General features: G+C 40.0%; 100 protein-coding genes (2 of these 100 running past the window's edge). 56 read left to right on the forward strand and 44 right to left on the reverse strand.

Annotated features, from left to right (window positions below; genetic code table 11):
• The 11 genes from J3455_RS02910 to J3455_RS02960 all read left to right on the forward strand — a co-directional run.
• A protein-coding gene (locus J3455_RS02910) for a TonB-dependent receptor (RefSeq protein WP_349561014.1) crosses the window boundary here: on the forward strand, nt 1–117 show its final stretch. Its footprint begins 2,856 nt before the window's first position; 117 of the gene's 2,973 nt are visible here — the last part of the coding sequence; the start codon falls outside the window, past its left edge; the stop codon is at nt 115–117.
• 243 nt (nt 118–360) lie between these two features.
• Nucleotides 361–1,887 carry a tryptophan halogenase family protein gene (locus J3455_RS02915; protein WP_349561015.1) on the forward strand — a complete coding sequence of 509 codons (1,527 nt, stop codon included), beginning with the start codon at nt 361–363 and terminating at the stop codon, nt 1,885–1,887.
• A 9-nt stretch (nt 1,888–1,896) separates the two neighbouring features.
• Nucleotides 1,897–3,384 carry a tryptophan halogenase family protein gene (locus J3455_RS02920; protein WP_349561017.1) on the forward strand — a complete coding sequence of 496 codons (1,488 nt, stop codon included), beginning with the start codon at nt 1,897–1,899 and terminating at the stop codon, nt 3,382–3,384.
• Nucleotides 3,385–3,883: 499 nt separating this feature from the next.
• Nucleotides 3,884–5,212: a GH1 family beta-glucosidase gene (locus J3455_RS02925; RefSeq protein ID WP_349561018.1), complete on the forward strand. Its 1,329-nt coding sequence runs from the start codon at nt 3,884–3,886 to the stop codon at nt 5,210–5,212.
• 14 nt (nt 5,213–5,226) lie between these two features.
• Nucleotides 5,227–6,759, forward strand: coding sequence for an MFS transporter (locus J3455_RS02930; protein WP_349561019.1), 1,533 nt, complete (start codon nt 5,227–5,229; stop codon nt 6,757–6,759).
• 34 nt (nt 6,760–6,793) lie between these two features.
• Complete coding sequence (locus tag J3455_RS02935; protein WP_130052850.1) at nt 6,794–7,795, forward strand: LacI family DNA-binding transcriptional regulator; 1,002 nt, start codon at nt 6,794–6,796, stop codon at nt 7,793–7,795.
• Nucleotides 7,796–7,868: 73 nt separating this feature from the next.
• Nucleotides 7,869–8,210 (forward strand): MerR family transcriptional regulator, encoded by a 342-nt coding sequence (locus J3455_RS02940; protein WP_130052851.1) that lies wholly within the window; start codon nt 7,869–7,871, stop codon nt 8,208–8,210.
• A 133-nt stretch (nt 8,211–8,343) separates the two neighbouring features.
• A complete protein-coding gene (locus J3455_RS02945) occupies nt 8,344–9,036 on the forward strand; it encodes a DUF4336 domain-containing protein (protein ID WP_167657430.1) in 693 nt (230 codons plus the stop codon).
• 142 nt (nt 9,037–9,178) lie between these two features.
• Complete coding sequence (locus J3455_RS02950) at nt 9,179–9,751, forward strand: NAD(P)H-dependent oxidoreductase (RefSeq protein ID WP_349561020.1); 573 nt, start codon at nt 9,179–9,181, stop codon at nt 9,749–9,751.
• Nucleotides 9,752–9,855: 104 nt separating this feature from the next.
• A complete protein-coding gene (locus tag J3455_RS02955; RefSeq protein ID WP_349561021.1) occupies nt 9,856–10,629 on the forward strand; it encodes a class I SAM-dependent methyltransferase in 774 nt (257 codons plus the stop codon).
• 44 nt (nt 10,630–10,673) lie between these two features.
• Nucleotides 10,674–11,333 (forward strand): LysE family translocator, encoded by a 660-nt coding sequence (locus tag J3455_RS02960; RefSeq protein ID WP_297331153.1) that lies wholly within the window; start codon nt 10,674–10,676, stop codon nt 11,331–11,333.
• Between the two features lie 59 nt (nt 11,334–11,392).
• Here J3455_RS02960 and J3455_RS02965 read toward each other — a convergent pair whose 3' ends face one another.
• From J3455_RS02965 to J3455_RS02995, 7 genes are all read right to left on the reverse strand, one after another.
• Nucleotides 11,393–12,181: a LytR/AlgR family response regulator transcription factor gene (locus J3455_RS02965; RefSeq protein WP_349561022.1), complete on the reverse strand. Its 789-nt coding sequence runs from the start codon at nt 12,179–12,181 to the stop codon at nt 11,393–11,395.
• A complete protein-coding gene (locus J3455_RS02970) occupies nt 12,178–13,233 on the reverse strand; it encodes a sensor histidine kinase (RefSeq protein WP_240701340.1) in 1,056 nt (351 codons plus the stop codon). The genes J3455_RS02965 and J3455_RS02970 overlap by 4 nt, the downstream gene beginning before the upstream one ends.
• 60 nt (nt 13,234–13,293) lie before the next feature.
• Complete coding sequence (locus tag J3455_RS02975) at nt 13,294–15,825, reverse strand: glycoside hydrolase family 3 protein (RefSeq protein ID WP_348707938.1); 2,532 nt, start codon at nt 15,823–15,825, stop codon at nt 13,294–13,296.
• Nucleotides 15,826–15,862: 37 nt separating this feature from the next.
• Nucleotides 15,863–16,639: a family 16 glycosylhydrolase gene (locus J3455_RS02980; protein WP_130052858.1), complete on the reverse strand. Its 777-nt coding sequence runs from the start codon at nt 16,637–16,639 to the stop codon at nt 15,863–15,865.
• A 66-nt stretch (nt 16,640–16,705) separates the two neighbouring features.
• A complete protein-coding gene (locus J3455_RS02985) occupies nt 16,706–19,396 on the reverse strand; it encodes a TonB-dependent receptor (protein WP_349561023.1) in 2,691 nt (896 codons plus the stop codon).
• 233 nt (nt 19,397–19,629) lie between these two features.
• Nucleotides 19,630–20,379, reverse strand: a complete 750-nt coding sequence (gene bla / locus J3455_RS02990) for a subclass B1 metallo-beta-lactamase (RefSeq protein WP_349561025.1) — start codon at nt 20,377–20,379, stop codon at nt 19,630–19,632.
• A 243-nt stretch (nt 20,380–20,622) separates the two neighbouring features.
• On the reverse strand, nt 20,623–22,722 hold the full coding sequence (locus tag J3455_RS02995; RefSeq protein ID WP_256854014.1) for a TonB-dependent siderophore receptor: 2,100 nt from the start codon (nt 22,720–22,722) through the stop codon (nt 20,623–20,625).
• A 208-nt stretch (nt 22,723–22,930) separates the two neighbouring features.
• On the opposite strand from J3455_RS02995, the gene J3455_RS03000 reads away from it, so the two are divergent.
• The 4 genes from J3455_RS03000 to J3455_RS03015 all read left to right on the forward strand — a co-directional run bounded on the left by J3455_RS03000 (nt 22,931) and on the right by J3455_RS03015 (nt 26,741).
• On the forward strand, nt 22,931–23,668 hold the full coding sequence (locus J3455_RS03000) for a DUF4198 domain-containing protein (protein WP_130052862.1): 738 nt from the start codon (nt 22,931–22,933) through the stop codon (nt 23,666–23,668).
• Between the two features lie 365 nt (nt 23,669–24,033).
• A complete protein-coding gene (locus J3455_RS03005) occupies nt 24,034–24,246 on the forward strand; it encodes a DUF2061 domain-containing protein (RefSeq protein WP_130052863.1) in 213 nt (70 codons plus the stop codon).
• Between the two features lie 399 nt (nt 24,247–24,645).
• Nucleotides 24,646–25,683 (forward strand): flavin reductase family protein, encoded by a 1,038-nt coding sequence (locus J3455_RS03010; RefSeq protein ID WP_294090288.1) that lies wholly within the window; start codon nt 24,646–24,648, stop codon nt 25,681–25,683.
• On the forward strand, nt 25,680–26,741 hold the full coding sequence (locus J3455_RS03015; protein ID WP_294090291.1) for a fatty acid desaturase family protein: 1,062 nt from the start codon (nt 25,680–25,682) through the stop codon (nt 26,739–26,741). The genes J3455_RS03010 and J3455_RS03015 overlap by 4 nt, the downstream gene beginning before the upstream one ends.
• A 307-nt stretch (nt 26,742–27,048) precedes the next feature.
• Here J3455_RS03015 and J3455_RS03020 read toward each other — a convergent pair whose 3' ends face one another.
• A complete protein-coding gene (locus J3455_RS03020; RefSeq protein WP_130052866.1) occupies nt 27,049–27,903 on the reverse strand; it encodes a DUF417 family protein in 855 nt (284 codons plus the stop codon).
• A 274-nt stretch (nt 27,904–28,177) separates the two neighbouring features.
• On the opposite strand from J3455_RS03020, the gene J3455_RS03025 reads away from it, so the two are divergent.
• The 5 genes from J3455_RS03025 (at nt 28,178) to J3455_RS03045 (ending at nt 31,838) form a co-directional block, all read left to right on the forward strand.
• Nucleotides 28,178–29,008 (forward strand): AraC family transcriptional regulator, encoded by an 831-nt coding sequence (locus J3455_RS03025; protein ID WP_286260756.1) that lies wholly within the window; start codon nt 28,178–28,180, stop codon nt 29,006–29,008.
• 26 nt (nt 29,009–29,034) lie between these two features.
• Nucleotides 29,035–29,637, forward strand: coding sequence for a LysE family translocator (locus J3455_RS03030; protein WP_294090300.1), 603 nt, complete (start codon nt 29,035–29,037; stop codon nt 29,635–29,637).
• Nucleotides 29,638–29,699: 62 nt separating this feature from the next.
• Nucleotides 29,700–30,407 carry a helix-turn-helix domain-containing protein gene (locus J3455_RS03035; protein ID WP_349561028.1) on the forward strand — a complete coding sequence of 236 codons (708 nt, stop codon included), beginning with the start codon at nt 29,700–29,702 and terminating at the stop codon, nt 30,405–30,407.
• Nucleotides 30,408–30,505: 98 nt separating this feature from the next.
• Nucleotides 30,506–31,426 (forward strand): DMT family transporter, encoded by a 921-nt coding sequence (locus tag J3455_RS03040; protein ID WP_349561029.1) that lies wholly within the window; start codon nt 30,506–30,508, stop codon nt 31,424–31,426.
• 1 nt (nt 31,427) lies between these two features.
• Nucleotides 31,428–31,838: an Rrf2 family transcriptional regulator gene (locus J3455_RS03045; protein WP_130052871.1), complete on the forward strand. Its 411-nt coding sequence runs from the start codon at nt 31,428–31,430 to the stop codon at nt 31,836–31,838.
• A 55-nt stretch (nt 31,839–31,893) separates the two neighbouring features.
• On the opposite strand, the gene J3455_RS03050 is transcribed toward J3455_RS03045, so the two are convergent.
• The 8 genes from J3455_RS03050 to J3455_RS03085 form a co-directional block, all read right to left on the reverse strand.
• The gene (locus J3455_RS03050; RefSeq protein ID WP_349561031.1) at nt 31,894–34,743 is read right to left on the reverse strand and encodes an EAL domain-containing protein; all 2,850 of its coding nucleotides are present in this window, start codon (nt 34,741–34,743) and stop codon (nt 31,894–31,896) included.
• 6 nt (nt 34,744–34,749) lie between these two features.
• Nucleotides 34,750–36,306, reverse strand: coding sequence for a methyl-accepting chemotaxis protein (locus tag J3455_RS03055; protein WP_349561033.1), 1,557 nt, complete (start codon nt 36,304–36,306; stop codon nt 34,750–34,752).
• 111 nt (nt 36,307–36,417) lie between these two features.
• On the reverse strand, nt 36,418–37,410 hold the full coding sequence (locus tag J3455_RS03060) for a cyclic di-GMP phosphodiesterase (RefSeq protein WP_130052874.1): 993 nt from the start codon (nt 37,408–37,410) through the stop codon (nt 36,418–36,420).
• Nucleotides 37,411–37,616: 206 nt separating this feature from the next.
• On the reverse strand, nt 37,617–40,919 hold the full coding sequence (locus J3455_RS03065; RefSeq protein WP_349561035.1) for a bifunctional diguanylate cyclase/phosphodiesterase: 3,303 nt from the start codon (nt 40,917–40,919) through the stop codon (nt 37,617–37,619).
• A gap of 126 nt (nt 40,920–41,045) precedes the next feature.
• A complete protein-coding gene (trhP, locus tag J3455_RS03070) occupies nt 41,046–42,431 on the reverse strand; it encodes a prephenate-dependent tRNA uridine(34) hydroxylase TrhP (protein WP_130052876.1) in 1,386 nt (461 codons plus the stop codon).
• Nucleotides 42,432–42,693: 262 nt separating this feature from the next.
• Nucleotides 42,694–43,182 carry a hypothetical protein gene (locus J3455_RS03075; RefSeq protein WP_349561037.1) on the reverse strand — a complete coding sequence of 163 codons (489 nt, stop codon included), beginning with the start codon at nt 43,180–43,182 and terminating at the stop codon, nt 42,694–42,696.
• 81 nt (nt 43,183–43,263) lie between these two features.
• A complete protein-coding gene (locus tag J3455_RS03080; protein ID WP_349561038.1) occupies nt 43,264–45,885 on the reverse strand; it encodes a zinc metalloprotease in 2,622 nt (873 codons plus the stop codon).
• Nucleotides 45,885–46,496, reverse strand: coding sequence for a hypothetical protein (locus J3455_RS03085; RefSeq protein WP_250662328.1), 612 nt, complete (start codon nt 46,494–46,496; stop codon nt 45,885–45,887). Before J3455_RS03085 ends, J3455_RS03080 begins: the two co-directional genes overlap by 1 nt.
• Nucleotides 46,497–47,257: 761 nt before the next feature.
• On the opposite strand from J3455_RS03085, the gene ndk reads away from it, so the two are divergent.
• From ndk to J3455_RS03135, 10 genes are all read left to right on the forward strand, one after another.
• A complete protein-coding gene (gene ndk, locus J3455_RS03090) occupies nt 47,258–47,689 on the forward strand; it encodes a nucleoside-diphosphate kinase (RefSeq protein WP_036972405.1) in 432 nt (143 codons plus the stop codon).
• Nucleotides 47,690–47,860: 171 nt separating this feature from the next.
• Nucleotides 47,861–48,991 (forward strand): dual-specificity RNA methyltransferase RlmN, encoded by a 1,131-nt coding sequence (gene rlmN / locus J3455_RS03095; RefSeq protein WP_130052879.1) that lies wholly within the window; start codon nt 47,861–47,863, stop codon nt 48,989–48,991.
• Between the two features lie 113 nt (nt 48,992–49,104).
• On the forward strand, nt 49,105–50,835 hold the full coding sequence (pilW, locus tag J3455_RS03100) for a type IV pilus biogenesis/stability protein PilW (protein ID WP_349561039.1): 1,731 nt from the start codon (nt 49,105–49,107) through the stop codon (nt 50,833–50,835).
• Nucleotides 50,832–51,671 carry a RodZ domain-containing protein gene (locus tag J3455_RS03105; RefSeq protein WP_348707921.1) on the forward strand — a complete coding sequence of 280 codons (840 nt, stop codon included), beginning with the start codon at nt 50,832–50,834 and terminating at the stop codon, nt 51,669–51,671. The genes pilW and J3455_RS03105 overlap by 4 nt, the downstream gene beginning before the upstream one ends.
• Nucleotides 51,672–51,676: 5 nt before the next feature.
• Nucleotides 51,677–52,795: a flavodoxin-dependent (E)-4-hydroxy-3-methylbut-2-enyl-diphosphate synthase gene (gene ispG / locus J3455_RS03110; protein ID WP_167657411.1), complete on the forward strand. Its 1,119-nt coding sequence runs from the start codon at nt 51,677–51,679 to the stop codon at nt 52,793–52,795.
• A gap of 132 nt (nt 52,796–52,927) precedes the next feature.
• On the forward strand, nt 52,928–54,202 hold the full coding sequence (hisS, locus tag J3455_RS03115; protein ID WP_130052883.1) for a histidine--tRNA ligase: 1,275 nt from the start codon (nt 52,928–52,930) through the stop codon (nt 54,200–54,202).
• A gap of 24 nt (nt 54,203–54,226) precedes the next feature.
• On the forward strand, nt 54,227–54,847 hold the full coding sequence (locus tag J3455_RS03120; protein WP_250662331.1) for a YfgM family protein: 621 nt from the start codon (nt 54,227–54,229) through the stop codon (nt 54,845–54,847).
• Nucleotides 54,848–54,856: 9 nt separating this feature from the next.
• Nucleotides 54,857–56,035 carry an outer membrane protein assembly factor BamB gene (bamB, locus tag J3455_RS03125; RefSeq protein WP_167657410.1) on the forward strand — a complete coding sequence of 393 codons (1,179 nt, stop codon included), beginning with the start codon at nt 54,857–54,859 and terminating at the stop codon, nt 56,033–56,035.
• Between the two features lie 75 nt (nt 56,036–56,110).
• The gene (gene der / locus J3455_RS03130; protein WP_130052886.1) at nt 56,111–57,580 is read left to right on the forward strand and encodes a ribosome biogenesis GTPase Der; all 1,470 of its coding nucleotides are present in this window, start codon (nt 56,111–56,113) and stop codon (nt 57,578–57,580) included.
• A 115-nt stretch (nt 57,581–57,695) separates the two neighbouring features.
• Nucleotides 57,696–58,076: a VOC family protein gene (locus J3455_RS03135; RefSeq protein WP_055022061.1), complete on the forward strand. Its 381-nt coding sequence runs from the start codon at nt 57,696–57,698 to the stop codon at nt 58,074–58,076.
• Here the strand turns inward: J3455_RS03135 and J3455_RS03140 are convergent.
• Nucleotides 58,073–58,498, reverse strand: coding sequence for a MarR family winged helix-turn-helix transcriptional regulator (locus J3455_RS03140; protein WP_130052887.1), 426 nt, complete (start codon nt 58,496–58,498; stop codon nt 58,073–58,075). The two genes, J3455_RS03135 and J3455_RS03140, sit on opposite strands and share 4 nt — an antisense overlap.
• Nucleotides 58,499–58,679: 181 nt before the next feature.
• On the opposite strand from J3455_RS03140, the gene J3455_RS03145 reads away from it, so the two are divergent.
• Nucleotides 58,680–59,678, forward strand: coding sequence for an NADP-dependent oxidoreductase (locus tag J3455_RS03145; RefSeq protein WP_349561041.1), 999 nt, complete (start codon nt 58,680–58,682; stop codon nt 59,676–59,678).
• A gap of 49 nt (nt 59,679–59,727) precedes the next feature.
• Here the strand turns inward: J3455_RS03145 and J3455_RS03150 are convergent, their stop codons facing one another.
• The 3 genes from J3455_RS03150 to J3455_RS03160 all read right to left on the reverse strand — a co-directional run bounded on the left by J3455_RS03150 (nt 59,728) and on the right by J3455_RS03160 (nt 61,304).
• Nucleotides 59,728–60,033 carry a hypothetical protein gene (locus tag J3455_RS03150; protein WP_130052889.1) on the reverse strand — a complete coding sequence of 102 codons (306 nt, stop codon included), beginning with the start codon at nt 60,031–60,033 and terminating at the stop codon, nt 59,728–59,730.
• Nucleotides 60,034–60,180: 147 nt separating this feature from the next.
• Entirely contained in the window at nt 60,181–60,696 is a 516-nt protein-coding gene (locus J3455_RS03155; RefSeq protein WP_256854031.1) for a TFIIB-type zinc ribbon-containing protein, read from the reverse strand.
• A 20-nt stretch (nt 60,697–60,716) separates the two neighbouring features.
• Nucleotides 60,717–61,304: a DUF4202 domain-containing protein gene (locus J3455_RS03160; RefSeq protein WP_167657405.1), complete on the reverse strand. Its 588-nt coding sequence runs from the start codon at nt 61,302–61,304 to the stop codon at nt 60,717–60,719.
• Between the two features lie 276 nt (nt 61,305–61,580).
• Between J3455_RS03160 and J3455_RS03165 the strand changes: the two genes are divergently transcribed.
• Nucleotides 61,581–63,989, forward strand: a complete 2,409-nt coding sequence (locus J3455_RS03165; protein WP_349561043.1) for a bifunctional diguanylate cyclase/phosphodiesterase — start codon at nt 61,581–61,583, stop codon at nt 63,987–63,989.
• Here the strand turns inward: J3455_RS03165 and J3455_RS03170 are convergent.
• On the reverse strand, nt 63,964–64,428 hold the full coding sequence (locus tag J3455_RS03170; RefSeq protein WP_256854032.1) for a TlpA family protein disulfide reductase: 465 nt from the start codon (nt 64,426–64,428) through the stop codon (nt 63,964–63,966). The genes J3455_RS03165 and J3455_RS03170 overlap by 26 nt on opposite strands.
• A gap of 153 nt (nt 64,429–64,581) precedes the next feature.
• On the opposite strand from J3455_RS03170, the gene J3455_RS03175 reads away from it, so the two are divergent.
• Together J3455_RS03175 and J3455_RS03180 are read left to right on the forward strand one after the other, a co-directional pair.
• Nucleotides 64,582–65,148 (forward strand): Tll0287-like domain-containing protein, encoded by a 567-nt coding sequence (locus J3455_RS03175; RefSeq protein ID WP_349561045.1) that lies wholly within the window; start codon nt 64,582–64,584, stop codon nt 65,146–65,148.
• 75 nt (nt 65,149–65,223) lie between these two features.
• The gene (locus J3455_RS03180) at nt 65,224–65,559 is read left to right on the forward strand and encodes a zinc ribbon domain-containing protein YjdM (RefSeq protein WP_054553514.1); all 336 of its coding nucleotides are present in this window, start codon (nt 65,224–65,226) and stop codon (nt 65,557–65,559) included.
• 67 nt (nt 65,560–65,626) lie between these two features.
• Here the strand turns inward: J3455_RS03180 and J3455_RS03185 are convergent, their stop codons facing one another.
• The 10 genes from J3455_RS03185 to J3455_RS03230 all read right to left on the reverse strand — a co-directional run bounded on the left by J3455_RS03185 (nt 65,627) and on the right by J3455_RS03230 (nt 74,597).
• Nucleotides 65,627–66,031 carry a hypothetical protein gene (locus tag J3455_RS03185; RefSeq protein ID WP_256854034.1) on the reverse strand — a complete coding sequence of 135 codons (405 nt, stop codon included), beginning with the start codon at nt 66,029–66,031 and terminating at the stop codon, nt 65,627–65,629.
• 40 nt (nt 66,032–66,071) lie between these two features.
• Nucleotides 66,072–67,040, reverse strand: coding sequence for a hypothetical protein (locus J3455_RS03190; RefSeq protein ID WP_349561046.1), 969 nt, complete (start codon nt 67,038–67,040; stop codon nt 66,072–66,074).
• Between the two features lie 111 nt (nt 67,041–67,151).
• Nucleotides 67,152–68,192: a ribosome small subunit-dependent GTPase A gene (gene rsgA, locus J3455_RS03195; protein WP_349561047.1), complete on the reverse strand. Its 1,041-nt coding sequence runs from the start codon at nt 68,190–68,192 to the stop codon at nt 67,152–67,154.
• Between the two features lie 5 nt (nt 68,193–68,197).
• Entirely contained in the window at nt 68,198–68,737 is a 540-nt protein-coding gene (locus J3455_RS03200) for a GNAT family N-acetyltransferase (RefSeq protein WP_349561048.1), read from the reverse strand.
• A complete protein-coding gene (locus J3455_RS03205; protein ID WP_250662342.1) occupies nt 68,734–69,915 on the reverse strand; it encodes a MerR family transcriptional regulator in 1,182 nt (393 codons plus the stop codon). Before J3455_RS03205 ends, J3455_RS03200 begins: the two co-directional genes overlap by 4 nt.
• A 144-nt stretch (nt 69,916–70,059) precedes the next feature.
• A complete protein-coding gene (gene arsJ, locus J3455_RS03210) occupies nt 70,060–71,268 on the reverse strand; it encodes an organoarsenical effux MFS transporter ArsJ (protein ID WP_349561050.1) in 1,209 nt (402 codons plus the stop codon).
• Nucleotides 71,269–71,273: 5 nt separating this feature from the next.
• Nucleotides 71,274–72,284, reverse strand: a complete 1,011-nt coding sequence (locus tag J3455_RS03215; protein ID WP_256854038.1) for an ArsJ-associated glyceraldehyde-3-phosphate dehydrogenase — start codon at nt 72,282–72,284, stop codon at nt 71,274–71,276.
• Between the two features lie 2 nt (nt 72,285–72,286).
• Nucleotides 72,287–72,787 carry a phosphatase domain-containing putative toxin gene (locus J3455_RS03220; protein ID WP_130052900.1) on the reverse strand — a complete coding sequence of 167 codons (501 nt, stop codon included), beginning with the start codon at nt 72,785–72,787 and terminating at the stop codon, nt 72,287–72,289.
• Between the two features lie 13 nt (nt 72,788–72,800).
• The gene (gene arsB, locus J3455_RS03225; RefSeq protein ID WP_130052901.1) at nt 72,801–73,823 is read right to left on the reverse strand and encodes an ACR3 family arsenite efflux transporter; all 1,023 of its coding nucleotides are present in this window, start codon (nt 73,821–73,823) and stop codon (nt 72,801–72,803) included.
• 9 nt (nt 73,824–73,832) lie between these two features.
• Entirely contained in the window at nt 73,833–74,597 is a 765-nt protein-coding gene (locus tag J3455_RS03230; RefSeq protein WP_348708531.1) for a metalloregulator ArsR/SmtB family transcription factor, read from the reverse strand.
• A 173-nt stretch (nt 74,598–74,770) separates the two neighbouring features.
• On the opposite strand from J3455_RS03230, the gene J3455_RS03235 reads away from it, so the two are divergent.
• Together J3455_RS03235 and J3455_RS03240 are read left to right on the forward strand one after the other, a co-directional pair.
• Complete coding sequence (locus tag J3455_RS03235; RefSeq protein ID WP_348708530.1) at nt 74,771–75,901, forward strand: PepSY-associated TM helix domain-containing protein; 1,131 nt, start codon at nt 74,771–74,773, stop codon at nt 75,899–75,901.
• Between the two features lie 35 nt (nt 75,902–75,936).
• On the forward strand, nt 75,937–76,155 hold the full coding sequence (locus tag J3455_RS03240; RefSeq protein WP_256854042.1) for a hypothetical protein: 219 nt from the start codon (nt 75,937–75,939) through the stop codon (nt 76,153–76,155).
• Here J3455_RS03240 and J3455_RS03245 read toward each other — a convergent pair.
• Entirely contained in the window at nt 76,141–77,277 is a 1,137-nt protein-coding gene (locus tag J3455_RS03245; RefSeq protein WP_349561054.1) for a serine hydrolase domain-containing protein, read from the reverse strand. The two genes, J3455_RS03240 and J3455_RS03245, sit on opposite strands and share 15 nt — an antisense overlap.
• 129 nt (nt 77,278–77,406) lie before the next feature.
• The gene (locus J3455_RS03250; RefSeq protein WP_348708527.1) at nt 77,407–78,216 is read right to left on the reverse strand and encodes a sulfite exporter TauE/SafE family protein; all 810 of its coding nucleotides are present in this window, start codon (nt 78,214–78,216) and stop codon (nt 77,407–77,409) included.
• Nucleotides 78,217–78,596: 380 nt separating this feature from the next.
• On the opposite strand from J3455_RS03250, the gene J3455_RS03255 reads away from it, so the two are divergent.
• From J3455_RS03255 to J3455_RS03270, 4 genes are all read left to right on the forward strand, one after another.
• Nucleotides 78,597–79,574, forward strand: a complete 978-nt coding sequence (locus tag J3455_RS03255) for a DUF1852 domain-containing protein (protein WP_256854045.1) — start codon at nt 78,597–78,599, stop codon at nt 79,572–79,574.
• 11 nt (nt 79,575–79,585) lie between these two features.
• A complete protein-coding gene (locus J3455_RS03260) occupies nt 79,586–80,623 on the forward strand; it encodes a methionine synthase (RefSeq protein ID WP_349561055.1) in 1,038 nt (345 codons plus the stop codon).
• A gap of 372 nt (nt 80,624–80,995) precedes the next feature.
• Nucleotides 80,996–81,331: a hypothetical protein gene (locus J3455_RS03265; protein WP_130052908.1), complete on the forward strand. Its 336-nt coding sequence runs from the start codon at nt 80,996–80,998 to the stop codon at nt 81,329–81,331.
• Nucleotides 81,332–81,611: 280 nt separating this feature from the next.
• Nucleotides 81,612–82,088 carry a hypothetical protein gene (locus J3455_RS03270; protein WP_348708525.1) on the forward strand — a complete coding sequence of 159 codons (477 nt, stop codon included), beginning with the start codon at nt 81,612–81,614 and terminating at the stop codon, nt 82,086–82,088.
• Nucleotides 82,089–82,091: 3 nt separating this feature from the next.
• Here J3455_RS03270 and J3455_RS03275 read toward each other — a convergent pair whose 3' ends face one another.
• Nucleotides 82,092–83,297, reverse strand: a complete 1,206-nt coding sequence (locus J3455_RS03275; protein ID WP_349561057.1) for an anhydro-N-acetylmuramic acid kinase — start codon at nt 83,295–83,297, stop codon at nt 82,092–82,094.
• 259 nt (nt 83,298–83,556) lie between these two features.
• Between J3455_RS03275 and J3455_RS03280 the strand changes: the two genes are divergently transcribed.
• From J3455_RS03280 to J3455_RS03290, 3 genes are all read left to right on the forward strand, one after another.
• The gene (locus J3455_RS03280; RefSeq protein WP_130052911.1) at nt 83,557–86,292 is read left to right on the forward strand and encodes a TonB-dependent receptor domain-containing protein; all 2,736 of its coding nucleotides are present in this window, start codon (nt 83,557–83,559) and stop codon (nt 86,290–86,292) included.
• A 158-nt stretch (nt 86,293–86,450) separates the two neighbouring features.
• Nucleotides 86,451–87,446, forward strand: coding sequence for a hypothetical protein (locus J3455_RS03285; RefSeq protein ID WP_349561058.1), 996 nt, complete (start codon nt 86,451–86,453; stop codon nt 87,444–87,446).
• Entirely contained in the window at nt 87,436–87,669 is a 234-nt protein-coding gene (locus J3455_RS03290; RefSeq protein WP_349561060.1) for a helix-hairpin-helix domain-containing protein, read from the forward strand. The genes J3455_RS03285 and J3455_RS03290 overlap by 11 nt, the downstream gene beginning before the upstream one ends.
• Here the strand turns inward: J3455_RS03290 and J3455_RS03295 are convergent.
• Both J3455_RS03295 and J3455_RS03300 read right to left on the reverse strand, forming a co-directional pair.
• The gene (locus tag J3455_RS03295) at nt 87,666–88,508 is read right to left on the reverse strand and encodes an SMP-30/gluconolactonase/LRE family protein (RefSeq protein ID WP_286260785.1); all 843 of its coding nucleotides are present in this window, start codon (nt 88,506–88,508) and stop codon (nt 87,666–87,668) included. The genes J3455_RS03290 and J3455_RS03295 overlap by 4 nt on opposite strands.
• An 11-nt stretch (nt 88,509–88,519) precedes the next feature.
• On the reverse strand, nt 88,520–88,927 hold the full coding sequence (locus tag J3455_RS03300; RefSeq protein ID WP_130052915.1) for a hypothetical protein: 408 nt from the start codon (nt 88,925–88,927) through the stop codon (nt 88,520–88,522).
• A 185-nt stretch (nt 88,928–89,112) separates the two neighbouring features.
• Here J3455_RS03300 and curA point away from each other — a divergent pair, with 185 nt between their 5' ends.
• The 5 genes from curA to J3455_RS03325 all read left to right on the forward strand — a co-directional run bounded on the left by curA (nt 89,113) and on the right by J3455_RS03325 (nt 92,629).
• Nucleotides 89,113–90,144: an NADPH-dependent curcumin/dihydrocurcumin reductase gene (gene curA / locus J3455_RS03305; RefSeq protein WP_256854052.1), complete on the forward strand. Its 1,032-nt coding sequence runs from the start codon at nt 89,113–89,115 to the stop codon at nt 90,142–90,144.
• Between the two features lie 51 nt (nt 90,145–90,195).
• The gene (locus J3455_RS03310) at nt 90,196–90,813 is read left to right on the forward strand and encodes a glutathione S-transferase family protein (protein WP_130052917.1); all 618 of its coding nucleotides are present in this window, start codon (nt 90,196–90,198) and stop codon (nt 90,811–90,813) included.
• A gap of 65 nt (nt 90,814–90,878) precedes the next feature.
• Nucleotides 90,879–91,382 carry a GNAT family N-acetyltransferase gene (locus tag J3455_RS03315; protein ID WP_130052918.1) on the forward strand — a complete coding sequence of 168 codons (504 nt, stop codon included), beginning with the start codon at nt 90,879–90,881 and terminating at the stop codon, nt 91,380–91,382.
• 9 nt (nt 91,383–91,391) lie between these two features.
• On the forward strand, nt 91,392–91,808 hold the full coding sequence (locus J3455_RS03320; RefSeq protein ID WP_130052919.1) for a hypothetical protein: 417 nt from the start codon (nt 91,392–91,394) through the stop codon (nt 91,806–91,808).
• A gap of 125 nt (nt 91,809–91,933) precedes the next feature.
• Nucleotides 91,934–92,629, forward strand: a complete 696-nt coding sequence (locus J3455_RS03325) for a class I SAM-dependent methyltransferase (RefSeq protein ID WP_349561064.1) — start codon at nt 91,934–91,936, stop codon at nt 92,627–92,629.
• 1 nt (nt 92,630) lies between these two features.
• Here the strand turns inward: J3455_RS03325 and J3455_RS03330 are convergent, their stop codons facing one another.
• From J3455_RS03330 to J3455_RS03340, 3 genes are all read right to left on the reverse strand, one after another.
• Nucleotides 92,631–93,500 (reverse strand): diguanylate cyclase, encoded by an 870-nt coding sequence (locus tag J3455_RS03330; protein WP_349561065.1) that lies wholly within the window; start codon nt 93,498–93,500, stop codon nt 92,631–92,633.
• A gap of 129 nt (nt 93,501–93,629) precedes the next feature.
• A complete protein-coding gene (locus tag J3455_RS03335; protein WP_130052922.1) occupies nt 93,630–94,298 on the reverse strand; it encodes a response regulator in 669 nt (222 codons plus the stop codon).
• On the reverse strand, nt 94,291–95,595 hold the full coding sequence (locus tag J3455_RS03340; RefSeq protein WP_239977214.1) for a DUF4118 domain-containing protein: 1,305 nt from the start codon (nt 95,593–95,595) through the stop codon (nt 94,291–94,293). The genes J3455_RS03335 and J3455_RS03340 overlap by 8 nt, the downstream gene beginning before the upstream one ends.
• A gap of 182 nt (nt 95,596–95,777) precedes the next feature.
• Between J3455_RS03340 and J3455_RS03345 the strand changes: the two genes are divergently transcribed.
• On the forward strand, nt 95,778–97,232 hold the full coding sequence (locus J3455_RS03345; RefSeq protein ID WP_349561067.1) for a TrkH family potassium uptake protein: 1,455 nt from the start codon (nt 95,778–95,780) through the stop codon (nt 97,230–97,232).
• A 263-nt stretch (nt 97,233–97,495) separates the two neighbouring features.
• On the opposite strand, the gene J3455_RS03350 is transcribed toward J3455_RS03345, so the two are convergent.
• Nucleotides 97,496–99,430: a RecQ family ATP-dependent DNA helicase gene (locus J3455_RS03350; RefSeq protein WP_349561069.1), complete on the reverse strand. Its 1,935-nt coding sequence runs from the start codon at nt 99,428–99,430 to the stop codon at nt 97,496–97,498.
• Between the two features lie 258 nt (nt 99,431–99,688).
• On the opposite strand from J3455_RS03350, the gene J3455_RS03355 reads away from it, so the two are divergent.
• From J3455_RS03355 to J3455_RS03365, 3 genes are all read left to right on the forward strand, one after another.
• Complete coding sequence (locus tag J3455_RS03355; RefSeq protein WP_349561070.1) at nt 99,689–100,993, forward strand: NAD(P)/FAD-dependent oxidoreductase; 1,305 nt, start codon at nt 99,689–99,691, stop codon at nt 100,991–100,993.
• A gap of 120 nt (nt 100,994–101,113) precedes the next feature.
• On the forward strand, nt 101,114–103,243 hold the full coding sequence (locus J3455_RS03360; RefSeq protein ID WP_349561071.1) for a hypothetical protein: 2,130 nt from the start codon (nt 101,114–101,116) through the stop codon (nt 103,241–103,243).
• An 89-nt stretch (nt 103,244–103,332) separates the two neighbouring features.
• Nucleotides 103,333–103,902, forward strand: coding sequence for a manganese efflux pump MntP (locus J3455_RS03365; RefSeq protein ID WP_130052927.1), 570 nt, complete (start codon nt 103,333–103,335; stop codon nt 103,900–103,902).
• Here J3455_RS03365 and J3455_RS03370 read toward each other — a convergent pair.
• The gene (locus J3455_RS03370) at nt 103,899–105,980 is read right to left on the reverse strand and encodes a sensor domain-containing protein (protein WP_349561072.1); all 2,082 of its coding nucleotides are present in this window, start codon (nt 105,978–105,980) and stop codon (nt 103,899–103,901) included. The genes J3455_RS03365 and J3455_RS03370 overlap by 4 nt on opposite strands.
• Nucleotides 105,981–106,046: 66 nt before the next feature.
• Nucleotides 106,047–106,346, reverse strand: coding sequence for a response regulator (locus J3455_RS03375; protein WP_349561073.1), 300 nt, complete (start codon nt 106,344–106,346; stop codon nt 106,047–106,049).
• 145 nt (nt 106,347–106,491) lie between these two features.
• Between J3455_RS03375 and J3455_RS03380 the strand changes: the two genes are divergently transcribed.
• The 3 genes from J3455_RS03380 to J3455_RS03390 all read left to right on the forward strand — a co-directional run bounded on the left by J3455_RS03380 (nt 106,492) and on the right by J3455_RS03390 (nt 112,649).
• Nucleotides 106,492–107,442 carry a GGDEF domain-containing response regulator gene (locus J3455_RS03380; protein WP_349561074.1) on the forward strand — a complete coding sequence of 317 codons (951 nt, stop codon included), beginning with the start codon at nt 106,492–106,494 and terminating at the stop codon, nt 107,440–107,442.
• Between the two features lie 52 nt (nt 107,443–107,494).
• A complete protein-coding gene (locus J3455_RS03385) occupies nt 107,495–111,016 on the forward strand; it encodes an ATP-binding protein (RefSeq protein WP_349561076.1) in 3,522 nt (1,173 codons plus the stop codon).
• 127 nt (nt 111,017–111,143) lie between these two features.
• Entirely contained in the window at nt 111,144–112,649 is a 1,506-nt protein-coding gene (locus tag J3455_RS03390; RefSeq protein ID WP_349561078.1) for a phospholipase effector Tle1 domain-containing protein, read from the forward strand.
• Here J3455_RS03390 and J3455_RS03395 read toward each other — a convergent pair whose 3' ends face one another.
• Nucleotides 112,650–113,402 carry a substrate-binding periplasmic protein gene (locus J3455_RS03395; RefSeq protein ID WP_167657369.1) on the reverse strand — a complete coding sequence of 251 codons (753 nt, stop codon included), beginning with the start codon at nt 113,400–113,402 and terminating at the stop codon, nt 112,650–112,652.
• Nucleotides 113,403–114,037: 635 nt separating this feature from the next.
• Between J3455_RS03395 and J3455_RS03400 the strand changes: the two genes are divergently transcribed.
• Nucleotides 114,038–114,298 (forward strand): zinc ribbon domain-containing protein, encoded by a 261-nt coding sequence (locus J3455_RS03400; RefSeq protein ID WP_349561080.1) that lies wholly within the window; start codon nt 114,038–114,040, stop codon nt 114,296–114,298.
• 269 nt (nt 114,299–114,567) lie between these two features.
• On the opposite strand, the gene J3455_RS03405 is transcribed toward J3455_RS03400, so the two are convergent.
• Nucleotides 114,568–115,343: the 3' portion of a glycosyl hydrolase family 18 protein gene (locus J3455_RS03405; RefSeq protein WP_349561082.1), read on the reverse strand. It continues 1,858 nt past the right edge of the window; only the last 776 of its 2,634 coding nucleotides appear in the window; its start codon lies off the right edge, out of view; its stop codon occupies nt 114,568–114,570.

Genomic DNA, 115,343 nt, shown 5'->3' on the forward strand with positions numbered 1-115,343 from the left:
GAGGGAATTAACATTACTGAGCAAGACAACCGTCAACATGGTCGATATAAAGCGCAGTTATGGAATTTAGACAAAAATGGGGCTCGCTACAATTTAGGTGTACGTTATAACTTCTAACCTATTACTGTAGAAAATGTATATTACGTTTTGTATATACAGCCAAATGCCTATTCGCATATTTGAGTGAACAACTGGGGCTAGAAACGATTTCGTAAGAAGGCAAAAGTACTGTTAAATTAGTTAAAATGAGTCTCTTTTGTAGACTAATTACGATAAGTTTACTTCCTAAAAGATGAACAATTATTGCGAATAGGTATAAAGCCGCTTAATTGAAGCGGCTTTAACATTTAAAGTAAGCATATGAGCAAAAAAATTAATAATATTGTGATCATTGGCGGTGGAGCTGCTGGTTGGCTTACAGCTGGGTTACTATCCAAAGAACACCCAGATAAAAGTATCACTTTAATTGAATCTGCTGATATCGGTATTTCCGGTGTCGGTGAAGGGACGTGGCCATCGATGCGACATACATTGCAACGAATTGGCATAAAAGAAACTGACTTTTTACAGCAATGTGATGCCTCTTTTAAGCAAGGTTCAAAATTCATAAACTGGCGGGGAAAAGAACAGGCAGATAACTATTATCACCCTTTCATGGTTCCTGAAGGCTACAATGAGTATGATGTTCATGCAGCATGGCAGCAGTTGTTTTCTGAACAAAAATACGCCGATGCAATGAACGTGCAAAGCTTTGTTTGTCAAGCTACCCTTGCGCCTAAACAACTGAATACACCTGAATATGCGGGTGTTACAAATTACGGTTATCACCTAGATGCCCATAAATTCGCACAATTTCTCACAAAACATTGTGTAAACACACTCAATGTAAAACGCATTCTCGATAATGTCCTCCACGCCAATAATAATGCTCAAGGCTACATTGAAAGTGTCACTACACAGAATAATGGTGTGATTAACGGTGATTTGTTTATTGATTGCTCTGGTAGTCAAGGACTGTTAATAGCCAAGCACTACCAGATCCCATTTTTAGATCAAAGTCACATTCTTTTTAATAATACTGCTGTGGCAGCGCACTTGCCTTACGAAAGCCCTTCTCAAGATATTGCATCAGCGACTTTATCCACCGCACAATCCGCTGGCTGGATTTGGGATATAGGATTACCTACTAGACGCGGTATTGGCTATACATTTAGTGAAAAATATTGTGACGTTGAAACTGCTGTTGAAACACTAAAAAGTTATGCTGCACAATCTGTTGGCATTCAACAAGCTAACAATATTGAAACAAGAACATTACGCTTTACACCTGGTTACAGAGAAGTATTCTGGCATAAAAACTGTGTTGCAATAGGAATGTCGCAAGGATTTATAGAGCCACTAGAAGCTTCGGCGTTAGCAATGGTTGAATTAAGTATTAGCATGCTAAGTGAACAAATGCCTGTAGACCAAGTACACATGCAGTTGTTGAGAAAACGTTTTAATAAACGTTTTAGGTACCGCTGGAAGCAAGTCATCAATTTTCTAAAGCTACATTATGTATTGAGTAGTCGCGATGATAGTAGCTATTGGTCCGATAACCACCACCCTAAAAGTATCCCAAGTGAATTACAGAGCTTGCTAAAACTATGGCAATATCAAGCTCCCAGCCGATTTGACTTTATAGAAAATGAAGAAATTTTTTCTTCTGCGAGTTATCAATACGTGCTTTATGGCATGGGCTTCAAAACCAAGCAAGCAAAAAAGCTTGATAACCATACATATCAGATGGCACAAAAACTCTACCAACTCAATCGCAAGAAGATTGCGCAATACTTACAAAAACTACCCACTAATCGACTGTTATTAGAACAATTACAAAGGGAGTAAGGTGGCAAAATGAGACAACAACAAATTAAACAAGTAGTCATAGCTGGCGGTGGTACCGCAGGCTGGATGACAGCTGCCGCGTTAGCTAAATTACTAAATAAAGATATTAAAATCTGCTTAATTGAATCAGATGATATCGGCACTGTCGGTGTTGGAGAGGCAACAATTCCACCTATTCGTACCTTTCATAAATTGCTAGGTATCGATGAACAAGAATTTATGAGGGCCACACAAGCAACATTCAAACTGGGAATTAGCTTTGAGAATTGGCATCAGCCAAACAGTGATTACATTCACTCTTTCGGTATGACAGGTAAAGAATGTTGGGCTGGAGAGTTCCACCATTTTTGGTTGCATTGGCAAAAAATGGGCAATACCGATGATTTCGCAGATTACTGCTATGAACTACAGGCAGCTAAGCAAGGTAAATTTGGGATTAGCCCTCAAAACCCAATTAATTACGCATTTCATATGGATGCCAGTCGCTATGCTACATTTTTAAGAGCATTTTCAGAAAACCTCGGTGTAAAACGTATAGAAGGTAAAATTGAACGGGTAAATAAACATTCTGATAATGGCTTTATTAAAAGCTTATCGCTGGATAATAACACTGAAATAGCGGGTGATTTTTTTATTGATTGCACTGGTTTCAAAGGCATACTTATCGAGCAAGCCTTACATACAGGGTTTGAAGATTGGTCTCATTTATTACCTTGCGACAGTGCCGTTGCGGTACAAACAAAAGGAACATCAGACCCTCTCCCTTACACGCGTTCTATTGCGCATCAATCAGGATGGCAATGGCAAATTCCTTTGCAAAACAGAGTTGGCAATGGCTTAGTTTATTGCAGCCGCTATTTAAATGACCATGATGCAACTAAATTACTATTAGATAGCCTTATTGGAGACACCTTAACCGAACCAAAAATCATTAAATTTAAAACTGGTCGTAGGCGTAAAGGGTGGAACAAAAACTGTTTAGCGCTAGGTCTTGCCAGTGGCTTTTTAGAACCTCTTGAATCAACAAGTATCCACTTGATTATGACCGGTATCATTCGGTTTATGCGCCTGTATCCTTTTGCTGGTGTAACACAACAAGCTATCGATGAATATAATAAGCAATTGAAGTCAGAGCTCGAAAGTATTCGTGACTTTATTGTTTTGCATTATAAAGTTACGGATAGGCAAGACAGTGAATTTTGGCGTCATTGCCAAGCTATGGAAATTCCTGAGTCACTTGCTCATAAAATCGCATTATTTAAAGAAACTGGCCGAGTATTTTTAGATGATGGCGATATTTTCCGTGTCGACTCTTGGGTTCAAGTCATGCTTGGGCAAGGTGTTAAACCAAAACAATATCATTATGTTGCTTCTTTAATGAATGACCAAGAGTTAGGTCGCTTTATGCAAGGCATTAAACAACAAATTGCCCATCGGTTAGCGCAATTGCCAACTCATAAAGAGTTTATTAACAAGTACTGTCGAATAAATGACTAAGCCCACAGTAAAGCCGATACAATTATTGTTAAAATATGCATAATAAAATTTACTGTAAAGCCGCTTTTAAGCGCTCGCTTTACAGTAATTACAAACTGAATTAGGCCTCTCTTAATGAGGATTTTAGGCGTCAAGGGTTAGTGATAACTAAAAACACTTAGCGTAAAAATGCTAAAAAGTAAAAACCATGACTCAACTGAGAAAATAATCTAACCACTCAACTTTCAGCTCTTAATTTGTCACTATAACTAAAAAAAAGCCTAACACTAACTCATTAATTATTAAATATTAAAATGACTTACCTAGGTTGTTTTCAGGCTAAACAAAATAAACGGTTGACCGTTTGGACAATAGCCTCTAACCTAAATATGGAAGCGCTACCATAAACAACACAACAACTTTCAAATCATGCAATATGCATAAAGATGGAAGCGCTACCATAACAACTTAAATTTAGCTGCAAGATTTACTTGCATTTGTTTATCAAAGGTTTCTTTACATGACTCAGCTCACGTTACCAAAAAACTCAACAATGCTTAGCAAAGATTTTATCTATGGCGTTGCAACGGCTTCGTTTCAAATAGAAGGAGCTGCTGATAAGCGCCTCCCTTGTATTTGGGATACTTTCTGTGCGACCCCAGGAAAAATAGCTGATAACTCAAACGGTAATTTCGCCTGTGAGCATGTAAAAAAATGGAAAGACGATATTGAGCTAATCGACTCTTTAGGTGTAGATGCCTATCGCCTATCAATTTCTTGGCCAAGAGTCATAAAGTTAGACGGTACCTTAAATCAAGAAGGTATTAACTTTTACATTAATATTTTAGACGAATTAATGCGTCGGAATATCAAAGCATTTGTTACCTTATACCATTGGGATTTGCCACAGCACTTAGAAGATAAGGGAGGCTGGTTAAATCGTGAAACAGCGTATGAGTTTGCTCGTTATGTTGATCTAGTTAGTAAAGAGCTATCTGGAAAAGTATATTCATATGCAACGTTGAATGAACCTTTCTGCAGCTCTTATTTAGGCTATGAAATTGGTGTTCATGCCCCTGGGATCAAAGGCCGAGAATTTGGACGTAAAGCTGCTCACCACTTACTGCTTGCACATGGCTTAGCTATGAAAGTACTAAATAAAAATAGCCCAGAGTCACTTAACGGTATCGTACTTAACTTTACTCCTTGTTATCCTGTATCGTCTAGCGAAGCCGATTTAGCTGCAACATCTTTTGCTGATGACTACATAAACCAATGGTATATGAAACCTATAATGCAAGGAGCTTACCCTGACATCATAGAGCAGTTGCCACCCGCTCACAGACCTGACATTCTAGATGGCGACATGGAGATTATTTGCCAACCTTTAGATTTCTTAGGCGTAAATTTTTATACCAGACTGCGTTATGAAGCAAGTGATACAGATTATTACCATGAACTGCCTCACCAAGCGCCGATGACAGATATTGGTTGGGAAATTTACCCATCTGCATTGACCGAATTATTAGACTCCTTGCATCAAAAATATGATTTGCCGCCAATTTATATTACAGAGAATGGAGCTGCTATGGCGGACAAAATGGAGAATGGAGAGGTGAACGATCAAGATCGTATCGACTATTATAATGCCCATTTAAATGCAGTGAATGATGCCATATTACAAGGTGTTGATGTAGCTGGCTACTTTGCATGGAGCTTAATGGATAATTTCGAGTGGGCAGAAGGTTATTCAAAACGCTTCGGAATTGTTCATGTTGATTACGATACACAAGTACGAACAGTAAAGCTAAGTGGTAAAGCATATAGTCAGTTAATCACGCGCCGATAAAAAAGACAACAACAATGATAAAACACACTCTTCCCATCTACGAAAAAATAGGCTACGCGATGGGCGATGCCGGCGCTAATTTAGTTTGGCGTGGTGCTTTGGCTTATTTAGCCGTTTTTTATACAGACACATTTGGTATTTCTGCCGCCGCTGCTGCGTTACTTTTTTTAGTTGTGCGCTTATCAGATGGCGTGACAGATATAATAATGGGGATGATTGCAGATAGAACGCAAACACGTTTCGGTAAATTTCGTCCTTGGATATTGTGGTCAACTCCTTTTCTAGCCTTGTTTATGGTGTTGTGCTTCACAACACCTGACATAAGCCCAGCAGCTAAGCTATTTTATGCTTATTTCACTTATATAGGGCTCACTCTAGCTTATACGGTAAGTAACGTACCCTACTCTGCTTTAATGGGGGTTATGACTGGTGATGATCTAGAGCGAACTAAACTGTCTGGCTTTCGCTTTGCCGGAGCATTTGCAGGTGGCTTATTAGTTATGGGCTTTTTACCTGATTTAGTTGCATACTTTGGGGAAGGAAATAGCGCACAAGGTTACCAATACACTATGTATGTATTTGCAGCCTTACTCACTGTACTCATGTTAATCACGTTTGTAAGTACAAAGGAGCGCGTTCAACCTGCAACGAAAACGCAAGTTTCACTAAAAACTGAGCTAACTGATTTAAGTAAAAGCTTACCTTTTATCATTCTTCCTTTATTGGCGATCACATTATTTTTCTATTATCGCGAGCTCTACTCCGGTTTGTTTTTTGCGGCAACAATGATTTTTATGACTGTCGTAATTCGTCGCTTACTTGCAAGCGATCATAGTAAATTAAGTGGTAGTCAACGAGATATGGTTGATTTGCTTACAAATAAGCCTTGGCTAATATTGTTAGGCATGGGTTTTTTAACAATGATGTTTAATGGTATAAAATATGGTGTTATCGCCTATTATTTTAAATATTACGTGGGTAATGAGCTTTTAACTGGCCAATATTTTATTGCTTTATTAATCGTCTCAATTTTCGGCGCGTTAAGTACAGGTAAGTTAGCTGAGATTCTGGGTAAACGTACCTTGTTTATCGCTTCATTATTACTAAGTGCCTTCTTTACCATTTGTTTCTTTTGGCTGCCAAATGATAACCTCAGCCTGATCTTTGTTATGGGTTGTCTATCCGAATTCTTCGCAGCCATGATGCCTACCCTGTTTTTTACAATGCTTGGGGATAGTGCAGACTATTCTGAGTGGAAAAATAAACGCCGTGCCACTGGCCTCATATATTCAGCAGGAACTTTCGTGCAAAAAACGGGGGGTGGATTTGCCGGAGCCTTAGTGCTTGTTGTACTTGCAAGTTATGGCTATGACGGAATGGACGAAACGACCATTGCACACTCACTCGATGGCATGATTCTACTAATGAGTTGGCTACCAGCAGCGTTTGCTCTAATAGCCGCGGCACTGATGGCCTTTTATCCATTAACATCTGAAATGACAGAAAAAATAACAGAAGACTTGGCAATTAGGCGTGCAAGTCTGTAAATTAAACAGTTAAGATTTATATAAAACAGTAATTATGGCAACTATTTATCAGGTATCAGAGCTCGCTGGCGTTTCTTTATCAACCGTATCTCGGGTGTTAAATGAAAATGACTACGTCAGCAAAAAAACCAAACAAAAAGTCCTCGATGCGATGGAGCAGCTTGGTTACAAACCAAATTCAATAGCTCGCTCTCTCGCTTCAAATTGCACTAATAGTGTGGGTATTTTAGTGTCTGAATTAGATGGCGCGTTTTTTGGTGAGATGATGTCTGCTATCGAAGCTCAATTAAGAGCTGCCGGAAAACATGTCATTATTACGCCGGGACACAGTGAAGAAGACAAAGAAAAGAATGGCTTAGAATTTTTAATTTCACGTAATTGCGATGCAATCATTGCTCATGTTGAAGCTGTTAGTGATGAGTATCTAGTAAAATTAAACAAAGGTAAAACCCCTATTTATTTAATCAGCCGCTATGTAGATAAAATGAAAGAAAACTGCATTAGTCTGGACAACGTGATGGGCGGATATTTAGCAACTAAGCACTTACTTGCTCAAGGCCATAAAGATATAACATACATTGCGGGCCCGTTATTTAAACCCGATGCATTTGATCGACTAGAAGGTCACAAAAAAGCACTTAAAGAATACGGTATTACTTTTAATGAGCAAACTCTATTTGTCGGTGACTTTAAAGAAACCGGTGGGTATAACGGCTTAAAGCATTTCTTTAACAACAACATAAAATTTACTGCTGTTGTTTGTGCAAATGATGAAATGGCATCTGGTGTAATGAAATATGCTCGAGAGCATCAGCTTGATCTACCAAAAGACTTAGCTATCGTCGGATTCGATAATGTTCATTTTACAAATTACTTGTACCCAACTTTGACTACCATTGATAACCCGGTAGAGAAAATGGGGATCATGGCCGCCAACTTGGTGTTAAAACAAGTATATAAACAAAGTCTCTCGAATATAGAGCATATTTTCACACCTGAATTACTGATACGCGACTCAACAACACATTTAACTTGAGAGCTTGAAAAAGGCGAAACTAACCGCTTATTTAAATATAACGAATAATATCGATGTATAGATGGAGTAACAGGTGTTTATCGGTGAAGTAGCAAGAAAAACGAATTTATCTGTTAAAGCTATTCGGTTTTACGAAGAAAAAGAGCTTATTGTCCCCCCAAAACGCCAAGGAAAATACCGTGTTTACACCAATGAGCACATTGAAGTATTGAGGTTAATCGCAGAAGCAAAACTGTTGGGGGTTACACTAGCTGAGCTAAAAGGGTTTATAAAATATGAAAACGGGGAAGCAAACTGGGCTGAGATAAGCGAGTTTTTAGTACACTTAAAAGCCCGTTTGCAAGCTCAAATTGAGCAAACAGAACAGAAAATAGCCAAAATCGATTCATGTGTTGGGATTATTAACGCTAAATAATTAGTTGACTCTCCCCTTTAGTGGAGGGTTTATAGTATCTCATGTAGACCTAGAACAAGCAGTACAATCTAAATTAACATTTTCAATAAACTAATCTTTTTTTTGATAACTTAAATTCTAATTAAGGAATAATATGGAAAAGTTAGCAAACGACATTTGGATTTTTGATGGTGAAGCAGTAAGGTTCTTCTTTTTACCTTTTACAACTCGAATGACAGTCATTAAACTCGCAAATGGCGATCTGTGGGTTCATAGTCCTATCTATCTAAGTGATGCGTTAAAAACCCAAATAGACCAGTTAGGCTCGGTCAAATACCTTATTGCACCAAATCATTTACATCACCTGTTTTTACCCCAATGGATAACAAAATATCCAGATGCGCAAATCTATGGCACTGATGAAGTCATCAAAAAGCGTAGCGATATCTCATTTGATGCGTCCCTAAATGACGATTTAGCGTGGCAGTGGCAAAATGAAATTAACCAAGTCTTAGTTACAGGCTCCCCTCTTATGGAAGAGTGTGTGTTTTTCCATAAAAGCTCTAAAACACTCATTGTTACTGATTTGGTAGAAAACTTTTCGGGTGATAATTTTAACCCTTTGCAAAAATGGATAGCCAAGGGCGTTGGGATCATCGCCCCTGATGGAAAAACACCTATCGATTGGCGTCTAAGTTTTATGTTTAACAAAGCCAAGACCAGAAAACATTTTGAACAGATGCTAGCCTGGCAGCCTGAAATTTTGGTTATGGCCCATGGCGAGCTAATTGAGAAAAACGCTGTGGATTTTTTGCATAAATCCTTCCGCTGGCTTACTAAGAGTTAAAAGAAAAAACCAGCTTCGTTACATATAACATTCTATATATTTAATGTACCGTATTTATTTGTTTTTCAAAAAATGATTGACTCTCCCGTTAAGGGGAGGCTTTAGACTTGCAATTATTTCCTAATACATAGAGGTAGTAATTGTGAAAAATATACTCATTTTAAACGGAAACCCTAAAGCCCATAGCTTTGCTGATTCATTAACGAGTGCGTATGAGTTTACAGCTAAAAAAGCGGCGAATATCCGCATATTTAAACTCTCTGAAATGGACTTTAACCCTAACCTGATGTTCGGCTATGACCAAGTGCAACCTTTCGAGCCATGCCTAGACACATTTACTGATGCACTTAAATGGGCCGATCATCTAGTACTTATTGCGCCAATTTGGTGGGGAAGTGTACCAGCTAAACTAAAAGGCCTTTTCGACCGCGTATTTTTACCCGGTGTGACCTTTAAATTCGAACAAAACAGCTTATTGCCGACGCCACTGCTAACTGACAAAACTGCGAGAGTGATCTTAACCATGGATACACCCCAAGAGCTCGCTCAGGAACTAGCAAAGCCCGTAGTAGAACAGTTATGCCGCTATACTCTCGAATATTGTGGTTTTGAAAAGCCGAAAGTTAACTTATTTGGTTCAATTATCTTATCAAGCGACAGGCAAAGATCGGACTGGCAAACTACTGTGAGAGAACTGGGTTCTCAATGTGACTAAAGGCTTATGTTTGTTGTGTAAAATATAATATATTATTATTTCTATTAGGCATTGCTGCAATGATTGAGCAGTGCCTAATTAGAAGTTAGCTGGATAGGACGCATATGGATTATATTAAAGTAAATAGAGATACATGGAATAAAAGAACTGATCTTCATACCCAGTCTAGTTTTTACAATATACCAATGTTTAAAAATGGGAGAAACTCCCTCAACCCCATCGAGCTTGCCCTACTCCCAGATGTGAAAGATAAATCGCTATTGCACTTACAGTGTCATTTTGGTCAAGACACGCTCTCTTGGGCAAGGCTTGGCGCGTGTGTAACGGGTGTTGATTTGTCGCCTACTGCAATTGAGTATGCCAATGAGCTCAAACAAAACTTAAATTTAGAAGCCACTTTTATCGAAAGTAATGTTTACGATTTTGACGCTATCAACCAGCAACTTTTTGATATTGTTTACACTTCTTATGGTGTTCTAAATTGGTTACCAGATTTAAATCGATGGGCTAAGGTAATTGCTAACTCTTTACAATCTGGCGGCACTTTATGTTTGGTTGAATTTCACTCTTTTAATGAGTTATTAAATGGCTACTCTTATTTTCATGACTCTGAACCTACCATTGAAGAAGAAGGAACATACACCGAAAATTGTGATGGTACAAAGTCAAAAACAGTAACCTGGAGCCACTCAATTAGTGACATTATAAACTCACTCATTCAGGCTGGTTTGACGATAGAGTCATTCGACGAATACCCATATAGCCCTTATGACTGCTTTGAAGGCTTAGAGTATGTTCATGATAAAGGGTACCAATTACTTCACAAAGGACATCAAGTTCCTTTAGTGTTTTCGATTAAAGCAAGGAAGAACGCGTAATTTAGCCCGCTCTTCATTTTTCATATTTACACTTTGAGGAATTTATGGATATTAGCTTAATAAGTATTTTTATTTCAGTGGCAGCTGCACACTTTCTGGCATTACTGAGTCCAGGACCTGATTTTGTACTCGTTGTTAAAAGTGCGCTGAAAGGTAACCAAAAAAACGCCATTGGCGTTGCGTTAGGTATTGCAACTGCTAATGCAGTCTATATTGCATTATGTCTTATTGGTGTTGGCGCCATATTATCTTCATCCATTACTTTAATGATTACGCTTAAAGCAATTGGAGGCTTATTTTTAATGTATATTGCCTATCATGCATTAAAAGCACCTAAAAATGCCTACGCTAACTTTTCTACAAGCACTAAGACTGCAAGTGAATTTTCATTATCATGCTTTTGCAAAGAGTTTGTAACTGGGTTTCTCTCAGGTATTTTAAACCCTAAAAATTTATTATTTTATTTAAGCTTGTTTACTGTTGCACTAACCCCCGAAGTCAGTATTAGCTTTAAAGTACTTTTAGGTGTATGGATGACATTAGTCGTCTTTTTCTGGGATGTAGCTATTATTTATATGTTGTCAAAAACGACTATCAGGCAAAAATTCATTAGAGCCGCATTTTATATTGATAAAGTAACAGGTATCGTTCTCGGTGCGATTGGGTTTAACATTCTAAAATCAGTTTGGTCAAAACAGCCGTAAATACTACTGCATAGTAAGGTGCTGTTTATAACGAGGTATTGTAAACAGCACCGATTTATTTAAATCAGCTTTTTTAATTGCTTACTGTAGGTTCGACTTACTTTTAAGGTTTTACCAGTAGTTAAGGTTGCCATGTACTCTGAGTTGCGCAATGGCTCAAGCTGTCTTACATAAGTTAAATTGACAATGGTAGACTTATGGATCCGCAAAAAGGCCTCAGGCAGCATATTATTCTCAAGTTCTTTTAATCTAGCTCTCATAACATGGGTTTCGGTTGCAGTATGCACACACATATAATCACCAGCTGCATCAATCCAAAGAATATCGGTGAATGAAATTATTTGAATCGGGTTTTTAGCATCCCGGATAACCAAGTGATCACTATCAAAATTATAGTCTGACTGATTGGCTGAGTGCTTATTATACTCGGCCTTGTTACTCACTTCTTGTTGTAGCGCTATCAACTCACTTTTTTGGAATAACTTTACGTTACTTACAACTCTTTCTATAGCTTCTGCAAGCCTGTCTAGTTTGACTGGTTTTAATAAATAATCGATAGCTCTAACTTCAAAAGCTTGTACTGCATGTTGATGAAAAGCAGTGACAAAAATGACTGCTGGACATGCTTCGGGTTGAAAATACTTTATCAATTCAAAGCCAGACTTGGTGGGCATTTCGATATCTAAGAAGATTAAATCAATTTCGTTGTTATTTATAAGCTCAATAGCATCGTCAACACTGCATGCACTACCAACAATATTAATTTCAGGAAATTGTTCAAGTCGAATACGTAAACCTTCGACGGCGCTGTATTCATCATCAACCAGTATCGTGTTTAGTTTTATCATTTATTATGACCACTCATAGGTAATGTTATACATACCCAAGCACCACCTTCACTTAAGTTGCCCTTTTCTATACGGTGTGACTTTCCGTACATTAGCTTCAAACGTTGCTCACAATTTGCTAATCCTATCCCTCTTTTATTTGTGCTTTCATCACCAAATCCCTTGCCAGTATCAGACACTTTTATATTTAAATAACTCTTAGTTTTTTCTATGGCTATAGTAATGCACATTAGCTGGTTTGAACGCATGCCATGTTTTAATGCATTTTCTACAAGGGGTTGTATCAACATAGATGGGATCAGTAACTCGTTGCAGCCATCTGCAACAGAAATATCAACAACAAGCTTATTTGTGAAACGGCACTTTTCTATATCTAAATAATTGCTAAGAATGCCAATTTCTTCTTTAATTGTTACTTTTTCCAGCGGATCTGTATATAAGCTATGTCGCAATAGATCACACAGTTTCTCGAGCATTTTTACAGCTTCTAAACTTTCTTTCTTCAAAATCAATGTACAAATCGCATTGATACTATTGAACATAAAGTGGGGATTCAGCTGATAGCGCAGCATTTTTAATTGTGATTCTTTAGCTAAGTGTGTGGCTTCTGCTGCTTTTTGCGTTTGCTCTAAATTATCTAAATAAATTTTAATCCCATAATAAAACGCGGTCCAAGTTGAAAGCACTGTTAATGACGCCGACGTCCATGTACCAAAGTCAAACCACGTCATTGGTTGCCAAAAGTTTCCATAAAACCACTGCAGCGTAATCCACTTTATTTGTGTCCAAATTAACGTCGCAGTTATGACAATGAAAATATGAAGTGCAATCTTCAACTTTAGCTCTATAAAGTTGATGCAAGTAAATACTTTTCTAAGGGAGAGGGTAATTATAAACCCACAAATTGTATCAATAATCAAATGCGGGATATGGATAGTCCAAGGCTCATCACTTGGGACTTTAATCATCAATTCGGTTAGCATTGCGTAAACAACCCAACCACAAATCTGAAACAGCCAAAATAAATGGCCGCGAGGGTTACTAGTATTCAAATTATTCAATCCATAAGGTAAAGCTGATAGGCATTACTTGCCCATCAGCCTTACTAAGATTTAGTCAGAGCATGTGAGTAAATAAGCATCTGCATTTGGTTTACTAGACAGTGCTATATCAGCAACAGCTAAGCTGGCAGCCTTTGCTGAAACATTTAACACCTCTGCCACCTTTGTCGTATTATTTAACGCAGATGTACAATTTAACGGTATGGCTAACGTATGCCATTTCTTATCATTCATCAAGGCTTCTATTGATTCAAACGTAATGTTGCGCAAGCAATTTCCTTCATTACACATTACTTGCAATTGAGCCTGATTACTTGGCGCAGTGTTAATTCTCATTTTAAGTTCAAGAAAACCAGATTTACTCGCATCACTCAGTACTTCAGGCTGCTGATAGCTTAAGCTCAAGGTTGCTTTTTTTGCCCCAGCTCGCCAAATGAACTGCCTTGCATCTTCCTGATAAGACAAATTAACAGACTGCATTAACAAGCTGGTACCATCACCACTGGTTGCCGAAGAGCCCGTTGTTTCAATGGCTGCTGTTTTTGAATCTTTCAGTTCCCACACTAAGTTCTCTGAAAGTCCTCTTACAAATAAAGGCTTAGCGTCATCATTTGCCACCTTTTTAGGTGTTGTATCTTCACTTAATAAAGGCACATTAACCGTGTCTTGATAAGTTAATCCATAATCATAAGCAAATAATGGATCATAAGTTTTGTCACCTAGGTTTAATGTGTATTGCGTATCATACTTTGGCCATGAAAAGCTTAATTTACCAGAGAAATCAAACTGAGTGTTACCCTTCGCATCTGTCAATAACACATCTGCTACCCCCTCACCTTCTGAACCCGGTAACCATGCAGCCACAAATGCATCAGACGCATTGAGCTCTTTATTTACCCAAAGCGGTCTACCGCTTAAAAATACGGTGACAACTGCAATACCATCAGCCTTTAATTTTTTCAGTAATGCAAGATCAGCTTTTGTTTTATATTGATATTCAAGAAACTCGATATCACCGAACCATTCTGCGTAAGGTTCTTCGCCTATAACAACAATCGCTACATCTGGCTTAACGGAGTAGTTTCCCGCTTCGTTTAGTTCAATTTGACCACCAGCACTTTCAACTTGCTCCTTTAAACCGGCATAAATTGACGTTGCATTTGGGAAATCGTCATTAGTGTTGTCTGTGCCTTGCCATGAAACACTCCACCCACCCGCTTGCTTTGCAATACTATCGGCACCATCGCCAGCAACTAATATCTTGCTTGTTGCTTTAATAGGGAGTATTTGGTCATTATTTTTTAATAACACTAATGACTTACGAACAGCTTCTCTAGCGAGCTCACGGTGCTCAGAAGCGCCTAACCATTCAGGATGCTGTGATTCAGAACGGCTTGATGGTTTACCTCTTGAGAAAGCTCCCCATCTAATTTTCGCTCTCAAAAAGCGTCGAACAGCATCATTAATTCTTTCTTCAGAGATAGTGCCATCTTTCACTTGCGCAACCGTGTTATGATAAAAGGCCTCAAAGTGCTCAGGGACCATGATAACATCGACACCGGCATTAATAGCAGCAGCACATTGCTCTAAATCACAGCCTTCAACAAATTTATGGGCATTCCAGTCGCTAACTACAAACCCATCAAAGCCCATTTGCTTCTTAAGTACATCAGTTAGTAAATATTTATCACCATGCACACGTTGGCCATTCCAGCTGTTAAAGGACGCCATAACTGACTGAACCCCTTCATTTATCGCTGAAAAATAGCCTGGACTATGAATGTCTCTTAACCCTTTTTCATCAATAATAGTATTGCCACGGTCTATACCTCGCTCGGTTCCACCATCACCAACAAAGTGCTTTGCTGTTGCAATACGATTTGTCGCTTTTAAGAAATTATTGTTGATGCTACCTTGAATACCAACAACCATTTCACCGGCATACTCTTTAACTAAATCTGGGTTCTCAGAATAACTCTCATACGTTCTGCCCCAACGATCATCTCTGACCACTGCGACAGTGGGAGCAAAACTCCATTCTATTCCAGTTGCAGAAACTTCTTTTGCTGTAGCTTGACCGATACGTTTAATTAGATCTTTATCTCTGGTTGCACCTAAACCAATGTTATGAGGAAATAACGTAGCTCCATAAACATTACTATGTCCATGCATTGCATCTGTGCCCCAAATCGTCGGGATTGCAGCCCCATCTAATGAAGCATCTACTGATGCCTGATACATCTCATCTGCATATTGAAGCCACTGCTTCATCGAGGCACGTTTATTACCATAAGGCGCGGTGTTACCTCCATTTAAGTACGATCCAAAGCCATACTTGCGCATTTGCTCGACACTTAAATAACCGATTTCAGGTTGAACCATTTGCGCTACTTTTTGCTCAATTGTCATCGTCTGAATGAGCTCGTCAACCTGCTTCTCAACAGCAGGGTCTTGCTTAAGTTTAGTGTTTACATCAGGCCATTTTACGTGACCTCCCTCGACAGCAAGCGGACACTGAGTATAAACAAGTCCAATCAAGGCTAATGGGCTTAATACAAGCGGTGAAAATTTAAATCTAGACATTTAAAACCTATAAAACAACACGTTGAAAATTAAATGATTAATTAGGTATGTATTCAATAAAGTCATAATATACCCATGATGAAGTGCCATAGTATTGACCAGGAAAGTAATTGGCTTCTTGTGAGTTATCGCCATGCCAGTGATTGATCATAATCTTGGTGTTATCCACTGGCCAAGCGTAGGCTGGTATCTCATTATTTGCGAGCACACCATCACCATTATCTTTATAAACGATACGAATAGTTTGCTCTTGGCCATTGGCATCATAAAGATACCAACGAATAACACGACTGGACCAATCGAAACCTATCATCAGCAAGTTTTCACGATAATCGAGCCCATATTGACTTAGGTCGATGTCTTGCTCCCAGCTCTGATATACCCCACCTTGCGGCTGATAAATAATATTTGTGTGTACAACATTGCCAAGAGAAGGCAGCAGTTCAATATCAATTTCTTGCCATGCTCGACCTGGGCTATCCCACCATGATGTGTAAGTAAATATCGATGAAACTGTACCCGCAACATTTCCTGATTTTAAACGACCTTGTATTTTGCCATAGCTATAAAACTGATTACTTTGTAACTCTGAGCATGTGCCCTGCGATAATGACAGCGTTAAACCATGTTCACTGGGGCTTTGCATATTAGGTTGAAAAGTACACCCAAATGGCGTGCCATTATTGCCTTGTCGTGCAGTCCAAATACTGGTGTCGTAACCCCAAGAAAAGTTATCTTTAAAGTAGTTAGCACTTAGACAAGGGGATAAAAATGCGATACAGAAAATTGATATACGTAGCCAAAACTTTTTCATTTTTTTGCCTCATAATCTGTTTAGCTCTCATATTGCTGAGCAATATGAGAGCGCTTAGTAGTAGGGTTAAAATGAGAAACCGGCTCTAACACCATAATATCTCGGCATACCGAAACTACCTTTTGGTACACCTTTGCTTGTGTTGTTCCAATATTGAATAGTCTCATCAGATGCGTTATTGATGAACAGCTCTGCATACCATTTTTGACTTTGCGGCTCATATTTCAAAGAAGCGTTATAAACCGCGAATGCATCTCGGCTATCATCGATATACTGTGTCGCTTCGTCTGAAACAGCAAAATCCATATCATCTAAATGCTTATCAAGGTTCCACACCGTTGAATACGATTTATCTTTCCAGCTTGCGTTAAACCAGCCATGAATAAAGCCATATTCACCTAAATTGAACGTATGCGTATAACTAATATTCGCAGTGTATTTAGGTGTCATTGCTAGATTGTTACCCTTGAGGTTAGTGGTTAACAATGTGTTTTCAGGATCTTTTGATTCTTCATAAGAGATATCGAATAGATACTCAGAATCATAGTCCCACTTGGTATTCCAATCTTCCGTAATTTTAGCATCAGTCCAGGTTACGTAACCTGTGATACGACCATTTGGATATGGTTTCCAGTCAAATTCGAATTCAATACCTTTAATCGTCGATGCTGGAACATTCTGCGTGTAATATGCAATCACGGGTTGATTTTGATAATCAAGAAGAGGCTCGCCATCATCACCTAAAATCGGTGTTCCGTTGTCATCTTCCACAACTGATAAGCGTTCAACATTACCAATCGAACCTACCGATGCGTACTGCATATCGGTATAATCTGTATAGAAAAAAGCAGCTTTTAAGTTAAGTGAGTTATCAAAAAAGCTTGATTTAGCACCTAGCTCCCACGTTAATACTTCTTCTGGGTCAAACTTCGTTTCGAATCGTGTAACATCACCGGTTCTATCGTTAACTACTTCGTATACATCACCAATACCGCCCGCTTTAAAGCCACTCGCTAAGTATGCATAAAGCATGGTTTCTGATGAAATGTCATAATCTAAGCCAACACGGAAGTCATGATGCTGCCAGCTTCCTTTGTTGTCATTTTCAAAGTAAGACGCATAGATAGATGGGTCTTCGTAATAGTCGACTGGAAGATTATTTAGTTCTGTTCTATTTAACCAACCTACAGCACACCCATCTGCATTTGAGCATCGATACGTTCTGCCGCCTTTGTCTTGCTTTGTTTCATCACTAAAACGATAGCCTAAAGTTGCATGTAACTTCTCAGTTAGTTTGTATGTTCCTTGACCAAAAATGGCGAATGCATCTGTTGAGCGATCCGGTTGGTCCCAAAACGCTTTATCATCCATTGGATTATCATAATAACCCACTGTTGTTGTTTTTTCGTGGAAGTAGTTTGCCCCCACAATCCATATAAAGTCACCGTACTCATCGGATTGAAGTTGTAATTCTGTTGAAAACGATTCAGCCCCAGTGCCGTCTAGGAAGTAAGTGGCACCATCCCAAGGGTCAAGTCCCACTTCACTGTCTTGTGCTGACTCTCTTTCCATGTCTTCATAACCCATCAACCACACAATATTGTATTCATCATTTAGGTTATAATTTAACGTGTTGCGAAGATATGTGATATCTAAATCTAATTGTCCTGGGACATTCACGACAGCCTGATATGTGTTATCACTTGGCAAAAAGTTTGAGCAATCACCTCCCATTTCAGCTGGGCGCCCTCTTAACTTATCACAGTTAACTAAATCAAGATTATTGCTGCTGTTGTTTACGTACTTTTGGAAAACCGTATGGTTTGAGAAATTACCATTTAATGGCTCCCAAAGTGTACTGATACGAAATGAATACTCATCGGCATTATTATAAAAATCACTTTTATCCGCTGGTGTTAATGCGCGAACTTTTTGTGCTTCAGGGTCTGTACCAGCACCATCAATCCACCAGTTTTCTCTTTGAGTGACAGTTTGACCCACGCCTTGATATGAGTCTTCAGATATTACTGGGGCATTTAATACATCATCAGAGAGCCTGCGAGTATCGTATTGGTTAGGATCGTAGTAGCCTTCTAAGTAGGAGTCACGCTTCAAACCTTTTGCAGCGAAACGAACTGCAAACTCCTCATTAATTGGAATATTAATCATGCCATCAATGTTTTTACTGTTGTACTTACCTGCTTCAACATTCACATTGCCAAAGAAGTTTTCAAATTGTGGCTTTGCAGATATGACATTGATACTACCCACCGTAGAGTTTCGGCCGAATAAGGTACCTTGCGGACCTCGCAATGCCTCAACACGGTCAATATCATACATAAGTGCAAGTGCACCTTGCATTCTAGGTGAATACACACCATCTAAGTGCACACCAACCGCTGGATCACCTAGCTCTGTTAGGTTGGTTGAGCGTACCCCGCGCATTGAAATAACGGGTGCTGATTGGTCTGTTGCTGTTGAAATATCAAGACTAGGAACAAGGTTCGCAATATCCTTAATATTATTAACACCATTTTTTTTAAGCTCAGCTTCTGTTAACGCCGTAATTGCTACCGGTGTTTCCATCAACTTCGTTTTGCGTTTTGTTGCCGTAACAGAAATGATTTCTAAGCCACTTTGCGGCTCTTTTGCTATTTTATTATCTGTGTCCTGCTGATTTTCGTTTTGTGCATGTACAGGTAATGAGCAAGCTAAAGCGACAGCAACTGCTAATGCCTTTTTATTTATTGTGTGCATATTTAACCTTTAGATGTGTGTTCAGATTTAAAAGAATTTACTTTTAATTAACAGTATCTGCAGGTTCATTTTTCATTACCAGCCAAATTCGGCAAGGCGAGTTTCAAATAATACAAAGCGAATTTAATGTTACTTTCAAGCGAGATTCTACGTACTTTTTTGGCGCGCAAAGCACAAGGGAGAAAGCGGCCTTAGAATGTTCAATGTGAGCCTAAAGCCGCCATAACCTATACCTATTTGAGATGATCGGTTATTAATTTTTCTGTATGTGAGAGTAAATCATATCCACCAACAGCGCCATGTCCAGGGACGACAATCACTGCACTTTTAAATTTCCTTTTTAATTGCTTTGTTATATTAAGCCAAGAGTGTATGTCACCATGAACTAGGTTACCTACAGATGATGACTGAAGTGACCGAACTGCGCAGCCACCAAATAAGATTCTTTTTTCAGGTAACCACGCCATAACATTGTCCATTGCATGCCCAGGGCCTGGAAAAAATAGTTCAAGAGAGCCAAATTTAACAACTGAATCTGCTACTCTAAGTTCTTTGATAATATTGTTAGGTACTGCCGCGCCTTGCTCTATGGTTAACTGAGCAGTTAATGGATGAGCAAAAACATTGATTCCCTTAGACTCAAGTACATCGACACCAGCAGCTCGGTCACCGTGCGCATGCGTAACAAATGCTTTGCTTACTGGCAGTTTTATTTCTAAGCTAATTGCTTCGAGTAAATCTAAAGTGAGTAATTCCCCCCACGCTGTGTCGATAAGGGTTAAACTATCTCCTTCTTTCACAATTAAGCCATTTGAGGGAAATTCTGTACCATTTGGGTAAGTATAATATGATGTATGCAGCCATACCCCATCAGCTAACTGGGTTATAGAAACCTGATTTGGCCTGTTTTCTTGCGCTGACCCCTGAAAGCTATATATTAAAAGAAAGAAAATAAAACTACCGAATATCCTAAATTTCATCATTGCGCTATATCCCTAAATTAAGACATAAAAATATATTATAATTAAAGTGATAAACAAATAGTAATATAATTATACAGAAGCTTTTATTTCTATAACTATAAGAAGCACTATGTATTCGATGATAAGAAAAAACGAACCCAACGGTTCGTTTTTTTATTTAAGTCAAAGAATGTTCTGCAAAACTTTCGCTCAAGAATGCAGGCAATGACTTTGGAGTCTAAGCAAGTTGCAATTAAACCTACGTTAAAAATTATATTGTAAGCTAACCTTATAATTTAACGGCTCACCTGGTTGGGTCCAAATTGCAGAGTATGAATTAGCGTAATAGGTTTTATCCAATACGTTATTTACAACAAACTGTAAGCTCAAATCATCATTAACATGGTAGTTTGCAAACAGATTTACCAAAGTATATGAAGGCAAATAATAGCTAGGGTCAATCGCTTCACCTAGCCGCTCCCCAACATATTGAACCGACACACCAACTGTTGAGTTCGAATCGATTAAATCACTTAACTCTCTCTTAATACGCACATTGGCACTATGTTTTGGAATGTTTAATAAAGGGGTGCCTTTTGGCAAACTAACCCACCAATCGGTATTAACAGTATCTTTTGCTGTTTTAGCATCAGTGTAAGTATATGCAAGATCAAACGAAGTTTGGCTAGTAATATTACCGTGTAAGTCTAGCTCAACACCTTCACTCGTAACCTCGCCTAGAGCCCTAGATACACCTGCTTGTACGTCTGTGCTTAACATGTTGCTCTTTTGCGCATTAAATACTGTAAAGCTACCACTGACAATGTCTGTATTAAATTTAACTCCAACTTCAATAGAGGTTGTTTCTTCAGGCTCAAATGCTTCTCCATCAGCATCGAAACCACTATTAGGTCTAAAACCTTCAGAATAACTGCTATAAAATTGTAGATCTTCAGAGTGAGCATATACTAAACCTGCTCGAGGGCTGAAGGTGCTTTTGTCAGCCTCTGAACGCGTTAAGTTTTTATGGTTATCAATTCTTTGATCAAACCAATCGTAACGACCACCAATTTGCATTTTCCATTTTTCAGTGATATCGACTTGGTCTTGAATATAAATACCATAGCTATTCTGTACTTCTGTGGTGTCGAATAACAGAGAACCTTCAGGCGCCGTTTTACCGTACTCAGGCTCATACATATTTATAGCGTAACTCGTGTCATCAAGAGTCGGGCGATATCTGTACCAAACCTTATCAAAATCAAACTTACTGGCATCAGCACCAATTAAAAGGTGATGAGTGAAACCTGCAGCTTTTATACTACCGCTAAGCTCTGAGCGTGCAGATATATAGTTAGTTTGAAAGTCACGCTGGTTATGTTGTCTGCTCAGTGTCACGCCATCAATGAAATATACTTGTCGGCTTGGAGCAAGCTCAGCATCACTTGATTCACTCAAAAACTCTGAATCGCTATAACTAATACCTGTTAGAAGCGACCATTCTCCTAATTGATGCTCAAGGGTAAGCTGATGAGAAATAGCCTTAACTTTTGTAGGTTTATCACTTGGCTCACCTAAAAAAGTTTCAATAGGTAGTGCATCAATTTTACCATCTACAGCAACAATACCTCGATCGAAAGTTAAACTTTGATCAACGTACTCTAGCTCATAATTCAACTTCGTTTTATCTGAAATTAGCCATAAAATTGAAGGCGTTAATACAGTTTTTTCTGATTCATGATAATCTCTAAAACCTTCACTATCTTCCACAGCACCATTAATTCTAAAAGCCACTTGGTCCGTAATTGCGTTCGTGTAGTCGCCTTCAGTGCGATAACTTTGCCAGCTACCGGCAGTGACTTTTACATAGCCTTGCTGTGCAAACTGCGGTTTTTTTGTAATGATATTTATCGTACCGCCAGGCTCAGAGCGTCCATAGAGTGCAGAGCCTGTTCCTTTCATGATTTCTACATAATCAATATTACTCGTATCACGAACACCGCTAAAGCTTCGCCCAGATGAAAAACCGTTAATTAAAAAGCCTGATGGAATATTCTCATCACCCACTAAGCCACGTATTGCAAAGCTTTCCCATAAACCACCAAAATCATTTTGTTCTGAAATACTTGGGGTTAAATCGAAAATGTCACTTAAGGTGGTTACACCAGCCTCATTGAGTGTGTCTGATGAAATAAACTCGACAGATTGTGGTTGCTCATTTAAAGGAACATCCCCACGAAAAGCTTGCCTTACACCCGACACTGATATTTTTTCTATCTCTGATGGCTCTGTAGTGGCATATACGGAAGATGTAAAAATTGCGCTAATCATGATTGAAAGGGCTGATTTTTGATATCTGTTCATTCTATCTCTCAGGTATGAATTGTAGTTATTCAATAAAGCTTGTAGTTATTAGGTAAAGATTTACATTATCCATCACTTGAACATGCAATTAACAATACTTATCATTTGCAGTATGATAAACAATTAAACCACTGAGAACTACCCTCGTAAACAACAGAAATTAAAAAACTCAAATTAACGCTTAATTAATAAACACTTAGAGAGAAGAATGAACAAAGTTACTTTAGCCTGCATTACATTAGCCATATCAATTTCCAGCATTTACAGCGCAAAAACACAAGCACATGCAATATGGTTTGCTGAGCGCTCATCACAATTAGCACTGATATATGGTGAAGGTGCACAAGATTTAGACACCGTTAAGCGCCAAGACAAAGTTAAAAGAGTTACCGGTTATAACAAAAATTGGCAAGAACAAAGTGTAAAACTTGTTGAGTCAGGGCATATGATGATACTGAGCGATAACACGGTTTATGCTGTTACAGGAATGCTCGATAACGGTTTATGGAGCAAAACTAAAGATGGTAAATGGTTTGCAAGTGGCCGCGACCAAATCCCTGATGCAGTTTTAAGCGAACATACAAAAAAACATGCTGTACATTTGCGTGGGCCTCTTACTAAAATTCCTCAACTTAAAGAACAACAGTTACAAATTATCCCAATAGGAAACAGCTTTTCAGATCAGAAAGGTGCATTAGTTAGTTATCGCATACTATTTAATGGTAAGGCAGTTCAAGGCGCTAAAGTGATTAATGATATTGTGAATGACCCAGATCAAAAGCCCCTAATAAGCAATGATGAAGGCATCGTGACATTGCCACTACGCAATCAAGGCTTAAACGTAGTCGCCGCTATATATGATGAAAAAAGTACAAATCTCGCTGTATTTGATAAGACCGAGCACTTAGCAACACTTTCATTTATTTTACCCCATGCAGCAGAGTAGTTTTTAAATAAGCTAGTTGCACTCAAGCAAACCGCTGTGGGTCTAGACTTTCAAAAAGTCTGGGCCCTCTAGAACGTTGAACGCCCCCTTCAAAAAACAAGTAGCACACAACTCACTCACAGCCATCAAAAATCCATAAATATATTTACAAACAATGCATTAGAACTATCGCAATAGAAAAGTAAATTGACGAAAAGCTCAAAACTTCTTCATCAATGTGCGCATATTGACTTGAAAATTAACAAGCAACACTGGGCACAACCATTCCATTTAATAAATCACTACAATCTTATTATTCCATTTTAAAGATTAAAAATGATGAGCAATACTAAACTCATCAAATTATGAGAGTTGGGGTATTCAAAATGGTTAAGACAGTTACTTTTGCAATGATGCACTTCACAATCGCTTTTACAGTGACCTACTTTTTAACAGGTAGTTTTTTAATTGGTGGCCTGGTCGCCATTGTTGAGCCTGCAGTCAATACGGTTGCGTTTTACTTTCACGAAAAGGTTTGGCGTAATCTAGAAGGTAAGGATAGCTTCAAACGAAACCCAGATGAGATAATGTTTGCCTAGCTATTAACTAGGTTGGATTGGCTCCCAATACAATGAATCCCCTCATCTTACACCTCAATCTGTAAATTAAGCTTTGCCCCAATGTCGGTGGCAGAGCTACAAACTAAAACGGTTAAAGTCTTTCTCAATTAATAGCCGAAAATACTTCTTTGTAAAAGAACTCAAGGCTTCTTTTCTAGATACATGCCAACTCGGGTTAGCTCTATCAAGCATATAGCAATGAATTTAAATGAAAAACTAGCAATTTTCTCAACTCTTTTTATTAAGTTTAAATTCTCAAAAGTTGGATTTCCCCGCCAATTTAGAGCTAACACTCAAATTAGACTTGAAATTATCTTTTTTCAGCTTACACTTGTACGCCTAGTGAGCGTACACTTGTAAGCTAAAGGCAAAAAAAGAATGTTATTAAATTCATTATCAAAACATTTATTGCATCATCAATCTTGGTCAGGATACTGGGAACCTGTGCTCCAGTGCTTTAAACCTGGCTGGCGCGATGGGTATTTTCGCGCACAACTAAAACATGTACACGTGTTTGCTGAACAAAGCATCGAGCTGATTATTGAGCCAGAAAAAGCATGGCCAAATCATCAAGCAGGCCAGCATATTGCGTTAACAATACAAACGAACGGGCGACTACTGACTCGCGTGTTTACCATCGCAAGCGAACCAAAATTGGCAAAGCAAGAGCGACAAATTCGTTTATTGATCCGCAGCCAAGAGATTGGCGCATTTACGTCAAAGCTAGCAAATTTGAAGCCTGGACAATGGCTTAATATCTCTGAGCCTAAAGGCCAGTTTGTTATGCCAAATACCGCGCGCTCTATAATTATGCTTGCCGGTGGCTCTGGCATTACGCCATTTATAGCCATGCTTAAGTCTTTACCGGCTGATAGCAAACAAACCATTACCCTGCTTTATTACGCAAAGTCGAACAGCCACTGGCTTAAAGATGAGCTTGAACAACTAAAACAATCACTGAGCAATTTTGATTATCACTTACTTGAGCGCAGCAAAGACGGCGATGCGACGACATGGCTGACAACAAACGCGCATAAACACTGGTTAGTCTGCGGCCCAGCTGCTTTATATAAGCAAGCTGCCGCTTTAACTAAGCAATTAAATACGCCTATCGACAGTGAGCATTTCAGTGCAGTCCCTGCTGTTTTAGCAACCCCTGATAAGCACGAACTAACACTCACTCATCAGGGCAAAACATTCACTATTGATAACCAACAAACCTTACTTACTCACTTACAAGCGAATAAGCAACCTGTGACAGTTGGCTGTGGTATGGGAATTTGCCATCAATGCCAATGCGTTAAAAAGCAAGGCATCGTGCGTGATATTCGCACCGGCGAGCTCTCTGATAGCTCAGAGCAGTTAATTCAACTTTGTATATCGCAACCGGTCAGTGACGTGGAGTTATCAGCATGAAGACAACAAAAACAGTCAATTTTGAAAAATTAGCAGCTCAACTCGATAGCGTTAAAGCAGATATAAAATCGAAACTGGGTGAGCAAGATGCGAAATACATTCGCCGCGTTATTGTTTGCCAGCGTGTGTTTGAATGGAGTGGCCGTATTCTCTTAATGCTAGGCTTTATTCAGCCTGCTTTATGGATAGTCGGTGTGCTTAGTTTAGCCACTGCAAAAATTCTCGATAACATGGAAATTGGCCATAATGTGATGCACGGCCAATATGACTGGATGAATGATAAACACATAAATTCAAAGTCTTACGAGTGGGATATAGCGTGCGATGGTTCAAGTTGGAACCGCGTTCACAACTACGAGCACCACACCTATACAAATATTATTGGTAAAGATCGTGACTTCGGCTATGGATTACTGCGTTTATCTAATGACTTTCGTTGGCGGGTAAAAAACCTGTGGCAATTTATCACTTACCTATTGCTAAGCGTGCTGTTCCAATGGGGTGTGTCGTACCATGAAATGGCTGCCGAGCGGGTATTTTTCGGTAAGAAAAAAGATAACCGTGATTACACGGTATCGCATAGCGAACTCAAAAAACGCTTTTTTAGTAAAGGAGCACGCCAGTTAGTGAAAGACTACCTGCTTTTCCCTCTGATTGCCGGCCCTTTATTTTTGTGGGTTTTAACGGGTAACCTAGCCGCAAATTTATTACGTAACCTCTGGACCTCTACGATTATCTTTTGCGGGCATTTCACCGGTGAAGTTGAAACATTTAAACAGCAAGACTGCGAAAATGAATCGCAAGGCCAGTGGTATTACCGCCAAGCGTTAGGCTCATCAAATATCAAAGGGGGTAACCTGTTTCATGTAATGACAGGACATTTGAGCTATCAAATAGAACATCACTTGTTCCCTGATTTACCTGCAAAACGTTATCGTGAGATTGCTCCTAAGGTGCAAGCTATCTTTAAAGAGCACGGCATCAATTACAATACAGGCGGCTTCTTTCGCCAGTACTTTTCTGTTGTAAAACGGATTGTGCGCTACTCTTTTCCGTAATTTCAAAAACGCCAGTGCATTGCACTGGCGTTTTTATTTTTAATATCATGGTAAGGAATTAACTTTAAAAATAGGTTCATTAATTTCTAACTGTAATTCATCATCTGCTGCTTGTTCCGCGAAAGTTAAAGCTGTATTTGCAAAGTTTAGCGCTTGGGCCTAATCAGGCTTCTCTAAGTAGTTTTCTGCAATCGCAAAATTAATAGATGCATCTTATGGGGTGGCAGACAAACAACTCGTGAAGTTGCTCCACAGTGGGATCTTGGTAATTAATCCTAAACTATGGTTAAAGTGAGGCCTATCTAAATTATTGTGCTATTTCATTAGTTGTATTATTGATTACCGCTAGGTGATAAATAATCACTAAGTTCGCAATAAACCACAGATCTTTAATCACAAATTGACCAAGTCCAGCTAAAACCGTCGTACTGCTAAGCGCATTCGGCGCGGTAACTAAAAATGTTTGCGTCATAATAAAAACAGCGCAACAGGAAAGCCCTGCCAACACTATTAACTTGTTATTTTTGAGTAATAAGCCAACACAAAGCAACAGCACACTAACAATGTCAAACACGCCAATCGCATTCGATGCGCCCTGCACACTAAAAACCTGATACAACCACGACATGAATGGTGATGTTTCAACAAGCGTTACAATCCCCTTTGCCTCAAAAGCAAAAAACTTCATTGCGCCTATCCAAACCAGCACTAAAGCCACTGAAGCATAATTCAAGGTAATATGCGCTTTATCACTTAAAGCATCTTTGTAAAACACAAATAAAAATAGCGGAATTACAGCAAAATACTTAATGATCCCCTGCCCTGAACCAATCACAGGAAAGCCCCCTTCACTTGCAAGCCAACGATTAGCGCCAAACAACGTAATCAAACAGATCAGTGATATAGCAAATGCAGTGATGGTCGGAAGTGCCCTATTAATAAACCCTAAATGAGAATGAAGGCTGGTAATGCCAACAAAGCAAAATGCAAAGCCTGCGATCATACTCATGATGTGAGCTGGCACCTGAGAGTCTAATTTATAAAACGAAAAGATACTGCCAATGGCATTGGGGTTTGCTCCCAAGATAAATGACAAACCCAATAGCGAAAAACTGATGGTGATAAGTGCAATCACTAAATTATTTGATGTACGTAAATTCATACAAACCCCTTTCTACTGATTGTTTAAAAGACCATAGTTAGGGATAAAAACATTCACACTAAAATAAAATATAAGAAAAGTCTGAGAAGAGATTTGTATAAGCAATTGAAAAATCGATATAAGCATCACTGCTATTTGCCGTTATTTGCTGTTAATTAGGCAAAAATAAATCTCTTTAATTCAATATCAGCAATTTTGTTCAAGTTTTAAGGTTGCTTGCTTCGCTATATTGGCGTAGGAATAATAACGAAGCGCACAACCTTCAGGAGCATCTGTGAGCAAAGACAATCACTTTAAGTACATCAACAACGAACAGCATCAGAGCATCTCGATGTTGACTGCGACTATGAGTGATTTTACATATGCAAAGCATGCTCACGAAGAGTATTCAATTGGCATTACACTACAGGGACGACAAGATTTCTTTTGTCGAAATGCGTTTTATAAAAGCGTACCTGGCAATATTATTTTGTTTAACCCTGAAGATATTCACGATGGCCACTCTGGCACAGAACAAAACCTAGAGTATCTAATGCTGTACATTCATCCTGATGAATTTCAGCCTTTGTTTAAAGCGCTAGGGTATAAGCAAGATTGTACATTACGTATGGCAAACACCTTGTATGCAGATCCATTACTGCGTAATCAAGTGATTAACTTATCTAGGCTTTTACAAACCAATAGCACGAACAAAATAGAGCGAGAAGCTGCACTATTGCAAATGGCGCAGTCTTTAGTCAGGCTCAACGGCAGCCTTGATTTACCGACTTTAAGCACCCGAGTTGATAGCTTACTGCTGAGAGCAAAAGACTATATTTTGGCAAATATCGACAATGACATTTCTATTGATGACATTGCCCATGCAGCCACTATGTCGAAGTTTCATTTTATCCGCCGCTTTCGCGAGCACTTCGGTATTACTCCACATCAATATGTTTTGAACTGTCGTATTAATTATGCCCGTAGAGCGTTACAAGTTGGCCGCGATGCCACCAGCGTAGCGGTTGAATCAGGCTTTGCAGATGCCAGTCACCTCAATCGTAACTTCAAACGAGTATTCGGTATGACACCAAAACAATTTCAACTGCAATGGGCTCGAAGATAGAGCTAAACTACTGATTTGGAGCTGTTATGGCAGATATTTTTGCATATGCTATTGGCATTATGTACACCCCTGGGCCAATCAATTTACTCGGTTTAAGCAGTGGCTTAAATAAACAAACACGTTCACACCTTGGGTTTTTTATCGGCGTAGGTAGCGCGATGTTTATCTTATTTGTGCTGCTTGGCTACCTTGGCTTACAAATGATAAATCCGCAGTTTTTGCCTTATGTGAGCTTAATTGGTTGCGGCTATATTTTGTATATTGCTTGGAAGGTCGCAAAAGCAAAAGTACAGGTGAGTGATACCTCAGCGGATGCCTCACTTAGCTTTTTCGATGGCCTGTTTATGCAACTTTTAAATCCAAAAGCGCTGGTAGCTACTTTGCCAATTGCTACGATTCAGTTCCCAAGCGCGGATATTACCGGAGCTGCAATCGTATTTTGGTCTTTTATTTTAGCCATCCTTGCCTTTGGTGCTCCTACAAGTTACTCGCTAGCGGGCTTAGTGCTTGGCAAACAAGTATCACGGCCGGGTGTTTTTAATGTGTTTAATAAACTAATGGCTGTTTTGTTAGTTTATGTCGCACTAATGATTGCCTACGAGCATGTACTTACACCTTTATTGGCATAAAATTGATCATCCTTAGCAAACAGGCATAATAGCGTTATTCTCCAAATGGTTATTACAAAACGATGCAAGGCAACCTATCAATCCGTTCATACAGTACTAAGCCTGTTAGTCATAGCCATGACTATCATCAACTTGTACTGCCCTTAAAGGGAGTGATAGCCATTAGTGTGGGTGATTTTCAAGGTAAAGTCGCCCCGGGTGAATGCGTGGTTGTCAAAGCCACGCAAGTGCATCTTTTTACCGCCATGCCAAAGGCTCGATTTGTTGTGGCCGATATGCCAAAGCTACCGGATAACCTTGCCACCGCTGAGCGCTGCGTGTTTGCTATTAATCAATCACTTTGGGCATTTTTGCAGTTTGTGGCAAAGCAACTTGAGCAAGCGGTTAATCGTGAGTTAGAACTTGCCATGTTTAACACCTTCAATTTGCTGTTAGCTGAGCAAATTATGCAGCCTAAGGTCGACAGCCGTATTAGCGAGGCATTGCTTTATATTGACAGTCACTTAGGTACTCCTCTTCAAATCAAACACCTTGCCAGCATTGCCTGTTTAAGCCCAACGCAATTCAAACTGCTGTTTAAGCAACAAACCGGATTGACTGTCATGAACTATGTAACTAAACAACGAATGGAAAAAGCACAAGCCTTGCTGAGTCATACCGACTACCCGTTACAGCGTATTAGTGAGTTAGTAGGTTTCAATGAGCTTTCCTCTTTTAGCCGCAGTTTTTCAAAGTACTTTGGCTTATCTCCAAGCAAATTCAAAAAGTAACTTTAGTTTTTAACGCCTACAAAACCGTCCTTTTTGTCAAAACTTTTGCGCCGATATTTATTATGCTTTTTATACCTTAAATTCAAAGCGAATCATCGATGAACCACGCTATCGCTACAATTGCCGTGTTAGTTGCCAGTGTGTTTTGGGGCACAACAGGCACTGCCGCAAGTTTTGCGCCAGACATTAGCCCTTTTGCAATTGGTGCTTTTGCAATGGGGTTTGGCGGCGTACTACTTTGCCTAACCGCAATAAAACAACTGATAGATGATGCTAATAAACTGAGTCAACATTACCGCCTAATCCTATTAGGTTCAGCTTGTGTGGCTATTTATCCGCTGGCATTTTATACCTCAATGAATAGTGCCGGTGTGGCAATAGGCACCGTTGTCTCGATTGCCAGCGCACCTTTATTTACCGTCTTATTGGAATACTTAATTGACAAAAATCCCATTTCAACTCGCTGGCTAGTCAGCTTTTGCTTTGGTGCAGTAGGCATAGGCTTAATCGCGTTAGGTAAAGAGTCAAACTCTGCTGCAGAGGGGTTGTTTAGCCAAAACATCGGGATTTTACTTGGCTTAATTGCAGGGCTTACCTATGCCGGTTATTCATGGGTTGCCAAGCGTTTAATTAGCAACGGCGTTCATTCAAGAGCGACCATGGCTAGCCTATTTGGTGGCGCAGCCTGTGTACTCCTGCCATCATTATTAATTACAGGGGATACGCTGTTTGCCACAATTACCAATATCAGCGTGGCGCTATACATGGCCATAGTGCCGATGTTTTTAGGTTATTGGCTATTTAGTATTGGCTTAAAAACCATCACTGCCAGCCAAGCCGTACTCATTACTTTGCTTGAGCCTATCATCGCCACCATACTTGCTATTGTGATCTTACATGAACAATTTCAGCAAATTGGCTGGCTTGGGATTGGCTTAGTGAGCATTAGTTTGGTAATTCAAACGGTCAATATTAAGCAGTTCGTGGTACACTGCAAAAAACGCATTTTGACGATTTAACATGAGAAAAGACAGCCGACTATCGCGGGTTTTACATGTGCTGATCCATTTAGACAGTTACAGCCAACCTGTCACATCAGAGACATTAGCAAACATGTTAATGACCAATCCTGTGGTCGTGCGCCGTACTATGGCATTACTACGTCAAGCAGGTTATGTATCAGCTATTAAAGGTCACAATGGCGGCTGGCTACTTGCAACTCCCTTAACTGAGATCACCTTATTTGATATTCACCAAGCACTTGGCGAAAAGAACCTATTTGTTATAGGTCTAACCGATGAGCACAGCAATTGCCCTATCGAACATGCAGTAAATAGCGCCATACAAAACGCGATGGATGACGCAGAATCGCTATTATTAAAACGATTTGCTGAAGTTTCTCTTGCAGAGCTTGCCAGTCAATTTCAATAATCCTGCTTTAGAGTATTTGACGATTTCACAAACTCGTAGGTCAAATTCATAGAAATTAATTCAAGAGTATTGGTTTACCAAACAAGTACCCTTGAAAATACTGGCAACCAGAGTATTTTAGATAAATAAATTGCTCTTCAGTTTCTACTCCTTCAGCAATAACATTCTTGCCTAACCCATCAGCTAAGGTCAATATTGCTTTTACAACTGATGCATCTTCAATGCTAGTCAGCATTTTATCAATGAAGGACTTATCAATTTTCAACGTATCAATTGGGAATCGAGTCAAGTAACTTAATGACGAGTAGCCTGTTCCAAAATCATCCAAGGAAAGCTTAATACCTATCGCTCTAAGTTTGTTCATCCGTTTAATTAGTCGTTCCGTTCCCATTAAAATTACTCCCTCAGTTAATTCTAATTTTAAGCGTGAAGGTGATATCAAATATCTTCCTATAACCTCAAATACTTGTTCCACAAACTGTGGATCCTGAAATTGTAATGAACTCACATTAACTGCAACACTACTATTACCTTGTATTTTACCGTCTCTCATATCTTTACATACTTGCTCGAGTACCCATAAGCCAATACGATTGATTTGTTTCGACTCCTCAGCAACAGGAATGAATATATCTGGTGAAATACTGCCAAGTAACGAGCTATCCCAACGAAGTAATGCTTCATAACCAACTAAAGATTCTTCAGTGTCATGAATTGGCTGATATAAAACTTTTAATTCATTTCTTGGAATTGCATTAAGTAAACCTTGAGTTATTTCGTTCAGTTCCAAAATCGACGCTTGTAATTTTGGATCATAAAAGCTAACTGTATTTTTACCTTTTTCCTTAGAGTGGTACATTGCAATATCGGCTTCTTTAAGGGCTTCAGATAAATCAAAATCGTGATTTTTAAAAATTGTCACACCGATACTTGGTGTGGTATTCACTTCAAATCCATCTAAGAAGAAACTTTGCGAAATAACACTACGTACATTTTGTGCAAAAGTATCAATTAAAAGGAAATCACTGTCGCTTGCGTATTTTGGTTCATCTAACAAAATGACAAATTCATCCCCCCCTAATCTGGCGACTAAGTTCGGAGAAAAGACAATTCCTTCCAAGCGTCGAGATACCTCTTTAAGTAATAAATCACCCACACCGTGGCCTAATGTATCATTGACCATTTTAAAATTATCTAGGTCTATTAAAAGTAAAGCATAATATTGTTCCGATGCTTTTAGCTTCAAGCTTTTTGCTTTATCTTTCAGGTGACGCCTATTAGGTAAATTAGTCAGTTCATCATACATAGCTAACCTATGTACATTTTGCTCTGCAAGTTTCCGATCAGTAATATCGGCACGAATAGCAATATACTTTTGTGGTTTATTATTATCGCCCATAAAAGGGACTATTGTAGAGTTTACCCAATATAAGCTGCCATCTTTAGCGCGATTGCATACTTCCCCAGACCAAACTTGACCACTACGAATTGTTTTCCACATCCCCTTAAAAAAACTAGGCGGATGAGTTCCTGAGTTAACTAACGAATGAGTTTTCCCAATAAGCTCAGCTTTTGAATATTGTGAAATATTACAAAACTTTTCATTAACGCATGTAATAACTCCTTGACTATCGGTGGTCGCAACTATTGCATGTTGATCTAGTGCTTTTTTTAATTCAGCTCGACTTCTATTAAGTTCCTCATTTTCTTTTTCAGCAAGTTTTACCTCAGTAATATCTTCAATCAAACAAAGTAAGCTTAACACCTCACCTGCTGAATTCTTTTCCGGTATAGCAATAATATTTCTATATAGCTGTGAGCCATCAAAGGCTAAGTGATTCAATGAAAATCTAATTTGCTCACCTTGACATACCTTTATCAAATAAGGCATTACTTTATCTACAATATCTTGTGGAAAAATATCTTGAATACGCTGATCTCTAGATGTTTTATCTAAGTAATAATATGTATCTAGGGCATTCTTATTAAAGTAACTTAATTTAAAATCGATACTAAGTCTTAGTACTCCTATACCCATATTATCTAGTATGTTATTCAACTCTTGTTTCTTCTTTGATGCATATGCTTCTGACTGCCCAGCTAGAAAATATGGGTAAGAAACTCCTTCAATAAAAATACTTTTGTAGATAAGCAGCGCACTAACTAATTTGATCAAATGTGCAATTACAAGGTAACTGTCAGATAGGGATTGATAATGAGTCACTAATAATGAAAATAACGCCATACACATAGAGGATAACGTAAAATAAAAATATCTTCGTTTACCCTCATTTGAATACTTTCCATAGAACAGCATCGCAACAATGACATACCCCACGAGTAGGAAATACTCTATTACTTCTTTTGTATTTGTTACTCCCTTGCCTTCTATAAAGAATAAAGGAAGGTATGACTCGTATAAATTTCCACAAGACATTAACACTAAAGATACGATACCACCTGAGCATAACCAAAGAAGTTTTTTACCTGGCAGCAAAATTGATACAGCAATAGCAGCAAATGTAATTAACTCAAATGTTCGAGCGAGTATAGAAAAAAAGATTGACTTTTGGCTCGAGCTTTCAGAGATAAATGCAGGCATACCAGAGAATGAAATGGCATTCATGTAATCCATTATTACAATAACACTAAAGCCAAAAATAATAATATTACTCTGTTCAATATAGCGCCCGTCAAGCCTCTGAAATTCAAGTAATACGATCGATGAAAACACAAATATAGGCAATAGCTCTAATGTAAGGTGAAGTACTATTCCACCTTTTTGTGGAATGATATTTATTTGTTCCAATCCCCAAAAGCTCAATAAAAAGAACATAATAAGTATCGATATTGATTTAAGATGACCGTTCTTTTCCTTCTGAAGTTCAAAAGCAAGATTAAACATAATTTGTTACCTTTTAAACCTAACGACCAATTCGTGTAATTCATTCGATACTGCTTGTAATTTAGCTATCGACTGGGAAACTTTATCTGCATTTGTAACTCCAACATTTGCTAATTCTGAAATATTCACAATTTGATGGTTTATATCTTCAGCAACATGAACTTGTTGCTCAACAGCGGCGGACATCTGGGTAGACATATGAGCGATTTGATCAACAGCGACGACTATGCCATCAAGCATCTTAGCGTTATCATTCACATTGCATACTCCATGCTTTGCTTCATCATTGCCCAACTTAGCCTTTTCTTCAGCACTACTCGCCTTAATTATTAAGTTGTGAATAATATCGTAGATTTCTTTTGTAGAAGACTGTGTTCTCTGGGCTAGTGTTCTAACTTCATCTGCAACAACAGCAAATCCACGCCCTTGTTCACCTGCTCTTGCTGCTTCTATAGCAGCATTCAGTGCAAGTAAATTTGTTTGATCCGCAATTTGCTCAATTAATTGGGCTGCATTTGAGATACGCTCAGTTTGAATTGAAACGTCTGTAATAGACTCTCCTATTTGTGACACTGTATTTTGTAATTGGTTAATCGAAGTCATTGTGACTTCTGAAAAACGCTTACCAGAAGTTGATAATTTGGAAGCAGTATCAGCCTGATTAGCCGTTTCGGAAATATGCCGTGCCACCTCAGCAATCGTTGTGGTCATTTGATTCATGGCCGTAGCAACTTGAATTGTTTCTGATTGCTGGTTTTGCAACTCACTACATGTTTGCTCAGTAAGTATAAGGCAACTATGAGACTCTTCCGATACAGCCAAGGCCGCATTTTCTATTCTAGTCAAAATAGCACCTAAATGAGCAAATTGACTTATTATTGCGACTTCTAACTTGCCTGAGTCTCCTGATTTATTCGTGTAAGTTTTTACGGCTAAATCATCTTTAAAACTACTTCCAAGCTTTTCCAACAAGTCATTGACTATCCGACGTCTAGATTTTATTGAACAAAAAAAGTTAATAGTAAAACTTAATATAAATAAAGTAATAGCAAGATGTTTATGCTCAATATAATTTAATAAAATTGCGAGAATAAAAACAAAAAAAGTTGTAATTTCACAATAGTAATTATTTAAATTACTTTTAGAAGTAGAATTCGCATGCCTAAGTTTTGGATAAATTTTTTGTGCACGCATAACATCTTCTTGCTTAGGGCAAGAACGAACTGATTCATAACCGGTTATTACCCCTTCATGGCAAATGGGGGTTACATATGCGTCTACCCAATAAAAGCGGCCGTCTTTACATCGATTTTTAACTAAGCCCATCCATGGCTTGCCATCCTTTAGATATTTCCACATGTTTTTGAATGCAACCTCGGGCATATCAGGGTGCCTAACAATATTGTGAGGTTGCCCAATTAATTCACTTTTATCAAAACCACTTATTTCAACAAAGTGATCATTACAATCAACAATGTTGCCATTAACATCCGTGACTGATATTAATTTTTTTGATTCTGGAAATGTTATTTCTATATTACTTACAGGCAAATTACTTCGCATAAAATGAGTACCATTTTAATCTCAAAGAACAGTTAAAATTTAAAAGTACCTTTATAGAGAATGTAGGTTATTAACTTCTATGAAATTTAAAAAGAGGAGGAAATTAAGTACTTATAAAAACCAAAGGCATTTAGCTATACTTACCTTATCAACAACTGACTGAACCGGAGGTATATTTTTACCGACTTTCACTTTGCCATTATTTAAGTCTTCATTAATAAAAACATGTGACTTATCTCGCAGTTCAACTTGAATTCCTTTCGGATACAGCCGAATGAAGTTTATAAACTTTGCAGTTAGAATATGATCAAACTTTCCAATTTGCGCAGAGTGGTAAATTGTCTCAATTGCGTTTACTCGAGAAAACTCTTCTCGATAATGACGCTTAGATGTTAAGGCAACATATGTGTCAATAATACGGATTATACGTGCTTCAAGTGGGATTTCAGACTTTATTAAGCCATAAGGGTAACCTGAGCCATCACAGTTTTCATGATGACACTTAATAATTTTAATTACATTCTGCTCTACACCTTGAGAGATTAAAGCTTTACAACCGAGTTCAACGTGCTCATGAATGCTTTTGAGCCCTTTAGCTGATAACTGTTTCTCATGTTTATAATCGAAATTAATTAAAGACATACCAATGTCTTTTAAAAAGGCTGACTTTGCAAATGGAATGAGTTTATCTTTTCTTAATCGAATTTCTTTAGAGAACAAAGCTATTAATACTAATAATCTCACTGATTCTCTAAACGTTTGAGAGTCTTCACTAATTTTTTCATAAATAACCCCAAGCTGACTAGCATCGTTTAAAACAAATAAAACAATATTCGCTACAGCTTTAGTTATTGACTTATTGTCTAATACTTGTGATTGTTTACAGTCTTCGACTGCAACTTTTAGGATAGATAAACCTTTACCTAACTCAGTGATGGATTTTTCTTCAGAAACATATAAAGCCCCCTCAAATTGCTTGAGTTTGTATTTATCTTGTTCTGATTTTATTTTTACTTTACTTGTTAAAAAAGGCGTTTTAAGCCAATGTTTATTGACCCTAACTTGCATACCTTTTTTTAATTGATTGGATTCAACTTTTTTCAATTTAAGTAACCTTGTAATAAAACAATACTAGTTACTTGCCGTCTTCCCACTGACAACTCATCCTTTATGGCGTGAATGTTACTTAAAAAATTTATTTAGATCAATATAAATAAAAAAAAAAACCCACAAAAAACTAAACTTATTAATATTTTTATATTATACAACCTACAATAGGAACAAAGTATTCTTACTACTTTTCCGCACACTTAATTTTTAATATTCTCAAAAAACGTGTAAAGCATTTCTAATGGCAACGGTTTACTGAAGTAATAACCTTGTACTTGTGAACACTCAAGCTGTTTAAGTATTTTCAGCTGTTGCTCTGTCTCGACTCCTTCTGCAATTGACTCCATACTTAATGCGCTGGCTAAATCAATCATAGCTTTAACGATTGCAGTGTCTGCATCGCTGGGGGTTTCTAAATCATCAATAAACGATTTGTCGATTTTTAGCTTATCAAGGGAAAAATCTTTTAAATAATTCATCGACGAATAGCCCGTACCAAAATCATCAATCGACATTTTAAAACCTGCCTCACGCAATTTTGTTATAGTGTTTAATGCAAATTTGGGGTTCCCTACTGCTATTGTTTCAGTTAACTCAAGCTCAATACATTCAGGCTCAATGGAGTAAGTTTGTAATACCGATATTAAATCACCGAGTAAGTGTTTATTAACAAACTTAGTTGCAGACAAGTTTATTGCAAAAGTGAGACGCGGCATGCTGTCATCTCGCCATTGACGAATTGTTTTAACGGTATGTTCGAATACCCAGTCATCAATTTCACTAATGCGGCCACTGCTTTCAGCAATGGGTATAAACTCAGCAGGAGATACATTACCTAGTGTTGCTGAGTGCCAGCGTAGTAATACTTCAACAGCCACCGCATGGCCAGATGCAATATCAATTTGCGGTTGAAATACCAAATAAAACTCATTATTTTCAAGAGCGAAATTAAGTGCATTAATGATTTGTAATTGTCTGAGCCCAGATTTATTCATTTCTTCGGCGTAAAATAAGGCATTATTACGACCTAGTCGCTTAACCTCAAACATCGCTGACTCAGCCATCTGTAATAGAGGCTCAAAATTTTGCCCATCAATTGGATACAAGGCAACACCAACAGAAGCTGTAACAACAATTAAATCATCATTAATCGTAAGAGGTTCACTGATCACCTTTAATAAGTGGTGACAGCTCTTATTTATTGCACCTGTTGAAGTATAAGGTGTGATAAATGCAAAGCGGTCTCCTTGCAAGCGAGCAACTATAATATGCTCACCCATAAAATTACAAATTCGTGCACTCAAGTTCTGCAGCACAAGGTTACAGTTAGCCATTCCTAGTGCTTTATTTAGAATTTTAAAATTATCTAAACCAACTAAAATAAAAGCTGCTTTTACATCTTCTTGAAGTTTAATTGTTTGTTCAAATTCAATCTGCAGCTTGTTTTGGTTTGCAAGCCCTGTTAGCTGATCATAATAAGACAATTGATGTATAAGCGTTTCACTTTCGACTTCTTTCGTTACATCATGCTGAAATGAAATGTAGTTTGTTACCGAACCTTGCTTATCCATCAATGGGTAAATGGTGGTTTGCTCAACAATCACTTTGCCATGCTTAGTCTTATTAACCAATGCACCAACCCACGCTTTTCGTTTTTTTAAATGCTCCCACATATTTTCGTAAACACTGGAATCAGTTTGCCCTGCACTTATTTTATCGGGCCTTTGGCCTATTAGTTCATCATAGTCGTACTGGCACATCTCTAAGTAAGCGCGGTTCATGTACTCAATTTTTGCATCTGTATCTGTAAACATAATTGGGTGTGGATTTTGCTCAACCGCTTGAGACAATATATGCATGCGTTTATTTAGATTAATTTTATGAAACCACTGCCATACAGACTCGGCCCATACAGTCAGCATTCGCCTATCATGCTCGCTAAAAACCTTCGTTTGGTGCTGAAGAATTATCGCCATATGGCATTGACTATGGCGCATCACCGGCACCACCAATAATGAGCTTGAGTCGCTTGGTAAGCCATACTCTTTAGCATGTTTATAGTTAACAATAACAGCTTCACCTGCCGCTATTTTAGCTTGTAATTTCTCAGTGCATACATCAAAGATAGTGCCTGGCTCTGCTCGATAGGAATGTTGCTTTTGTTCGTTACAAAGAAACAAAGCTGCGCCATCGCAATTAGTGATTTCAAGCGATTGATTTACCGCAAAATTCAATAAAATATCTTGATCGTCTTGAAACGAAATTTCGGTAAGCCGTAACAATCCTCGATTGAATTTACTTTGCTGTGCAAGTGCTGCCATACGGCCTACTTTATCTGATACATCGCGAGCATTAATCAGATATGTTGGCCCATCACTTTCATGATCGAACAAAGTTATCGAAAACTCAAAATGAATACATCTGCCATTTATGGTGATCGGTAAGGTATTTACCAAACACACACCGGACTTTTTAGTCTCCATAAGCATACGCATAAAGTCATCTGCATCTGATTGCTCAAACATACTGCTAATATTTTGACCGACCATACCTTTAGTAAATATATGACCATCTGAGTTATCGCTGAAGACTTCACGGAACGTACCGTCTCTTTCAAGTTCAAAAACAGAATCAGGCAGTGCCGTGAGTGTTGCTTTTAACTGTTTAGAAAAGTTATCTAGAGCTGTATAAGGCTTTGTTACAGTCTCAACAAAGAGGACCTTATACAATAAAAAATAAGTTAGCCCTTTATAAACATGGCCAAAAAAATTAAAGGTGTTGGTAGTGTGCGACGCATCATTTAAAACCAAAAAACAGACCTCACTTAAAATAGCTAATAAACAAACGATTGTTTTACCAGCAATATTTAAGTTTTTTCTAGGCTCGCGAAGCTGTATTGCAAACATTACAGCGGCTGCACCATAAAGCGCAAAAACAAGCAAATCAATTAAAAACTTAATATGGCTACCACCCACTCCTTCAATATATATTTCTGGCAGTAGCTCTGGAAAATAAAAAAGTGAGCTCGCAATGAATAAACTAAATAGCAGCAAAGAGGTAAGTAAAGCACGCGCATTTAACGGCTTATATTTGACCCAAATACCTGCTGCAATAATTAAAAATGCAGCTCCATTAAAGAGCCGTGCAACTAACCAAAGGCTAATAACTAGATTCATATCAGCATCGCCTTCATGCATGCTGTCAAATGCTAAAAAGTGCAATGAGTCGAAAATAGCTACGCAAAGCATGGTGCAAGAAAGCAGTAACAGTTTGTAGTTATTAGTGAAATGCCAAGTATTCCAGCCAATAGCAAAAATTAAAAACGAGATCACAACTGAGAACAATTCGACACAGGTATGCATCGCTATATAAAAAGGAATAGCAGCAATAAGACCTAATTGCTCCAATAGCAAGACAATGGCGAGCAGCAATACACCTACCGCAATAAAAGGTACTGTATGTAAAAGCTCTCTTTGATGTGATGGATGAACGACGTATTTCACTATAGTTTTTGATTATGTTTTATTAATACCCTAGAAAAAAGGATAGTAAAAATAACCAGTAACGACAGAGAATTACTAAAAAAAGATGAAGTAAAAGCGCTAAGAGTGACTTAGCGCATCTTTCAGTTAAGCTTTATTGAATGGATTACGGGTGTCTTGATCTGCATCTAGGTTACGCATCAAAATAGCATGCTCTAAATCGAGGTCTTCTGGCAAAGGAATTTTCACAATATGTCCTGAGCCTTTCGCATCACTAATGGCTTCACCTTTTTTATTTTCCATAAAATCTAGCTTGAAGTTGATGTTGCCTTTAGGTGTCATAAGCTCAAGTGAATGACCGGTACAAAATTTATTTTTCACATCAATTTCAACCAAGCCATTACTAGTGCGCCCTAATACTTCACCAACAAACTGCTGCTTATCTGATACAGAATGACCATACTCATAATTTTGATAGTCTTGATGCGCATGGCGCTTTAAAAACCCTTCGGTATAACCGCGGTGAGCTAAGTTTTCTAGGGTTTTAAATAAGTTGGCATCAAATGGACGGCCTGCAACAGCATCATCAATAGCTTTACGATACACTTGTGCAGTACGAGCAACATAATAGAAAGACTTGGTACGGCCTTCAATTTTTAAACTATGCACGCCCATTTTAGTAAGCTGATCAACATATTGAACTGCACGTAAATCTTTTGAGTTCATGATGTAAGTGCCATGCTCGTCTTCAAAAGCAGGCATGTACTCACCAGGGCGGCCCTGCTCTTCAAGCATGAACACTTCGTTACTTGGTGCACCATCACCGAGAGTTGGGATCACCGCTTTAGGGTCGATTTTATGCACCATTTCGCCAGTTTCATTCTCGGTGCCTGGTTTCACATCGTAATTCCAGCGACATGCGTTAGTGCAAGTACCTTGGTTTGGATCACGCTTATTGATATAACCTGATAGCAAACAACGACCTGAATACGCCATGCAAAGTGCACCGTGAACAAATACTTCAAGCTCTGTATTTGGGCATAATTCGCGAATTTCAGCGATTTCCTCTAGCGATAACTCACGCGATAAAATAACTCGCTCGATACCTTGCTGAGCCCAAAAGTTCACCGTGGCATAGTTAACCGCATTGGCCTGCACCGATAAGTGAATCGGCATATCTGGCCACTTTTCACGAACTAGCATGATTAGCCCAGGGTCAGACATGATCAGCGCATCAGGCTGCATAGCAATGACTGGCTCAATATCTCGTAAGTACGATTTTACTTTGGCATTGTGAGGAGCAATATTCGACACCACATACAATTTTTTATTTTGCGCGTGCGCTTCGTTGATACCAATCTGCAGGTTATCTAGGTCAAACTCATTGTTACGAACACGAAGGCTATAACGAGGTTGGCCAGCGTAAACAGCATCTGCACCATAAGCAAAGGCATAACGCATATTCTTTAAACTACCCGCAGGTGATAACAACTCAGGCGTAAAAGGACGAGGGGTCAAAATAGGTGACGACATGAAAGCTCCACACATCGAACCGAGTACAAGTCGGTTGCATGAATTAATACAAGAATGAAGCGCGGCAGTATAATAATCTGCCCAGTAATTTTATTGATCTAGATCATGATTGATGAAAACTCAGCAAACTAACTATGAGCCTATAAAAAGAAAAAAGGTGACCAATCCTATGGCCACCTTTTAAGATCAAACTCAATTAACTATCCAGGGTAATTGATTTGGATTTGCAATTGTTAACTGCAAAATTCTTAACAAAAAGTTTTTACACACCGGTTAGGCGCTCTCGACCTTTTTTCCACAACAAGAACTGATAACCAAGCAATCCGTCTGCTTGTATATTGATTCGTCCACCTGCAGCTTTTATAACTTGCAAGTGCTTTGGCTTATCATCGAGTTCAAATTTGAACTGTAATGACTTGGGAGTTTGCTTAATCAAGCTAATTGCAATCTCGTGCTCTTTTTTAGCATGAATAGTTACCATTTCATCCTGATTAAAGCGGTATTTTATTTGTTTATTTGTTGCGATTAGCTTCGGCATTAAATCAGCGATATGTTCATTCCAATTAGCTGACTTTTTTGCATATTCAATTGAAGCTGCTTCATCTAGCTCCCATGTGGTCAATAACTCTTCTGGCGCGCTTAAACTTTTGTTTAGTGAGTTTGAAACTTGATTTATTTGTGAACTAGTTTGATAAGAAATAAAGCTTAAAAGCAACAAAGCGACTGCATTAAATATTATTTTTTTTAACATGAAGACTCTTTAATATAGTTAAATTAAAGACCCACGTACTAAGTTACTAAGTGGGCCTTTAATTATTAACACGACAAAGTATTAGTCATCTAAATGCGCGCAGCGACCAAACTCAGCACCAAGTTTAACAGCTTCAACTACTTGCTTAGGGAAGCTAAGCTCACGGTCGCGCCCGTTATCACATACGAAGGCTTTATTAGCATCAACTTCTATTGACAATGTTAGTCCTGCTACACCGGCCATAATCTCAGAGCCGTTCGCACTTAAGCCAAACATGTTATCAGTTAAGATACCTTTTGCCTCGCTTACACCTTGTTTCCCAAAGAATTCCTCTGTTGACATCCAACCGATACCTTCAAGGTAAATAGCGCCAACAAAACCGCCCGCTAATCCACTACCAGCGCGGCCAGTAATTACTGACAAGTCGTCGTTTGCATCAAGTACAATGATTGAAGGTAAGCCAAAGCCTAATTCAACTAATTCTTCATGGCTGTAGCCTAAGTCACAATAGTTTGTCCAAAAACTTACCGCAGGAATGTTGTCACACCAACGTAAACTACCAATTTTCTGCGTTGTATTAGATACGGTATCCCATAGTTTAACGCCAGCAGAGCGACGGTTTTCGATAGCACCAAAGGCAACATAACGACCATTTTCAGAGATAACTGAATTGTCGATTGCACCAAACTCAGTATAGGTATCTACAAACTCACCATTAACCCAAGCAATTTGAGTAAAACCATTTGTTGAGCCTGTAATTGTTTCCCCATTACCCGAAATACGATCAGCACGGGCCCATGCTGTGCGACGGATCTCTGTATCACCATCCACTAAAGCGATTTCTTTACCAGAATTATAGGAGCGATCAACCATTTTAGTACCTGGTAATAAGTTCGCTTTGCCTGTTTTAACATCCCATACGGTTGGAATTCCTACAGATCTAGCGCCTTCACCTTCTGCACAGCGGTTCGTACCATCATATGGGAAACGTGTATTACCAACGACAAGTTTACCTGCATCATCCATATCCCAGATGCTATGCGAGCTATCACCTTGTTGACTCGATAATGTGCAGCTATTACCAGTTAAATCTTCAAGCATTGATACATGGCCAGAGTTAATATCCCATACACCACCTTGCATAATACCGTTATCATTAAAGTGTGCTGTAATAGCTGCTTTAGTGGCAGTTTTATTCATAGCAGTGTTTGTAGAGCTTAATAAGGCGTAACCATCAGGGCTTACTAGAGTATCAAACGATTTAGTCGCACTGTCATATAAAAATGGAATACCTGATGATGTAGTTCCTAGTGCCTTTTTACCATTTTTAGCGTGATCCACCACAAACGCTGAAACCAATGGCGTATACTGAATACCATCTTGATAACCGTTAAAGAACATCTCAACTTGTTTAGTTTCACCTGCAGAAACAACAATTTCAGTTAAGGCACACGCATTGTCGATACTTGGATTAGCACTTTCATCTTCATTCCAATACTCTGCTTCTGACAGAATATTTGTTTGCTGAGTTGGGTAACCCCCAGCATTAATCTCTTGAGTGTAAAGTGCATAACGCGCACCTGGCGTTAAGCCATTAATAGTGAATGAGCCATCTGGGCCAATTCGACCTTGAGTCATATTACCAGACTGTTGAGTGATCACATCTTCATAAGGGTTATCAAGGTTTCGAGCTATCAAGTTAATACCTGAATACTCAACGCCTTCTTTTGTAAAAAGCTTTCCTCGAATACTACCAAACTTTGATTTGTATTCCTCTGTAGGATAAAGGTCAGAAATATTAACAATATCGTCTTTTACATTAATTGTGTGCTGATTAGAGCCTGCGCTTGAACGAACATTAATAAATGGGAACATTGTTTCAATAGCAGAAAAATCAAGCATACTTGAGCTGGTAAATTCAGTAACTCCAGTACAACCAGGTACACCATCGTATTGTGGGCTATAGCTTGCCGACATATAAACTAAGTGACCGTTTGCCTGCGAGTGAGACATATTGATCGCATGACCAAACTCATGGGTGAATACCCCACCAACTTGCGTGCCATCAGTATCATTAATATCTACATACCAACCGTTCATTAAAGCTGTCGCTTCAATAATCTCACCAGTTTCCTCATCTGCCCACTCAGGGAATGCAATACCCAATACTGAGTCGCGGGACACACCAAAATAGTTTTCTAAAATGCCGCCATCAGTGTCGTAATTGACCCAAAACCCATAACCGTTCTCAACACCATAAATTTGGTCTACATTTTCAGCGGTTACATCCGCAATGCCTGTTTTCTCTAAAATAGTACCTTGCACAGACATCTCAAAAGTCGATGTCTCTACATCCGACCACTCTTTCACAGCATTTGCTGTTACCGCATTAGCTTGTTCAATTGTTAAAAATGTATAATCACGTTCAAGCTCTGTATTAGCAGGGATTATTGTGCCATCAGGTAAAGTAACATCAATGTTAAATACAGTGCCTTTTTCAAGTACCGTGAAGGTTTCAACATCGTTACCATCTTTATCTTTGATAAGTTGACCGCCATCAGTCCATACTGGAATACTGCCTTTTGAGGTGTCCCATTTGTATGGCTGCATTGTCGGTTCATGAATATAAAGTGGACCACCTGCTAAAACACCCGTTGAAACAGTTGCAAGGACTAAAGTTGCTGAGATTTTAGAAAATTTCATTATTGTTGTACTCCAGAAAATTTACCCACTAAATCCATGAAAACACCTACATCAACCGCACCAGGTGTGGTTAAAAGGTTTTGTTGTTCAGTTGACAACTTACTGGTGTCCACCCCTTCAAAAACACCATGATTAGCAAAACGATTTTCTACCTTTCCATTTCGCACCACAAACTTACCTTGAGCGAGACCTACTGTAGTTTGAAAACCTGTGATTGAGGCTGGCTTATACATAAAAGCAATCACTTGTTCACCTTCACGCCATTTAGAAAAGCCTTCTGGTGTTGCACCTAAATACACTTTGCCATTGCCCATTGAGCGAGGCTTAATCAAACCAAACTGGCGAAATGTGTAAGTAGAGTCGCCTTTTAACTTGCCTTTGGCATCTGAAGACACCTTAATAGTTACTTCAGTATATGGACGATTGTTATCAAAACCATCTGTTACACTTACCACCTGACCAGCAATAATACTTTGTGACTCAGCTGTCATTTCTTGCAAATTTTGTTGTTTTAATTTCATTGCATTCGCTGCTGGCGAAAGTGTCATCATCGTGCCTAAAGCAAAGGCTGAAGCACATGACAGCTTGGTAAACGCGCTGCGTAATTTCATTGTTATCTCCTTCAGTTATTCGAATTGTTATCTCAGAATCGGACTTTGCAAATGACAAAGTAGCAATCCATTTCTAATTTATGACTGAATAAAAGTTGGAATTCACGTAAAACCATGTAGCGTTTTGTACACTAAAAATTAACATTTAGATTACAGCATTATGTGAACTTTTCTTTTGAGGCTAGCTATTAGCGAACGAGAAAAATATAGTAAGAGACTAATTTATAAGGAAAATTAAAACTTTACATGATATTGCAATATCAAGTGAAATTAACTTAACTGAACCCAGAATTAACAACTTGGCATCATTTGTTAACCACTTGTTTGTAACAATAAAATTAAGTTCAACTTAAAATAATAAGGCTTTTAAATTACTTAAAAAGCATTTCATTACTTAGTCAAAACTTTGAAGATATTAATAGGGCCTTGCGATTCAGCGCAGACATTTAGCATACATATCTTAAACATGACTATTGCTCTGATAAAAGATTGCAAAAAATCAAAAGCCATCGCCAACTTAGCTTGCGAGATGCGAGAAAAGGTTAGAGTATCAAATGCCAAATATGCACAATTGCTGAAATATCAGTAGGTTTTTGCTCAATTATTGAGTCACTGTTTGACTTTGTATAGAGGTAATTTGATCATTCATGAAAATGCCATCAAATGACTATTTAATAAAATTAGGAATTTTCATGTAAAGCGCGTATAATTCGCGCCCGTTAATATTTAACCTTTAAATTTAAAATTATTGGAGCATAAAGATGGCTTTAGAGCGTACTTTTTCAATCGTAAAACCTGATGCAGTTGCAAAAAACCACATCGGTGCTATCTACAACCGTTTCGAAACGGCTGGTCTTAAAATCGTTGCAGCTAAAATGGTTCACCTTTCAAAAGAAAAAGCTGAAGGTTTCTACGCTGAGCACAGCGAGCGTCCTTTCTTCGGTGCTTTAGTTGAGTTCATGACATCTGGTCCAGTAATGGTTACTGTTCTTGAAGGTGAGAACGCAGTACTTAAAAACCGTGAAATCATGGGTGCTACTAACCCTGCTGAAGCACTAGCTGGTACTTTACGTGCTGACTACGCAGACAGCATCGACGAAAATGCTGTTCACGGTTCTGACGCTGTTGAATCAGCTGCACGTGAAATCGCATACTTCTTCGCTGACGAAGAAATCTGCCCACGTACTCGTTAATTTCGAGTTCACAGCTAAGTCTGTAATGCAGAAGAAAAAGGGCTTTCGAGCCCTTTTTTAGTCATTAGCTAAGCCTATTGTAAATCTGTTTAGCTAATGACTAAGTCGATTAAATAATATACAATCGCGCACCCAAACTACTTTACCACCGTCACTGATTGAGGTTGTTTCATGACCACTGAAAAAAAGATTAATTTATTAGATTTAAACCGAGATGCAATGCGAGAGCTTTTTGTATCATTCGGTGAAAAGCCATTCCGTGGTGATCAGGTGATGAAATGGATTTATCATTTTGGTGTAGACAATTTTGACGACATGACGAACGTCAACAAAAAGCTTAAAGAAAAGCTAAAAGCGGAATGTGAAATTGTTGCTCCTGAGATCTCAGTTAGACAAGAAGCAAGCGATGGCACTATCAAATACGCCCTCATGCTGCAAGGTGGCCAAGAAGTAGAAGCTGTTTGGATCCCAGAAAAAGACCGTGCAACTTTATGTGTATCTTCTCAAGTAGGTTGTGCACTTGAATGTACCTTCTGCTCAACAGCACAACAAGGCTTTAACCGTAACTTATCTGTGTCTGAGATCATCGGTCAGGTTTGGCGTGTTGCAAAAGACATTGGTTTAAACGGCGACAGCACTAAACGCCCAGTTACTAACGTGGTAATGATGGGTATGGGTGAGCCTCTGCTTAATCTTAAAAATGTAGTGCCAGCGATGGAACTAATGATGGATGATTGGGGTTTTGGCTTATCAAAGCGTCGCGTGACATTGAGTACATCAGGTGTGGTACCTGCTCTTGATTTATTAAAAGAGAAAATCGACGTAGCACTCGCTATTTCATTACATGCGCCAAACAATGAGCTGCGTGACGTACTTGTACCTATTAATAAAAAGTACCCAATCGAAGAGTTTTTAGCGGCGTGTCGTCGTTATATTGATGGCTCTAAAGCAAACAAAGATGTGACTATCGAATACGTTATGTTGCAAGGTGTTAACGACAGCACAGATCAAGCTCATGAATTGGTTAAAACTTTGAAAGGGACACCTTCAAAAGTAAACCTGATCCCGTTTAACCCATTCCCGGGTAACGAATATGGCCGTTCTAGCAATAGCCGTATCGACCGCTTCTCTAAAGTATTACAAGCAGCGGGTATTACCTGTATTGTTCGTCGTACGCGAGGTGATGATATTGATGCTGCTTGTGGTCAATTAGTGGGTGATGTTGTCGACCGTACTAAGCGTTTAGCGAAAAAGAAAATGCGCGAAGATAACGCAATTGCGGTAAATATTCATCAAGCATAAACAGAATATTTAAAGATAAGCCTTTGTGATAAACACGTTATTTTAAAATAATAGATGCAACACAAAGGCTTTTCGGTAAGATAGGCATACGGAATCAAAGAAGAGATTAGGTAATGCGTTCTATACTTGCCATTACTGTTAGTGCATTCGCATTAACAGGGTGTGTTACAGAAAACAGCTACGACGGAAGCGACAGACCCGTTGTAGAAAAAAAGATTAATAATACCGGTGCTGCTCGTACTCGTATCGCTCTTGCGTTACAGTACTTAAAAACGGGCAACAACTCGCAAGCAAAATATAATCTAGAACGTGCCGCAGACTTTGCACCTGACCTTCCTGAAGTTCACTACTCTTTAGCCTATTACTATCAACAAGTTGATGAGCCAGATCTAGCAGATAAAGCCTATCAACGCGCCTTAAAAATCGCCCCAAATGATCCAAACACCTTAAATAACTATGGTGTCTTTTTATGTGGCATTGGCAAATACGACCGTGCAGCAGAAGAACTTCTTAAGGCGATCGCAGTTCCTAGCTATATCCGTGTAGCTGAAAGTTACGAAAACTTAGCCTTATGTGCGATTGAATTTGATGACTTTGAAAATGCAGAAAAATACCTAAAATCAGCGCTAAACCACAGCTCGCAGCGCCCTTCTTCAATGATTAGCCTAGCCGGTTTATATTACGCTAAAAGCGACCTTCATAAAGCTGAAGAGGTGATTGAAAAATACGAATCAACTGGTCGAGTTACCCCTCGTGCACTCATGCTCAGCTACCTTATTCAGCAACGTATGGGCCATATTGAAAAAGCCGAAACAACCGCAGCAATCATTTTACAAACCTACCCAGGTTCAGTAGAAGCAAAGGCCATTTCTTCTGGGCAAACTAAACGTTCTGAATTTGAAATACTACGTGAAAAATATCGTCAAACGCTGTTAGAAGAGCTTAAAATTTCTAGCGACAGCAGCATCGTCAGTAAAGATCAGCCAAAAATTCGCATAGTGAAAAGAAAAGCTCCTGATAATCAAACCCTTGTTGCTGAGGCGTCAGTGGCTGCTGCTGAGCAAGAGTCACAACTCGTAGCCAGAAGCAATGAACAGGTAGCAGCTGAGGTAAACTCAGACAGCGAAGAAAAGCCATCAACCAAAGCATTAGCCTCAACACAACCGCTCAATACAACGCCAAAGACGCTCACTGAACAAACTGACGAAGGCTTCCAAACAGTTACCTCTCGTAAAGTTAAACAATCCCCTGTTAATGCAAAGCAACAAAAACAAACAACAGCGCAAAGTAGTGATGAAGTGACCATCGTGTCATTTGGTGCGCCGCAAACGCCTAACGTTCAACAAACGCCAGCAAGCACACCAAGCACTAATAAAAATGCTGGTACTGTGGTGTTTTATGAGGCAGAAAAAGACGCAAACGTATTTAGTGGCAGTCAATATAGCAGTTCTTCAGCAGATAACACTGACTTTAGCGTGACGGATCAGCCGCTTAATTTACCAATGCTAAACGCAAATGTACCGGCGCTGAATATCCCGTATCATATTATTGAAAATGGTGAAAACCTGTTTAGTATTTCGGTGCGATACAATGTTAAACTACAGAAGATTTTGCAGTGGAATGGCTTAAAAGAATCAGACCGAGTCCAAAACGGTACTCGCATTTTTCTAAACAATCCGAATATTTATCACAATATCAGTGATGGCGACACACTTTATAGCATAGCCACACAGCATAGCGTATTAATCGATCAGTTAATGCGCTGGAACAAATTGAGCCCAGATGTAGCTCTAAAACCTGGGCATAGACTCTTATTGGTAGATCCAGACTCATACGCATTATGAATGAAGAAAACAATTTAGAACAACCGCAAGAAACGCTCGGCCAAGCACTAAAAAAGCGCCGCGAAGAGACAGGCATGAGCCTTGAGCAACTTGCTGGAGCATTAAAGTTATCAGTTTTACAGTTACAACGATTAGAGAATGACGAGCATGAACTACTAGGCCCTGCAACTTTTGTAAAAGGCTATATCAAAAGTTATTGTCGTGAGCTTAAAATCGATAGCCAAGCGATGCTCGAATTATTACCAGAGCACGTTGAACCTGCAAAGAAATCTAAAATGCAGAGCTTTTCTCGCCGTACTGAAAAAGAAGCTAATGACAGCCGCTTAATGCTGTTTAGCTACTTTATCTTAGCGGTGATCATTGGCTCATCTGTGTTTTGGTGGTGGCAAAATAGCAACCAGAATATCGAGGAGCCGGTAACGACGGTGATGCCAAACCAGCTTGAAAGCAGTGATATTTCACCTGACTTAGCTGTAGCAGCGCCTGCTGAAGAAACAATCATTCAGCCTGAAGCAGATGTGCCTACAACCAGCAACGAAACACAAAGCCAAGTTGCTGCTCAGCCACAAACTGAAAAGGCTGATCCTGAGCACAGTGAAGTCGTGATGCACTTCAATGAAGATAGCTGGGTAGAAATTCATGATGGCAACGGCGATCGCATCGCTTTTGGCGTTAAAAAAGCAGGTTACATCATGAAAGTAACCGGCCCCCAACCATTTAATGTTGTATTAGGCAAACATCAAGTGGTTGATATTACGTTTCAAGGCGAAACCATCGATACCTCACATTTTGCCAAAAATCGCTTAGCTAAATTTACTTTACCGTTAACAGAGTAACCGCAATGTTTTCAGAATCTCCTATTAAACGAAGAAAATCGACCCGTATTAACGTAGGTAATGTGCCAATTGGTGATGGTGCCCCCATTGCCGTTCAATCGATGACGAACACTAATACTTTAGACATAGATGCTACAGTTGCACAAATTCAAGCTATTCAAGATGCTGGTGCTGACATTGTGCGTGTTTCAGTGCCGACTATGGAAGCAGCTGAAGCATTTAAAAGCATTAAAGAACAAGTCACTATTCCGCTGGTAACTGATATTCACTTTGACTACCGTATTGCGTTAAAAGTAGCTCAATACGGGGCTGATTGCTTACGCATTAACCCGGGTAATATTGGTAGCGAAGAACGTATTCGTGCCGTTGTAGACTCAGCAAGAGAGCACAACATTCCTATTCGTATTGGTGTTAATGGTGGTTCATTAGAGCGAGATTTACAGGAAAAATATGGTGAGCCAACACCTGAGGCACTCCTTGAATCAGCTATGCGCCACGTTGAGATCTTACAACGTTTAGACTTTGATCAATTTAAAGTATCTGTTAAAGCGTCAGATGTATTTTTAGCAGTAGGTGCATATCGATTACTTGCGAAAGAAATCGACCAGCCACTGCATTTAGGTATTACCGAAGCAGGTGGTATGCGCTCAGGTTCTGTCAAATCAGCTGTTGGCTTAGGTATGCTACTTGCCGAAGGCATTGGTGATACGTTACGTGTGTCACTTGCTGCTGACCCAGTACAAGAGATTAAAGTTGGCTTTGATATTTTAAAATCATTACGCATTCGCTCACGCGGTATTAACTTTATTGCATGTCCCAGTTGCTCACGCCAAGAGTTCGATGTAGTTAGCACCATGAACCAATTAGAAGAGCGCCTAGAAGACGTGGTTGAACCTATGTCAGTGTCTGTTATTGGGTGTGTAGTAAATGGCCCTGGCGAAGCTCTTGTCAGCGATATCGGCCTTGCTGGTGCAAATCGCCGCTCTGGCTTATATATCAACGGTGAACGTCAAAAAGCACGTATTGATAACGATAATATAGTCGAACAACTCGAAGGCTATGTACGTGACTTTATCGCTAAGAAAGAGAAAGAAACGCCAATCGACATCAAAATCGTTGAATAATTCGAATTATAGTCGGTAAACCCTTGGGTTTGCCGTTTACCTTTACCGCTTAGACGTTATAATAGCGGGTCAATTTTTAGTTTTTCTTGATGCGTGTTTTTTCAACGCAAGTACAGTATTTAGGATTTATCAGTGGCAAAACAAATTCAGGCAGTTCGTGGTATGAACGATTGTCTGCCAGGCGATACGCAAATTTGGCAGAAAGTAGAAGACATTTTACGTGAAACAGTTTCATCGTTTGGTTATCAAGAAATTCGTTTTCCAATTGTTGAATCTACCGACCTTTTCAAACGCTCTATCGGTGAAGTAACTGATATTGTAGAAAAAGAAATGTACACCTTTGCAGACCGAAATGGCGATAACTTAACGCTTCGCCCTGAAGGTACTGCGGTATGTGTTCGTGCTGGTAATCAAAACGGTTTACTGTATAACCAAGAACAACGTTTATGGTATATGGGTCCAATGTTCCGTCACGAGCGCCCGCAAAAAGGCCGTTATCGTCAATTCCACCAATTTGGCTTAGAAACATTCGGCATTGCCACTGCTGATATTGATGCAGAAGTAATTTTGCTGACAGCCCAATTATGGAAAGAGTTTGGTATCAGCGAACACGTTCGTCTTGAACTTAACTCTCTGGGCTCAAATGAAGCCCGTGCTGATTACCGAGATGCGCTTGTTGCTTACTTAGAGCAACATGTTGATGTACTCGACGAGGACTCTAAGCGTCGTATGCATTCAAACCCTTTACGTGTTTTAGATAGCAAAAACCCTGATGTACAAGCCATTTTAACTGATGCACCAAAATTATCTGAACACTTAGATGCTGAATCAAAAGAACATTTTGAAAATTTATGTGAACGTTTAGACGCTGCGGGCGTCGAATACACGGTAAATGAAAAGCTTGTACGTGGTCTTGACTATTACAACCGTACCGTTTTTGAGTGGGTAACCGATAGCCTTGGCGCCCAAGGAACCGTTTGTGCCGGTGGTCGATACGATGGTCTAGTTGAACAACTAGGCGGTAAAGCAACACCTGCGGTTGGTTTTGCAATGGGCCTTGAACGTTTAGTGTTATTACTTCAAGCACTCGAATGTGTAGGTGACATCCGCCGTAGTGCTGATGTATATTTGGCAGCCATGGGCGATAAAGCCAGTATTCAAGCGCCAATTATTGCCGCTCAATTACGTAAAGATGTTGCAGGTTTACGTGTAATGGTTCACGCAGGCGGCGGCAACTTTAAAAAACAATTAAAACGCGCAGATAAAAGCGATGCTCTCGTAGCTGTTATTATCGGCGAAGATGAATTAGAACAAGGCGTTGTGACTATTAAGTATTTACGTGAGCGTAAAGAACAAGTCACCTTAAAACTAGAAGAAGCGAAAACGCTACTAGCTGAACTTATTTAAGCTCAGCTAGCAACAGAGGTAAGCATGGAAATTTATTCAACAGAAGAACAACAAGAAGAAGCGATCAAACGCTTTTTCCGTGAAAATGGTTTAGCACTTGCAATTGGTATTGTTGCAGGTTTAGGTGGTTTATATGGTTGGAAAGCTTATAACCAAAACCAAATCACCACAGCTGAGAAAGCATCTGACTCTTTCACACAACTTGTTGAGAGCGGTGCCGTGCTAGAAAAAGCGGATACGTTTATTAAAAACAACAGCGAGTCAAGCTACAGCACGCTAACAGCATTTGTAGCGGCGAAAGAAGCGGTTGATAAAAATGACCTTGATGCTGCAAGCGAAAAGCTTAACTGGATCATCACCAACGAGCAAAACCCTGAACTAAAAGCAACGGCTACAACTCGCCTTGCTCGTGTTCACCTTGCTCAAAAGCAATATGATCAAGCACTAACAACGCTAAATGCACAGCTTCCAGCATCATTTTCTGCTGCAGTTGCTGAACTAAAAGGCGATGTTTATGCTGCACAGGGCGACAAAGACCAAGCACGTAGCCAATACCAAGCTGCTGCTGATAATGGCGGCCTTGAAAACAATCCGTTATTACAAATTAAACTTGATGACTTAGCACAAACTAGCCCAGCGGCGTAAGGGGTTAAGATGAAGAAGTTAACAGCGGCAACACTTGCTCTGTGTATCGCAACCCTTACTGGGTGTTCGTCAAGTGATGACGAAGATGAGCTGGTACTGCCTGAAATTGTTAATCAATTTGAGACAGAAGTGGTTTGGCAAGAATCAATTGGTGATGGTGTTCAGCATTATTTCTCGCGCTTAACGCCAGCTATTCATAACGATGTTGTGTATGTAGCAAACCGCGAAGGTGAAGTTGAAGCCCTATCGCTTGAAAATGGCGATACGCTCTGGGAAACCGATGTGCGTGAAAACCCTGCCTTCTGGCCTTGGGAAACCACAGAAAGTGCCAAGTTATCGGGTGGTATTTTACAAGCTTACGGCAAAATTTTTGTTGGTTCTGAGCATGGCTATTTAACCGCGCTTGACCGTGAAACAGGTGAAGTAGTTTGGCGTAAAACAATGCCGGGCGAAGTACTTGCAAAACCTGCTGCCGGCGACGGCCTAATTTTTGTAAACTTAGGCTCAGGTAAATTATTAGCTGTACACCCAGATACCGGTGAAGAGCGCTGGAGCTTTGAACAAGAAGTACCACCACTAACTTTACGTGGTCAAAGCTCGCCTACAGTAGCAAATGGTGGTGTATTACTAGGTCTTGAAACTGGTAAACTAAGCGTATTAATTTCTGAAAATGGTTACTCTGCTTGGAGTGCTGAAATTGCTTCTCCAAAAGGTGCGTCTGAGTTTGAACGTTTAGTTGATGTAGATACACAAGCATTGATTAGCGGCCCATATGCTTATGCAATCGCCTATAATGGTAATTTAGCGGCCGTAGATATTCGTTCTGGTAATGTTGTTTGGAAACGTGAATACAGCAGCTACCGTGACTTATCTATGGATGGTCAATCTATCTATGTTGTTGATAGCGATGGAGTTATTTACGGCCTAGATAAAACATCAGGTATTGAGCGTTGGAGCCAACCAGCTCTACGCGGCTGGTACTTAACAGGCCCTACCGTGGCTGGTAAGTATTTAGCATTGGGTGACCAAGAAGGTAACCTACACTGGTTAGACAAAGAAACGGGCGAGCTTGTATCGCGCGAAGATTTTGACAGCTCAGGTTTCTTCATTGAGCCAGTTGTTGCCGGTGACAAATTGATTTTATACACCCGAGATGGTGAAGTTAGCGCGGTTAAAATTCCAAACTAACTTACTAATAGTAAACGTTATTTTTCTAAGGCTTCGCTTGGCGAAGCCTTTTGTTGTTTTTTTAAGAGGTAGTTTATGCTTCCCGTGATCGCTCTTGTTGGGCGACCCAATGTGGGCAAATCCACATTATTTAACCGTTTAACACGTACTCGTGACGCCCTCGTAGCCGACTTCCCTGGCTTAACACGAGATAGAAAATATGGCCAAGCTGATTACGATGGCTATGAATTTATCGTGGTAGACACGGGTGGTATTGACGGTTCTGAGCAAGGTATCGAAACCGAAATGGCTGAACAATCGCTTCTGGCAATTGAAGAAGCGGATATCGTGCTATTTCTAGTTGATGCCCGTGCAGGTATGACTGCCGCAGACCAAGCAATTGCTAATCACCTACGTAAACAACAGAAGAAATGTTTTGTTGTGGCAAACAAAGTGGATGGCATTGATGCTGACTCATACTGTGCTGAGTTCTACCAGCTAAGCTTAGGTGACGTGCATCACATTGCTGCGGCTCACGGCCGTGGTATCACGCAACTACTCGAAACGACCTTACAGCCAGTTATTGCTGAACTTGCAGGCGAAAGTGAAGAGCTTGAAGAAAGTGATGACGAACTCGTTGATCTTTACAGCGAAGATGAAGACGCTGAAGACAATCAACAAGCCTTTGCCGACAAGCCAGTAAAACTTGCAATTATCGGCCGCCCTAACGTTGGTAAGTCAACACTTACCAACCGTATCTTAGGTGAAGAACGTGTAATCGTTTACGATATGCCGGGTACAACTCGTGACTCTATCTATATTCCGATGACACGTAATGACAAAGAATACATTCTTATTGATACCGCAGGTGTTCGTAAGCGAAAGAAAGTAAGCGATGTTGTAGAAAAGTTCTCTGTGATCAAAACCCTTAAAGCGATTGAAGACGCTAACGTTGTATTACTAGTGGTTGATGCTCGCGAAGGTATTTCTGATCAAGACTTAAGCTTATTAGGTTTCGCCTTAAACGCAGGACGTTCATTGGTTGTTGCTGTTAACAAATGGGATGGCCTTGATGATTACGTTAAAGAACGTATTAAGTCAGAGCTTGACCGCCGTTTAGGTTTTATCGATTTCGCACGTTTACACTTTATCTCTGCTTTACATGGCACAGGTGTAGGTCACTTATTTGAGTCAGTAGATGAAGCGTACGAGTCAGCAACTAAGCGTATTAGCACAGCGATGCTGCGTCGTATCATGGATATGGCACAAGCTGATCACCAACCGCCACTTGTTCGCGGTCGTCGTGTGAAACTTAAATATGCCCACGCAGGTGGCTATAACCCACCACGTATCGTGATCCACGGTAACCAAGTTCATGACTTACCAGATAGTTACAAACGCTACCTAATGAACTATTACCGTAAAGCATTAGGTATTATGGGCACGCCAATCAAAATTGAATTTAGAGAAGGCGACAACCCATACGCGGGCCGCACCAACAAAGTGACCTTATCGCAAAAACGTAAGATTCGTGCATTTGCGAAAGAAAACCGCAACAAGTCGTAGCTACTACAGCTAAGCTTTAAGTATTAAAAAAACCTTGTGAGTATGACTTTCAAGGTTTTTTTATTGCTAAAACTATGCTTTATTTAATAAACGAACAATAAATAGAGCAACATAAATGGTATTTTTAAGTCAGGTTATTTACGTCGATAACGTAGAAGAAGTACTCGACTTTTACTATCAAGCATTTGGTTTAAATACCAACCATATCAGTGACGATGCCGAATACGGTGAACTTGTTACTGGGTCTGTTAAGCTTGCTTTTGCGACCCACCCGCATGCGCAATCATATTTCAAGCAAGGGTATATTCGCGCCCATCCTAAGCAACCCGCTCTTGGTTTTGAGCTAAGATTCAGCTGCCATAATTTAGTCGAAAGTTATGATAAAGCCGTGCTTGCTGGTGCTGAACCATTGTGCCCACCAACTAAAAAAGATGCCCAGCATTATGCGTATGTTCGCGCTATTGAGGGCACCTTAGTGTGTTTATTAGAAGATTAGTCTTTGGTAAGGTCAGTGTGAAGTTCAAGGGTTAATTCACGTAGTAATTCTATGCGCTCTAAGCTCATGTTTGAGCGCGCCATTAACTTAGCCGTTAGTTCTTCGGCATCAACTTTAAGTTGCATGCCCTGCTCAGTTAACGAGATTACTTTTTTACGCTCATCTTCACTTGATACCTGGCGTGTTAATAAACCTTTCGTTTCTAGGCGTTTAACTATCGGTGTTAGGGTACCTGAATCGAGGTGCGTATCATTAGAAAGCTCTTTTAAACTCACTTGGTTATTATACCAAAGCGAATGCATCACAATATATTGCGGATAGGTTAAGTCATAAGCCTCGAGAATTGGCCGAAACGCTCTGATCAACGCATTTGTTGCACTGTATAAAGTGAAACACACATTGTCTGATAAGTTATTGCTCATGCTATTACCCTAAACTGAAATACAGCCCTATTATTGCCGTAATTTAGTTTGCGCGCAAATTATTTTCCTACTATCTATTGCCTTTTACTGTAAAGATCATTAAATTGATCGCAAATAGTTTGCGCACAAATATTTTGCGAAACATATTAATTAATCCCAATCTAGCAGGCTCGAGGTTTATATGGCGACAAGTCAACAAATTCATTTAGTTTCACGCCCAACGGGTGTACCAACACAAGCTAATTTTGCGCAGGTCGAAGTATCACTTCCTAATTTAAACGACGGCGAAGTATTAATTAAAAATACCTGGATGTCAGTTGACCCCTATATGCGCCCACGCATGATCGATCGTAAATCATATATCGCGCCATTTAACTTAAACGAAGTGATGGAAGCCGGTGCTATCGGCGAGGTGATTGAATCACGCAATAACAACTTTCCTGTAGGAAGCAAAGTAAGTCATATTAGTGGCTGGCGTACCATGCACATTAGCGATGGTAGCGACTTAACGTTACTACCTAACGTGCCACTACCAGACCAACTATTTTTAAGTACTATGGGTATGACTGGGTTAACTGCATGGGCAGGTTTAACAAAGGTAATTAATCTTAAAGAAACCGATACCGTGTTTGTTTCAGCTGCATCAGGCGCTGTAGGTAGCGTTGTTTGCCAAATTGCTAAGCTAAAAGGCTGTAAAGTGATTGCTTCGGTTGGTTCTGACGAAAAAGCACACATGGTTAAAGCGTTGGGTGTTGATGCTGTAATTAACTATAAAACGGTAGCAAATCTAACAGAAGCCCTTGAACAAGCGGCACCACAAGGCATTGATGTGTACTTTGAAAACGTAGGTGGCGATCACCTTGAAGCTGCACTCAATGTAATGAACGATTACGGCCGTATTCCTGTATGTGGCATGATCTCAGGTTACAACAATGACACCGCACAGCCAGGGCCAAGCAACCTGTTTTATATCAACTCGAAAAAGCTCACCATGCAAGGCTTTATCGTAATTGATTACTTTGATCAGTTCCCTGAGTTTATTGAACAAATGGGCGCGTGGATCGGCGAAGGTAAAATTAAATCTGAAGAAACGGTATACCATGGCATTGAAAATGCCGTTGATGCATTTCTTGGCCTGTTCGAAGGTAAAAATAAAGGAAAAATGCTAGTTAAGCTTTAACACCTAACATGCAAATAAAGCCTGTATCTTAGTTGGTACAGGCTTCTTATTAAGCTAGTTTAAAAAATACGATTGCCGATACAAGCACCAACCCCACATAGGAAAGAAACAAAATCCCAGCTTGGCGATGTTTTCTTGCATTCGCTCGCACTGTTTCGTTTTCTGTGGAATTTAAAAGTGCTAAACCCTTTTTAGACACAAACACCATAGGTACTTTTAAAAATCGCGGTGCACCCAGTTGTTGCCACAGTTCAGGCTCTAAAGATTTAACCGATTGATAGTATTTATATTCAGCACTAGCAGCATAAAGCATTAACAGCGCCCACACTGAAACCAATATTATTGTTATTAGCATAGGTTACCTGTTCAATTTATTTAATTAGGTTTAAAGTTTATGTCATCGCCTATAAATCACAACTCTGTAAACAGTTTTAAATCGCGAGGTTTAGAAAGATAGACAGATCCGCGAATAAGTTCAGCTTCAGGTGTTTTATATAAGTTATCAGTCATTCAAAATCGATAAATACGCAAGTTCTGCTAGTTTTTCTAATGATGACGTTGCATTAGACTCAGGCTTTTCAGCATGTACTGAGTAACGCCTTTTGGGAATTTTAACTTGAATAAAACCCTGATTATTGGCCATATCAATACGCAGCATTTCACGCTCTTTTGGGGTTAAATGATTTTCATGGATCTTTTCAAGCTCGCCATGATCAAGCCAAATAGCCGCACAGTTTGGACATTCGTCTATTTCAACCACTTTTAAAGGCGTGAAAAAGCGTCGCATCATCACCACGTCAGGGCATTTAGGGCAATTAATTCGCTTTTCTAAATCAACCTGTTCTATTGGCAAGGTTTGTAAATGAGCCACCAGCACTTGCGCTGGCTTTAAACTCGGATCGCTAAAGTGAAATATTTGTCGGTTATCAAAAAATATCCCACCACTTTTTGATAAATACACGTTAACATCGCCAATGCTCACAGCTTCAAGGGCTGTTTTAGTACGCGGGCAGAACATAGTACATCCTTGTTTTACAATTAATTTAGCGCTTTTGTTATTAACGGCTTAAGCGGCTCAGGTAAGCTGATGTTACCAGCTAACACAAAGTCATGTGCTTCGTTTGACATCTTTTGCCAGGTTTTACGAATAATACCCAGCCATTTTTGCTCATCGTAATCAGGCTTACTACTTGCAAAATCCAGCATGTAATGTTCTATAAACACGAGACTTGCGATATCCTCAATCAGTTGGCTATCTGGGTTTCGTTTTATATTCTTTTTCGCTACTGCTGCGTATACACGCTCGCATTCTTCCGGTGAGTAACCCGCCTTTTTCATAAGGGCTGTTACACGCTCTGCATGAAAGTCATATAAAGCAGTGCGCCATTGATAATAACCTTGCTTACCCATAGGGAAGTCGCTGCGAGGAGAGCGCCAGCGTTCAATATGTTGCCCTCTAGCAGCAATGTGCATTAACTCATCAGCTAAAGGATTAAAACGATTAAGCATATCTGTCATACGCATCGCATAGAGTGACTCTTTTGCTAGCGCTTGTTCGTCTTGTGTAACACGATTTGGATCTGCAGCATTCGCTACATCTATAGCTTTAATAACGGCTTGGTACATAGCATTTATCTTAATATTGTTTGCAATCTATTGTATTTAGGTACAATTATTTTTCTAACATGCTAAAAATTCATCTTTAATTCCTAACACTTAGCTAGACAACCAGATAACCCTAAACTAGTATTTTTAAAGGTAAGTTTAATACTTAAATATCTACTTCATATAGAGATACTATTGCGCAATATTATATATTTTTCACCGTTATTTACTTCTTTTTTTCTTAGTTTCTGTTTGTTTTCGGTTATCACGTTTAAAGTGTTTTACGATAGACAAGAAATGCATGAAATAGAGAAAATTACAGCACTTAACAGTTACAGTCGCAACCTTGAAAAAGCACTCAATAGCGCATTCCTCGGCCCCTACCTTGTTCGTGCGGCAATGCGTGACTTTGCATACACTGAAACTGAATTCGAAACCCTAGCTACAGAGATATTAACTCATAGTGACGGCAGTCAAACCATCCAACTAGCACCAAAGGGTGTAATTCAATATACCTATCCACTTAATAGTCACGAGAGTGTAATTGGTGTCGATTTATTCAAAATACAAAGTATTCAAGACTCATTACAAAGAGCCATTAATACTAAAAAAATGCAAATCGATGGGCCAAAAGAGTTGGCTCAAGGTGGCCAAGGCTTAGTAGCAAGATTACCAATTTTTGATCAAAATGAGTTTTGGGGGTTTGCAATCGTGGTGCTGCGCTTTCCAGAGTTTATCGCAAATTTACCACCTGACTCGACTTCTCATCCTCACTTGTATGAAGTTTGGCAAAAAACAGCTGATAGTTACACCCCTCTTTTAAATAATCACCTTTTTCAACAAAACGATTGGACAACCTACAACCTCGATGTTGAAAATCAACAATGGGTTGTCGGCATTAAAGACGAGTTTGCTTATCGCACGCATGTTGAATTTTTAGTGTTATTACTCATTGCTCTGCTATTTTCATCGGTTAGTAGCTATTTAATTACCATTACTTACCGGTTACGAGAACATGAACAAAACCTAGAAAAGTTAGTACAAAAACAAACTTTAGAGCTCTCAGAGCAAGCGCTTGAGCTTAAACAAGCTCAATCACTTAGTGGTGTGGGTAGTTGGCACTTATCGCCTAATAAAAGCATTAGACAGTTATCAACACAAGCTGTGGCATTATTTCAAGAAGAAACCAAAGAACAATCAATTGATAATGTCTGTAAAAAAATCGATAGCTTTTATAAAAACACATTTTTAAATTTTATTCATACTAAGCCAAGCAGTCCGACCGAAATTGAGTACACAATTAAACTTAATGGTGAAAAACGCTGGTTTCATGAACACGCTGAATGGAACCCAAAAACCAACACCTTAGTTGGTACGATTGAAGACATAAGTGCAGAAAAACAACGTCAGCACGAACTATACCAGCAAGCACACTTTGACCCTGTCACTGGACTTGCTAACCGCCGTTACAGTGAAAAGTATATAGCAAGCATATGCCCAGAAAATCATTACTCTAGTGGCCTTACTTTATTGTGCGCCGAGATCAAAGGCTATCGTCAATTAGAAGATATTTACGGTCAAGATTACTTGAATGAACTACAAACGACCATTGCTAACCGGCTAATTGCATTTTCTGACTTGCTCCAAGCGTTTTGCGCGCATATAAAACCCGGCTGTTTTTTAATATTGCTAAAAGAGGCCATTTTTGACGACAAGCTCGCTGCCCTATTAGATAAATTTCAGCATCAGGTCGGAGGCATTATTGAAACCGCTGGCAGCGCTCATTTTTACCATTTATACATTGGCGTGGGCTATCCGCATTTACAAAACATCGATGCTGCTGAGCAAATAAATACTGCACTTATTGCGATGAATGAATGCCCCCGCACGCAAAAGCCATTCACAGTCTACAGCCAATCGCTCAAAGATAAGCTCATTGCACAAAGTAACCTTGAAAGTGATTTACGTCATGCCCTTGCGGCCAACGAACAGCTAAGCATGGTGTATCAACCGATTGTAAACACCTTAGATGGCACACTAATTGGCTGTGAAGCGCTTGTACGTTGGCATCACCCTGTTAGAGGCTTTGTGTCACCTATGGAGTTTATTGCCATTGCTGAGCAATCAGAGCTCATTAATTTATTGTCTCGCTGGATTGTTGCTAAAGTTGCTAAAGACTGCCATCGCATAGTTAATAACGACATTCATATTAAAGTGTCGATAAACCTGTCGCGTAAACAGTTTTCTGACGTGCACTTAGTTAAACGACTAAGTAAAGAAAAAGCCAAACTATTTCCTGCAAATCAAAAAATAAACCTTGAGATCACCGAATCAGCCCTATTTCAAAATACCCAGTACGCGATAAACCTTATGCATGAGCTTAAATTAGCGGGTTTTAATTTATCTCTCGATGACTTTGGAACGGGTTATTCATCACTGTCATCGATTCAGCAGTTTCCGCTGGATAACGTTAAGATTGATCGGGCTTTTATCTGTAACTGCGTAGATAACCCGAAAGATGGTTTATTTTTACAAACAATGAGTGATTTAGCCCATCAACTCGATTTAACGATTACCGCTGAAGGGGTCGAAAGCTCAGAGCAGTGGCAATTAGTGAGTGATAAAGGCATTGATTATATTCAAGGTTATTTAATATCAATGCCGTTATCTATTGATGATTTTATAGCGTTTGACCCGGTTGCGTAAGATCCACAGCCAAGCTCTGTTTTGGCTTTTCGATCATACGAGTAAGTTCTTTTTCGTCATCGCTCACAATAATGGTGGGTGTATACATTAAGTTGTGCTGCTTTGCTAAACCAGCGGGGTCAAGCTTATCGTAGCCAACAGCCACTAATTTAAGTGAGCCTAGTTGCACCTTTGCTGTATCAAGAAGTTTAAGAAAACGTGGTACTTCACGTTTAGAGTCATGACACCAGGTTCCTAAAAACACCAATACTTGCTTACCATGCAGCGCCTTAATAGTGCTTTGCTCTTCTTCACTCGGTGTGTATTCATTATATTCTTCACTAAAGGCTGGGTAGTCTTTGAGTAAGTCTTCAACACTTATCTCTCCGCTGTGTGGAGCGGTACCTGCAAATGTGAGAGCTGAAAATAACAGAGCAGCGATATAAATTAGTTTTTTCATTTTTTGTTCTCAAAATATTTTTCTCACCATAACCAATTTAGCAGCAACACTCCAGTAGGCTTTGTGCTATGAATAGTTATTTTTGCAGGTTACATTGGCATGTAAAGTAAAAACGAACTACTATATTAGATATATCTAATATAAGGTTTTATTATGCTTGCTTTAAGAACATTAATCCTCTTCACCGCGTTACTATCGCCTACTCTTTACGCCGAAACAAAATCAGCTAACCTAGAAACTCAAGCAGCTGAGCGAGCAGCTGAGTTTGCCACCACCCTTAAATCAGCATTAGCAGATGCAATCAAACAAGGTGGGTTAGTCGAAGGGATTAATGTGTGTAAAATGCAGGCTCCAGCCATTGCCGAAAGCCTATCAACAGATGGCTGGACTGTAGCGCGTAAAAGTACTAAAAACCGTAATCCAGACAATAAACCGGATGACTGGGAAGCTGAAAAAATCGCCCAGCTACTCGATATGGTCAGAAACACTGAAAGCATCGATAATGTGACTTTCTCAACCAGTAAAGAAGGCCAATTCCGCTTTGCTAAAGCGATAAAAATCGCGCCAGTTTGCCTAAATTGTCATGGCCAAACGATAGCACCAGAGGTGAAGCAAGTGCTTAGCGAACATTACCCAAATGATTTAGCCACAGGCTATCGGCTTGGTGATTTAAGAGGGATATTCTCCATTACCAAAACGCTCGAAACGCCTGAGCCATAAAATATAAGCCTTATGCTCGCTTAGTTTGCTCTTAGCCATTAAAATACGCTTTTATAATTAACCATGGTGCCATTTATGTCTTTTCCACCTTGCCCACAATGTAACTCTGAATACGTGTATGAAGATCAAAACAATTTAGTATGCCCAGAATGCGCTCATGAGTGGGATCCTAATGCGGTTGATACTGATGATGTGATCAATGTAAAAGATGCTAACGGCACTTTATTAGCTGATGGCGACAAAGTGACCGTTGCGAAAGATTTAAAAATTAAAGGCAGCTCACAAGTGATTAAAATTGGTACCAAAGCCGTTATCCGCCGCGTGTTAGATAAAAAAGACCACGAGTTAGACTGTAAAGTTGATGGCGTAGGTGAAATGATGGTAACCGCTAAGTTTGTAAAAAAAGCCTGATAGCATCATCAAAATTGTTATATATTGCTGCGAATAATTACGCAGCAATCTCAATAAGCTAATTTTATTAATAGCCAAACTTTTCAACAACAATCCCTGTTACTTCACAATGTTCGCAGCTCAACTCCCAACCAGCAGCCCAAGTGGTTGCACTAAGATTTCCCGCGCAAAGAGGGCAAACTTCGCCAGCAAAGGTGCTAGGTGTAATCTCTTTAGCTTGCTTTGAAAACGGTCTTAAAAACCAAAGAATATTATCATCGATACTAATTGTCAGATCATGACGGAGCGTCTCACAATAAGCATTAAACACCGCTTGTTTGTACTGCTTTTCGTGCTCAGCAGATTGACTGGCATAAACATTTAACGCATTCTCAATGTCTTTTAGACGCTCGGGCCATTCTTGTGCGTCTATATTCGCTTTGCAATCTATCAGATCATCAAGTGTGTAACTTGCATAGTTTGGTTCAATCATACTTGCCATCCTTGCTTTGGGTTATTAATTCTTTGGGTACTCAGTGCTTTGGATATAATGTACCATTTAGCTTTATTTGCAAAAGCCATTGATCAAACAAATTGTTCGCGATACTCAGCTCTTCATCTGAAAGTGTCGGGTATTGTCTTTGCTCAAACCACGCATAACGATTATACACATCGTTATTTTGCGTGATTTCCATAATGAGTCGATTCATAGCGTAGGCTTTTGCTGCACTATGCTCACCAACTTGTTCGCTGTAATACATGCTCGCTAAACTCATCAGCGCTTGTTCACTGCCCTGCTTCGCTGCTTGCTCTAAAAATACGGTTTTACGCTCTTTAAAACTATCGCGATTATTGATGAACTCTGCACGTGACAACTTCTCAGGAAATTGCGACTTCATGTAAAATTCGGGAGTTAACCCTGCAAACGTTTGCTGCGCATAAGCCGAGCCATTTTCTGCAGCCTCTGCCAAATAACTGTAAAAAGAACACCGCGTTGCTAAATCTAACCCTTGGCAATACTCATATTTTTCTAAAGCACGGTTTTGCGTATCACCAGCATCGCTAAACTCATAGCTTTCGGCTAATGTTGCTTCAAGGGCCTGTTCATCTAACGGCGCATTAAAACAATACTTAAGATTTTGTGCGATGAGGTAGTTAGCCTCCACATCACCTTGCTCAGCGCGTTGCTTTAGCTCTGTAAAATGGTCAATTAACACACCATCAAAACGCCATTTCGGTGCATTTTTGATAATAAGTTCACGGCTGTCATTAACTTCACTCCCTTGCTCAACAGATTCATCAGCTAACAAACTCGTGGCAGGCTTTGTTGCAGGTATGCTTACTTGTGCCTCAATGTGCTGCGTAGCTTTTGTATCATTTGATGACTCTGAATTGGTTACAAAGATCGCAGCTTCTCGTGGAAAAAATATATAAATAACGAACAACAATACCACAATTAAAAATGGCTTTATTCCTTGCCTAACAAAAGCATGCCCAGACATAACAACCTACTTATCATTTTTGTTGCTAAGTAAGTTACAAGAAAACAGTGATGAAAGCGAAACTTAACTGCGGTTTCGCTTCGTTTGCATTAAACAAGAGCAAACTAGCGGTCACTCTTGAGTCTTTTTAATTGACCTATTTTGCTTTTGAACAGTATTAACCATTTTTGAAAACGCGCGCTGTTTGGCGCGCTTTTCAGCCATGGTGGTATTGTTGTGCTCATTTTCAGCTAACAACTTACGGTAATTTTCTAAGCGTCTTGTTGATAATGAGCCCATTTCAATTGCTTTAATAACAGCGCAGCCCGGCTCTGTTTGGTGTTGGCAATCTTTAAATCGACAGCTACTTGCGAGTAACTCAACATCTTCAAATGCACGTTCAATACCTTGCTTTGAATCACTTAATTGCAATTCTCGCATACCCGGTGTGTCCATCAATAACACACCATTAGTCAACCTTTTAATCGATCTAAAAGTTGTTGTATGTCGGCCTTTGCTATCTTGTTCACGAATACCCGCTGTTTTTAATTCATCAGAGCCAAGTAGTGCATTAACAATGGTCGACTTGCCCACTCCAGATGAGCCCATAAATGCGAGCGTTTGCCCCTTTCGACAATAAGGTGTAAGTAAGTCACAGCCCTCTTCTTTTAACGCATTAATAGCAATAACACTCAAAAGAGAGTCGAGGTTTTGTACTTGCTGGCAGTACTTTTCAACGTCTGGGCAAGTATCAGCTTTAGTTAACACCACCACAGGCTCTATTTGGGCATTTTTAACCAAGGCTAAATATCGCTCTATCCTATTTAGGCTAAAGTCATCATTAAGCGATGTAACTATAAACACGGTATCAATATTCGCCGCGATTAATTGAAACTCATGTTTAGAGCCTGCTGCCTTGCGCTTAATGATTGAAGCTCTTTCTAGTACCCGTAAAATACGCGAATCATCAAATACCACCCAATCACCTACACAAATTTGTTCAAGACTCGGTGTTAAAGCAAACCGCATCGTGCCTTGCTCGCCAAGCAATACAACCTCTGTTTTGTGATGCTCAACAACACGCCCTAAATGGCCGTTTTCTAGCTCATCTAAACTCAACTGTTGTTGAAAGAAAGGTCGCATGCCTAATTCTATCAGTGATGGTGTTTGCATAGTGTTTACCAAAGCTGTGGATTATCGAGTGGTTTTAGGCAACTTGGCTTACCAGTAATTGGCAAAATTTCGTCATCTAAAACCGGTTTAGCAAGCCAACCTTTTGGGTAAGATAAGTTATGAGGTGCTTGAATCACTTCTTCACTCACAACGGAAAACCCGACTTTTCCATAAAAGTTGATATCACCATAGGTCATCACTAGGCTGACATTCTGTTCAGCTAACTTATTAAAGCCAAATTGGATCAGCTTTTGTCCTATGCCTTGTCCCTGACAATCCGTTGCCACTGCAACAGGGGAGAGTAAAAACACCTCTTTAGCGTGCGCAAACTTTAAACGCGACAGCACAATAGCGCCCACGATACGTTGCTCATCTGTCGCGACAAACACATATAAATCAGTTGATGGATATGGCTCAGCTAAAAAGTCAGTGACTAAACGGGCAACTTGCTCGCCTTCTTGTTTTGACTCTGATGCACTAAATGTTGCCAAGTAAAGCGCAATAATGCCGCTTTTTTGGCTCTGTTCGTAAATTGAAAAATTCACTTACACTCCTTAAGTTTTAAAATAAAATAGTGATAAGTAAAGTTTTGCCCAGTTTCATTTTCGTAAAGGGCAATTTCTGCTTGTATGTCTTTTACAGCTTGAGACTCACTTATCGATGACGCTAACTCCGCAAGGCGCGCCTTGAGTGGTTGCCAATAGTTTTGCCATGCTTGCTGATCCAGCGAAAACTGCTCTATAAGCTCATAACCAAGCTCATCAAATAAGGCTACGCGGCTGTCGATTGACTGCATATCTGGGTAATTCGCTTGCCAGTACTCTTTAACCGCCATTTCAGGCTGGCTGTTAAGCCAAACTAAATCACTGACCACAATCACCCCATTACTGCGAAGAAACGGTTTCCAGCTTGATAGTGCACTTTGCATCCCCATGACATACACGCACCCCTCAGCCCAAATAACATCGAATGATTTCGCTTTAAAAGGCAGTGCAGTCATCGATGCGCACGTCAAAGATACACGCTCAGCCAATTGCTCTTTGTGCAGTCGCTCCTGTAAATAAGCAAGTGCTGATGACTCATTATCTAAAGCCGCGATCTTGGCATCAGTTTGCTTGGCTATTAATAATGTTGATGAGCCTTTACCACAGCCAATTTCTAAAATTTGTTTGGCATTAATAGGAACAGTAGCAATGGCTTTTAATGTGGCTTCTTCGCTACCAGGCCCCCATCGCTCTAATGGCTCAAGCACAGTCATGAAATCGTGCATGTAGCTTTCATGGTCACTCATATCTTTTGATAACCAACGAAGCCGCAATGCCTCTTTTTCTGTGTATCCTTGCTTTAACAACCAATTTAAATGCGCACTTGGCGCACGCTTATTCAGCTCATCATGTAAGTCTTTTTGAGAGCGTTTGCCAAGCAAACTCAGTAATAAATCTTTGGCTTGTAACTTAGCGGTAATTTCATCTTCAAGTTGCGCTAAGCGCTGTTGCAAAATAGCTTTATCTAGCTCTACATCTAAACAGCTCTGACATTCTTTTAAGGTTAACCCCGCGCTTTGTAACTGCTGGATCAAAACCAAGCGTTGTAAATCAGCCTCGCTGTAATAGCGATAACCATTTGCAAGCCTGCGCCCCTGAATGATTTTTAGCTTCTCGTAATACAACACAGCCGTGCGCGACAAACCAAGTTTTGCTGCTAACTCTGAAATTAAATACATGATGAAATAGGCCTATAAGGCTTTTGAATACAATAAGTATGAAGTGTAAAGCTGTAGACAGGTCAAATATTTTTGCAAAATAATTTAAGAAAATAAGGTAAGCAATAAAGCATGCTTACCTTTATAGGGCGTGTTTAGATTTAACTAAATTTGTTTTGGTAATTTAGTCGAAATAAGGGCGGTAATAACAATAAATAACAGTGAGATAGCCAAACAGGCTGCTAAGCCATAAAGCTGAAACACTAAGCCCGACAACACAGTACCAATTAAGCGACCCATGGCATTGGCCATATAGTAAAACCCGACATCAAGTGATACGCCATCGGCATCAGCCATGCTAACAATTAAGTAGCTGTGCAAAGATGAGTTAATCGCGAAGACCACGCCGAACAACATCAGTCCGCCTATCAGCATTGGTTTTACAGCCCAGCCAAAGCCAACAGCAAGGGCAATGGCTAAGGTGACTAAAGCAAGCAGTGATGCCCACTTAACTGTTTCTGCACTTGGTGATGTTTGCTTATTAAGCTTAATGATTTTGGGAGCAAAAGATTGCACAGCCCCATAGCCAATGACCCAACTCGCTAAGAAGGCACCCACAGTCCAGTGGTCCCAATCAAAGGCTTGTGATAAAAACACCGGAAGTGCAACTACAAACCAAACATCACGCGCACCGAACAAGAACAACCTCGCGGCCGACAAGATATTGATTGAACTGCTTTTTGAAAATATCTCGTTAAACTTAGGTTTGTTTTTGGCTTTACCTAAATCATTTTTAAGTGCATAAAGACTAAAACACCACACCACCAGCAAAGTGGCTGCCATCGCGAGCATTGCACCTTTAAACGACATTAATGTCAGTAGTAAGCCACCTAAAAAGAAGCCCACACCTTTTAAGGCATTTTTAGAGCCCGTAAGTATCGCTACCCATTTAAACAAGGTGCCTTCTTGGCCACTGGCAACCAGCATTTTAATTGAGCTTTTAGCACTCATTTTATTGAGATCTTTTGCAATGCCCGACAGCGCTTGCGCCAGCATCACATAGGCTACACTTAGCCATTCAGGGGGGACTGCCAACATGAACAAGGCTGCAACCTGTATGGCAAGGCCAATGTTCATGGTTTTGTTTAAGCCAAGCCTTGCGCCTAAATAGCCACCTACTAAGTTAGTAACAACACCAAAAATCTCATAAAACAAAAACAGCATGGCAATACTCAAAGGCGAGTAGCCAAGCGCATGAAAATGCAGTACCACCAACATTCTCAATGCGCCATCTGTAAGCGTAAATGCCCAGTAATTCCCAGTGACAATTAAGTACTGCTTTATATCAGCGGGAAGGTTAGCCAAACGCGTCATTCATTTTAACCTTTCAGTGATAACGCAACTTTACGGGCAAGTTCGGCGGTACGGTTTGCATAACCCCATTCGTTATCGTACCAAACATACAGCTTAACTTGTGTCTCGTTCACAACCATGGTTGATAATGCATCCACAATGCTTGAGCGTGGATCAGTTTTGTAATCAATAGAAACAAGTGGCTTTTCTTCATAGCCTAAAATGCCTTTTAGCTCACCCTCTGCGGCTTCTTGCATCCATTGGTTAATTTGCTCAGCCGTGGTCGGCTTCTCGACTTCAAACACACAGTCAGTGATTGATGCATTCGCTAAAGGCACACGAACCGCATGGCCGTTTAATTTGCCTTTAAGTTCAGGGAAAATATGTGTAATCGCCGTTGCAGAGCCAGTTGTAGTTGGGATTAAGCTCATGCCACATGCGCGAGCACGGCGTAAATCTTTATGCGGTGCATCTAAGATAGTTTGCGTATTGGTGATATCGTGAATAGTGGTCATTGAACCATGTTTGATACCAATTTTTTCTTGCAATACTTTAACTACTGGCGCTAAACAGTTGGTAGTGCATGATGCGGCAGTAACAATATTGTGTTGCTCTACATCGTATAAATCATCGTTTACACCCATCACAACGTTCAGCACACCGTCTTCTTTTACAGGAGCAGTGACAACAACTTTCTTCACACCTTGTTCAAGGTAGGCTTGCAGCAACTCGGTTTTTTTCATCACGCCAGAGGCTTCAATTACGATATCGCAACCAGACCAATCAGTATCTGCAATCGCTCTATTTTGCGTAACGTTAATTTTGTGGCCATCAATGATCACCGCATTATCGTTACTTTCAACCTCATGCGGCCAAATACCGTGTACCGAATCATATTTTAGTAAGTGAGCCAATGTCGCTGCATCTCCCGCAGGGTCATTAATTTGCACAAACTCAACGTCGTCCCATGCAAACGCTGCTCTTAGCGATAAACGACCCATGCGGCCAAAACCATTAATGCCTACTTTAATTGCCATTGTTAAGCTCCTACTTTTTGAAAATTGTCGAAAAATGAACGTTGTATAGGGTTATGCAACGATTTGGGGCGAATAGCCTGCACTTGATTAATTATGTCGTTTTTAGCATAGCCAAGCTCATGCATTAATAAACCAATAACTAAACCTGTACGGCCTGAGCCGCCTTTACAATGCACAGCCACGCTGCCACCATTTTTTATAATGGCAAGAATCTCGTCTAGGTGCTTGGTAAATGCGTGATTAAACGCCTCCTTAGGAGCGTCATCATCAACAATTGGTAACTGAAACCAGCAAAGCCCCATTTTCTCACATTCGCTTGCAAGCTTTTGTGCACCATTTTTAATAAGCTCTTCATCGTACATCAGAGTAATAATTGCTTTTGCACCCGCCGCTTTTAAATCAGCCACAGACTGTGATAAGCCAACGCCTTTTGTGCCAGGGCAAGGGGTAAAAATAAATGCCCCAGTTTCTAGCTGTAAAATATCAAATGGATGTGAGTGCATTATGATTCCCCAATTACTCTTTAAACCAATGTGTTGTTTTATTAACGATTGCAACCAACGACAACATCACAGGTACTTCGACCAACACCCCAACAACGGTTGCTAATGCTGCTCCCGAGTGCAAACCAAATAATGAAATAGCCACTGCGACAGCTAACTCAAAAAAGTTAGAAGTACCAATTAAACATGCTGGACCTGCAATATTGTGCTTAAGCTTAAGTTTTAGAGCGATAAAATAGCCGATCACAAAAATACCGTAAGTTTGCAAAACAAGCGGGATGGCAATCAGTACAATGTTCAGCGGTTGGGCTAATATGGTGTTTGCCTGAAACCCAAACAGCAAGACCACTGTGGCCAATAAGCCAACAACTGAGTACGGTTTAATTTTCTCTAAAAATGACTGCACAGCAGCTTCATTTTGTGCTGAATTATTGAGAGCTTTTCGTGTTAATACACCAGCTATTAGTGGCAACAACACATACAAAACAACCGAGATCATCAATGTGAACCAAGGCACATGAATATCAGACACCCCAAGTAATAAACCTGCGATGGGCGCAAACGCAAAAATCATGATGATGTCGTTCACAGACACTTGAACTAGTGTGTAATTTGCATCGCCTTTAGTCAGCTGTGACCATACAAACACCATAGCCGTACAAGGTGCGACACCGAGTAAAATCATCCCTGCGATATATTCTTGCGCCGTTTCAGGGCTAACGAAATCAGCAAATAACCCTTCAAAAAATAACCAACCTAATGCGGCCATTGAAAAGGGTTTGATTAGCCAATTAATGATTAAAGTGAGAATCAGCCCTTTAGGGTTTTTACCTACTTCTTTAATCGTTGAAAAGTCAACTTGCACCATCATTGGATAAATCATTACCCAAATAAATAGCGCAACAACTATGTTTACATGCGCGATTTCTATTTTGGCTATGAGTTCAAATAAAGGCGGAAATACAACGCCAAGCCCCACACCTATAGCAATTGCGCTAGCAACCCATACAGATAAATATCGTTCAAAAACACCCATTTTCAGTCCTTAATTACAGCAACGAGCAACACGAGTTGGGCGATCATCACCCATCGCATTTAGTCTTGCTAGCTCGTTTTCAATGAAATTCGGCTCGTTTACAACTGTCGAGGTAATTATTTGTTTCATCCACAAAGGCAGTGTCGGGTTTAAAGAGTAAAACACCCACTGTTGGTGTTTTCTATCCGACAAAATGCCCTGTTTTTTAAGTTGCGCTAAATGCCTTGAGACCTTTGGCTGACTATGCTCGTTAAGAGCCGTCATTAGTTCGCATACACAAACTTCTTGCTCAACCGCAATAAGTAATAAACTTTTTAGGCGAATATCATCAGCAAGCGCTTTATAAAATAAAGTTGGCGAAATTGATGTGATTTTTTCTTTGCCATGGGATTGAACGAACTGTTTGATTCGCTCATTTAGTTCTTGCAAAGTTTTTTCAAATGCGTGTGGTTCTGGGCGCGTTTTAGGGTCGACAAAATCCCATGCAAGACATTGGCTACCATTTACTCGATTGGCACACTCTTTCGCCGCTTGGTCGCACAATGTAATTACATAATCAAAATGCATGTTAGCCACATCGTTTAAGTGCTTTGAGTGTAAGTCATCTGTTTTAAGGCCAAAATGATCAATCGCAGCAAGAGTGCGAGGGTCTACCGCAAATGGTTCTGTGCCAGCACTAAACACCTCAAAATCACCTTTTCCGTGATGTTTGAGTAACGCTTCGGCCATAATTGACCGCGCTGAGTTTTCTGTACATAAAAAGAGAACTTCCATGACCACTCCATAACAATTTCTTTATATAATAATTTTATTATATTGTTAAAGCAAACCTTATCTGATCTTTTTATGATCAACTGTGACATTTTGCCGCATTGCTCAGCTCAACCAATTTATGAAATAATATTCATTGGCGTGTTGAATAAAGCCAGTAATTAAAGAGGTCTGCAATGCTAAACTGGCGAAAATTACACCGCCGTATTCATAAATGGCTTGGCCTGAGCCTTGGCTTATTGTTTTGTGTTATCGCACTATCAGGTTCGTTATTAGTATTTTACGATGAACTTGATCAAGGCTTAAACATCTCTTCGACTAAGTTGCAAAACAACGCTTCTGCTAACTTTAATAACGCACTGGATACCCTACGCAAACAATATCCTGATAAACAAGGTAGTTGGCGCTTTGAAGTTACCCCAAATGCAAAGTTAATTCCTGCTCGGTATTACAATCCTCCTGAAACAGAACATCTCGAATTTGCTCCGATGATGGTATGGCTTTCAAGTGATGGCAATTTAATTCTACGCCGCGATTATTGGGGTCAATATTTAATGACCTGGCTCTATAACCTGCATTTCACCTTACTACTAGGTCAAACTGGAACTTGGCTTTTAGGTTACGTGGGGTTAGCTATTTTATATTTGTTAGTTAGTGGCTTATTTGCATGGTGGCCTAAGCAGGGACAGTGGCAAAAACAACTTAAGTTTAAAAAGCGTTCATCTCGTATTGGGATGCTTTACGATTGGCACAAATTAATAGGGTTAACTTTTTTAGCGCCATTAGTCATTCTAACAGTGACAGGGATTATGCTAGCACTCCCTAAAGAGTCAGCTGCAATTTTAACAAAAATAACAGGGCCAATAGATACTGTGGAAACTCCTGTAAACCACTATGGTGTTCTGGCAGATAACCCCCCTATTCAACCCAATGCAGCATTGAATTTAGCGCTTGAGGTTTTACCTAATTCTCGAGGAGCATGGATAGAAACACCCGCAATGAAGGATAACCCGTTTTATTATCGAATTAGAGTGCAAACAAAAGAAGACCCATCGCAACGCTTTCCACATAGCTATGTTTATATAGACGCCAATAGTGGTGAAGTTTTAAAAGTGTTTGCTTACCAAGAGCAAGGCAACAGCAACACAGTTTTAAATTGGCTTCATCCTATACATGATGGCAGTTTTCTTAATTTAAGTGGGCGTATTACATGGTTATTCAGTGGCTTGGCTGCTTTTGCTCTATTTCTATTAGGCTCTATGAGATGGCTATCCCGCAACCAATACAAATCTAAGCCACGAGATTAAATTAGGCTCTTAGTTTGGCGCGCTTGGCAAGAATGATGGCGCGATCTGAGAGTGATTTTAAACGTAAGCAGCAAGATGTTATCAGCGAACAAAGCCTTACTGATAAGGTGTCGAGGGTTATGTTTAAAACCTTATCGCAAGAGCAAATTAGCATTGAGCATATTGCCTCAGACCTAGCACTAAGCAAACGTTCACTACAACGAAAACTAACAGCTGAGGCATTAACTAGCTTTATAAGACTATTTTGTCTGTAGGATGAGATAGTCACTCATCACTTTTTCAAGCTGGCCGTAGTCTTTTTGCTGAGTAACCGCGCCTGCTACCACTACCTCCGATGTTGGCTCATACATCACTAAAGTGCCCCAAAAGCCTCCATGTTGATAAACTAGCGTGCCGTTATATTCTTTTGCAAATATACCTAAACGATAAGGGCTATCTGCAGGTAAACCTTTATCTGAGAGCATTAGTTCAAGTGTTTCTGGGTGTTTGAAGACCTTACCTGAAAATAAAGCATGATAAAATTTAGCCATACCGATTGGGCTGGCAACAAGCCCACCGCCACCATATAAATCGACAGTTGGGCTCCAATTAAAGGTGTCGGTGCCATGCAAGTATTGATGCACGCGTCGAGACTCATCCACAGCAACCGTATCACCCTGTTCCCAGATCACATTTTCGATATGATTTTTATCGAAACTTAAGTATTGTCGAACCGCTTCAGGTAGCGGTAAATCTGTCACTCTCTCAATAATATGGCCGAGTAACACATAACCGGTATCTGAATATGAGAAACGCTCACCAGGTTTACTAACTGGGTCACCCCACTCTACACACCTTTTAATTTGCTCGCGCATCGTAATATCTTGCTGCGGATTTGCCATTATGCCAGCTAAATACTGATCGCTTTGGGCATGATCGTATAACCCTGCCGTATGACTCAGTACTTGTTTTAGCGTCATTTTATCTAGGGCATAGCCATCGCTTTCAAGAAGCGTAAAAAAGTCGTCAGAAAGTAATTTATCGAGCGTTGTATCAAGGTTTAATTTACCTTCTTCATGCAAACGAAGCACCGTTGCTGCAGTGAAGGTTTTGGTCACACTGGCAATTCTAAATAAACTATTTGGGTTAATAACTTGCGGCGCATTTTCTTTACTTTGCTTTGCCGTTGAAAAAGCATGTCCATCATCAACAATCACATGAAGTGCAAAACCAGTAAGGGGTGTTTTCTTATTTGCACTGAGAATTTGCCCCATTAAAGCATGGTGAGTCTCGAGAGGTTTTGTTGGCTCAGCAGTCACTGGCAAAATCATTAGTGATAGAGCAACAAATAAAGAGCTTAGCGTTTTTTTACTTGCTAAAGTGCACCGACGATCCATAGCATATTCCTTAAAAAAGAGTCCTTAAATAGCGCCTACAGCTTCCGAAAAAAGGCAGTTAAGCAGCCTAAAAACTGCTTAACTGACATTAACAAACGACTTTCGTCTTGTCGAATTAATACGTTAACACTATTTAGCTAGCATATTCACAGCCATAATAACCAGCAGCCCTGCAAAGATTTTCTTGATAGTAGAGACAGGTAAATGATGCGTTGCTTTTGCACCTAATGGCGCGGTAAACCACGAAGTACAAACAATCCCAAACAAGGCTGGCAAATAAACAAAACCAGCAAAGCCCTCTTTTAATGTAAAGTACTGACTGCCCGAGCTGATGTAACCCACTGAGCCAAATAACGCAATGACAATACCGCACACCGAAGCACAGCCAATGGCTTTTTTCATATCGATCGAGAAAAACGTCAGTAACGGCACAAGTACCGCACCACCGCCAATGCCAATCATGGCAGAAAGCCCCCCTGTGATGGTTGTATAAAGTGTTAAAAGGCTTTTATTAGGTAGCGAGCGTGTTGTTTGGCTGTCGTTTTTACTGCTGAAAATCATTTTTAATGCAATAAGCACCACACTCACAGCAAACACTATTCGCACCACATTTGCGGGTAATAGCGAAGCCAAAAAGCCACTGATAAGGGCGCCTAGTGCAACCCCAGTCATCACCCACGGAGCCAATTGCCAAGGCACATTGCCATTTTTATGGTGAGCGATAGCTGATGACGTTGAAGTAAAAAGAATTGAGGCGAGCGATGTAGCAATCGCCACCAGCACCACTTGCTTTGCAGGTAACACCTGAAAGTGCAGCAAGATCATGCTTAATATAGGCACAATTACTAGGCCTCCACCTATTCCTAATAGCCCAGCTAAAAAGCCCACCCCGCTACCAAGTATGGCGCAAGCGATAATAAGCACGATTAATTCACTCATTGTATTTGTCTGTGTTGTTGGTTTAGGGAGACGAGTATATCAACAATAAAGTACGAGGTTGTTCTCAAAAGTAGGGTTAAGTAGTGAATATTACTCACGTTTTATATGAAATTACTGCAACTCGAACAAACCAATTTAGAAATCTAGACGTCCAAAGTGACTTTAAAGTATTTTTTCACTATCCCTTCCTAAATGTTTTACTAAAACAGCAAATATTTATGAATCTGCCTCATGTTTTACCTGAAATAAAAACGTTTTTCTTCATGGTGATGACCACGTATAAATTTATTAGCGCTGCAGAGCAACCTAAGGTTAATGACCTAGCGATTTAAGGAAGGTGAGCAGCAATCATTTATCTCAGGACTTTTGGATACATTGCCATGAACAACGATTTCAGATTTACAATTAAAAGCATTTGCCTCGACGAAAATTATCATCCGTCAAACAGCACTCGGCTTACAACAAACTTTGCAAACCTAGCTCGAGGTGAAAGTCGCAAACAAAATTTACGTAATGCATTAAAAATGATTGATAGCCGCTTTAATGCGCTAGCAAACTGGGATAACCCCCAAGGCAACCGCTACTCAGTTGAGCTTGAGATCATCTCTGTTGATTTAGAAATTGCACAAAGCACAGAGGCATTCCCTTCAATTGAAGTATTGAAAACTAATATCATTGATCACCAAACTAATGAACGCATCGAAGGTATTGTTGGTAATAACTTCTCATCTTACGTGCGTGATTATGATTTTAGCGTACTGCTGCTAGATCATAACAAAGAGAAAAGCGAATTTAGCATTCCCGAAAACTTTGGTGACTTACACGGTAAACTCTTTAAATACTTTATTGACTCAGAGACTTACAAGCAGAACTTTAAAAAACCACCGGTTATTTGTTTAAGCGTATCTGATAACAAAACGTACCATCGTACAGAAAACCAACACCCAATTTTAGGTGCTGAGTACCAACCAAATGAGTCGTCATTAACCGAGCAATACTTTAAAAAAATGGGCTTGCAGGTGCGCTATTTTATGCCACCAAACACAGTTGCTCCGCTGGCGTTTTATTTCTTTGGTGACTTGCTGAACGATTACACCAACTTAGAGTTGATCAGCACGATTAGCACTATGGAAACATTCCAGAAAATCTACCGTCCAGAAATTTATAACGCCAATGCCGTGGCGGGTAGTTGCTATCAACCAAATTTAAAAAACGCCGATCACTCTATCACGCAAATTGTTTATGACCGTAAAGAGCGCAGCCAATTGGCGATTGCACAAGGTAAATTTACTGAGCAACACTTTATTAAGCCTTATCAATCTGTACTTGATAAATGGTCTGCCAACTACGCGATTTAAAGAGAGTAAAAATGAAAAAGTTATTACCAACATCGACAGCAGGCAGTTTACCAAAACCAGCTTGGCTCGCTGAACCTGAAACCTTATGGTCGCCTTGGAAATTGCAAGGCGCAGAACTTATCGACGGCAAACAAGACGCGCTGCGTGTTGCCTTGCAAGAGCAACAACAAGCTGGCGTTGATATCGTGAGCGACGGCGAGCAAACACGCCAGCATTTTGTGACGACCTTTATAGAACACTTAAATGGCGTTGATTTTGAGAACCGTAAAACAGTGACTATTCGTAACCGTTACGAAGCAAGTGTTCCGAGTGTGATTGGCCCAGTATCACGCAGCAAATCAGTGTTTGTGGAAGACGCCAAGTTTTTACGTTCGCTGACCAAGCAACCAATAAAGTGGGCGCTGCCAGGGCCTATGACCATGATCGACACCTTGTATGACGCCCACTATCAAAGCCGTGAACAACTAGCGTGGGAGTTTGCCAAAATTCTCAACCAAGAGGCGAAAGAGCTCGAAGCTGCGGGTGTTGATATTATTCAATTTGATGAGCCTGCGTTTAATGTGTTCTTTGATGAAGTTAATGACTGGGGCATTAAGTGCCTAGAAAGAGCAATCGAAGGCTTAAAGTGCGAAACCGCCGTACACATTTGCTACGGCTATGGTATTAAAGCAAACACTGATTGGAAACAAACACTGGGGAGTGAATGGCGTCAATACGAAGAAGTATTCCCAAAACTTCAAAAGTCGAATATTGATATCATTTCGTTGGAGTGCCACAACTCACGCGTCCCCATTGAGCTATTAGCGCTGATACGTGGCAAAAAAGTGATGGTGGGTGCCATTGATGTAGCAAGCAATGAAATTGAAACCCCTGAAGAGGTTGCGCAAACATTACGCGAAGCCCTTAAATATGTTGATGCAGACAAGCTTTATCCATGCACAAACTGCGGTATGGCCCCCCTCCCTCGCCAAATAGCAAACGCCAAACTCAATGCATTGAATAAAGGCGCAGAGATAGTCAGGCGGGAGGTTTTAGAGGCTAAGGGCTAGGAGCTAGGAGCTAGGAGCTAGGAGCTAGGATTAGTTAGCGAGTTACTAGGGGAAAGGGGAAAGTTACGAGGAGCGAGATGCGCTTCTACCTCGCCTCTCGTTTCTCGTTTCTCGTTTCTCGTAAAAATTTATCAATGACGCGGCATAAAGCCGCTGCTACAACGTAGGCGTGAAACTTGTTTCGCGCGCCTTAAAACCGCCCCCTATAGATAAATCTCTACCGACTAACCCCCTACATCCTCACCCAATACTTTTAAACTAACCCACTCAGAAAGGATTAATCTAAAAGAACCAAAATTGAGTTGGCTATTTAACTATTTTTTGCTAAATTTTAGTTGTACCCAATGGATGGGCTAAAATTGAGGGATTAATATGAACGAATTTGATATTTTCATCAGAAATATTGTCTTAGATTGTATTCGTGAGCAAGGAACTTGTAGCAACCTTTGCGAAGAAGATGATCAATTAACTTTCTATGTTGACATTGAAAATCACGATAATGTGATAGCTCGCAAGCAATTTAAGGTCACTTATCCAATTAGCTACTCTATTAAGTCAGCTCTCATACATGAAATTGATTTACTTAGATATTTAGATTCAGGTGAAATCAGAACACCGTTTACGACCGACATTGTCGAAGTTCTTAAATCTGAGTTACAAGCGTTTATGTTTAGCAACAAACCCCGTGGCGAATACCATATTTGCTAATCACGAGTTATAGCCTGATAAAAGCGATTTATCAGGCTTATAAAGCCTAAATGGTCGATAATTACATGCTTTTGAAAGAGCCTCTTTTCGCAATAACGACTAATAAACGCAATTTCATTATCAAATATGTTGAGACTTATATCCGACCAAAACGAATTAGCCATTCAACTTTTCTCTGTTTTTGAAATAAATAATCCGTAATATGACAATAGTCATAATTCTGTAATTTAACTGATCAATAATTGACGCTAATTTAATCAGCTAACGTAATGAAGAAGTAATGGACAGTGCCTTGGTGCAACTTTCGTTTGCACTCCCCTCTAGTGAAGATCCTTTATGTGCTGCACTTGCGCATACTATGGAATATGAACAATTGCATTTTGCGGCTAATGAGCAAAAGCGGGTTGTATTTTGTTGTGTGCTGCCAGATGATGCCCATGAAAGTGATGTGATCTCAATCAGTGCAACACGCCCTGATGCCCGTGAGTCAGCGTATTTTACTGCGCACACTTTAACGCAACACGATCTAGAACAGCACGTTATTATGCTTACCTTAGAAAACGTTACTCACAGTGGTGAATTTGTATTGCAATTAATGCTACACGGTATGCATGCAACACTTAAAGACAGCGCCCAGTTTGATGTCAGCATTGCAGCGAGCACGTCACCAGAGCTGTTAACTTCTGAGCAAGCTAAAAACCATGGCTTACGCCATTACATCAGTCATATTGGCGCAAGCTTTTTAGCCTTTTTCTAGGCTCTAATCAGCAAAGCTAATTTTACCCATGGTAATATCGGGGATCCCTTGCTTGGTATTACCAAAGCGTTGTTGTCCACCCGACAAACATTCGTTAGCTAAAATAGCAAATAACACAGCCTCTTTTGCATCTGGATTTATACCCAACGAATCAGTGTTATTGATTACTGTAAGTTCTGGGCAATGATCCAAAATAACTTGCATTAATAATGGATTATGAACCCCACCACCACTGGCGTATACAGCCACATCAGTTAAGCCTTCACTGCATTGGTTAATTGCTTTGGCAATCATGACTCCTGAAAACTGCACTAAAGTTGCCATAACATCAAAGTGCGATAACGCTTGCGTATTTGAACGTGCTTGTGCCGCTGCTAAATAGTCTAGATTAAACACTTCTGGGCCTGTGGTTTTTGGAAACCCTAAACCAAAAAATGCATCAGCACACAGCGCAGTGAGTAAAGCTTCATTTACCGTGCCCTTAGTTGCAATAGCGGCATCTTTATCATAATGAAGTGGTGCAAAGTAACGCTGTACATAGGCATCCATAATGGTATTGCCTGGGCCAATATCAGAGCTAAAAACCGCTCGTGCATCAGCAGATTTTGGTAAGTAGGTTAAGTTGGCAATGCCGCCCATGTTTAACAATATGCGGTTTTCACTAGTACTTGTGAAGTACAAATAATCACCATATACAGCAAGCGGCGCACCTTCACCACCCGCTGCTATGTGTTTTTGTCTAAAATCACCTATGGTGGTAATGCCTGCAGTCACGGCTAAATGATCGCTATCACCAATTTGTAAAGTTGCATTGCCATATTCTTGTCGCTTGTGTTGGTTTTTAGGGCAGTGATAAATAGTTTGTCCGTGGCTGGCAATCACATCAACAAGTTCTTTTGCTACTCCCCAGCTGGCTAACGTTTTGGCAACCATTTCACCATGTAATTGGCCAATCCAAGGGTTGAGTAAGACGACTTCTTCAAGATCACACTCGCGCTTGGCGAATACGCGTTTTACACGCATTTTATAATCATCGTCGTAGTCAACCGTAGTAAACTTTAATACTTCTACACGAGTGTCCATACCCTGCCCTGATACTTCACACAGCGCAATATCAAGACCATCTAACGAGGTACCACTCATTAGACCAATTATTAATTTTTTTTCTTTCTTAGCGCTTAAATACAGTTTTTCAATATGTTGATGCATAAATAAATCACTTAAAATCAGCTTATTAGATGTAAATAAGCGGGTTGATGATGTGGAATAGTTTATATTTTAAAATAATAGATTTAAAGAATAATTATTGCAAAGACTTTTAAATTGCTTTAAAACTGTACCGGTGAGCTCCCCAAAAGGAGAACACAGAAGCATCATAACAAAAAGTATGACTCATTAAATTAACTAAATGGTCTAGGTCACACACCAACCTGCGTTGATTTAAATGATAAAACGCAAGGGAATCATCATGAAAGCAAATACATCTACAGGGCATCGCTCACTATTGCTGCTCTCACCTTTAGCTCTCGCTGTAAGTTCAGTAATAAGTTATGCCCACGCAGAAGAAGCCACAGAGGCGAAAAAACCTGAAGTGATCACAGTTACAGGTTCACGTATTCAACGTACCGAGCTGGTCTCAAGTAGCCCAGTGGTTAGCGTTGATGAAGCACAAATTCATCTAGACCGTGCTGTAAACGTTGAAGATATTACAGCAAAATTGCCACAAGCTGCAGCAGGTGCAAACAGCACAGGTGCCACAGTCGGTGACTCATTTGGCTCATCAACCATAGATTTACGCGGTCTTGGCCAAAACCGTACATTGGTACTTATTGACGGCACTCGCGCCGTACCGTTTAGTTTTCGTAATTCGGTTGACGTAAATACTATTCCTGCCGGGTTAATTAAACGCGTTGATGTCTTAACAGGTGGTGCAGCAGCGGTTTATGGTGCTGATGCCGTAGCCGGTGTTGTTAACTTTGTTCTAGACGATGATTTTACTGGCGCCGAGTTCTCAACTAGCTATGAAAGTGCCGACGGCGGTAACGAAAAGCTTAACTTCGAGGCTATTTTTGGCGGTGATATCGCCGATGGCCGTGGTCATGTAACAGGCTACATTGGCTATACCGAACGAAAAGAGCTATTAGCCGGTGAGCGTGACTATGCACTTGAAAACTCAACGGCGATGATAAACAGCGGTGGTTATTATACTGACGTTGCATCTGGCAACAGTATCGGTATTGCAGATTCAGGTGCTGTAACAAGTGAGCGCCCAACAGCTGATTTCACTCCTGATCGTTATTTAACTCAACCGATGGACCGTTTTTCTGCGGGTTTATTATTCGACGTTGATGTCAGCGACAGTGCCATTGCCTATGGTCGCGCAATGTACTCTAAAGTTACCGTTAATGGTGCTGGCGCAAGTGGCCAAACCCCAATTTTTGTTAACGAGCAAGTAACCCTAACCCAAGACAATGCATATATTCCTGATGAATTACGTGATCAACTAACGTTTGACAGTGAAGGTAATGCCCTTGTTAATGTTGAGCGCAACTTAGGCTTAGGTGTACAACACACCGAAGCTGTGCGTGATTCAATGCAATTTCAGCTGGGTCTAAAAGGCGATATTACTGACTACCTATACTATGACATATATGGTCAGTACGGAAAAACTGACGAAGTAGCAACCATTTACAATAACGCTTACCGTAATGATAACAGTGGTAATAGCCGCTTTGCTGCCCTTGCAAACTCTGTAGATATTTTTGATCCCAACCACGACTTCAGTGGCTTTAGTGATCCGCTGCTTTATACCACCCGCGACCGTACACAAAGTGTGATCTCAGCCACGTTATCTGGTGATTCTGGTTTCTTATTTGAGTTACCTGCTGGTGCTATCGACTTTGCAGTCGGTTATGAATACCGTAAAGAAACCGGTAAACAAACACCGGGCGATGCATTCAGAAATGGTACTAGCTTTGCTTCTATTAGCGCATTTGATATGGATGCAAGTTTTAGCTCAGAAGAGTTCTACGCTGAGGTATTGGTGCCAATTTTGGTTGATCAACCATTTGCCGAAGAGCTTAGCTTTGAAGGTGCATACCGTATTTCTGATTACTCAAATACCGAAGCTGAAGATACTTACAAGTTAGGGATCAACTGGGCGATTAACAGTGACATTCGCATTCGAGCAAACCGCTTAACCGCATTTAGAGCGCCGAACTTAGGTGAGTTTGCCAGCCCAATTACAGCTCTTTCGTTATCGTTATTCGATCAAAACAGCGATCAATTTGTACCACGATTAGCAGGGCGTTATAACGGCGATCCATGTTTACTAGGTACCGGAGATGCAACCCAGTGTGCTGCGTTTGGTGCACCACCTGTTGGCACTGAGTTTGATTCAAGCACGGCAGAATATACCTATGGTGGTAACCCGAATATTAAACCTGAGCAAGCCGAATCAGACACCTTGGGTATTGTTTATACACCTAGCTATTTAGAAGGCTTTGATTTATCACTCGATTACTACAGTATTCGCGTAACAGATGCAGTAAGCCAAATTCAGCCTGGTGCTGCACTACAGAGCTGTTATGTTGACGATCCAAATCCGAATAACCCATTGTGTGGTGCGGTACTTCGTGATCCAAACACTGGTTTTATTAGCACAGCCATCGTTAATGACTTTAACTTAGCTGCAATCGAACAAGAAGGTATCGATGTTGCAGCAAATTATGTGATTGATGCACCAGAGCAAATGGGTGGTCGCTTTAGATTCTCTTACCAAGGTAACTTTGTTACTAAACAAACACGCCAAAACAACAGCACTGTAGCCGAAGTAGACTGTAAAGGAACCTATGGCAGCGCCTGTTCAGGTGACTTTGCGAGTATCTTACAAGCCGACTATAAACACCGCGCAAGCATTGACTGGCAGTTAGATAACATGAACTTCCAACTAGGCTGGCGCAGAATCGGTGAAGTAGAGTATGCTGTCGACCGTTCAGAAACAATCTCGGCACAAAATTACTTAGATTTTGCCGCTGCATGGCAAGTTAATGAGGAACTTGCTGTTAACTTTGGTGTCGATAACTTATTAGACCGTGAACCGCCAACACCTGAGGTAGGCGCAAACCACTTTAACACCGTGAGTGATTATAGTGTGATTGGCCGCTCAGTGGGTGTTTCTCTGAGATATGCTCCAAGTTTTTAATTAATCCTACTGTTTTAGCTACACAGGATTGATCCCCTCAAGCGCACCCTGCCCGGTGCGCTTTTTTATTTCAAGTAATAACTACTTTAAGAATAAAAAGGGACAACGAACAAATTGTTGTTTAAGATATGAGCGATAGAAGCTACAAGGAAGATGCTATGCTCAAATCAATAAAGTCAAAAATTCCATTTATTTTTCTAATTAGTATTAGTCTTTTTTGGGGCATTTATTACCAAGGAAATCATCCACTGAATGACTTTGGGAATGCAAACTTTGAATGGTTATACCTACTAGATGCACTGATAGTATTACCTGTACTTTGCTTAATATTAATTAAAAATAAGAAAGAAGCGGCTTTAAAAGCAGTGGTATTGTGCTCACTCGCTATTTTAATCGGGAGTTACATCATTCCCGAACAAAACAAGTTTTTAATGAATTACTTAGAGCATGCTCGTTATGGGCTTTTAGCTTTGATTGTAATTTTAGAGCTCAGCGCTCTCATAACTGTGTATCTGGCAATAAAGTCCGCTTTAAGCCAGCAGACCGATCCAGATATAGCTATAGCAAGGCCAATTAACAAGCTTTTCAAACAAAACGCAATTGCAAACTTTTTATGTTTCGAAACACGGATGTGGGCTTTCTTATTTTACGCTAAACACATTAAACCAAGCTATTTCACTGGTGAACAACATTTTAGTTACCATAAAAAAGATGGATCACAAGCTAACTTACTTGGCTTTATTTTTATAATCTTATTAGAGTTGCCAATGATGCACTTCTTTTTGCACTTTATATGGTCACCATCAGCAGCAAACATTATCACTGGTTTAACTATTTTTAGCCTTTTATTCTTTACTGCAGAGTACCGTTCGGTTGCAAGGCGTCCTGTTTCTATTAGTAAATCGCAACTCATTATTCGCTATGGGCTATATCCTGCATACAATATTGCTTTAGCAAATATCAAAACTATTGATTTAAATACCGGTTTCATTGCACGCGCTCGAACAATCAAACGCTATAGTTACTCTGGCTATCCAAATATTAAAATCACACTTAAAGAGCCCCAGAATGATATCGACACTGTTTTTCTAGGATTAGATAACCCTCATCATTTTATAGACTCCACTAACAAGGAACAAAAACATGCCATTTAACGAGCAAGAACGCAGCGCGCTTTTAGCACTTAAAGGTGTGGGGCCTACGGTTCTAAAACGTTTTGAAGAAATGGGCATTGAATCATTTGAGGAGTTAGCTGGGTTTAATGCAAACACCATTGCTGAGCGAGTAGCATCAATGCTACATTCAAGTTGTTGGCAGAATAGCCCGCAAGCAAAGGCGGCAATCACCGCCGCTATTGCGCGAGCAAAGCAAGGCTAAAGCTCAATCACTTCTATTGCACCACGTTTTTGCATGGTGACATACACTCTGCTTTGCATATCGTCGAAGGCCAAATTAGTTGGATGCTGACCCTTTAACTTATAGCTATTTAACACCTTGCCGCTAGGCGAGACTTCAAGCACCTTTCCAGCACCATAACGAGTAATAAACACATGTCCTTGATTATTAACACGCATACCGTCCAAGCCATGATCAGCAAACTTAATCAAAACTTTTTTATTACTTATGTTTAGGTTCTCATCCAAGTCATATTGCCAAACAACTCGCTGCACACTCTCATTCACATAAAGCTTAGTATTTTCCTTGTTAACAGCAATTCCATTGGTGGTACCCATGTTTTCCTCAAGCAATTTAGTGCTGCCATCAGCATTAATACGCCACAATTGACCCGTTTCGTTCACCCAGTTAGGGTCACTTGCAAACAGCACCCCAGTTTTAGTGATAGCAATGTCATTGGGTTGATTCATGTTGCTATTATGAGCGAAAACTTCTGCTTTATTGCTGCCTGCAGGTACTTTTAAAATATTGTGGTTAACATAATCGGCAATAAACAAATTACCGTGTGAGTCAAACTGTAGGCCATTGCCAATGCTATCATTTGGCAAACGAACAAATAACGAAGTTTTGCCCATGTTGTCTACGCGGCCAATAGTTCCTTGCTGAGCATAGTTCACCGCATATAAGGCACCGTTATGCATAGTCGGTCCTTCAACGCCTTGCGTGAAAACATTATCTTTAACAAAATCTTGGCTATCAACAGCAAAGGTTAAAGGTGAGCTTAATAGTAATGTAATAGCCAGTGGCTTAAGTAATTTCATGGGCCATCCTTTTACTCATTTAAACTCGTGTAAACCGCTAAAATCGGGTATTCGTTTTCACCAAAAGATAAGGTCAATGAGCGTTTTTCGCCATCATCTAACTTAATACCTTCATCAAAACTCAGAGGGTGTACACGACGCCCATCAGCAAACAACGCCATAATATGGTCGGCCTGCAAAATACGCGAGCCTGATGCTTTATTTTCAATAGTCACAACAGCTAAACGGCGACCACTTTCACTGCTCATTAATACACTATGGACAATGCTAAATTGGCTCTGTTTAGGATAACGCTTGGCATCATTCTCAAATGAAAAAGCACTGCCAGAGAGCATCACTGGATCCACTGACAACACATCAGTATTTGCTTGAGTACTGGTTGCAAAAAGCGCTGAAAAAAATAGTAAAGTACGCTTCATATCAATCCTTTAATGAGCTTCAACTAAATTTAGCATACACCGTTCCTAATTCCCGTGCAAAACTGATTATTGCAGCTGAGGGATTGTCATTATTTATATAGTTACAATTTCATTGTTGAATTTTGTTCCTTTGTCCTCACAACATTAGTAAACCTCTTTTTTACACCTGGCAGTAGGAGCCAAGTATGTCTGATGTTCAAAATCGTCAATTTATTCTAGCCTCCCGCCCAAATGGGCAAGCAAACGAAAGTAATATTCACTTAAAAACAACCTCCATTCCAGCCCCTGAAAAGGGTGAGGTTCTGTTAAGGACCATATATTTATCTCTTGACCCTTATATGAGGGGTCGAATGAGTGACGCAAAATCTTACGCCGACCCTGTAAAAATTGGCGATGTGATGGTTGGGGCAACCGTATGTCAGGTAGAACAATCAGCTCACCCCGATTTCAATGAAGGTGAGTGGGTGCTCGCTTATACAGGTTGGCAAGAATATGCAATTAGTAACACTGAAGGTCTAATGAAACTTGGTGAGGCCCCCAGTAACCCATCATATGCACTTGGCATTTTAGGAATGCCAGGTTTTACGGCTTACATGGGGCTGCTTGATATTGGCGAGCCAAAAGCTGGAGAAACTGTCGTTGTCGCGGCAGCAACAGGACCAGTAGGTGCAACCGTTGGACAAATAGCAAAAATCAAAGGCTGCAAAGTTGTTGGTGTTGCAGGTGGTAAGGAAAAGTGTCGACACGCCGTTGAGAACTTAGGTTTTGACTACTGCATTGATCATAAAGCCAATGATTTTAGTGAACAGTTAAGCAAAGCATGTGATAACGGCATTGATGTTTACTATGAAAATGTGGGTGGTCATGTATTCGATGCTGTTTTACCGCTGTTAAATACTAAAGCACGAATCCCTCTTTGCGGCTTGGTATCACAGTATAACGCAACTGAGTTACCTCCAGGTCCAGACCGTTTATCAATGTTAATGGGGCAAATACTAACTAAGCGTATTAAAGTACAGGGCTTTATTGTTTTTGATGATTACGGCCACCGCTACGCAGAGTTTGCCAAAGACATGCAAGCATGGCTTAGTGAAGGAAAGATCAAATATAAAGAACACATGGAGCCAGATTTTACAAATACTTTAAATGCCTTCAACGCGATGTTAAATGGTGAAAATTTCGGCAAAACAGTTGTTCAAGTGCAGCAACCTTTATAACTTTATTAAATACTTAGCGCTGCAGAGCAGCGCAACTTAAAAGGATTACTTATGATAAAACTTCACCACTTAAATAAATCACGTTCAAAACGTATTATTTGGCTACTAGAAGAGCTAGGTGTCGATTACGATATTGTTGCTTATCAACGTAACCCAGAGACATTCCTTGCACCTGATGAACTAAAAGAGATTCACCCGCTAGGTAAAGCGCCGGTGCTTGAAGATGGCAAAAAGATAATTACCGAATCAGGGGCTATTACTGATTATCTAATTACTACTTATGGTGAAGGTAAATATATGCCAGCCCCAAAGTCTGATGAGTATTTTAGTTATCAGCAATGGCTTCACTTTGCAGAAAGTTCAGCTATGGTGCCTTTATTACTAAAACTGTTTATCACTAAAGATGGTTGTAAAACTAACTTTATAGCTGATTATGCTGACCATGAAATTGGCAAAATTTTGAGCTATGTAAATCAGCAATTAAAAGGCAAGCAATACCTTGTTGGTGAGACGTTGACTGGCGCTGACTTTATGATGTCTTTTGTTATTGAAAAAGTCGCCGAATCTGGCGTGCTAACACACTTCCCAGAATTATCGCGTTATCTAGAACAGCTCAAAACACATGAAAGCTATCATACAGCCAATGAGTTAGAAGAAAAATACGGATGATAATAGACAAAGGTACGTTATAGTGCCTTTGCACCTTTCGCTTTAATAGCATTACAAGGATAGTTGTGATCACGCTACGAAATTTTATAGAGTCAGATACCGAGCAGCTTATCGCTATACTTAACGATAAAGATGTAACTCAATATCTATCAACTAAAATCCCTTCTCCATATACTGAAGAGGATGCCTTATGGTGGATAAATGAAGGTAGCCAAGGTGAACTCGTTAAAGCGATTATATTTAACAACACACTTATTGGCTGTGTGAGCGTATTAGCCGGCGAGTTTGAGTTCAATCGCTCAGGTGAGTTAGGTTACTGGCTGGCAAAAAAGTATTGGCAACAAGGGATTACTACAAAAGCAACATCTATACTACTTGATACTGTTTTTACTAAAACCAATATCACCAGAGTGTTTGCCTATGTGTGCGAAGATAACCTCGCTTCAATGAAGTTATTGCAAAAGCTAGGGTTCGAGCAAGATGCCATTTTAAAAAATGCGATGTTCAAGCATGAGCAATTCTTTAATGCGCATCTCTTTTCATTATTAAAGCCTAATAATCAAAACTAAAGGATGAGCATGAGTAAAGCACTAAAAATACTTTGGCATGTTGGTGCTGCTATTTTTTGGGGGTTTAGCACTCTAGCGTTACTTATTTGGGGTATTTCATCTATCACACCAAACTGGTGTGGTGAAGAGCAATATGAGGTGTTCTTATCACCAGATAAAGATAAACAAGCCGTGGTATCAGTCATAAACTGTGGTGCTACAACAAACTATGAAACACTGATATCTATCAGTCGCGTAGCGCAACCAAGCGACCAAACTATCTTGCTATCACTAGACGGGCACCCAAGTAACAACAGCTACAAAGTTACCTGGACATCGAATAACGACATTAAACTTACTGATTTTGAATTTTCAAAGCTATTATCGTTTCATAGTCGAAACACTGTTGGCGATATAGCTCAGTCTCACATTCAACCTAAAAATTAAGTGAATTGGTATGCTTTAAATCACCATTTCACTTGAATTTCTCATTAAGAAACTTTTAAAGTTACCTAAAACAAAGTAAGCTAACCACTTCTGTAACACTAAAAGTTACCTATTGGTTTTTTACTATGCAACAACACGAAGTCACCGCCTTATTTGATCAACAAGCAGCTAATTACGATTCACAGTGGCAAAACATGGCACCTATTAGCCAAGCCTTGTATTTTATGATGTCGCCTTTATTCTGCAAACTGCCAAGCAATGCGCATATTCTCTGCGTTGGAGCAGGTACCGGAAATGAAATTTTGCATTTAGCACAGGCATTCCCAGCATTTCGCTTCACCGCTGTCGAACCCTCGACTGAGATGCTCAAAGTATGCAAACACAACTTAACGCAAGCAGGGCTAGCACAACGATGCCAGTTTCATAATGGTTATCTAAGTTCACTCAAAAACTTAATACCCTTTGATGCAGCAACAGCCGTATTAGTGTCGCAGTTTATTGTTGATGAGCCAAAACGGGTGGCATTTTTTGCTGATATACATAAACGTTTAAAAACTGTTGGGTTACTGATCAGTGCAGACTTAAGCGCCAATCAAAGTGCCGAAACTTACCCAGAGCAGCTTAGTCACTGGTTAAGTGTTATGTCATCAGCCGCAGTCAGCCCTAAACAAATTGAAAAAGTAAAACAGGCTTATGAGAATGACGTTGCGCTAAGAGAAACTCAAGTCATTGAAAAAATTATCGCCGCGTCGGGCTTTACGAGCGTTTATCCTTTTTATCAAGCAGGCTTAATAAAAGCATTCACCGGTGTCAAAGGTTAATTTAAACCGTACAAACTCGATTGCGGCCTGACTTTTTAGCCTGATACATGGCTTGGTCAGCCCTTTCGATTGCAGTTTCGATATCATCATTGGCATTTATTAGCGCGACACCAAATGAGCCAGTTACATTAATGTGTTTATCATTGCCAATTTCGATTTTTAAAGTTGCAACGGCTGCTCGCAGTCGCTCAGAAAAGGACTTGGCACCTTCAAGCTCTGTGTGTGGTAAGCATACTAAAAACTCTTCGCCGCCATAGCGATACAATTGATCGTACTCTCTTAAGTGGGATTTAATGCATTTAACAAGCGCTATTAACACTTTATCACCCGCGCCATGGCCAAACTCATCATTCACACGCTTAAAGTGATCAAGGTCGATCATTATTAGCGCACAGCTCAAAGATTTACGTTTACAAAGTTCCTGCTCTTTTTGTAGGTTTTCAACTAAGTTTGCTCGGTTTGTAGCACCGGTTAAAGGGTCGCGGGTGTGTAACAGTTCATAAAGCTCATCATTGATAGCTTCAAAATAATCTCGCAAACTATCTAAATCAGTATGAAATTGGTCCAATAAATTCACAGGAATAGCTGAATTAGACTCTTTTAACGATGATAGGACTTTGGCTCCTTGATGCATTTTTTGATGCGCTGAAGCGATTTCTGAAAAATAAGGATGAAGGTTTAGGGTCTGCTCAGGAAGTTTATTGAACCATTGCCCAAAGCGACAAAGATTATGAGCATTATCGCTTAAGTCTTGATCATCTGGGGGTATATCTGCAATTAAGCTCCTTAATAAGTTTCTATACCAAGATTGATGCCATTCAATGGCTTGCTCGATTTCTCCGATAACGTCTTCGAGCTGTGTATTAGACAATGAACTGATTCCTTGCCCAGTATTTTGATACATAACCAATGAATAGACTTCCACTTTATTATTGTTATTTCCTAAAACATTACCTAAGTAGAGTTACAAACTCAACTTAAAGGGATGTAAAGAGATAATTTATTCAACTAAGCGGTAACCTACAGCAGGCTCGGTTAAAATATGTTTAGGGCTCGCTGCATTTTTTTCTAGCTTTTGTCTTAACTGACCAATATGTACACGTACATATTCAGGGCGATTAATATACTGCTCTCCCCACACCTCAGATAAAATGGCGTTATGCGTTAACACCTTGTCTTTTTGCTGAAAAAATAACAGCAAAATAGCGTATTCTTTTTTAGTTAATTTTACTTCTTCATCGCCTTTGCGGACCACATGCTTATGTGGGTCTATATGAATATCACCACACTTAAGGGTCAGGCTTGGTGTTATTTGCGTGCGTAGAAGTACCCGTATCCTAGCTAACAGTTCGTTTGCACTAAATGGTTTGGTCAGATAATCATTAGCGCCGTTATCAAGGGCGGTGACTTTTTCTGTTTCGCCGTCACGTGCAGAAAGTACTAGCACAGGTAGCAAACTCCACAGCCTAAATTCCACCAGCCAATCTTGCCCATCCATATCGAGCAAGCCTAAATCAAGCAATACTAAATCAAACTGCTGCTGGCTTAAAAGCGAAAACGCATCAAGCCCTTTGGCACATACACTAACCTCATAATTACTAGCTTTTAACAATGTTTTTAAAAAACTTTGCAGAGGTGGTGAATCCTCTAAAACCAAAATGTTAGCCACGGCGGTTACTCCAAATTAATATAGCTGTTGCCTGCTTTGTTTGCTCATTGAGGGTTAATTCAAAACATCCTTGGTGACATTTAGCAACCACATCGCAGATCACACTACCTAAGCCAACCCCTTCATCTTGACTCGTCTCATACTTATTATCAAAAGAATTGGTTAACACAATTTGGTACTCATTTTCCGTTTCAATAAATTGTATGCTTGCCGAACCATCACCGTAGCGAGCAGCGTTCTCGAGCATATTAGCCAAGGCAATTTCTAGTAAGGTTTCATCCCCAAAACAGATGCTTTGTTGCTGAGCCTCGATGCGAAGTTTAAAGTTTTCTAGTTGTTGCTGACGGCGTGATTTAGCTTCGCTAATTAAGGTCAAAATGGGCAGTTTTTGCCATTTTATATTCTCAGCTAACTTATTAACTTTACTGAGCTCCATTACTTTATCAAAGTGCTGGTTAAGAATTTTACTTTGCTCATAAATATTAGCTGCTTGCTCTTTGATAACCTCTGAGCTTAGTTGAATATCATCATCAGCCAACATGCTCGATGCCCCCATTATGGTCGCTAATGGCGTTCGTAAGTCGTGAGATAAACTACGCAATAAGGTGTTTTTTGACCTTTCTAGCTCCGCCTGTACTTTAATCGCCGCAGATTGTTCACGAAGTAAGGTTTTTTCCTGAACCTGATACAATAAAGAGCACGCCGTATTTGCCAAAGCGTGTTGCTCAGCATTGAGTGCTTTAGCAAACGCGATACCGCCAAATTCCGCTTGATGTTCATTTAAATAAATAAACTGCTTAGATGCTATTAACTGCCAATCACACGCAACCCCTAAATGCGCAGCCATGGTTTTTAAAAACAGCTGCTTTTGTTCCTCAAGGCTGTCGAGCTCATTGAGTTTTTTAGCTAATTCATACAGCAAGCGACTATTACTTGCATGGGCTTGCACATCGCGAACCTTGGTATTGAGCTCCCCTGCAAGGTGGCTTATCACTAAACCCACAATCAACATCACCAAAAAGGTAACCACATATTCAATATTTTCGATATGAAAAGTAAAATACGGCACCACATAAAACCAGTCCGTGCAGGCAACACTTACTAAGGTGGTAAGTGCTGCAACACGGCGATTACTTTGAACCGCAACCCATGTCACCCACAACAGCTGTAGCATGACAATATCGGTGGTTGTAAACAGTTCTCGAAACGGAAATATCGCGAGCACCACCACAAGTGGCATTAACACACTTAAAAATGCGGCTTTTAAATACTGTATTTTGAATACTGACTGCATCATTTTTTCACTTATTTTTTGTCCCTATTAGATTAAAGGGTTTTCAATTTTGTCACTATAAAGTTTTTATAAAGTTTTTTTATCTCGGCATAAAATCTTTATAAAGCTTTCACTCTCTCTAAAGACATCAGCTCCTACTTGAATAACATGCTGGTTTAATAGCCGTTCATTAAATCAGTAAACATATGATCAATTGGAAAATCACATTTCGATTACTCGCTTTCCCTATTTTGTGGATGAGCATAGTGCAGTTGATATTTGCAGCTTTATCGGCATTTTTATTTAAAGATAATGTATCTGTGTCATTCCTATTACCTGCGTCAATAATGCTTTTTACAGCAAGTGTCATACTGTTAAAAACCCAGCATGTTGATTCATCACTTGCCAACTTTAGGGATGCACTGATTTATGCGACAGCCACCTGGTTGATTGCTGGCTTTTTAGGAGCAATTCCAATCATTTTAGTCACCAAAGTGACCTTTACAGACGGCATCTTTGAGTCGATAAGCGCATTAACAACCACCGGCGCTACAATACTGTCTGGCTTGGATGATTTACCTCGTACATTTTTATTATACCGCCAGTTTTTACAATGGATGGGAGGGCTCGGCATTGTAATTTTCGTTGTGGCTATTCTGCCTATGCTTAATATAGGTGGGATGAAACTCTTAAAAGCCGAAACACCTGGGCCAATTAAAGATGAAAAGCTATCTCCTCGTATTGCAAACACGGCGCATTACCTATGGAGTGTATACTTAAGCATAACCGTGTTATGTACTGTCTCTTACTATTTTGCAGGCATGACCTTTTACGATGCAATCGCTCATGCGCTAACAACCGTTTCAACGGGAGGATTCTCAACCCACGATGCCAGTATGTGGTTTTACAAAAGTCATTTAATTTTATGGATCGCCAACTTATTTATGATTGCAGGAGCTATTAATTTTGCCCTGCACTTTAGAGTCGTCCACAAACGAGCGCTCGGTAGTTACTATGCTGATGAAGAAACTCGTTATTTTATATTCATCATTACTGCCCTTTCAGCGTTGTCGGGCGTTATTTTATACAGTCACGATACCTACTCCTCTATTTTTGAGTCATTAAGTTTTTCAGCCTTTCATATCGTGTCGTTTATAACCAGCACAGGGTTTGGTGCTGCAAATTTTACTGAATGGCCAGAAGCTGTCGGATTTTTACTTATCATCACCGGCTACTTAGGTGGATGCGCGGGCTCAACAGCTGGCGGAAATAAAATCATCAGAAACATTCTTGTGGTTAAAATGCTCAACTATAACTTTAAACAACTTCTTCACCCCCGCGCTATATTCACCATTAAGTACCAAGGCAGCCCTGTAAAAGATGACGTACTTCATGCCGTTATGGCATTTATGACTTTTGCTGCAGGATCAAGCATGCTGTTTACATTATTGCTGATGTTTACTGGGCTGGATTTTTGGAGTGCATTTTCTGCAGTTGCAGCATGTGTCAATGTTCTCGGACCGGGGTTTGGTGAAGTAGGCGCTAACTTTGCGCCAGTTTCAGACACAGGAACATGGATATTAACCGGCGCGATGCTTGTCGGTCGTTTGGAATACTTTACTGTTTTTGCTCTTTTTACGCGTACCTTTTGGAGGAAGTAAAAACACAACTGTAATATGTCTTTATAAGCCTTTTGAGCATATAAATGCATCTTACTTATGATCTTCTTTGTTCACAGGACTGATTGATAAACAAACCACCAATCCTGTATCTATTGCTAAAATGAAGCTTTTTTAAACTTTGCTATCTTCTAAGAAACACTTGGTGAACAATGTTTCAAAGACCCTCTCTGACGAATTTAAAACAGTACACATAAACATAATTGCACAACCCAAGGAAGATGTGCTGACAATTTAAAACCCTGCTACAACTGCTGTAGCAGGGCTTTAATGTCACTGTATCGCTGCTGTTCGCAAAGGCCAAAACCTGATAGCTGTCTAACTTTGTTACGAGTAAATAAAGGCACGCTCATGCCCGCTAAAAATCGGCACTGAGTATCGATGCTGACATCACTAATCCCTTTAGCAGCTAAGTGCTGTTTAAGCTCAGCAACTTTACTGCCAATCACATTTTGCTCAGGCATTTCATGCACTAGTGAGTAACTAAGTTTTACCTGCTGGCCTCTACACACTGAACAATGGCCACATTGCTGGGGTGCATTCTGGTCATCAAAATAGCGGGCTAAGTTATAACTTAAGCAGCTTTCTAGCTCAAAAAAGCGTACTAAAGTGGCGATACGTTTAATTTCAGCCTGCTCTTTTTCGATAAAGTATTGGTGAAGTTGCTGCGCTAAATCAGCGTGGTTTATTACCGAGTTATTAACTTCATACACTTGCGTGATACGTTTAGTTTCAAGTGCTATATGGCCTTTTTCTGCTAAATAATCGAGCGCTGCAACCACACGTTTTCTGTCAACTTGAGTAGCGCTTGTTAGCGCATCAAAATTAAGTGTGCCCCAAATTTTCTTAAACTCGGTGTGTTTAAATACATGTTGTAAGAAGGCTTGTCGATCAGCATCAAACTGGCTAAGCAGCTCATTTTTATCCGTTAAAAACTTATATTTAAAATCGGCGTAATAGGCATATAAAGGTGTAATAGCCCCTTGGATTTCTAACTGCACAAGTAAGGTTTTTAACGCCAAAGCACGAATATTACTTTCGCTTGATAAGCTGTACTCTTGCATTTCCCATTGGTTGTTAGTTTGCTCGTTGCGAATGTTATTAATGACATATTCAATACCACTTTGCTCGGGAGTGTCAGCATAAACAAAGTTTTCTACGGTATTTAAGCCATCTAAGTTTGCTAGGGTAAAACAGTTTGATGGCGCACCATCTCGCCCTGCGCGACCAATTTCTTGACTATAGTTTTCAATCGATTTTGGTAGATCATAGTGGATCACAAAACGAATATCTGACTTATCAACGCCCATCCCAAAAGCAATGGTTGCCACGACTATATTGATTTTACCCGCCATAAAATCATCTTGAATTTGCCAGCGTTTATTATCCTCAAGGCCTGCATGATAAGCCACCGCATTAAAGCCCGCTCTAGCCAAACCTTCGGCCACTTGCTCAGCGGTATGTTGTAAGGTGACATAAACAATTCCAGCCCCTTGTTGGCTGGCTATGATACTTGCTAATTGCTGAGATTTTTCTTGGCTTGCAACACTAAGCACTGATAAATCGAGGTTGCTTCGGTAAAAGCCAGTTTGTACTACACATTCTGGGGCAATAGCAAAACGCTCACACATATCACGCTTTACTTTTTTAGTGGCGGTAGCGGTAAGTAGCAGTACCAATGGAATATTAAGCTCTTCACGATAGCGCGGCAGCTTTAAGTAGTCAGGCCTAAAGTTGTGACCCCATTCAGATATACAGTGCGCTTCATCAACCACCAGCATCGAAATAGGCACTTGTTTAATAAATTCACGAAAGCGCTCATTCTTAAAGCGCTCAACTGAGACCATTAAAATTTTCACCTTCCCTGCTCGCACATCACTCATTACCGTATGGCTTTGCTCACTGGTTTGGCTTGAATCAAGGCTTGCCGCATAAATACCTTTGCTATTTAAAAAGCTGATTTGGTCTTTCATCAGCGCCAATAATGGCGAAACCACTAAGGTCAAATTGGGTAGGTGCAATGCGGTTAATTGATAACACAAAGATTTACCTGAGCCAGTCGGAAAAATTGTCAACGACGATTGCTGATTTAATAACTGTTCAATGGTTTGTTGCTGACCTTGGCGAAACTCATTAAAGCCAAAGTATTGATTCAACGAAGTGTGTAGTGGTGTAGTCATCCTGATCCCTCACTGTCATTCCCTTTTCAGGTAATGATAGGTCTCTTACTGCGAATTAGCCATGTTAACTTGTTTAACGCTATCTCCCAAGGCTATTGATATAACTAAGCGCACTATATTGTTCTTAACAGGTACTGACAAAATCAGTAAAAAGGCGCACAATGGGCGCGTTGCCATGGGGTATTGATGGATGGACTTGCAATACCTAAGCGCTTTTTCGCAAGAGTGTTTAGGTATTATACTTTTGAGGGCAACGTAATGATTAACCAACCTCCTAAAATCGTGATAATCGGTGGTGGCGCTGGTGGCTTAGAGCTAGCAACACAATTAGGACACAAACTCGGGAAAAAACGCCAAGCAGAGATACTTTTAATCGATAAAAACCGCAGCCATATTTGGAAGCCGTTACTTCATGAAGTAGCGACGGGGTCGATTGATGCCGATTTAGACGGCGTTGTATACTCAGCTCATGCAGCAAAACACCATTATAACTTTCAACTCGGCAGTTTTTGCCACTTAGATCAAACCAACAAAACCATTACCTTAAGTGAATTAAAAGACGAGCTTGGCCACCGAATTTTACCTGAACGCAAAGTCTGCTACGACTACCTTGTGCTTGCCATTGGCAGTGTTAGTAACGACTTCAATACTCCAGGTGTCAATAAGCATTGCTTCTACCTTGATTCAAATCAACAAGCTGAACGCTTTCAACATGCACTTCTCGATAACTTCACCCGTTTACATCAAGATGACGACCCACAGCACTCTTTAACCATTGCCATAGTGGGTGGTGGTGCAACCGGGGTTGAGCTGTCGGCTGAGCTTTATCATGTGTCAGACATGCTAAAAATGTATGGCCTAAATAAAATGACCGCCAAACGCTTACACATTGATTTAATTGAAGCAGGGCCGCGAATTTTGCCCGCTTTACCCGAGCGCATTGCTAACTCAGCTAAGCGAGAGCTGGTTAAATTAGGGGTAACAGTGCGCGAAGGCACACAAGTAAAAGAAGCCACAGAAAACAGCTTTATCACCAAAAACGATGAACATATCAAAGCCGATATTATGGTTTGGGCTGCGGGTGTAAAAGCCCCTGATTTCATTAAAGACATTGGTATCTTTGAGCTCACTCGCAATAACCAAATTAAAGTAAACCAATACCTGCAAAGTAGTGTTAACGACGACATTTTTGTAATTGGTGATTGCTGTGCATTCACCCAAGAAGATGGTTCACAAGTGCCACCCAGAGCGCAATCGGCCCATCAAATGGCACAATGTGTTGAAAAAAACCTGATTGCAAAACTAAAAGGCCAGCCCCTGAGTGTGTTTAACTACAGTGACCATGGTTCTTTAGTTAACTTGTCACGCTACAGCACAGTAGGTAGTTTAATGGGTAATTTAACCAGTAATAGCTTTTTTATTGAAGGAAAAATAGCGCGATTTATGTATATTTCGCTCTATCGTATGCATCAACGTGCAATCCACGGCAGCGCCAAAACCTTTGCACTGTGGATCAGTGAAAAAGTACTTAGAGTTGTTAGACCAAAAATGAAACTACATTAAGCTACAGCATAAAGCCGGCAAATTAGTTGCTTGTCGGCTATTTGTGCACTTCGTCCCCAAGTCATTGACATCAAACTATAAAGCCATACACTTCACGCAAGATAAATCCATGGATTGAATATGAAAAAAGGTATTTCGCTAACCGTTTTTGCAGGGCTTTGTGTCTTTGGGACCTACCTGACATTAGATAAACCCACTCCCATCGCAGCTATAAGCAATAAAGTCTCAACATCTACTGGTACTGTAGCTGAACAAGAGAAAGCTACTAGCCTCTTTGAACCATCAAGCCAGCCAAATAGTAAAGCAACAAAGCTGGCTAAGCTCAAGCTAGCCAAACGCCAGTGTAAGCAACAAAGTTTAAAAGCCACTCAAGCAGCGGCTGATCATAGCCAAATCGAAGCTGCACTTAAACAAGCTCTAAAAGACGGTCAATCCCTTAAGGATATTTTAAGTTATTCAGAACTTGTCAAAATATCTTACCGTTCATTTGAGACTTTGCTTATTAATGCACTCAAAGAGAATGCTGAAGAACAATTTCAATATGCCGCATCAGTAAGTATCTTAAAAAGCTGGCAAGGGATTGAAATAATTGAGGCTTTTGATACTGATACAATCAACCAACTAACGGTAATTAATGGACCCCTTAGTCAAAATACTGGCTCAATGATGTTTAATGTTCCATTACCTGAGCAAGTAAACAAAACAGCACTGTACAAACTATTGGATAACAATGATGACTTTAATACCTATTTAAAAACACCGTTTAAAATCGGTCCATCACGACTCATTTCGCCATCTGTTTTGTTTCTTGTTAATGCTCATGCGCTTAGCTTAACTGAGTTTGAAAACGCAATATCCAGCAAAGAGTTTACTGTTAACGACATTGCTGTCGCTTTAAAAAGCAACTTACCTAATGAGTATTTAACAGCACTGATCTCTCAAACTGCACAGCTAGGCGGCTCGCCTACAGCAATGAGTGATGACTTTATGGATGAACAACTGTATTTAAACCTTGCTGATGTAGCCGTTAGTGAATTTAATGTACCAATTTTAAAGTTATTAAGTGAGCGAGGTATTGAGCCAACTAATCAGCCAAATGTATTTACGGCGATGGATATTGCCATTGTAAACCTAAAAGGCAGCTCAAATAGCGAAGTGAAGCCACTAGAGAGCAAACACTTAGAAACACTAAGTTATCTAAAAAATAAAGGTTATCGAGCTCACGGCGAGCTTGTGCGCGACACACCAAACGATAAGCTACTGATGCTTAAATCTTCATTTTTACCGAGTAGTCTTTTATTCGTTGGTGACCAAGTTGCTAATGATGCTTTTACTGAGTTAAAAGATATAACGCTAATTCCAAGTAGCCAAGCATTTAAGCGTAAAGATAAAGATAACTCTGCAATATCTAAAGCACTCAGTGCATATGAGCTACATAAACAGCAAGCCAAAAAAATAACTCCTGAGTGTGAAACGATAGATCAGCGGATCAATTCACTTGAGGCAATAAAAACACGTTCTCAGGCACTCAAAGAAATAGAAAAGCTTGAAGTCCAGCAAAGTTCACTGACACCCGACACCCTTCAGGCAATCGACCCTGTACAGGTTCATAATTGGCAATTTTTGCATTCGAATGAATATAAACATCAAACATCGATTCAATATTTAGCCTTTAGGGAAGCGATTATTGAAAAAGACTTTAATACGGTAGCAACTATTACACAAACTGCAAAACTTAGTACCCATCAGACAAATATGTTGCTTGCAGCAACGATAGAAGATAGTCAACAATTGACGTCTATTTGGCAAAACAGAATAGATCCAACGCCACCAGAAACTCTTTATTCATTTACTGATTTACCATTAGCACAATGGCAAACATTGGCTGATAACGGCTTTGATTTTTCATTAAAAGACATGAAAAACAACGATATGTATTTTTATGCAAGTATGCATTCAAATGCAGCAGTTGAGTTTTTAATAAGCCTTGCAGTTGCGCATGATTTTTCTAAACCTGGGCTTGATATCCTTGACCAAGCACTTGAGCAAAGTTACAACACGCAAACCCTCGCTGACTATATGCCAAGTGCATTAAAACTAGTTAGCCAATATGAGCCTAATCACTTTCGTCGTGCTAAGCGACTTAAAGTGTTTACGCCTAATGTCTATAAAGAGCTTATTAAACTTGAGCCAAAGCTTGCCCCTAAGGATGGCACTCAAATGAATCACTACCAGTACAGCGCTTATTAAGCTCCCCTTTACCTATTCGAGCCGTAAATTAACCTATCTGTTTACGGCTCAGCCGCGTATAATACGCACTTTTTGTGGGGCGCAAAAAATTGAATATTATTACGCTAAGCGTTTTATCGCTTGCAATGTCGACTGATGCTTTTGCAGCTTCAATCACTAAAGGCAGTACGCTTAAAAATCCTCGCGTTTTAAGTGCAATCAAGCTTGGTTTATTGTTTGGCTGTATCGAAGCCATTGCACCGATTGTTGGCTGGCTGATTGGCAGTGCCGGTGCTGATTACGTTGAAGCGTTTGATCACTGGATTGCCTTTGTGCTGTTAGTGGGTCTAGGCATTCATATGTTACTTGAAAGTCGTAAAGATGACGATAATGAAGAGGAACTTGCTCCTAATAGTAAGCGCTCTTTTATTGCTACTGTGTTAACCGCCGTTGGTACCAGTATAGATGCGATGACAGTCGGTATCAGCCTTGCTTTCATGAAAGTAAATATTTACTTAGCTGCCGCCATGATAGGCCTAGCAACCACAATTATGGTTACCATAGGCGCACTACTTGGTAACGTAATGAGTGGCTGGGTTGGCAAAAAAGCCGAAGCAATCGGCGGTGTTGCACTTATCTTTATCGGTTGTGGCATCCTTTACAGCCACACCATGGCTTAACCTAATAGCTTATCAAACTCTTCTTTGGGCATGGGCTTATGAAAATAGTACCCCTGCCCAAACTCACAGCCTAAGTCGATTAAACTATTTAAATGCTGTTTTTCTTCAATACCTTCAGCCACTATTTGTAAATTCAAAGTATGCGCTAAGCTGGTGATCGTTCTAACAATGTCCATACTTTGCGTATCATTGAGCATATCTCTCACAAAAGATTGATCTATTTTGAGTACATCGACAGGAAAAAGCTTTAGATAAGACAAACTTGAATAACCCGTACCAAAGTCATCTATAGCAATAGTTAACCCCAAGTCAGCGAGCTTATTAAGCATGACTTTTATTTCATCAAAATCATGCATCAACGCGCTTTCGGTTACTTCAAGCTCTAACAGTTCACTGGCAAGCCCCGCTTGTTCAATGGTGTCAGCAACTAGATTACAAAAATTACCATCGGTAAACTGTTTTGCAGCAATGTTTACGGCAACCTTGATTTTATGCCCTTTATCGGCCCACTCTTTAGCCGCTTTACAGCTTTGCTTAAGCACCGACTTACCCAAGGCATGAATAAGTCCGGTTTCTTCAGCAAGGGGTATAAAATCCAGTGGTGAAATAAGCTTATTGTCGTTATCTCGAAGTCGTACTAAAGCTTCGACCCCCATGATCTTCCGGGTTGCGAGCTCTAGTTTCGGCTGATAAAACACCTCTATTTTATCTTGCTCAATAGCATTTCTTAACAGCTTTTCAACGCTTTGACGCTGCTTAAATTGATACTCTAAGTCATCGGAGTAATAGCAAAAACGGTTACGTCCCTGCTCTTTAGCACGGTACATTGCTGCATCTGCATGAGTCATCATCTCTTCTGCTTGAGTGGAGTCCGCAGGGTTAACACTCACACCCACACTAACCGATAAAGTATACTCTTGGCTATCAATACGAAATGGCTCATTCATGGTGTTAATAATATCGCTGGCAATGGCATCAACTACAGAGGCGCTCTTTACATCGGGTAATAAGATTACAAATTCATCACCACCAATTCTTGCCAATGTCGTATTGAGATCAATTAAAGACTCAAGCCGCTTTGCAACATCTTTTATGATTAAGTCACCTTGGTGATGCCCTAAAGTGTCGTTTAAGTACTTAAAGTGGTCGATATCAATCAGCATTAACGCTACATTCTTATTCATGCTACTTGCAACCTTACAAGCATGAGTGACCCTGTCGTGTAATAACACCCGATTAGGCAAATCTGTTAGCAAGTCATGATTTGCTAAATGACTCATTTTCACAGCCATCGCGATTGATTCACTGACATCATGAAACACAATAATACCGCCGATAATGTTACCCTCAACATCACGTATTGGCGCAGCTGAATCTTCGACCCTATAAACTCGCCCATCAAGCCCAGTTAATTGACTATTTAACGCCATGGCAACTATACGCTGCTCTTTTAAAGCAACAGATATAGGATTGACGAGTGTTTTGTTCGATGTTGCATCAACGAGCTTCATTACCTCTTCAATATGGCGCCCTTTTGCCTCTTCAACGTGCCAACCTGTTAATCGCTCAGCAATGGGGTTCATAAAGTTAATAATTGCATTATTATCCGTAGCAATTACGGCATCACCAATAGAATTAAGCATAACCCGTAAGCGTTCAGATTCATTCGATAACAGTTTTTTTGTATGAGTAATTGAAGTGATGTCCGAAAGAGTTAGAATAACACCTACAACTTCATGCTCTTTTATTCTTAAATTTATTTGCGCTCGAACATATTCAATTCTATTGCGAGGGCTGGGCAACTGAATATTTAAAACTTCTTGCTCTATGCCCTCAGTTAAGCAGCGATGAAAAGCCTCATATAATTCATCGGGTAATACATCTTTGGCGAAACAACCTAACATTTGCTCGCTGCTTTTTGAAAACCAATGGGCGGTTTCATCATTACTAAAGAGGTTTTCCTCTGTATTTGACCAGTAAGATATATACACAGGTACTTGCGCAACGAGTGTCGAAATATCATTTTTTGCAGCCAGTATTTGTGCTTCTTGGTGTTTAAGCTTTAATTGATTTTGCACTCTGAGCCGGCAAATATTTAAATCAACGGGTTTATGAATAAGATCAATTCCGCCGCTTGCAAAACTCTAATATTCAAAAATTTGCTCATTATGAGAGGTGACAAAAATCACATGACTTTGTGCGGTTTTAGGGTTGTTTTTAAGCTTTTGACATACTTCAAAGCCATTCATGCCGGGCATTTCAATGTCGAGCAAAATCACATCGGGCTGAAAGAAAGCGGCTTTCTCAATTGCTTGTGCTCCATTATCGCAACAAACAATCTCACCAAGATCGCTCAGCGACTCCGCCATTATTAATAAACTAGTTGGCTCATCATCAACAACAAGCACTTTGTTGTGTGAATTATTATGATGAGAAAAAAGCATATCCATCGCCCTCAGAATCTATACCTAAAAAAACTCTAGTCCTATCTCACCAGTCTCGCCAAAAAAAATAACTTTTTTTAATTATTAAGTTGTAGAAAACCCCAAAATTCAGTCTATGCTTTATTCATCGCGTGGAGGGAATAGTTTGCAACCGGTAGCTAGTCGCACAGATTTAAAGCTAAATGATTCTGTTATTTTGATTGTTGATGATGAACCAATTAATACAACCGTAATAGAAAGTTTGCTCGCGCCCTTCTATAAAACGCACACCACAGATTGCGGTGAAAACGTGCTGCACCTGTGCGAAACCCTAAAACCTGATTTAATACTGCTTGACGTGATGCTTGGCTCCATGAGCGGTCTAGATGTTTGCAAGCTATTAAAAAAACACTCCCAGTACAACGATATTCCGGTGATTTTTATCACCGCCATTATGGATCAAGATGACCAAAATAGGTGCTGGCAAGCAGGCGCCGTCGATTTTGTCTCAAAACCGGTTTATGGCGTCACTTTACTTAATCGCGTAAAGGCTCATTTAACGCAAAAAAAACAAGCCGATTTACTCAAAAGTCTTTGTGAGCACGACAGCCTAACAGGTTTAAACAATCGACGATTTTTACAAAACACCCTTGATCAAAACATTCGTTTAGCCGTCAGAAACGATAAAGCCCTTTCAGTATTAATGCTCGATATTGATTACTTTAAACAATACAACGACTCTTTTGGTCATCAACAAGGTGACGAATGCCTAAAACGTGTTGCTGATGAAATCAAAAAAAGTGTTAACCGCCCAACCGATACTACTATTCGTTATGGCGGTGAAGAATTTTTATGTGTATTGCCAGACACCGATATTCAAGGGGCACAATTTATTGCTCATAAGCTTTTGGCAAACATTCGTGAACTAAATATTGAACACCCACATGCAACCTCTGGAGTACTCTCTATTAGTATTGGTAGCGCAACATTTCCTGGGCATGAAGCCATCGACACTGACGAGCTAATTCGCTGTGCCGACAAAGCGCTCTATCAAGCCAAGCATCAAGGGAGAAACCGCTGTGTTTGCATACTTGCTGAACCCAGTTTTAGTTTTTAAGCTAAACCAAACCTTACTGTCGACTCACGTTTTCGGTATGGAGGGCTAAACCATGGATTACGAAGTATTACACCAGAAAAAAGCAACAACCTCTGAAGGACGCTTTTTAGTGCCATTAGCGATTGCTTTTATCGGCGCCATTATGTGCTCAGCAATCTTCTTTTTCGAGCTACAACTTCATAAAAATATTAATAACAGTGTTGCTGAACGACTGAGAGAATCAAGCGCTACCGTAGATGTGCAGATAAATGAGAGTATTAATAAATACAAAAACGATTTACAGTTTTTATACTCCACCCCACCCATAGCAGGGCTTGCAAGAGCCGCTGCGAACGATGGCAATGATCCGCTAGATAGCACCACCTCAAAGCAATGGAAAAAACGTTTAGAAACGATATTTGTCGCGTTTTTACAATCCAACGCAGAATTCGAGCAATTACGTATCATCAGTACGCAACAAGCAGGACAAGAACTGATCAGAGTAGACAGAGCTGCCGGTGGCATAGTTGTAAAAGCTGATAATCAGTTACAGGATAAAAGTGGCCGTGACTATTATCAGCAAAGTTCGCAATTGTCACTGGGTGATATGTATTTATCAGCAATAACACTCAACCGTGAATATGGAAAGCTCGACTATCCTTATAAACCTATGCTACGTATTGCCTTACCCATTTTTAATGAAAATATGCAGCGCTATGGGCTGATTATTGCAAACATTAACACCTCTCACCTATTTGCATCTCTTAATGCGATGGTACAAGCACCAAACTCATTGATCCTAACAGACAGCGAAGGCTACTTTTTAGTACACCCAAATGAAGACTTACGCTTTAGCCGCGACTTAGCGCCAAACAAACGTTGGGACTCAGTGTATAAATCTGAACCCGCCTATCTAGAAAATATACTCAGCATTAGCTCTAACCTTGCAAGCGGGCAACAATACGAAGCATTAAGTAAACGCATTCCATTTACTGGAGATTTAGAAACAGGGTTTATAGATGCCCACATTATGCTTCCTCATTCTGAAATAAATGCGATGGAACGCGAACAGAGGATCAGCACTTATGCATTTTTGTTAGGCGTATCTGCTTTTTTGGTGTTTGTACTTGGATTTTTGCATCGAAATTTAAAGCGTAACCGCGAGCTTGCCGAGGCAAGAGCGGTATCTTCAGCCATTATTAGCGGCTCAAAAGATGCCATTATTGCAATAAGTGATATCGGTCTGGTGTCTAGTTGGAATAAAGCAGCCACTGAATTGTTTGGTTTTCAACGTGAACAAGTCTTAGGGGCAGATATAAACAAACTGAATCTATTTCCAAATATTAACATTAAAGAGGTATGTAACGAGGTTAAAAGCCGACGAAAGCAACATGAAATTGAAGTCGACTATCAGCAAAGCAATCAACACACGACTCATTTAGCACTCGCTTTTTCAGCTATCTTTGATGAACATCATCAACACAACGGCACAGCCATCCTCATTCGCGACACTACCGTTGAAAAGCAAGCGAGCGACAAAATTAAGCAAATAAATAACGAACTCGAAATTAAAGTCGCACAAAGAACTGCCCAGCTAGAAAAAGCCAGCCAAGTTAAAAGCGCTTTTATATCAAATATTAGTCATGAGATGCGAACACCACTAAACGGTGTTATTGGCACACTCAATTTAATAAAACGAGAGTCACTAAGTAATCAACAACAGCATTATTTAGAAATGACAGAGGTAAGCGTTAATAGCTTGAACGTACTTATTAACGACATTCTTGATTTATCAAAAATTGAGGCTGGCAAACTCGACTTGGACAAAAAAGCGTTTAACCCTATTAAGTTTTTTGAAAGCTTAAGTGGCAGCATGGCTGTTAAAGCACAAGAGAAAAACCTTGAATTTATTTTAGATATTGCTGATGTTGAGTACAGCTCGATTGTTACAGACCCTCATCGCTACTCACAAGTGATTACCAATTTAATTAATAACGCGATTAAATTTACTAAAACAGGTTTTATAAAATTTACCGCCACAAGCAAACGTCTTAGCGATGATAACGTTGAGCTATGCTGCACAATTCAAGATACTGGAATTGGTATTGCGCCTGAAAACCAAAATAAATTGTTTAGTGCTTTTACCCAAGCCGATAATAGTGTTGCTTCACAATATGGCGGCACTGGACTTGGTTTATCAATATGTAAGCAACTAGCTAGTTTGTTAAATGGACAAATTTCCTTTGAATCAACTGAGGGGAAAGGCAGTACTTTCACATTTACCATTCAGTTAGACAGCCAAAATGTAGAAAAACGCCAACCAAGCAGCCGCTTAAAAGACAGCGTGTTTGCTGTGTCAGTTAAACAACCAGAGCTTGAACGAAGCTTAACAAAACTAATCTCTCATTGCGGTGGACAGCTCACGAATGTTGACCTAGAAAGCTTTGAGGTAAGCGATAACATGCCCTTTGATACGCTAATTTTAGAGCCTGGCAATCCGTTACTCGCAAAACTTGATAGCTTTACTGAAAATACCTATGACCATAGCCTGCCCTTTAAATTAGTGGTGCTTATAAACCCAACCGAACCACCACCGCAAGCTAAATTCTGCACCTTTATGCGCTTATCTAAACCTGTGCTTATCTCTGAGTTTTTACTTAAACTAGCTGATGAACGACTCATACAAGAGCAGCCTGCTCAAGACACAACACCACTTCGTCGCGAGACTGATACGCAAATTCACATAGATGTTGATATTGCTGGAGCTAAAATACTGATCGTTGATGATAACGATATAAATGCTGCAGTTGCCAAAGGCACATTAATGAGCTTGGCACTGCGCTTTGAAATGGCGTCGAATGGTCAGCAAGCCATTGAAATATTGGCCAGTGCACCTGAAGACGACCCATTTAACTGCGTGTTAATGGACTGCCAAATGCCTGTGTTAAATGGCTATGATGCTGCGGCACAAATACGCAAAGGGGCTGGTGGAGAGTACCATAGCGAGATCCCAATTATTGCCATGACAGCCAATGCCATGCTCGGTGAGCGTAAAAAGTGCTTAAATGCAGGTATGAGCGATTACATCACAAAACCTATCAGTGCAGATAAATTGATTACCACTACGGCGAAATGGGTTGCATCAACGTACCCTAAACATCATACAGCGCCAAAAACGATTGCCGTGCCTGAGGTAAATCAGTCGCCCGCTATACTGCAAGAAGAATTAATCGATGAAGAAAAACAGCATTGGAATCGCGAAGCTGCCCTCGGTCGTTTGATGAATAACGAGGTGCTATTAAACAAAGTGAGTAAGATGTTTTTAGAAAGCTCACATAAAAAAATAACGCTGCTAACACAAGCAATCAAAGACAAAGACTACCATGCGATTGCAACCACCAGCCATGCGCTTAAAGGAACCTGCGGCGATGTGGGCGCAGCCAAATTGCACCTGCACTTTACTGAACTAGAGGTACTGGCCGCAAGTAAGGGCAATACGCTAAAAGATATTCAACTTAAGCTACTCGAAATCGAAAAAGACTACGAGATTTTGTTAGAAATTTTACAAAAGCATACCGTAGCCAGGGTCGGCTAATTTTATTAATAGCAAATAAATGGGCTTTGAAAATCAAAGCCCATTTTTCATTAAAGCGCCGCATATTTGTCTTCTAATTTTCATAAAGTGGGAGTATGTTTATACAAACCACTAAAGGAATGACGCTATGACCGCTAAAACGCTGATTTTCAACTTTGATGGCACAGGCAGCGAGCCTCGTGATGCTGAACAATTCAGCGCTGCACACTTCAAAGAAGACGCCAGTATTTCTAATATTCTTAAACTTCATTTACTTTTTGGTGGCGCACTCAATAGCGAACCCGAAACACCATTTCCAACCCAACTTAGCTTTTATTATCAGGGCATAGGCACCCAAGGTAGCCGCTTTCGACGCTTATTTAACCAAGCACTTGCGCCTAGAGGTGATGACGTTGCCAGCATTTTAAACCGTGCGCTGAGCGACTTTAAAAGCTACTACACTGTTGGCGATAAAATACTACTCACTGGCTTTAGCCGCGGTGCAGCGCTAGCAAGACGCTTTGCCAAGTGTTTAGAGCCACTTATTAGTGATGATGTTTACTTATGTGTATTTGATACCGTTGCATCTATTGGTTTTTCAAAAGTAACTAAGGCAACCCGTGGTGCTGAGCATGTCATTTTTGAAAACTACACGCTAGCAAATAATGTTAAAGCAGCCCTTCATTGCGTTGCTCTCGATGAAAAGCGCCGTGCATTTGAACCCACCCTGATAAATAAAGCACCGCATGTGCAAGAGATCTGGTTTGCGGGCGCCCATTCCGATGTGGGTGGTGGCTATTATCGTGATGGTTTAGCCGACATTTGCCTACGCTATGCGATTGAGTGGCTGATTGAACAAACCGTTGCATTAAACTTACTTACCAGCGCAGATATCAATTACAACACCTTACTCCCAGAAGAGCATCGTAACCTCATTGCTCAAGACGATGTAACCGTTACCCCAGATCCGCTGGCACTGAGTCATCAGCAAAACTATTTTTGGTTTAACCCGTTGTTTAAACTGGTAGATCGCGAATGCTGTGTATTAGTTGATAACGAACAAAGCACGCTCGCACCAACGATTCATTATACCGTCGCAGAGCGCATTAACCGCCTAACAAGCTATCGTCCAGAATCGTTAAAAAGCCTTCACTACGATGTGCTATATAATGATGAAACGCGCTTAAACTTTAAGGGATTAAGCCCGCATATTGCGCTTGATAAGCAAAATATGACGGTGCTGAGTATTGATGAGAGTAAAGATGTATTTGTGTATGGTGCCGAAAAGTACAACCACACAGGCTTAATGTTGGAGCAAGGCGGTACTTATCGCTTCACCCCTTACCCTGAGCAAACCTGGTATGACGATGGTATTAGCTGCGGTCCAGCAGGCTGGCATCGAGATAATATCCAACTTGGTGTGAAAGAAATTCCAATGGCCGTGCTAGAGCCATTTAGACGTTTACCACACGCACAATGGTTTGCACTGATTGGCGCTATCGATAACAACGACGATCACTTATTTGAGATTGCTGAGGGTGCCGATATTCGTATTACCAAATCTGGCGAGTTTTGCCCTTTTGCCAACGACCTAAACCGCTTTTATGGGGCGAATGCGGGGCGGATTAAACTGCGCGTTACTCGTTTGGGTTAATTACTTAATTACATACCGAGCGGTAATTTCGATTATCGCTTGCTGATTTTTTAGAATAGCAGAATCAATAGCGGCTCTTTCTTCTGCTGACAAGTTAATTTCATTAAGCATTAGATGAACACTGTCATTGTGGACAATATAAGGGTAGATTTCGATACCCCGCAGCTTATTTTTTTGAATTAAATATAAACCAGCTAATTCATCATCAACAAAAAAATCGACTCGCCTAGCAACTAGCATAGCGAGGCGCTGGCGTAAGGAGGCCACAGTAACGAGTTGTTCTTTGTATTTAGCTTGTTGAGCTAACTGAGTAAATTCTGGGCCATAATAACTACCGCTATTAGTCAAAATTACTTGCTGATGATCAAGTAACCCTTGTAAGTCTAGAGCGTCTAAACGGTTATGGGGATACCAAAATAACCGCATCACCTCATTACGGTAAGGCTCTGAAAAGAAGCTAAATGAATCACGCTCTTTGCTATAGCTAGCAGCTGGCAACACATCAATTTTACCATGTTTTAGTTCAGCAAAACCGCGCTTTGAAGACGGCATAATAACGAATTTAGCGCAAAAGCCCGCATCCTTTAGTATTAGGTTTACTATATCAATATCAATGCCAGTCAGCTGATCATTTTGGGTAAATGCATAAGGCGCCCATTGCTGACTAATGCCTACCTTTAAGGTTTTCTCACAACTAAAAGCAGAAGCACTTATTAAAGCAGTAAGAATTAATAACAGCACTTTTAAAACCATCAACACACCTTAGTTTAAGTACTTAGAACTGACTTTCTTTTAGTATGGTTGATAATTGTTGAAAGACCAATGTATGAAATAAGAAACAGAAAGTTAGCAAGCTTTAAGTTACGAGGGGAAAGTTACGAGGTATGAGGTGGCAGCCCGTAGGACTGGCTTTAGCCGGGAAATGTCTTAAGTTTGCGAGTTTCAAGGGGAAAGTTACGAGAAACGAATTACGAGGTACGAGTCTGTAGCGGCGATTTTACATCGCGTTTATCTTGTTTTTTCTTGTCTCGTTATCTTGCTTTAATTGTCGCGGCATAAAGCTGCTTCTACAGATAGGCGTGAAACTTGTTTCGCGTGTCTGAAGATAAGAAATTTGAAAGGTTTACATGGATTATGTTTGATTCTATTCGGCACTAAAGTACCTCCTACAAGGCTTAAATCGCTGAGAAGAACACTCGACCTGACCAACCCCACAGCTGGACTGACATCTAAAGACTAAAAGCCAGCGATTTTACATCACGTCATGGCTACTTATTTCGATTAGCTACAAATACAATTGTATGATAAAAAGGTACAGCCAAAAAAGAACCATTCTCTTTTTCTTTTATGGGTTGTCTTAAATTTCTCAATTAATAAATAGGTTACAGATGTCATTTATTTCAAAGTTAGGCAAGGGCCTTAAAGGTGCTATGAGCGCCGTAAAATCAGACGAATACCAAGTAAACAACGTAAAAGCGAAATGCATTCATTGCGGGCATCATCACTTCGAGCTAGGTCACGCACAATTAAATACCGCAGGTATGACTTTTTTGAATTTAGATTGGGCAAATGACAGCGCGTCTTTGTTTTCGTGCAAAAAGTGCGGCTTCATCATGTGGTTCGCGGTTGAGCCAAAGAAAACGGTTTAATTGTTGGCGAGTTTCAAGTTTCATGATCTGACTGCATAAAAGTAGATACCTGTTTGGAGTCAGTAATCATGAAAGTAAAACCATATCGTAAACATTCGCTCGTATCTCGCAAACTTTCCCTTAGAGCCTAGATCCTAGAACCTAACGCCTTTCCCATTTCTAACTTTACTCTTTCCCCTCGCTAACTTCCTCCCACAAAAAAGCAGCCTTAAGGCTGCTTTGAAGGGAAATCACATTTTAATGATGGGCATTAAATGTGGTTATTACACTTAAAGTGCTTTCCATACATCTGCGACACCTGGCTCGTCTCCTTGAGTCCACCATTTCGCTTCGTATTTATTACCTTGGTGAGTGACTTGATCGCCACCGTTGTAGATACCCGCAGCTTGCCACACAACATCACCATTACCGTCAGTTGGTTGTGAACTTGCTTCCCATGGGCCACCTAAATCAGGGCGGTCGCCTTGTGTCCACCACTTAGCAGTATACTCTACGCCATTATAAGTCACCGTATCACCACCTACATAGATAGCCGCTGCATCCCATGTAGTTTCACCACCTGGCGGAGTTGTTGTGCCAGAGTCTGTCACTTTGACATTAAAGCTCACAGCTGTAGCTGTTTGTCCATCACTTACCGAAACCGATACAACATAACTAGTATCTGCATCAACGCTGCCCGCTTGTAAACTCACATCAGCACCAGAACCCACTAACGTTAAGCCTGCTGGTACTGTCCAGCTGTATGAAAGCGCATCGCCATCAGCATCAGATGCCGAAACCGCTACAGCCACACTCGCCTCTTCAGCCACTGTTTTATCTGCAATGGCCGCAACCACTGGTGCTTGGTTCTCACCTGTTGTTGGTGCTACAACATTCACTGTAACGTTACGGCTTACACTTGCCTCACCATCACTAACACTCACAGCAACCGTGTATTGCGTATCAGCAGTCACTGATGGTGCAGTAATAACAAGTGTATCTGAATTTTCACCGCTTACTGTTAACGCGCTGTCAGCTGTCCAGCTAAAGCTTAGTGGATCGTTAT

Origin of the sequence: Pseudoalteromonas sp. NFXS39, assembly GCF_040148775.1 — a bacterium.
GTDB classification, from domain to species: Bacteria; Pseudomonadota; Gammaproteobacteria; order Enterobacterales; family Alteromonadaceae; genus Pseudoalteromonas; species Pseudoalteromonas apostichopi.

What these genes read in the sequence shown, in the direction of transcription:
- J3455_RS02915 (WP_349561015.1), top strand. Translation starts at nt 361, where the DNA reads ATGAGCAAAAAAATTAATAATATTGTGATCATTGGCGGTGGAGCTGCT.
- J3455_RS02920 (WP_349561017.1), top strand. Translation starts at nt 1,897, where the DNA reads ATGAGACAACAACAAATTAAACAAGTAGTCATAGCTGGCGGTGGTACC.
- J3455_RS02925 (WP_349561018.1), top strand. Translation starts at nt 3,884, where the DNA reads ATGACTCAGCTCACGTTACCAAAAAACTCAACAATGCTTAGCAAAGAT.
- J3455_RS02930 (WP_349561019.1), top strand. Translation starts at nt 5,227, where the DNA reads ATGATAAAACACACTCTTCCCATCTACGAAAAAATAGGCTACGCGATG.
- J3455_RS02935 (WP_130052850.1), top strand. Translation starts at nt 6,794, where the DNA reads ATGGCAACTATTTATCAGGTATCAGAGCTCGCTGGCGTTTCTTTATCA.
- J3455_RS02945 (WP_167657430.1), top strand. Translation starts at nt 8,344, where the DNA reads ATGGAAAAGTTAGCAAACGACATTTGGATTTTTGATGGTGAAGCAGTA.
- J3455_RS02955 (WP_349561021.1), top strand. Translation starts at nt 9,856, where the DNA reads ATGGATTATATTAAAGTAAATAGAGATACATGGAATAAAAGAACTGAT.
- J3455_RS02960 (WP_297331153.1), top strand. Translation starts at nt 10,674, where the DNA reads ATGGATATTAGCTTAATAAGTATTTTTATTTCAGTGGCAGCTGCACAC.
- J3455_RS02965 (WP_349561022.1), bottom strand. Translation starts at nt 12,181, where the DNA reads ATGATAAAACTAAACACGATACTGGTTGATGATGAATACAGCGCCGTC.
- J3455_RS02975 (WP_348707938.1), bottom strand. Translation starts at nt 15,825, where the DNA reads ATGTCTAGATTTAAATTTTCACCGCTTGTATTAAGCCCATTAGCCTTG.
- J3455_RS02980 (WP_130052858.1), bottom strand. Translation starts at nt 16,639, where the DNA reads ATGAAAAAGTTTTGGCTACGTATATCAATTTTCTGTATCGCATTTTTA.
- J3455_RS02985 (WP_349561023.1), bottom strand. Translation starts at nt 19,396, where the DNA reads ATGCACACAATAAATAAAAAGGCATTAGCAGTTGCTGTCGCTTTAGCT.
- bla (WP_349561025.1), bottom strand. Translation starts at nt 20,379, where the DNA reads ATGATGAAATTTAGGATATTCGGTAGTTTTATTTTCTTTCTTTTAATA.
- J3455_RS02995 (WP_256854014.1), bottom strand. Translation starts at nt 22,722, where the DNA reads ATGAACAGATATCAAAAATCAGCCCTTTCAATCATGATTAGCGCAATT.
- J3455_RS03000 (WP_130052862.1), top strand. Translation starts at nt 22,931, where the DNA reads ATGAACAAAGTTACTTTAGCCTGCATTACATTAGCCATATCAATTTCC.
- J3455_RS03005 (WP_130052863.1), top strand. Translation starts at nt 24,034, where the DNA reads ATGGTTAAGACAGTTACTTTTGCAATGATGCACTTCACAATCGCTTTT.
- J3455_RS03010 (WP_294090288.1), top strand. Translation starts at nt 24,646, where the DNA reads ATGTTATTAAATTCATTATCAAAACATTTATTGCATCATCAATCTTGG.
- J3455_RS03015 (WP_294090291.1), top strand. Translation starts at nt 25,680, where the DNA reads ATGAAGACAACAAAAACAGTCAATTTTGAAAAATTAGCAGCTCAACTC.
- J3455_RS03020 (WP_130052866.1), bottom strand. Translation starts at nt 27,903, where the DNA reads ATGAATTTACGTACATCAAATAATTTAGTGATTGCACTTATCACCATC.
- J3455_RS03030 (WP_294090300.1), top strand. Translation starts at nt 29,035, where the DNA reads ATGGCAGATATTTTTGCATATGCTATTGGCATTATGTACACCCCTGGG.
- J3455_RS03035 (WP_349561028.1), top strand. Translation starts at nt 29,700, where the DNA reads ATGCAAGGCAACCTATCAATCCGTTCATACAGTACTAAGCCTGTTAGT.
- J3455_RS03040 (WP_349561029.1), top strand. Translation starts at nt 30,506, where the DNA reads ATGAACCACGCTATCGCTACAATTGCCGTGTTAGTTGCCAGTGTGTTT.
- J3455_RS03045 (WP_130052871.1), top strand. Translation starts at nt 31,428, where the DNA reads ATGAGAAAAGACAGCCGACTATCGCGGGTTTTACATGTGCTGATCCAT.
- J3455_RS03050 (WP_349561031.1), bottom strand. Translation starts at nt 34,743, where the DNA reads ATGTTTAATCTTGCTTTTGAACTTCAGAAGGAAAAGAACGGTCATCTT.
- J3455_RS03055 (WP_349561033.1), bottom strand. Translation starts at nt 36,306, where the DNA reads ATGCGAAGTAATTTGCCTGTAAGTAATATAGAAATAACATTTCCAGAA.
- trhP (WP_130052876.1), bottom strand. Translation starts at nt 42,431, where the DNA reads ATGTCGTCACCTATTTTGACCCCTCGTCCTTTTACGCCTGAGTTGTTA.
- J3455_RS03075 (WP_349561037.1), bottom strand. Translation starts at nt 43,182, where the DNA reads ATGTTAAAAAAAATAATATTTAATGCAGTCGCTTTGTTGCTTTTAAGC.
- J3455_RS03080 (WP_349561038.1), bottom strand. Translation starts at nt 45,885, where the DNA reads ATGAAATTTTCTAAAATCTCAGCAACTTTAGTCCTTGCAACTGTTTCA.
- J3455_RS03085 (WP_250662328.1), bottom strand. Translation starts at nt 46,496, where the DNA reads ATGAAATTACGCAGCGCGTTTACCAAGCTGTCATGTGCTTCAGCCTTT.
- ndk (WP_036972405.1), top strand. Translation starts at nt 47,258, where the DNA reads ATGGCTTTAGAGCGTACTTTTTCAATCGTAAAACCTGATGCAGTTGCA.
- rlmN (WP_130052879.1), top strand. Translation starts at nt 47,861, where the DNA reads ATGACCACTGAAAAAAAGATTAATTTATTAGATTTAAACCGAGATGCA.
- pilW (WP_349561039.1), top strand. Translation starts at nt 49,105, where the DNA reads ATGCGTTCTATACTTGCCATTACTGTTAGTGCATTCGCATTAACAGGG.
- J3455_RS03105 (WP_348707921.1), top strand. Translation starts at nt 50,832, where the DNA reads ATGAATGAAGAAAACAATTTAGAACAACCGCAAGAAACGCTCGGCCAA.
- ispG (WP_167657411.1), top strand. Translation starts at nt 51,677, where the DNA reads ATGTTTTCAGAATCTCCTATTAAACGAAGAAAATCGACCCGTATTAAC.
- J3455_RS03120 (WP_250662331.1), top strand. Translation starts at nt 54,227, where the DNA reads ATGGAAATTTATTCAACAGAAGAACAACAAGAAGAAGCGATCAAACGC.
- bamB (WP_167657410.1), top strand. Translation starts at nt 54,857, where the DNA reads ATGAAGAAGTTAACAGCGGCAACACTTGCTCTGTGTATCGCAACCCTT.
- der (WP_130052886.1), top strand. Translation starts at nt 56,111, where the DNA reads ATGCTTCCCGTGATCGCTCTTGTTGGGCGACCCAATGTGGGCAAATCC.
- J3455_RS03135 (WP_055022061.1), top strand. Translation starts at nt 57,696, where the DNA reads ATGGTATTTTTAAGTCAGGTTATTTACGTCGATAACGTAGAAGAAGTA.
- J3455_RS03140 (WP_130052887.1), bottom strand. Translation starts at nt 58,498, where the DNA reads ATGAGCAATAACTTATCAGACAATGTGTGTTTCACTTTATACAGTGCA.
- J3455_RS03145 (WP_349561041.1), top strand. Translation starts at nt 58,680, where the DNA reads ATGGCGACAAGTCAACAAATTCATTTAGTTTCACGCCCAACGGGTGTA.
- J3455_RS03150 (WP_130052889.1), bottom strand. Translation starts at nt 60,033, where the DNA reads ATGCTAATAACAATAATATTGGTTTCAGTGTGGGCGCTGTTAATGCTT.
- J3455_RS03155 (WP_256854031.1), bottom strand. Translation starts at nt 60,696, where the DNA reads ATGTTCTGCCCGCGTACTAAAACAGCCCTTGAAGCTGTGAGCATTGGC.
- J3455_RS03160 (WP_167657405.1), bottom strand. Translation starts at nt 61,304, where the DNA reads ATGTACCAAGCCGTTATTAAAGCTATAGATGTAGCGAATGCTGCAGAT.
- J3455_RS03165 (WP_349561043.1), top strand. Translation starts at nt 61,581, where the DNA reads ATGCATGAAATAGAGAAAATTACAGCACTTAACAGTTACAGTCGCAAC.
- J3455_RS03170 (WP_256854032.1), bottom strand. Translation starts at nt 64,428, where the DNA reads ATGAAAAAACTAATTTATATCGCTGCTCTGTTATTTTCAGCTCTCACA.
- J3455_RS03175 (WP_349561045.1), top strand. Translation starts at nt 64,582, where the DNA reads ATGCTTGCTTTAAGAACATTAATCCTCTTCACCGCGTTACTATCGCCT.
- J3455_RS03180 (WP_054553514.1), top strand. Translation starts at nt 65,224, where the DNA reads ATGTCTTTTCCACCTTGCCCACAATGTAACTCTGAATACGTGTATGAA.
- J3455_RS03185 (WP_256854034.1), bottom strand. Translation starts at nt 66,031, where the DNA reads ATGATTGAACCAAACTATGCAAGTTACACACTTGATGATCTGATAGAT.
- J3455_RS03190 (WP_349561046.1), bottom strand. Translation starts at nt 67,040, where the DNA reads ATGTCTGGGCATGCTTTTGTTAGGCAAGGAATAAAGCCATTTTTAATT.
- rsgA (WP_349561047.1), bottom strand. Translation starts at nt 68,192, where the DNA reads ATGCAAACACCATCACTGATAGAATTAGGCATGCGACCTTTCTTTCAA.
- J3455_RS03205 (WP_250662342.1), bottom strand. Translation starts at nt 69,915, where the DNA reads ATGTATTTAATTTCAGAGTTAGCAGCAAAACTTGGTTTGTCGCGCACG.
- arsJ (WP_349561050.1), bottom strand. Translation starts at nt 71,268, where the DNA reads ATGACGCGTTTGGCTAACCTTCCCGCTGATATAAAGCAGTACTTAATT.
- J3455_RS03215 (WP_256854038.1), bottom strand. Translation starts at nt 72,284, where the DNA reads ATGGCAATTAAAGTAGGCATTAATGGTTTTGGCCGCATGGGTCGTTTA.
- J3455_RS03220 (WP_130052900.1), bottom strand. Translation starts at nt 72,787, where the DNA reads ATGCACTCACATCCATTTGATATTTTACAGCTAGAAACTGGGGCATTT.
- arsB (WP_130052901.1), bottom strand. Translation starts at nt 73,823, where the DNA reads ATGGGTGTTTTTGAACGATATTTATCTGTATGGGTTGCTAGCGCAATT.
- J3455_RS03230 (WP_348708531.1), bottom strand. Translation starts at nt 74,597, where the DNA reads ATGGAAGTTCTCTTTTTATGTACAGAAAACTCAGCGCGGTCAATTATG.
- J3455_RS03235 (WP_348708530.1), top strand. Translation starts at nt 74,771, where the DNA reads ATGCTAAACTGGCGAAAATTACACCGCCGTATTCATAAATGGCTTGGC.
- J3455_RS03240 (WP_256854042.1), top strand. Translation starts at nt 75,937, where the DNA reads ATGGCGCGATCTGAGAGTGATTTTAAACGTAAGCAGCAAGATGTTATC.
- J3455_RS03245 (WP_349561054.1), bottom strand. Translation starts at nt 77,277, where the DNA reads ATGGATCGTCGGTGCACTTTAGCAAGTAAAAAAACGCTAAGCTCTTTA.
- J3455_RS03250 (WP_348708527.1), bottom strand. Translation starts at nt 78,216, where the DNA reads ATGAGTGAATTAATCGTGCTTATTATCGCTTGCGCCATACTTGGTAGC.
- J3455_RS03255 (WP_256854045.1), top strand. Translation starts at nt 78,597, where the DNA reads ATGAACAACGATTTCAGATTTACAATTAAAAGCATTTGCCTCGACGAA.
- J3455_RS03260 (WP_349561055.1), top strand. Translation starts at nt 79,586, where the DNA reads ATGAAAAAGTTATTACCAACATCGACAGCAGGCAGTTTACCAAAACCA.
- J3455_RS03265 (WP_130052908.1), top strand. Translation starts at nt 80,996, where the DNA reads ATGAACGAATTTGATATTTTCATCAGAAATATTGTCTTAGATTGTATT.
- J3455_RS03270 (WP_348708525.1), top strand. Translation starts at nt 81,612, where the DNA reads ATGGACAGTGCCTTGGTGCAACTTTCGTTTGCACTCCCCTCTAGTGAA.
- J3455_RS03275 (WP_349561057.1), bottom strand. Translation starts at nt 83,297, where the DNA reads ATGCATCAACATATTGAAAAACTGTATTTAAGCGCTAAGAAAGAAAAA.
- J3455_RS03280 (WP_130052911.1), top strand. Translation starts at nt 83,557, where the DNA reads ATGAAAGCAAATACATCTACAGGGCATCGCTCACTATTGCTGCTCTCA.
- J3455_RS03285 (WP_349561058.1), top strand. Translation starts at nt 86,451, where the DNA reads ATGCTCAAATCAATAAAGTCAAAAATTCCATTTATTTTTCTAATTAGT.
- J3455_RS03290 (WP_349561060.1), top strand. Translation starts at nt 87,436, where the DNA reads ATGCCATTTAACGAGCAAGAACGCAGCGCGCTTTTAGCACTTAAAGGT.
- J3455_RS03295 (WP_286260785.1), bottom strand. Translation starts at nt 88,508, where the DNA reads ATGAAATTACTTAAGCCACTGGCTATTACATTACTATTAAGCTCACCT.
- J3455_RS03300 (WP_130052915.1), bottom strand. Translation starts at nt 88,927, where the DNA reads ATGAAGCGTACTTTACTATTTTTTTCAGCGCTTTTTGCAACCAGTACT.
- curA (WP_256854052.1), top strand. Translation starts at nt 89,113, where the DNA reads ATGTCTGATGTTCAAAATCGTCAATTTATTCTAGCCTCCCGCCCAAAT.
- J3455_RS03310 (WP_130052917.1), top strand. Translation starts at nt 90,196, where the DNA reads ATGATAAAACTTCACCACTTAAATAAATCACGTTCAAAACGTATTATT.
- J3455_RS03320 (WP_130052919.1), top strand. Translation starts at nt 91,392, where the DNA reads ATGAGTAAAGCACTAAAAATACTTTGGCATGTTGGTGCTGCTATTTTT.
- J3455_RS03325 (WP_349561064.1), top strand. Translation starts at nt 91,934, where the DNA reads ATGCAACAACACGAAGTCACCGCCTTATTTGATCAACAAGCAGCTAAT.
- J3455_RS03340 (WP_239977214.1), bottom strand. Translation starts at nt 95,595, where the DNA reads ATGATGCAGTCAGTATTCAAAATACAGTATTTAAAAGCCGCATTTTTA.
- J3455_RS03345 (WP_349561067.1), top strand. Translation starts at nt 95,778, where the DNA reads ATGATCAATTGGAAAATCACATTTCGATTACTCGCTTTCCCTATTTTG.
- J3455_RS03350 (WP_349561069.1), bottom strand. Translation starts at nt 99,430, where the DNA reads ATGACTACACCACTACACACTTCGTTGAATCAATACTTTGGCTTTAAT.
- J3455_RS03355 (WP_349561070.1), top strand. Translation starts at nt 99,689, where the DNA reads ATGATTAACCAACCTCCTAAAATCGTGATAATCGGTGGTGGCGCTGGT.
- J3455_RS03360 (WP_349561071.1), top strand. Translation starts at nt 101,114, where the DNA reads ATGAAAAAAGGTATTTCGCTAACCGTTTTTGCAGGGCTTTGTGTCTTT.
- J3455_RS03375 (WP_349561073.1), bottom strand. Translation starts at nt 106,346, where the DNA reads ATGCTTTTTTCTCATCATAATAATTCACACAACAAAGTGCTTGTTGTT.
- J3455_RS03385 (WP_349561076.1), top strand. Translation starts at nt 107,495, where the DNA reads ATGGATTACGAAGTATTACACCAGAAAAAAGCAACAACCTCTGAAGGA.
- J3455_RS03390 (WP_349561078.1), top strand. Translation starts at nt 111,144, where the DNA reads ATGACCGCTAAAACGCTGATTTTCAACTTTGATGGCACAGGCAGCGAG.
- J3455_RS03395 (WP_167657369.1), bottom strand. Translation starts at nt 113,402, where the DNA reads ATGGTTTTAAAAGTGCTGTTATTAATTCTTACTGCTTTAATAAGTGCT.
- J3455_RS03400 (WP_349561080.1), top strand. Translation starts at nt 114,038, where the DNA reads ATGTCATTTATTTCAAAGTTAGGCAAGGGCCTTAAAGGTGCTATGAGC.